84 protein-coding genes, 2 tRNA genes and 2 pseudogenes (1 of these 88 only partly in view) are annotated in these 89802 nt (G+C 38.4%); 53 read left to right on the top strand and 35 right to left on the bottom strand.

Translation table 11 applies throughout. The features are described 5' to 3' along the window. The coding region (locus H6607_11085; GenBank protein ID MCB9262906.1) for a hypothetical protein at window positions 1-508 on the top strand (508 nt) is incomplete at its 5' end. Window positions 509-601: 93 nt separating this feature from the next. Here the strand turns inward: H6607_11085 and H6607_11080 are convergent. Next, window positions 602-1513 (bottom strand): IS982 family transposase, encoded by a 912-nt coding sequence (locus tag H6607_11080; protein MCB9262905.1) that lies wholly within the window; start codon window positions 1511-1513, stop codon window positions 602-604. Between the two features lie 173 nt (window positions 1514-1686). On the opposite strand from H6607_11080, the gene H6607_11075 reads away from it, so the two are divergent. Both H6607_11075 and H6607_11070 read left to right on the top strand, forming a co-directional pair. Continuing rightward, window positions 1687-2109, top strand: a complete 423-nt coding sequence (locus tag H6607_11075; protein MCB9262904.1) for a hypothetical protein — start codon at window positions 1687-1689, stop codon at window positions 2107-2109. Between the two features lie 53 nt (window positions 2110-2162). Then, window positions 2163-2234: transfer RNA gene (locus H6607_11070), tRNA-Arg, on the top strand. Window positions 2235-2374: 140 nt separating this feature from the next. Here H6607_11070 and H6607_11065 read toward each other — a convergent pair. After that, complete coding sequence (locus H6607_11065) at window positions 2375-9280, bottom strand: carboxypeptidase regulatory-like domain-containing protein (protein ID MCB9262903.1); 6906 nt, start codon at window positions 9278-9280, stop codon at window positions 2375-2377. A gap of 133 nt (window positions 9281-9413) precedes the next feature. On the opposite strand from H6607_11065, the gene H6607_11060 reads away from it, so the two are divergent. Further along, entirely contained in the window at window positions 9414-9953 is a 540-nt protein-coding gene (locus tag H6607_11060) for a hypothetical protein (GenBank protein MCB9262902.1), read from the top strand. 24 nt (window positions 9954-9977) lie between these two features. On the opposite strand, the gene H6607_11055 is transcribed toward H6607_11060, so the two are convergent. After that, the gene (locus H6607_11055; GenBank protein ID MCB9262901.1) at window positions 9978-10583 is read right to left on the bottom strand and encodes a radical SAM protein; all 606 of its coding nucleotides are present in this window, start codon (window positions 10581-10583) and stop codon (window positions 9978-9980) included. Beyond that, the gene (locus H6607_11050) at window positions 10576-11451 is read right to left on the bottom strand and encodes a bifunctional 5,10-methylenetetrahydrofolate dehydrogenase/5,10-methenyltetrahydrofolate cyclohydrolase (GenBank protein MCB9262900.1); all 876 of its coding nucleotides are present in this window, start codon (window positions 11449-11451) and stop codon (window positions 10576-10578) included. Before H6607_11050 ends, H6607_11055 begins: the two co-directional genes overlap by 8 nt. Before the next feature lie 113 nt (window positions 11452-11564). On the opposite strand from H6607_11050, the gene H6607_11045 reads away from it, so the two are divergent. The 8 genes from H6607_11045 (at window position 11565) to H6607_11010 (ending at window position 19920) form a co-directional block, all read left to right on the top strand. Beyond that, window positions 11565-12266 (top strand): hypothetical protein, encoded by a 702-nt coding sequence (locus H6607_11045; GenBank protein MCB9262899.1) that lies wholly within the window; start codon window positions 11565-11567, stop codon window positions 12264-12266. Next, window positions 12256-12921 (top strand): hypothetical protein, encoded by a 666-nt coding sequence (locus H6607_11040; GenBank protein MCB9262898.1) that lies wholly within the window; start codon window positions 12256-12258, stop codon window positions 12919-12921. The genes H6607_11045 and H6607_11040 overlap by 11 nt, the downstream gene beginning before the upstream one ends. Beyond that, window positions 12863-14584, top strand: coding sequence for a S8 family serine peptidase (locus H6607_11035; protein ID MCB9262897.1), 1722 nt, complete (start codon window positions 12863-12865; stop codon window positions 14582-14584). The genes H6607_11040 and H6607_11035 overlap by 59 nt, the downstream gene beginning before the upstream one ends. 25 nt (window positions 14585-14609) lie before the next feature. Then, a complete protein-coding gene (locus H6607_11030) occupies window positions 14610-15107 on the top strand; it encodes a hypothetical protein (protein MCB9262896.1) in 498 nt (165 codons plus the stop codon). Between the two features lie 86 nt (window positions 15108-15193). Then, a complete protein-coding gene (gene hutU / locus H6607_11025; GenBank protein ID MCB9262895.1) occupies window positions 15194-16840 on the top strand; it encodes a urocanate hydratase in 1647 nt (548 codons plus the stop codon). A 4-nt stretch (window positions 16841-16844) separates the two neighbouring features. After that, window positions 16845-17429 (top strand): tRNA-(ms[2]io[6]A)-hydroxylase, encoded by a 585-nt coding sequence (locus H6607_11020; protein MCB9262894.1) that lies wholly within the window; start codon window positions 16845-16847, stop codon window positions 17427-17429. A gap of 309 nt (window positions 17430-17738) precedes the next feature. Next, window positions 17739-18272 (top strand): hypothetical protein, encoded by a 534-nt coding sequence (locus tag H6607_11015; GenBank protein ID MCB9262893.1) that lies wholly within the window; start codon window positions 17739-17741, stop codon window positions 18270-18272. A 196-nt stretch (window positions 18273-18468) separates the two neighbouring features. Next, on the top strand, window positions 18469-19920 hold the full coding sequence (locus H6607_11010; GenBank protein MCB9262892.1) for an AAA family ATPase: 1452 nt from the start codon (window positions 18469-18471) through the stop codon (window positions 19918-19920). A gap of 95 nt (window positions 19921-20015) precedes the next feature. Here the strand turns inward: H6607_11010 and H6607_11005 are convergent, their stop codons facing one another. Beyond that, entirely contained in the window at window positions 20016-21551 is a 1536-nt protein-coding gene (locus H6607_11005) for a glycine--tRNA ligase (protein MCB9262891.1), read from the bottom strand. 46 nt (window positions 21552-21597) lie between these two features. Between H6607_11005 and H6607_11000 the strand changes: the two genes are divergently transcribed. Further along, the gene (locus H6607_11000; protein MCB9262890.1) at window positions 21598-22440 is read left to right on the top strand and encodes an aldose 1-epimerase family protein; all 843 of its coding nucleotides are present in this window, start codon (window positions 21598-21600) and stop codon (window positions 22438-22440) included. Between the two features lie 87 nt (window positions 22441-22527). Here the strand turns inward: H6607_11000 and H6607_10995 are convergent, their stop codons facing one another. Further along, window positions 22528-27573: a gliding motility-associated C-terminal domain-containing protein gene (locus H6607_10995; protein ID MCB9262889.1), complete on the bottom strand. Its 5046-nt coding sequence runs from the start codon at window positions 27571-27573 to the stop codon at window positions 22528-22530. Window positions 27574-27810: 237 nt separating this feature from the next. Between H6607_10995 and H6607_10990 the strand changes: the two genes are divergently transcribed. After that, window positions 27811-28737: a CbiX/SirB N-terminal domain-containing protein gene (locus H6607_10990; GenBank protein MCB9262888.1), complete on the top strand. Its 927-nt coding sequence runs from the start codon at window positions 27811-27813 to the stop codon at window positions 28735-28737. Window positions 28738-28741: 4 nt separating this feature from the next. Beyond that, window positions 28742-29314 (top strand): PepSY-associated TM helix domain-containing protein, encoded by a 573-nt coding sequence (locus tag H6607_10985; protein ID MCB9262887.1) that lies wholly within the window; start codon window positions 28742-28744, stop codon window positions 29312-29314. A gap of 7 nt (window positions 29315-29321) precedes the next feature. On the opposite strand, the gene H6607_10980 is transcribed toward H6607_10985, so the two are convergent. Both H6607_10980 and H6607_10975 read right to left on the bottom strand, forming a co-directional pair. Continuing rightward, complete coding sequence (locus tag H6607_10980; GenBank protein MCB9262886.1) at window positions 29322-29945, bottom strand: carbonic anhydrase; 624 nt, start codon at window positions 29943-29945, stop codon at window positions 29322-29324. Window positions 29946-29958: 13 nt separating this feature from the next. Beyond that, window positions 29959-30852, bottom strand: coding sequence for a hypothetical protein (locus tag H6607_10975; GenBank protein MCB9262885.1), 894 nt, complete (start codon window positions 30850-30852; stop codon window positions 29959-29961). Window positions 30853-30988: 136 nt separating this feature from the next. Here H6607_10975 and H6607_10970 point away from each other — a divergent pair, with 136 nt between their 5' ends. Beyond that, entirely contained in the window at window positions 30989-31660 is a 672-nt protein-coding gene (locus H6607_10970) for a TetR/AcrR family transcriptional regulator (GenBank protein MCB9262884.1), read from the top strand. On the opposite strand, the gene H6607_10965 is transcribed toward H6607_10970, so the two are convergent. From H6607_10965 to eno, 6 genes are read right to left on the bottom strand one after another with little or no spacing between them, the layout of a single operon-like run. Continuing rightward, window positions 31644-32129, bottom strand: a complete 486-nt coding sequence (locus H6607_10965; GenBank protein ID MCB9262883.1) for a GyrI-like domain-containing protein — start codon at window positions 32127-32129, stop codon at window positions 31644-31646. The two genes, H6607_10970 and H6607_10965, sit on opposite strands and share 17 nt — an antisense overlap. A gap of 1 nt (window position 32130) precedes the next feature. Further along, on the bottom strand, window positions 32131-35850 hold the full coding sequence (locus H6607_10960) for a PKD domain-containing protein (GenBank protein MCB9262882.1): 3720 nt from the start codon (window positions 35848-35850) through the stop codon (window positions 32131-32133). A 22-nt stretch (window positions 35851-35872) separates the two neighbouring features. Continuing rightward, window positions 35873-36316: a VOC family protein gene (locus H6607_10955; GenBank protein MCB9262881.1), complete on the bottom strand. Its 444-nt coding sequence runs from the start codon at window positions 36314-36316 to the stop codon at window positions 35873-35875. A gap of 13 nt (window positions 36317-36329) precedes the next feature. Further along, window positions 36330-36659, bottom strand: a complete 330-nt coding sequence (locus H6607_10950) for a DUF4180 domain-containing protein (protein ID MCB9262880.1) — start codon at window positions 36657-36659, stop codon at window positions 36330-36332. Next, on the bottom strand, window positions 36656-37024 hold the full coding sequence (locus H6607_10945) for a DMT family protein (protein MCB9262879.1): 369 nt from the start codon (window positions 37022-37024) through the stop codon (window positions 36656-36658). Before H6607_10945 ends, H6607_10950 begins: the two co-directional genes overlap by 4 nt. Before the next feature lie 18 nt (window positions 37025-37042). Then, on the bottom strand, window positions 37043-38332 hold the full coding sequence (eno, locus tag H6607_10940) for a phosphopyruvate hydratase (protein MCB9262878.1): 1290 nt from the start codon (window positions 38330-38332) through the stop codon (window positions 37043-37045). A gap of 181 nt (window positions 38333-38513) precedes the next feature. Between eno and H6607_10935 the strand changes: the two genes are divergently transcribed. The 8 genes from H6607_10935 to H6607_10900 all read left to right on the top strand — a co-directional run bounded on the left by H6607_10935 (window position 38514) and on the right by H6607_10900 (window position 44384). After that, window positions 38514-39353 carry a hypothetical protein gene (locus H6607_10935; GenBank protein MCB9262877.1) on the top strand — a complete coding sequence of 280 codons (840 nt, stop codon included), beginning with the start codon at window positions 38514-38516 and terminating at the stop codon, window positions 39351-39353. Window positions 39354-39579: 226 nt separating this feature from the next. Then, on the top strand, window positions 39580-40218 hold the full coding sequence (locus tag H6607_10930; protein ID MCB9262876.1) for a hypothetical protein: 639 nt from the start codon (window positions 39580-39582) through the stop codon (window positions 40216-40218). A gap of 288 nt (window positions 40219-40506) precedes the next feature. Further along, the gene (locus H6607_10925; GenBank protein ID MCB9262875.1) at window positions 40507-41019 is read left to right on the top strand and encodes a hypothetical protein; all 513 of its coding nucleotides are present in this window, start codon (window positions 40507-40509) and stop codon (window positions 41017-41019) included. 330 nt (window positions 41020-41349) lie between these two features. After that, window positions 41350-41487 (top strand): hypothetical protein, encoded by a 138-nt coding sequence (locus H6607_10920; protein ID MCB9262874.1) that lies wholly within the window; start codon window positions 41350-41352, stop codon window positions 41485-41487. 1 nt (window position 41488) lies between these two features. Further along, entirely contained in the window at window positions 41489-42220 is a 732-nt protein-coding gene (locus H6607_10915) for a hypothetical protein (GenBank protein MCB9262873.1), read from the top strand. Between the two features lie 248 nt (window positions 42221-42468). Further along, window positions 42469-43053 carry a hypothetical protein gene (locus tag H6607_10910; GenBank protein MCB9262872.1) on the top strand — a complete coding sequence of 195 codons (585 nt, stop codon included), beginning with the start codon at window positions 42469-42471 and terminating at the stop codon, window positions 43051-43053. 362 nt (window positions 43054-43415) lie between these two features. Continuing rightward, window positions 43416-43556: a hypothetical protein gene (locus H6607_10905; protein ID MCB9262871.1), complete on the top strand. Its 141-nt coding sequence runs from the start codon at window positions 43416-43418 to the stop codon at window positions 43554-43556. 6 nt (window positions 43557-43562) lie between these two features. Beyond that, the gene (locus H6607_10900; GenBank protein MCB9262870.1) at window positions 43563-44384 is read left to right on the top strand and encodes a short-chain dehydrogenase; all 822 of its coding nucleotides are present in this window, start codon (window positions 43563-43565) and stop codon (window positions 44382-44384) included. 232 nt (window positions 44385-44616) lie between these two features. Here the strand turns inward: H6607_10900 and H6607_10895 are convergent. Continuing rightward, window positions 44617-46068 (bottom strand): annotated as a pseudogene (locus tag H6607_10895) (IS1182 family transposase). 267 nt (window positions 46069-46335) lie between these two features. Between H6607_10895 and H6607_10890 the strand changes: the two are divergent. Beyond that, entirely contained in the window at window positions 46336-47043 is a 708-nt protein-coding gene (locus tag H6607_10890; GenBank protein ID MCB9262869.1) for a hypothetical protein, read from the top strand. Window positions 47044-47266: 223 nt separating this feature from the next. Here the strand turns inward: H6607_10890 and H6607_10885 are convergent. Beyond that, window positions 47267-48718 (bottom strand): annotated as a pseudogene (locus H6607_10885) (IS1182 family transposase). Between the two features lie 369 nt (window positions 48719-49087). Between H6607_10885 and H6607_10880 the strand changes: the two are divergent. From H6607_10880 to H6607_10855, 6 genes are all read left to right on the top strand, one after another. Next, window positions 49088-49552: a hypothetical protein gene (locus tag H6607_10880; protein ID MCB9262868.1), complete on the top strand. Its 465-nt coding sequence runs from the start codon at window positions 49088-49090 to the stop codon at window positions 49550-49552. Window positions 49553-49848: 296 nt separating this feature from the next. Continuing rightward, window positions 49849-50625, top strand: coding sequence for a hypothetical protein (locus H6607_10875; GenBank protein MCB9262867.1), 777 nt, complete (start codon window positions 49849-49851; stop codon window positions 50623-50625). A 158-nt stretch (window positions 50626-50783) separates the two neighbouring features. Continuing rightward, complete coding sequence (locus H6607_10870) at window positions 50784-51284, top strand: hypothetical protein (protein ID MCB9262866.1); 501 nt, start codon at window positions 50784-50786, stop codon at window positions 51282-51284. Window positions 51285-51347: 63 nt separating this feature from the next. Beyond that, the gene (locus H6607_10865; protein ID MCB9262865.1) at window positions 51348-51767 is read left to right on the top strand and encodes a hypothetical protein; all 420 of its coding nucleotides are present in this window, start codon (window positions 51348-51350) and stop codon (window positions 51765-51767) included. Window positions 51768-52069: 302 nt separating this feature from the next. Next, a complete protein-coding gene (locus H6607_10860; GenBank protein ID MCB9262864.1) occupies window positions 52070-52807 on the top strand; it encodes a hypothetical protein in 738 nt (245 codons plus the stop codon). Window positions 52808-52946: 139 nt separating this feature from the next. Further along, a complete protein-coding gene (locus H6607_10855; protein MCB9262863.1) occupies window positions 52947-53510 on the top strand; it encodes a hypothetical protein in 564 nt (187 codons plus the stop codon). A 359-nt stretch (window positions 53511-53869) separates the two neighbouring features. Here H6607_10855 and H6607_10850 read toward each other — a convergent pair whose 3' ends face one another. Beyond that, window positions 53870-54610: a hypothetical protein gene (locus H6607_10850; GenBank protein MCB9262862.1), complete on the bottom strand. Its 741-nt coding sequence runs from the start codon at window positions 54608-54610 to the stop codon at window positions 53870-53872. Between the two features lie 75 nt (window positions 54611-54685). Between H6607_10850 and H6607_10845 the strand changes: the two genes are divergently transcribed. The 8 genes from H6607_10845 (at window position 54686) to H6607_10810 (ending at window position 61583) form a co-directional block, all read left to right on the top strand. Then, window positions 54686-55042: a hypothetical protein gene (locus tag H6607_10845; protein ID MCB9262861.1), complete on the top strand. Its 357-nt coding sequence runs from the start codon at window positions 54686-54688 to the stop codon at window positions 55040-55042. Window positions 55043-55089: 47 nt separating this feature from the next. Beyond that, window positions 55090-56037, top strand: coding sequence for a hypothetical protein (locus H6607_10840; GenBank protein ID MCB9262860.1), 948 nt, complete (start codon window positions 55090-55092; stop codon window positions 56035-56037). Beyond that, window positions 56024-56443 carry a hypothetical protein gene (locus H6607_10835; GenBank protein MCB9262859.1) on the top strand — a complete coding sequence of 140 codons (420 nt, stop codon included), beginning with the start codon at window positions 56024-56026 and terminating at the stop codon, window positions 56441-56443. The genes H6607_10840 and H6607_10835 overlap by 14 nt, the downstream gene beginning before the upstream one ends. Window positions 56444-56602: 159 nt before the next feature. Further along, on the top strand, window positions 56603-57256 hold the full coding sequence (locus tag H6607_10830; GenBank protein ID MCB9262858.1) for a hypothetical protein: 654 nt from the start codon (window positions 56603-56605) through the stop codon (window positions 57254-57256). Window positions 57257-57265: 9 nt separating this feature from the next. Then, window positions 57266-59017: a hypothetical protein gene (locus H6607_10825; protein MCB9262857.1), complete on the top strand. Its 1752-nt coding sequence runs from the start codon at window positions 57266-57268 to the stop codon at window positions 59015-59017. Between the two features lie 45 nt (window positions 59018-59062). After that, window positions 59063-59638 carry an N-acetyltransferase gene (locus H6607_10820; protein ID MCB9262856.1) on the top strand — a complete coding sequence of 192 codons (576 nt, stop codon included), beginning with the start codon at window positions 59063-59065 and terminating at the stop codon, window positions 59636-59638. Beyond that, complete coding sequence (galE, locus tag H6607_10815) at window positions 59631-60635, top strand: UDP-glucose 4-epimerase GalE (GenBank protein ID MCB9262855.1); 1005 nt, start codon at window positions 59631-59633, stop codon at window positions 60633-60635. The genes H6607_10820 and galE overlap by 8 nt, the downstream gene beginning before the upstream one ends. 60 nt (window positions 60636-60695) lie before the next feature. Then, the gene (locus H6607_10810) at window positions 60696-61583 is read left to right on the top strand and encodes a polyphosphate kinase 2 family protein (GenBank protein ID MCB9262854.1); all 888 of its coding nucleotides are present in this window, start codon (window positions 60696-60698) and stop codon (window positions 61581-61583) included. 77 nt (window positions 61584-61660) lie between these two features. Here the strand turns inward: H6607_10810 and H6607_10805 are convergent, their stop codons facing one another. After that, window positions 61661-62323 carry a hypothetical protein gene (locus tag H6607_10805; protein ID MCB9262853.1) on the bottom strand — a complete coding sequence of 221 codons (663 nt, stop codon included), beginning with the start codon at window positions 62321-62323 and terminating at the stop codon, window positions 61661-61663. Window positions 62324-62591: 268 nt separating this feature from the next. Here H6607_10805 and H6607_10800 point away from each other — a divergent pair, with 268 nt between their 5' ends. From H6607_10800 to H6607_10780, 5 genes are all read left to right on the top strand, one after another. After that, entirely contained in the window at window positions 62592-64337 is a 1746-nt protein-coding gene (locus H6607_10800; protein MCB9262852.1) for a DEAD/DEAH box helicase, read from the top strand. 67 nt (window positions 64338-64404) lie between these two features. Further along, a complete protein-coding gene (locus H6607_10795) occupies window positions 64405-64983 on the top strand; it encodes a biliverdin-producing heme oxygenase (GenBank protein ID MCB9262851.1) in 579 nt (192 codons plus the stop codon). Between the two features lie 37 nt (window positions 64984-65020). Beyond that, window positions 65021-65581 (top strand): elongation factor P, encoded by a 561-nt coding sequence (gene efp, locus H6607_10790; GenBank protein ID MCB9262850.1) that lies wholly within the window; start codon window positions 65021-65023, stop codon window positions 65579-65581. 132 nt (window positions 65582-65713) lie between these two features. After that, a complete protein-coding gene (locus H6607_10785; protein ID MCB9262849.1) occupies window positions 65714-67297 on the top strand; it encodes a peptide chain release factor 3 in 1584 nt (527 codons plus the stop codon). 421 nt (window positions 67298-67718) lie between these two features. Continuing rightward, entirely contained in the window at window positions 67719-68987 is a 1269-nt protein-coding gene (locus H6607_10780; GenBank protein ID MCB9262848.1) for a sterol desaturase family protein, read from the top strand. A 3-nt stretch (window positions 68988-68990) separates the two neighbouring features. Here H6607_10780 and H6607_10775 read toward each other — a convergent pair whose 3' ends face one another. Beyond that, a complete protein-coding gene (locus tag H6607_10775; protein MCB9262847.1) occupies window positions 68991-69587 on the bottom strand; it encodes a peptidylprolyl isomerase in 597 nt (198 codons plus the stop codon). A gap of 89 nt (window positions 69588-69676) precedes the next feature. Between H6607_10775 and H6607_10770 the strand changes: the two genes are divergently transcribed. Continuing rightward, a complete protein-coding gene (locus H6607_10770) occupies window positions 69677-70147 on the top strand; it encodes a low molecular weight phosphotyrosine protein phosphatase (GenBank protein MCB9262846.1) in 471 nt (156 codons plus the stop codon). A gap of 58 nt (window positions 70148-70205) precedes the next feature. After that, window positions 70206-71759 carry an OmpA family protein gene (locus tag H6607_10765; protein MCB9262845.1) on the top strand — a complete coding sequence of 518 codons (1554 nt, stop codon included), beginning with the start codon at window positions 70206-70208 and terminating at the stop codon, window positions 71757-71759. A 364-nt stretch (window positions 71760-72123) separates the two neighbouring features. Here the strand turns inward: H6607_10765 and H6607_10760 are convergent, their stop codons facing one another. The 14 genes from H6607_10760 to H6607_10695 form a co-directional block, all read right to left on the bottom strand. Then, window positions 72124-72603 carry a hypothetical protein gene (locus tag H6607_10760; GenBank protein ID MCB9262844.1) on the bottom strand — a complete coding sequence of 160 codons (480 nt, stop codon included), beginning with the start codon at window positions 72601-72603 and terminating at the stop codon, window positions 72124-72126. Window positions 72604-72784: 181 nt separating this feature from the next. Further along, on the bottom strand, window positions 72785-73129 hold the full coding sequence (locus H6607_10755; GenBank protein ID MCB9262843.1) for a diacylglycerol kinase family protein: 345 nt from the start codon (window positions 73127-73129) through the stop codon (window positions 72785-72787). Window positions 73130-73401: 272 nt separating this feature from the next. After that, entirely contained in the window at window positions 73402-74025 is a 624-nt protein-coding gene (locus tag H6607_10750) for a DUF1361 domain-containing protein (protein ID MCB9262842.1), read from the bottom strand. 2 nt (window positions 74026-74027) lie between these two features. Next, window positions 74028-74705: a hypothetical protein gene (locus H6607_10745; GenBank protein MCB9262841.1), complete on the bottom strand. Its 678-nt coding sequence runs from the start codon at window positions 74703-74705 to the stop codon at window positions 74028-74030. A gap of 73 nt (window positions 74706-74778) precedes the next feature. Beyond that, window positions 74779-76173 carry a DUF4173 domain-containing protein gene (locus H6607_10740; GenBank protein ID MCB9262840.1) on the bottom strand — a complete coding sequence of 465 codons (1395 nt, stop codon included), beginning with the start codon at window positions 76171-76173 and terminating at the stop codon, window positions 74779-74781. 12 nt (window positions 76174-76185) lie between these two features. Beyond that, window positions 76186-76632: a hypothetical protein gene (locus H6607_10735; protein MCB9262839.1), complete on the bottom strand. Its 447-nt coding sequence runs from the start codon at window positions 76630-76632 to the stop codon at window positions 76186-76188. After that, on the bottom strand, window positions 76616-77080 hold the full coding sequence (locus tag H6607_10730) for a hypothetical protein (protein MCB9262838.1): 465 nt from the start codon (window positions 77078-77080) through the stop codon (window positions 76616-76618). The genes H6607_10735 and H6607_10730 overlap by 17 nt, the downstream gene beginning before the upstream one ends. A gap of 44 nt (window positions 77081-77124) precedes the next feature. Next, window positions 77125-77415, bottom strand: a complete 291-nt coding sequence (locus tag H6607_10725) for a transcriptional regulator (protein ID MCB9262837.1) — start codon at window positions 77413-77415, stop codon at window positions 77125-77127. 203 nt (window positions 77416-77618) lie between these two features. Continuing rightward, on the bottom strand, window positions 77619-78257 hold the full coding sequence (locus H6607_10720; GenBank protein ID MCB9262836.1) for a hypothetical protein: 639 nt from the start codon (window positions 78255-78257) through the stop codon (window positions 77619-77621). Between the two features lie 717 nt (window positions 78258-78974). Then, window positions 78975-79436 carry a hemerythrin domain-containing protein gene (locus H6607_10715; protein MCB9262835.1) on the bottom strand — a complete coding sequence of 154 codons (462 nt, stop codon included), beginning with the start codon at window positions 79434-79436 and terminating at the stop codon, window positions 78975-78977. Beyond that, entirely contained in the window at window positions 79429-80145 is a 717-nt protein-coding gene (gene ric / locus H6607_10710) for an iron-sulfur cluster repair di-iron protein (protein ID MCB9262834.1), read from the bottom strand. Before ric ends, H6607_10715 begins: the two co-directional genes overlap by 8 nt. Before the next feature lie 13 nt (window positions 80146-80158). Next, on the bottom strand, window positions 80159-80596 hold the full coding sequence (locus H6607_10705) for a hypothetical protein (protein MCB9262833.1): 438 nt from the start codon (window positions 80594-80596) through the stop codon (window positions 80159-80161). Then, window positions 80596-80946 (bottom strand): group III truncated hemoglobin, encoded by a 351-nt coding sequence (locus H6607_10700; GenBank protein ID MCB9262832.1) that lies wholly within the window; start codon window positions 80944-80946, stop codon window positions 80596-80598. The genes H6607_10705 and H6607_10700 overlap by 1 nt, the downstream gene beginning before the upstream one ends. Before the next feature lie 67 nt (window positions 80947-81013). Then, the gene (locus H6607_10695; protein ID MCB9262831.1) at window positions 81014-81448 is read right to left on the bottom strand and encodes an Rrf2 family transcriptional regulator; all 435 of its coding nucleotides are present in this window, start codon (window positions 81446-81448) and stop codon (window positions 81014-81016) included. A gap of 82 nt (window positions 81449-81530) precedes the next feature. Between H6607_10695 and H6607_10690 the strand changes: the two genes are divergently transcribed. The 3 genes from H6607_10690 (at window position 81531) to H6607_10680 (ending at window position 84726) form a co-directional block, all read left to right on the top strand. Further along, window positions 81531-82112, top strand: a complete 582-nt coding sequence (locus H6607_10690) for a 5-formyltetrahydrofolate cyclo-ligase (protein ID MCB9262830.1) — start codon at window positions 81531-81533, stop codon at window positions 82110-82112. 164 nt (window positions 82113-82276) lie between these two features. Further along, complete coding sequence (locus H6607_10685; GenBank protein ID MCB9262829.1) at window positions 82277-83329, top strand: cytochrome-c peroxidase; 1053 nt, start codon at window positions 82277-82279, stop codon at window positions 83327-83329. Between the two features lie 311 nt (window positions 83330-83640). After that, window positions 83641-84726 carry a Fic family protein gene (locus tag H6607_10680; GenBank protein ID MCB9262828.1) on the top strand — a complete coding sequence of 362 codons (1086 nt, stop codon included), beginning with the start codon at window positions 83641-83643 and terminating at the stop codon, window positions 84724-84726. 230 nt (window positions 84727-84956) lie between these two features. Here the strand turns inward: H6607_10680 and H6607_10675 are convergent, their stop codons facing one another. Both H6607_10675 and H6607_10670 read right to left on the bottom strand, forming a co-directional pair. Continuing rightward, on the bottom strand, window positions 84957-85367 hold the full coding sequence (locus H6607_10675; protein MCB9262827.1) for a hypothetical protein: 411 nt from the start codon (window positions 85365-85367) through the stop codon (window positions 84957-84959). 18 nt (window positions 85368-85385) lie between these two features. Beyond that, complete coding sequence (locus H6607_10670) at window positions 85386-86225, bottom strand: hypothetical protein (GenBank protein MCB9262826.1); 840 nt, start codon at window positions 86223-86225, stop codon at window positions 85386-85388. Between the two features lie 280 nt (window positions 86226-86505). Between H6607_10670 and H6607_10665 the strand changes: the two genes are divergently transcribed. The 4 genes from H6607_10665 to clpX all read left to right on the top strand — a co-directional run. Further along, window positions 86506-86587: transfer RNA gene (locus tag H6607_10665), tRNA-Leu, on the top strand. Next, window positions 86561-88021: a trigger factor gene (tig, locus tag H6607_10660; protein MCB9262825.1), complete on the top strand. Its 1461-nt coding sequence runs from the start codon at window positions 86561-86563 to the stop codon at window positions 88019-88021. Before H6607_10665 ends, tig begins: the two co-directional genes overlap by 27 nt. 29 nt (window positions 88022-88050) lie before the next feature. Next, window positions 88051-88743, top strand: coding sequence for an ATP-dependent Clp endopeptidase proteolytic subunit ClpP (clpP, locus tag H6607_10655; protein MCB9262824.1), 693 nt, complete (start codon window positions 88051-88053; stop codon window positions 88741-88743). A 6-nt stretch (window positions 88744-88749) separates the two neighbouring features. After that, a protein-coding gene (gene clpX, locus H6607_10650) for an ATP-dependent Clp protease ATP-binding subunit ClpX (protein MCB9262823.1) crosses the window boundary here: on the top strand, window positions 88750-89802 show its 5' portion. The gene runs 174 nt beyond the window's last position; 1053 of the gene's 1227 nt are visible here — the first part of the coding sequence; the start codon lies at window positions 88750-88752; the stop codon falls past the right edge of the window.

Genomic DNA, 89802 nt, shown 5'->3' with positions numbered 1-89802 from the left:
GCGTATGGCTTGGCTCTCTAAATTTGCTAAAATATCTACCCTGTCTCTTTGGATATTTTTAAATTCTTGTTTACCTATTCATTCAGAAGTAAACGATGACGATTTATCAATTGAGGTTGAAAAATCATTTGCAGATAAAACATGCTATGCTGAAAGTATCAATTTAACACATAGCGATTTGTTGAATTTGGAGGGGGTGCAATGGGTTAATCGAAAATTCAATGAAAATACATTTACACTTAGCAGTGATAATCCAAATTCCAAGGACTATTTAACCGTTAAAATTGCCAATTTGTTTAAAAATTCTTTAATGGAATATCCGGCAAAAATTAGCGGCTCTGTTAATCGAGAAAGTTCCGAAAAATTTACCTTCTTGAGACGCAACAATATTCTTATTGACACAAGAACCGACACTATAAAAGTTTATATATGCGATCAAACAATTTCAGCTAGTTTAGATGGTTATGTATACCAAACAACATTTGGCTCCTCTTTTACAATACCTTAATGGTCAGATATAACTCAAACCTACTACTTGCTTGATATTTTAAGCTGAAAAAATTTCAATTCTACAACCCTATCTGATTAACGTGAATAATGTTTAAGCTGCGATTAAAAGTTGGTTAGATTCCTCTTTTTCGGGAGTAATATTTAAGGAAGGTTTTTTGGGGAGGAAATGATATGCAGTTAAGGCAGATATGACATTCATTAAGAATCCTTTTGGAGCTCTGTGTCTGGTATGCTCTACTTTGCATATATTTTTCAATTCATCGTTTACCGATTCAATTAAGGCTCTTTTTCGAAGCAGAATTTTATCGGTGTCAGAGAGGTTTTGTGATTTCATATTTTTTCGTCTTTTATACACTAAATGTATACCGTCATTCCAAAGATAATCTGCCAATATTTGTGAGATGTAACCTCTATCTACATAGAGTTTTCCAAAGATATTTTTGGTCATTGTTTCAATTACTTTAAGGTTTCGGTCATCTACGTTAGCTCCTGATAGATAGAAACTTAGCAACTCTCCTTTGTCATTTATGATGAGGTGTAATTTGAATCCATAAAACCATCCCATAGTTGATTTTCCTTTGGATGCGAAGTGCTTCATTACACTGTGTTGTTTTTCTCTTTTTATGTGGCAGACTTTTAAGGTCGTTGAGTCGATAAAATTAATACCTCTGCTTGAACCAAGTGCCTTGGTTTTAAGAAAAACTAAAAGTGGAATCATTACCTTTTGTTGTATGGCATTGAACCGCTCATAACTCACCAAGTCAGGAAATAAATGAGTCCAATATACCTGAACCATTTCGGTATAAAAGGCTTTAAAGTTCACATAATTCGAGTGATGAAAGCATAGTAAAATGGTCATCACTTCCGAATCTGACAACTTACCTTTTCTAATGCGACTGGTGCTATTTTTAGCTTCTAAGCGACGTTTTTTGATTTCTACTTCGAATTCTTTACAGAAATCGTCTATTTCTACGAAAATTTCAGCTATTTTTGAATCAGACATAAGGGTGTTTTTTATATTGTAACTACTTGTTAATCAGTTGCTAATATACAAAAATGCCCTTTTACTTTATCCACATTTCTTATCCATTATTCACGTTAATTTTAGGTTTTGGAACCAATCTATTGATTTAATAACTCCCTAATTTTGACAATTAAAACTATGTTACAGTAACAATGGCACTTTTTATACATTTATCGAATTTAATCGTGAACAAAATGTTTTTTGAGAATAATCCAGAAAGTCTGAACCGATTTAAAACTTTTGTCAATTTCAACCAACGAAATACTTCGGAAAGCCGCACCGCACAAGAGGATGACTACCTTATTTCGGTTGCAGCCATGAATGCGGATGACCATAATTTGGATTTTTTTGAAAGCATCGGACTGACGGAAAAGGATTATGTTATTGTTACCCGATATGGTGGTTTTGAGTGGGAGGCTGACTGGCTTGACTGGCATGCACAAACCTATTGTTGGCATATTGGCGAAGCTGAGAAAATGAGAATTGAAATGGAAAAATTTGACCTCCTTTCTGTTCAAAATCTTGTTGATATTGGTTATCTCAATTATTTAGACTCAATAAACAAGGGAATATAAACAACCAAAATTTGATTTTCTTCCGAACAACTCTATTTTTGGCCACAATATTTGGCCTTGTAGTTCAACGGATAGAATAAGAGTTTCCTAAACTCCAGATTCAGGTTCGATTCCTGACAAGGCTACAGAAAGAAAAGGAGTCCACTCCGGTTTTTGTAAATAACCATGATATGGTTGGGATACCAATCTTAAATTGGTAAATAAAAAGGCTGTCATTCAAGACAGCCTTTTATTTGATTAAAAAATTTAATTGGTATTATAATTATCAATCGTGGTTGTAAATTATTTTTTCAACCTGAATTCCGTTATTGGTTTTAATTGTCATAAAATAAACACCGGCACTCAAACCTTCGAATGAATAATTAATTATTTCCGGAACGGCCATATAGTCCGACTCAAACATTACTCTGCCCAAATTATCAGTTATTCGTATAAAAACGTTGGAGGTTTCGGAATCTGTTAAATCTATAGAAATCAGCCCGTTGGTGGGATTAGGATATATTTGAATGATTTCCTCCGATTTTTTTGTTAAAACCCTGAGAGGGTGTATTTCTTCATCCCCGTTGAAATCTATTTGTCGGAGTCGATAAAAAACGGATTTCGTAATAATTGTTTCCACATTTTGATCGATGAAAGAATATGCTAATATCTGGTCTGAATTACCATTTAAAGCCAAGCTATTTACAATACCAATGGGTTGAAAATTGTCGATACCGTCAATACTTCTTTCAACAACAAAATACCTATTGTTAATCTCTGAGGCAGTGGACCAAGTCAATAGAGCATCAGTTTTTACCCATTTAGCTTCGAATTTTAATAATTCGACTGGTACTGGATTGTTAACACCAAAGCCGAAGTCAAGAAACATATTTTGACCCGAGGTTGGTGTTGTAATAACTATTGTGCTAAAACCGCTTGCAATTGAGGTGCTTCCATCACTATCTCCAAAATCAGTAACCGCACTGTTGTCAGTTTTTCCGGTTGCATTGGTTGCAGAGGCACTTTGACTTTGCAAAGTTGTATCTGCTAAATTTACCCGAAGATGATACGTACTGTTTGAGTTTAAACAATAAAATATATCACTATCAAATTCATACTCACCTTGGCTATTCGTCAAGATTTGAACAGGAATTGGAACAGTATTATAACTAATTTCTATATAATTTAGCCGAGCATAACTTGCTGAATTGTTGCTGGTGTAGCTGAATCTAACTGCTGTTGCGGTTTTGGGTAACGTGCCGGTATAAGTTGCACTAAGAGTGCCAGTGGCCGAAACCATGTTAACCCAAGAACCATTGTTAAAATATTCAACGCTGGCAGCAAATGTGCCGGTTGAAGATTTGAAAAAGTAGTAATTAAATGTTATGCTTACCGTTCCGGATGCCTCTTTTAAACTAAATTGTCTCTCTATCGATCTGCTTTCACCGGGATTTAATTGTTGATGGTATAAATTTCCACCAGTTATACGGGTTCCAAGAACGGAGGGGCCATTACTTTCGCCAATCTCAATCCAATTGCTTGAGAAGTTAGTATTTCCATCATTGTTACTGAATGACCCAACATTAAAATCATCTCTTAAATTTTTGCTTGCCGTGGTTCCGCAAGTAACTAAAGTTCCTGTTGTGGTGTATAACATCACCTTGGTGTTCGCTATCCTTCCCTCTTTGCCTTCTTGTAATCCGTCAAGGTCGGGGTCGGCCCAAACTATTCCGCCAATTTTCCACCCATTACTTGGATTTAAGGTAATGCCCATATCCCAACTCATATCCACTTCTCCCTCCGAAAGAGATATAGTGCTGGTGTTGCCGGTAGTCGGGTCAGCATCGCTATCTTCCGAATCATTACTACCTACATTATTGGCAACAATGCTGTAGCCACTTGGGAGGGTGTTTCGTGAAAATTTAATGTAGTAGTCACCAGCCGGTAACTTATCAAACATATATTCGCCGTTTGCCGTGGTTGCGGTGCTACTAATTAGTTCATCATTTAAGTTGTACAATTGAACGCCTACACCGCCAACGTTGTAAAAAGTACCGTTTTGAATCCCATCATTGTCATTGTCTATCCATACTATATTTCCGAGTTTTGCTGGAATAAAATCAATAATACCTCCATCATTGTCAGGCACATTGCCACCTACAGGTAGAAATATTGAAGCACTTAAACCAGTTATAGGATTAACATCACTACCATTGGATGTGTTCGTAGTTTGAGTGGTAAATTGGGTGTTACTTATTGTATTGATAAACGATGTGTAATAAATGCCAGACTGTAAACCAGCAAACTCATATTCGCCGTTCTCATTAGTAACAGCTGCTGATATTGGTTCTTCTGAATCATTAAGCAGTAAAATCGTTTGACCGGGAACGGGATTTTCCGAGCTTTCTTCAATACCGTTTTTGTTTTGATCAAACCAAAATCGACCACTTAAAAGTCCAACAGTGCTGCTTGTTAAGCCAGCGTCAAGATCGAGGTAGGTTTGCCCAGTACTGAGGGAAATATTTCCGGTTTTCCCCAATTGATTTGCCGCACTGCTATCTGTTCCAGAACTTTGGGAAGTAAATACATATCCCGCCGGAGCATTAACGAATACCACGTAATATGTTCCGGCAGAAAGATTTGTGAATAGATATTTACCGTTTTCATCAGTAGAGGTTGTTTGTATTAACGTATTTGAAGTATTGTACAACTTCGCTGTGACACCCGGGGCCCCAGGCTCGTCAGCGTCTTGATATCCATCTTGATCTATATCAAACCAAACGTAGTTGCCCAGACTTGCTACATTCGCTTTATAAATTCCAGCATCGTGAGACATGTCGTCTTCACCTTCTTCTAACGCAATAACCGAGGTCTTTCCTGTTGAGGTGTTAACATCGCTATCAACTTTGTCATCACTTCCGGCGTTTTGTGTTACAAATGTGTATCCACTCGGTAAGGTTGAGGATACAACTTGTATAAAATAGTCTTCTGCCGCAAGTTCATTGAAAATATAATAACCCAATCCACTTGTTGTTGTTGAGTCTATTACTGTATTTCCAGTGTTGTCAAGTAGTCTAACCCTGACACCGGGTACCCCTGGTTCTCCGTTGTCCTGCAAGCCATTGTTGTTAAGGTCATACCAAACTCTATTTCCTAAACTTGCTGGCAGAACATCAATGACATTACCAATAATTCCGGCATCCACATCGGTAGTATGAGTGCCTGCATTAATTGTAATGTTTGCTGTGCGGCCAGAAGCATTGGCGTTATTATCCGTGCTGGGTGTTCCGCTCCCTGTGCCTGTAAACTGATGGTTGGGTGGAATATTGCTGAACTGTATGTAATATGTTCCTGCGGCAAGATTTATAAACTTATACCATCCATTTCTATCTGTTGTTGTCCTATCTTGTTCAATGTCGCTTGTATTGTATAGTATTACTGTTACTCCTGCTACTCCTGCTTCGTTGCTATCTTGTATGCCATCCTGATCATAATCATACCACACAAAATCGCCCAGAGATGCTGTGTTTGTATTGGTTGTATCATTGATACCAGCATCTATACTCATGTTTATTTCGCCGGCAGATAGTATAATGGTGTCTGTATTTCCTAAATTTTGGTTTGGGTCACTGTCAACGGTATTGTTGAATCCTAAATAGGGATGCACCAAATTATAACCGGATGGTAGATTTGAAAACTCTAAGATATAACCTCCGGCATTAAGATTATTAAATACATATTGTCCGTCAAAAGAAGTAAACAGTGAATCCAATCGTGAACCAGATGAATTTTTTAGTACCACCTTTATGTCTTCTACACCTTTTTCATTTCCTCCGCTTTGTATCCAATCATTATTTAAATCATACCAAACAAAATTGCCTAAGGAGGCCGAAGATGCAGGCTGTCGGACAAGTCCGGCATCTATATGTCTGATGTTTTGGCCAGAAGTCAGGACTATATTTGACGTTTTTAACGATGTGGTATTAATATCACTATCAAAAGCATCGTCGCCCACATTTGCGGTTGAAGCAATAAAACCGGGAACTGGGTTCATACCTACCACATAAGTTCCAGCATCTAAATTGTTAAATAAATACATACCATTTTTGTCTGTGTAGGTATTCATTAGTTTGTTTCCACTGTTATCATAAAGTGTTACTAAAACACCTGAAAATCCCTTTTCTGAATAATCCTGAATACCATTACTATTTTCGTCAAACCAAACATAATCACCGATAGAACCTACAGAATTTTCGGCAGGTATTAATCCAGCATCAAGGTCTAAGTGATTATTGGTGCTGATGCTTACATTTGGAGTTTTACCCGTGGTCGGGTTGGCATCACTACCAAAGGATGTTCCGGTCGTTTGCGAGGTAAACTTGTAGTTTGGAGGCAGGTGAAATTGAACATAATATGTACCTGAGGTTAAATCTCCAAAACGGTAACGACCGTTGGCATCTGTCTTAGTTGTTCCAAGAAGATTATCAGAACTATTAAATAAAGTTACCTCGATACCGCTCATGGCAGGCTCATTGGCATCTTGGTCTCCATCCTTATTCAAATCGAGCCAAACATAATCTCCCAAATAAGGATTTGCGTTTATTTGGTAATTAGTTTCTGTAAAGTTTGTAGATGGAATACAATCTTCACACTGTGGGGCATAGGCCCGAGTAGTGGTTGTTTCGTCATACTGCGAGAAAACAGCCCCCTTAAAACTAATATTTATCAAACCCGAGGATGGAAGACTAGCAGCCGTATAGGTAAATATACGTTTGACTGTGTCGTATGTATAGCTGCCACACGAGGCACCAGATGATGCTGAACAACTAAAGGTTGAAAGGTTGATGAAAAAGTTTTGTGGAAGGGTGTCAATAAAAGTTTTTTCTATGGCATTGACACCACCCGATGCATTCTGGAATTGATAGCTCATTGTTAGAGTGTCTCCACTTATTAAAATTGCCGGAGATACAGATTTCGAAATAGAGACATCCAATCTAGACCATGGGCCACCTGTATTGCCAGATATGTTGGCTGCATCATTACCAGAAAAAGTGTCCTTCAGATACATATTCGAGGGAATGATAAAATTGGCATTTGTTCCTCCGTATCTTGAGGAGGAAACGGTAAAACCACACCCAGACAAATTTATTTTGCCAACTTCGATGGCATATTGCACCTTTATGGTATCTCCAACAGCCCAATTTTTGACTCTTCTTTGTATTAAAGAATAGTTACTATAACCTGCGAAACTTGCACTTAAGGTTGTGCTGTAATAAAGATTTGAGTTATAAAAACTTGTCTCATATAGGCTGGATCCTGCACCAACCGACCACACGGTATCAATAATTCTCATGTTATTTGTTATTACCGCTGTTCCAGAACCTGATTTTACCCAAGTACCAAAGGGTAAAAAATAGGTTAACAAAACACTATCTGCCGTGGATGGACCATGATTTACATAATACACGGTATGATAGCTCGTATCCGGTCCACTTTGGCAAGCAGCATTGAATGTTGTCTGACTTCCAACTACCTCTATGTCAGTTACGGGGCAGGCAGCAGCCGTGCAGGGCCCCACATCGTTTCCATTGATACTGACAAAGTTATTAGCACTGAAAGTATCTGTAAGTGTTAAATTAGTTGGAATAGTAAAGCTTGTATTCGTACCTCCCACATTTGTACCTGTTATGCTGTATCCGCATCCGCTGTGGTTCAATCCATTTATAATTATGCGATAAGATATTAAGACAGTATCGCCTGGTTCCCATTTTTTCACCCTTCTCTGTAGGAAATTATAATTGCTAGTTCCTGAGCTTGCGGTGGATAGTGTTAGGCTATATGTGCCGCCTGGATTGAAATAACTTGTCGGGTAAAGTGTAGTGCCCGATGAGGTGTAGAAACTTGTATCCCCAGCCACGAAAGGTACAGAAATAGTTGCCGTTCCATTTCCTGTTTTGGTAAACCCACCCATTGGAATATAAACAGACAACAATGTACTGTCGGCATTAGCAGGGCCATGGTTTACAAATCCTACTGTATGATAAGAGGTGTCGGGAAGATCTCCACAACCCGCATTAAAAGTGGATTGATTTCCAAAAGCTTCTATATCTGTTGTTGGGCAAGATATTCCAGAACACGGTCCAAATGAGTTTCCATAACTCCAATTTAAGGAATTATTAGTTGAAAATGTATCCGTTAATGTAGTATTTGATGGAATAGCAAATGTTGCATAATGGCCACCTAATCGCGTGCCGCTTAAAGTATAGCCACATCCATTCAAATTAAGCGATTCAAGAACCACTTTAAACGTAAGCTCCACGGTGTCTCCAGACTCCCATCGTTTAACTCTTCTTTGAATATAGTTGTAGTTACCATACCCTGAGCTAGATCCGGTAAGGTTAACGGAGTATGTAATACTGCTATTATATAATTGGGTATTATACATGGATGTTCCAGGGCTTATATTCCATACCGTATCAATCATTTTTACGCTTGCATTAATTTGTACAGAACCTATTCCCGTTCTGGTAAAACTTCCAAAGGGGACATAAATATTTAGCAGAACACTATCCGCCCGGCATGATCCTTTGTTTATAAATCGTACCATGTGAAATGAAGTATCAGGAAATCCATTGCAATTGGCATGAAAGGTATCCATAGAACCCTCTATTGCAATATCAATGTTCCTTCGAAGTGTAATGTTCCATGTTGAGCTATTCGTGGACATATTTGGGTCTGTTGTGCCACTTGGAGGGCTTACCGTTGCCGTATTTGAAAAGGAAGAGTTATAAGGGGGGCTGGGTGCCTCCATTGTAATATTCATTATTACTTGCCCACCACTGGGTAGGGTCGGAATTGTACCACTAAAGTTTGTGTTTGATATTGTATAGCTTGATGGACATACCGCACCGCCTGTTGCATTACATGAACTGTAGGAAGTTTGTGTAAGACCACTTGGAAAATTGTCGTTAAACGTTGCTCCATTGGCCGAATTTGGGCCGTTATTGCTGATTGTGTAGGTGTAAGTAAACGACTCACCCGGACACAACGTCGTAACACTCGTTAACTGAATTTGAAGGTCGGCATTTTGGGAGAATCCCGAAATGTTCAAACCAAAAATAATCAAAAATAAAGCTAAGGATTTTTTAAAACGGACGAAGCGTACCTCGCCTTTTGAGTACAAATTTTTCATCACAAAAGTATTATAACGTAGTAGTAATTGGTACAAAAGTAGTTCTATATTGCTGTATTATGTAAAAAAGTATAATTTATATTTTTTAGACCCCATTTGAGATTATACCTTCGCAACAAAAGTTTTAAAAAAAATGCATTTTACCGTTGGAAGTTTGGTTGCCATTGCCCTAGCATTTATCATTATAAAATTTGCTACTCGATTGGCTATGAAGGTGTTAGGAGTTGCAATACTATTGCTGGTCGGCGTTTATGCCATGTATCATTTTGGGGTGGGGCCGTTTAAACAAAACCCTATTGCCATTGAGGTTTTGGAAGAAAAATATTGCAGCAATTCAGAAGAAAAAATAAAATGCGACTGCATTGTAACCCCAATAAAAAAAGATTTGATGAGTCGATTTACACGTGCGGAGTTAGAGGAAATGGAAGACGACCGCCTCTCGATGGGTTATGCCTTCAAGAAAAGTTTTGATGCCTCCAAACCTCAAATTATGGATTGTTTGAAAAAACAAAATGCGGAGGGTCAACTGAAAGAGTTTACCACAGATTTGATTCCCATAGAAAATGAGGTTGTTGATGCCTTGGGCAAACTAAAAAATAAGGTTCAGGATAAAATCGAAACTTCAGTTGAGGATTTTAAATCCAAAAAAGAGGGCATTGACGGGAAATATTAACCCAAATTAATACCTCAGGGCCAATTAAGGAATGTCCAAATACTTGTGTGTTTGCAGGCTAATATTCCATTCCGGATTGTTTTTTACGAAGTCGATAATTAGTGGTTCCATCTCATCTCTCTTGCTCCATTCGGGTTGTAAATAAAGCAAACAATTTTTTGGAACGAGTTTCCGAAATTGTTTTGCCCACTCAAAATCGGATTTGTTAAAAACGATGATTTTCAGCTCATTGGCAACGGCATAACTCGAAGAAACCGGCGGTTTAAATTTTTTTGGTGATAACGTTACCCAATCAAATTGGCCTTTTAATTCGTGAGCTCCAGATGTTTCAATATGTACTTTTTTTCCTACGTCATGCAGCTCATTGCATAGTTCTGATAGGTCATACATAGCGGGTTCGCCTCCAGTAATCACCACAATAGTTGAGGCATTTTTTGAGGTTTCATCAGCAAGTTCTTTTGGCGAAATTTTAGGATAATTATCGGTGTGCCAACTTTCTTTTACATCGCACCAAACACAGCCCACATCGCAACCAGCCAAGCGAATAAAATAGGCGGCATGACCCGTAAACCGACCTTCGCCTTGAATGGTGTAAAACTGCTCCATAACGGGCAGCTTGTCGTTAGCCATTAAACTTGTTTTGGTGAGATTTTAAGGTGTTTTGCATCAACCCAATAATAGTCATAGGGCCTACACCTCCCGGCACAGGAGTTATGGCTCCGGCAACTTCTTTTACGGCATCATATTCCACATCACCTTTTAATACATAGCCTTTGTCATTATTGGCATCTACTCGGGTAATGCCTACATCTATAACCGTGGTTCCGGGGCTTACCATTTCGGCTTTTAAATATTCAGGTATGCCCACGGCCACAATAATAATATCGGCCATAAGGGTATATTTTTTCAAATCTTTGGTGTGGCTATGACATAGTGTAACCGTGCAGTTGCCCGGATTTCCGGAGCGGGACATCAAAATACTCATTGGCCTACCCACAATGTTGCTACGGCCAATAACCACGCAGTGTTTGCCTTTGGTTTCAATATTGTATCGCTCTAATATTTGCATGATACCAAATGGAGTTGCACTGACATAAGTGTCTTGCCCTTTGGCCAGTTTGCCAATGTTTACATCATGAAAACCATCAACATCTTTATCAGGATGAATTGCCTGTGTTACCTTGTTTTCAGAAATGTGCTTTGGTAATGGTAGCTGCACTATCAATCCGTCAATGTCGTCATCCTCATTTATTTCGGCAATTTTATCCAATAAAAATGCTTCGGTGGTGTCTTGCGGAAGCCGAATTAAGGTGCTACTAAAACCAACTTTTTCGCAGGCCAATTCTTTGTTTTTTACATACGTTTTGCTGGCACCGTCTTCACCCACCAAAATGGCCACCAAATGCGGGGCTCTCATGCCTTTGGCCACTATTTTTTTAACCTCGGTAGCTATTTCAACTTGTATTTGGTCGGCTATGTCTTTTCCTTTTAAAATCATCCTAACATTTCTTTCGTTGTCGGCAAAATTAGTCATATACGGATAACAATCTAACAACTGAATAGGAATAAATTGCCTATCTTGCGACCTCAAAGAAGCATACTTAATTTAAAATGAAATACGCTACTCGAATTGTTTTGGCACTGTTGGTTTTGGTTTCTATTCTAATTTGGAATGGATGCCGAAAAGACAGATACGAACCTAAACAGGAAGATTTAGGATATAGTTATTTCTTGATGGATAAAGGAAATACGTGGATTTATGAAGTGGATTCTATCCAATACACTTCATACAACCAATCACATCCCATAGATACATTTCAATTTTTTATTAAGCGAATAATAACAGATACTTTTATTGATAAAGATAGTGCAAAAAACGCCATTGTATCTGTTTATAAATCCAACTCAATCAATGGCAACTACCAATTTGTAAGAAATTATACGCAACGTATTTATGATTTTAGAGCGGAGGTGGTTGACACCAATGTAAAAACCGTGGCTCTTGTTTTTCCTCCAAATTTGAATGAATATTGGAATGCAAATTTGTTTAACACAAAAGATGAATCTGAGCTGGAGATTGCGGAATTAAAGCTAAAAGATTCGATGGGAGGCAATAGTTATGACAGTATTTTGTATGTGCTGCGAAGTGGCATAGATATAAGAACTTTAAAAGATTTTGGGATGGAGAAGTACGCCAAAAATGTGGGATTAATTTATTCTGAACAAATTCATAAAAAATGGAAATCACTGCTGCCAAATGAAATTCCTGATGGTTTTGAATACACTTATAAACTTGTGAAGTTTGAAAAATAAACTATCCTTTATATTTATTTTTTTACTGCTTTTCGTGGCTGCTTGCCGCGAGGTGGAAGAGCCCTCGAGTTTTGGTGATGAATATTTTCCGTTGGTCTCAGGGGCATATTGGGTTTATCAAATAGACTCTTTAGTCTATGACGATTTTAGCGGAAGCCAAACCACGGTAAGCGGCCAACAAAAAATTCATATTGTGGAAAATAGCAATGAAAATACTTCGGAGAACCGCTACTATGCCGAAATTAGTTATAGAAAAGACAGCTCATCGAAATGGAAATATCATCGAGACATTGTTTTTTCTAAAAACGAATTTAGAGCTACCATTATGGATAAAAATGAGGAAACAATGCTGTTGCTTTTTCCTATAAAAGATAGAGTATCGTGGGATGCGAATCAGCTAAACACCAAAGGTGAAGACAGATATCGATATATAGCCAAAGAAAGTTGGAGAAGCGAACTTTTTTCGAGTCTAAAAAACCCGATTTTTGTAGAACAAGAAATAGATTCAAGTTTAATAGATGCCGATATTCGTTGGGAAGTTTATGAGCAAAATAAAGGATTGGTCGAAAAAAGAACCATTAGCACCGAAACACAATTTGGAAAAACAAAAGGGTTCGACAGCCATTGGAAACTGGTTGAATATGTGCAGCCTTAACCCAAAATCATTCATCGTATTTCTTTCGGTTTTTTGCATTTCGCAATCACTGTGGGCAAAAACAGAATATTACTTTTTGGTTCAGTTTCACGACAAACAATTGAACTACAAAGGGCAGGAGGGGTATAAAAGCCAGCTTACCGAAAAGGCTATTGAACGAAGAGCCAGATACAACATCAAATACGATTCTGCAGATTTACCTGTTACGGAAGCCTATTTGGCCAACATAAAAAAGCAATCAATACAGGTGAAGTATGTAAGCCGTTGGCTAAACGGAGCGGTCATTACTACACAGAACATGGACACGGCATGGAGATTAAAAATCAAATTTTTTGTAAAAGATGTGGTTTATCTCGGCAAATACGATACAAAAGCTGGAAACAGCGGAAGCCAGAGCCTCGGGCAAGTGGAGGAACAAAACGATGGGGGAGAGAAAAATGATTATGGCAAAGGCCTGAACCAATTAGAAATGATAAACGGTTTGACATTGCACAATCAAGGGTATAAAGGTCAGGGAATGACGGTGGCGGTGTTTGATGCAGGCTTTAAAAAAGTGAATGAACTGAGTCTGTTTGAACATTTGTATGCCAGCAAACGAGTTAAATATACCTACGATTTGATTGATTTTGAGCAAAATGTGTATGACGATGATGACCACGGTTTGCATGTTTTAGGTTGTTTGGCAGCCCAAAAAAGTGGAACAATGATAGGTTCTGCTCCACAGGCCAATTATGTGTTGATCCGTACGGAGTCGGCAACTTTTGAAAATTTGATTGAAGAGATTAATTGGGTAAGAGCCGCCGAAATAGCCGATAGCCTGGGTGTTGATGTAATCAGTTCTTCACTGGGCTACAATCATTTCGACGAAAAAAGACTCAACCACAGCCACGATGAATTGGATGGAAAAACCACTTTTATAAGCATTGGTGCAAAAATGGCAGCACTAAAAGGTATGTTGGTTGTAAATTCTGCCGGAAACGATGGCAATAAATCATGGGGAAGGCTTGATTTTCCTGCTGATGTGGAAGAAATTTTGGTGGTAGGAGCGGTGGACAGCAAAAAAGTGGTTCCGGCGTTTAGTTCGCCTGGGCCAACTGCCGATTTTCGTATAAAGCCTGATGTATGTGCATTGGGTCAAAGTGCCACCATTACCACTACTTTTGGCGTAGGAACTGGCAACGGAACCTCCTATTCATGCCCAATTATTGCCGGAATGATGACCTGCTTGTGGCAGGCAAATAACAGTCTAACACCTGCCGAATTAATTAGTTTGATTCGACTTACCGGACATATTTCTTTAAATCCGCAAAACGACTTGGGCTATGGTGTGCCTGACTACGATTTGGCTTTGGCTATGGCCGGTAAACACTCCAAATTTGATTATGCAAAAGTGCAATTAATCAACTACGACACGGCCTTTGTTTATGGCAATAAAGAAGTTGCATTTTATACACCCAACAACGAAATGATGTATTGCGATGTGATTGTACAGAAAAAAATCTTGTTTTTTAAATACCAAAAAACAGTTTCCACAGCCGAGGCAGAACCTTCATTTAGACATTTTGGCAAAATCCAGATTTATACCCCTGCGTTAAAAGAAGGGATTGTACCCATCTATCATTTTTATTATTTCATGAATGGAAACGATAGGGTGGAGCTATAAGAAATTTTTTGTTTTGCTCATGGCTATGAGCATCTTTTTTCATGCCAATGCACAAGTAATAAAATATGTGTCTCCCGGCATTTCATTGGGATATGGATTAACAACCAAAGGTATTTCGTTGGGTTTTGAGTGTGATTTTGGGTTAATAAAGTCCACAATAAATAACCGTCCCGTAAACTTTGGGTTGACTTATGGTCGATATTTTACTTCTGTCAAAAAATTTAAAACCAATGAAATTCATTGGCATAGTGTGTATGATGTAATGTTGGAAGGAGAAAATTTTGACCTAAAAACCGGCCTCGGCAAGGCAAAATACACGCATGGTTATAGGGGAGCAGTTAGATGTAGAGTTGCTGGATGGAATACAGATTTTAGTTATACCACCCCTTCATATCAAATGCCGTGGTTTGGCATAAAGTCGTTCTACTACCCTCGCCCTAAATGGCGTTTTTTTAGTTCTTACTATCATACATTTTACACCAAATACAAATACGATTTTCATAATTCGGGTTTAAAGCGTTGATTCTGGAATTTTAAAATCGAATGCATTATGCATTGAATCATTTATTCCCCTAAACATCAAATAAACTAAACTACTAACTTTGCCGCATGACTTCAGCAAAAAGAATTATTAAAGCCCCAACCGGAACACAATTGCACTGCAAAGGCTGGGTGCAAGAGGCGGTTTATAGAATGATACAAAACAACCTCGACCCTGATGTGGCCGAGCGTCCAGAAGATTTGATTGTATATGGTGGTCGTGGAAAAGCTGCTCGAAACTGGGAAAGTTTTGATAAAATTTTAGAAATTCTTCAGCAATTGGATGATGACCAAACCTTGATGGTGCAGTCTGGAAAACCTGTGGGTGTGTTGCGTTCGCACAAAAATGCTCCGAGAGTGTTAATTGCCAACTCTAATTTGGTTGGTCATTGGGCAAACTGGGATCATTTCAACGAATTAGAGAAAAAAGGATTGATTATGTATGGCCAAATGACTGCCGGTAGCTGGATATATATTGGCTCCCAGGGCATTGTGCAGGGCACCTACGAAACCTATCTCTCCTTGGCCAGAAAACATTACAACGGAAGTTTAAAAGGAACACTAAACGTGACCGCCGGTTTGGGTGGAATGGGTGGAGCTCAACCACTGGCAATAACTATGAACGAGGGCGTTTGCCTTGCCGCCGAAATGGAAGAATGGCGAGTGCAAAAAAGGCTCGAAACCCGATATTTGGATAAAATGACTTCCAATATTGATGAAGCCATAGATTGGGCATTGACCGCCAAACAGAACAACGAGGCCATTTCTATTGGAGTTGTTTGCAACGCCATTGATTTGCTCAACCGATTGGTGCAACGAAACATAACCCCCGATACGCTTACCGACCAAACTTCGGCACATGATGAGTTGGTGGGATATTTTCCAGAAAATTTGTCGGTAGAAGAAGCGAACAAACTAAGAGAAAATGACCCCGAAAAATACCGAAAATTATCGTTGCAAGGCATGTGTACACATGTAAAACTGATGTTGGAGTTGCAAAAGCGGGGAGCCATTACATTTGATTATGGAAACAATATTCGCGGACAGGCTTTGGCCAACGGTGTGCAAAATGCGTTTGATTTTCCGGGATTTGTTCCGGCATACATCCGTCCATTGTTTTGCGAGGGTTCAGGGCCTTTCCGATTTGTGGCATTGAGTGGCGATGAAAATGATATTTTTAAATTAGACCAAAAATTGAAAGAGTTGTTTCCAAACAACCAAGGTTTGATTCGTTGGTTGGATATGGCCAAAGAAAAGATTGCATTTCAAGGTCTGCCAGCTCGTATATGTTGGCTTAAAATGGGCGAACGTGAAAAAGCTGCATTGGCCTTTAACGATATGGTTAAAAATGGCGAAATATCGGCTCCAATTGTTATTGGTCGCGACCATTTGGATACTGGCTCTGTGGCTTCGCCAAACCGCGAAACGGAGGCCATGAAAGATGGAACCGATGCGGTGGCCGATTGGCCGATTTTGAATGCTCTGATAAATACCGCCGGAGGTGCAAGTTGGGTAAGTTTTCATCATGGGGGAGGGGTAGGCATGGGTTATAGCCTACATGCTGGAATGGTGATTGTGGCCGACGGAACACAGGATGCCCACGACCGATTGAGACGTGTGTTGCACAACGACCCTGCCATGGGTGTTATTCGACATGCTGATGCGGGTTATGAAATTGCCGATGAGACAGCACAAAAATTTGGGTTAAAAATCTAACAAAATGAAACTTTCGATAGATGTAAAAGTGGCATCTAGCAAAGAATGGATTGAAGCCGTTTTGGCCGATTTTCCAAAATTTTTGAGAGATCATGCCGATTGTGAGCGAAAGGCCAGTGGCATGGCATTGAGTTTTGTGGCCAAATATCCCGACCGATTGGAGATTTTGCCCGAGCTCATGGATACTGCTATCGAGGAGTTGGAGCATTTCAGGCAGGTGTACGAAATTATGCAGCATCAAGGCATTACACTCAACCACGAAATAGAGAAGGACGAATATGTAAACCAACTAATGAAACTGGCCAGAAGCGGACGAAACGAACGTTTTTTGGACAAACTGCTATTGGGTTCGGTGTTGGAATGCCGGGGGGCGGAGCGGTTTAAAATGGTGGCCGACCATGTGCAAAACGACGACCTCAAAAAATTCTACAAAGCCCTCTGGACCAGCGAGGCCAAGCACGGACACATCTTCGTGAAATTTGCCCTCAACTATTTTTCCGAACAAGAAGTATATGACCGCCTCGAACAACTCATGACCGCCGAAGCCGAAATTATCCAACAAATTCCAGTACGGGCAGCGTTGCATTGAGGGGGTGCTTTTGTGAAGTGAAGGTCAAAAAACTGTGAATCGCCAAAATCTATACATCCAAAAGGCAATCAAAGAACTTTTTAATCCAAAGTTGGCGATTACCAAACAGTATTTGAAGGTATGCGAAATTGAATTAGAAAATGGTAAATAGGCATGCGGTTTTATATAGAAAAGGAGGTTGCCGTTTATTACTAAAGTAGTGGATGAACGATGTTTAATCTAATTTTTTTGACAAAAGAACCTGAAGTTGGGTTTGCATTTGCCGAATTAAACGTTGATAGCATTTAAAAAAAGTTCTAACATTGCATAATGGCAAAGTCAGAATTAGAACCCGAATTAAATATTGGTCTAAACAAAAAAATTGGCCTTTTATGGTCGTTGATTGGTTTAACCATAGTTATTTGGCTTGTTTCAGGCTTTTTGGTTCATGCATACATCGACAATTGGGACAACCGAGGCACTTTTGGCGATATGTTTGGGGCGGTTAATGCCCTGTTTTCGGGGCTTGCTTTTGCCGGACTTATTTATGCCAACGTATTGCAAAAGAAGGACTTAGAACTCCAGAAAAAGGAAATTTCGCTTAACCGAGCTGAGCTGAAAAAATCTGCCGCGGCACAGCTTCGGTCGGAAAAAGCATTAGAACAACAGGTTCAAGAAATGCGTATATCTTCGAGATTGAACGCGTTGAACACAATCATTTCTTTTTATAATTCCGAAATTGCCACAGTCGGACACTCCGAAGAATACTTAAAAAAAGTGAAGGAGAAACGAAAAGCAGCCATTCTTGAAATTGACGAACTCATTGACAGCCAACGAAACTGGGAACTAGAGGACGAAGAATAATAACGAATTTTATACGAATTTTGTTGAAATTTCAACAAACCAAATTGGGTTATATATTCTTTATTTTAAAGACTTTAGCATTAAAAACGTATCATTATTATTCGCCAAAAGTAAAAAAAATACCCACTTTTGGCGAATAATAAATGTGTTATTAGTTGCCAAAACTAACAAAAAATAATACTTTTGGCGAGTAATAATGCACCTAATGATTGGCAGAGAACCCGAAATTAGTATTATGCACGACCTGTTAATTACCTCAAAATCAGAGATGTTGTCGGTGTTTGGTAGGCGAAGAGTAGGCAAAACCTACCTGATAAGAGAAGTGTATAAAAACGAAATGATTTTTGATTTTGTTGGCACTCAGTTTTCCAACAAAAAAACGCAACTCCAAAAGTTTGCAGACAAACTTTCGGAACGGTTTAATGGCGGAATTCCAATAAAACGCCCGGCCAGCTGGTATCAAGCCTTCGAAACACTAAAGGGCTACCTCGACAATCTACCCAAAACTAAGAAAAAAAGAGTTATTTTTTTTGACGAACTCCCGTGGATAGACTCGCACCGCTCCGGCTTTTTGCAAGAATTTGGATACTGGTGGAACGACTGGGCATCAAAAAAAAATCTGGTGGTGGTTATTTGTGGTTCGGCAGCTTCATGGATGATTAGAAAGGTGATAAATCACAAAGGTGGACTGCACAATCGGGTAACACAACAAATTCATTTAAAGCCCTTTACACTGTATGAAACACAAAAACTGTTACAATCCAAAAATATAAATCTTCCGGAATATCACATTTTACAACTTTATATGATTACAGGTGGTGTGCCACATTATTTAGAGAACGTTCAACGTGGTGAATCTGCCTCGCAAACTATTGATAGAATGTGCTTTACGAAGGATGGAATCTTGCAATCGGAGTTTAACAACCTCTACAATGCCTTGTACGATTACCCCGAAAATCATATAAAAGTAATTCGGGCATTGGCCGAGTCTCGAACAGGACTTACTCGTTCGGACATTCAAAAAAAGACCGGAATTGCTACTGGAGGTGGGCTCACGAAGGTATTAGAAGAACTGGAGCAATCTTCGTTTATATCATCGCTTTCGCCCATTTTTAAATCGAGTAAAGAAACACTTTACCGTCTTGTGGATGAATACAGCCTTTTTTACCTCAATTTTATTGAAAAACAAAAGCTAAACACATCGCATATTTGGCAAAGTATTTCGCAAGAACAACGCTATGTAAGCTGGTGCGGATATGCCTTCGAAAATGTGTGTATTCGGCATGTTAATGCCATTAAAAATGCCCTAAATATCGGTGGAATTCGCACGCAGGTGGGAAGTTTTTACCGCAAAAAAACAGAAACCGAAGAGGGTTTTCAGATTGATTTGCTGATTGAGCGTGCCGATAAGGGCATCAACATTTGCGAAATGAAATTTTATGCCGATGATTTAATAATTACGGAGCAAATAGCTACGACACTTCGCAAGCGAAGAGAATCTTTTAGAAGACATGTGAAAAAGAAAAAGTACGCCTTATTCAACACAATCATCACCCCTTTTGGAGTTGTAGATAATAAATGGAAACTCGACCAAATGGACAACGTAATAACAGCTAAAGATTTATTTCAACTCACTGTTTTTGAGTAATATAGATTAAATATAAGTGCATTATTACTCGCCAAAACTCGATTTTTTTTCGACTTTTGGCGAGCATTTGAAGTATTTTTGAGTGTGGTTCTTCATCAAACCAACTTCTTCAACAACGCTTTCATGCTTACTTCGACGGAAATTATGTTTTCCAATTCGTTGATTTTTACCCGACGTTGTTCCATGCTGTCGCGGAAACGAATGGTTACGCTTTCGTCGTTTAAGCTGTCGTGATCTACTGTTATACAAATGGGTGTGCCAATGGCATCTTGCCGTCTGTATCGCTTGCCAATACTGTCTTTTTCTTCGTAATAGCAATTGAAATCGAGGCTTAGCTCGGCCATTATTTTTCGAGCCATTTCGGGCAATCCGTCTCTTTTAATCAATGGCAAAATAGCACATTGATAAGGTGCCAAAGCCGCCGGAAGTCGCAACACCGAGCGGGTTTCGCCATTTTCGAGTTGTTCTTCTTCTAAGCAATTAGAAAGCAACACCAAAAACATTCTATCAAGCCCAATGCTGGTTTCTACCACATACGGCACGTAGCTTTCGTTTCGTTCAGGGTCGAAGTATTGGAGTTTTTTTCCGGTATATTCTTCGTGTTGTTTTAGGTCGAAATCCGTGCGAGAATGGATGCCCTCCACTTCTTTAAATCCAAACGGAAACTCAAACTCGATATCAACCGCTGCATTGGCATAATGTGCCAGTTTTACATGGTCGTGGTATCGGTATTTTCTTGAATCGATACCCAAATTCAAATGCCATTTTAGTCGCTGTTCCTTCCAATAGGCATACCACTCCATCTCGGTGCCGGGCTGAACAAAAAATTGCATTTCCATTTGTTCAAACTCTTTCATACGCATGATGAATTGGCGGGCAACTATCTCATTTCTAAAGGCTTTTCCGGTTTGAGCAATACCAAAAGGCAGTTTCATTCTACCCGTTTTTTGCACATTTAGGTAATTTACAAAAATGCCTTGGGCGGTTTCGGGTCTGAGATAAATTTGACTCTCGCCATCGGTGGCACTCATTTGGGTGCTATACATTAGGTTAAATTGCCGAACTTCGGTCCAGTTTTTACTTCCCGAAATGGGGCAAGCTATGCCCAAATCTTCAATTAATTCTTTGATTTTTTGCAGTTCCCCGCTTTCCAAACCTTCTTTTAGTCGGGCATCAATTTCTGCAATTTTCTGATTGTTTCTAACCACATTTGGATTGGTAGCAACAAACTGTTCTTCATTAAAGGCATCGCCAAATCTGGCTTTGGCTTTTTCTATTTCTTTTTGGTTTTTCTGCCGATATTTTTCCTGATGCTCCTCAATCAACACGTCGGCTCTGTATCGCTTTTTCGAGTCTTTGTTGTCAATCATGGGGTCGTTAAATCCATCCACGTGGCCACTGGCTTTCCACACTTTTGGATGCATAAAAATAGCTGCATCTACACCCACAATATTTTCGTGCAGCTGCACCATGCTTTTCCACCAATATTCGCGAATGTTGCGTTTTAGCTCCACTCCGTTTTGACCATAATCATACACAGCGGCCAAACCATCGTATATTTCGCTACTTGGAAACACAAAGCCATACTCTTTGGCATGAGAAATAACGTTCTTAAAATGCTCTTCGGACATCGAATTTTTATTTGCGGCAAATTTAGTCTTTCAATATTTTAGCCGTGTGATAATTAAAAACGAATTTTTGCAGGCATCCATTTCTACAAAAGGTGCCGAATTGAACAGCCTAAAGGACATGGAAACGGGTAAAGAATATATGTGGCAAGCCCAACCCGAAGTGTGGCCACGTCACGCACCGGTGTTGTTTCCTATTGTTGGCCGATTGATAGAAAATCAATATAAAATGGAGGATGAAATTTATACCTTAAGCCAGCACGGTTTTGCCCGCGACAGCGAGTTTGATGTGGTAAAATGGAATGCTTCGGAAGTGGAGTTATCATTAAAACCGTCTGAAAAAACGTTTGAGCAATACCCGTTTGTATTTGATTTTAGGTTGAATTACAAACTGGAGGGTAAACAGCTGTTTCAAACATTTAAGGTTACCAACCACGGCGGCAATGCTATGCCCGTAAGTTTTGGAGCTCATCCGGCATTTATAGCCGAGCCAGTTGAGCAATGTTGGTTACAGTTTGAATATGCAGAAATTGAAGAAAGTGACACGGTAGAAAATGGCATTCGTAGGCATGAAATGCGGCCTGCATTTAATGGCAACAAAATTGAATTGTCAAAAACTATTTTTGATCGCGATGCCCTTATCTTCAAACAGCTAAAATCAAAAGAAGTCACCCTGTTTCAAAAAGAAACGCCTCTTTTAAAAGTTCGTTTTCCCGGATTTCCATTTTTAGGTATTTGGTCAAAACCTGCCGCCAATTTTGTATGTATTGAACCCTGGTGCGGCATTGCCGACGGCCAGCATCACAACCAAAACATCTATGAAAAAGAAGGAATTATGCTGGTGCAAACCAACGAAACGATTGAACGGCAGATGGTGGTAGAAGTTTTGTAAAACCAAATTAAAAAGCCAAATAAAACCGGCAAAAATGCGAAACAAAGCCAAGCGGCATTTGGAGAAGCTGAAAAGATAGCCGTGCTTTTATCTTACCAATAAAATTTCGGTGGAATATCGATAAATTGTCTCTCCCGAAACAATTTCAATTAGCCCTAAATACAAACCGGGCTGAACAAGTTCTCCCAAATACATTCCATTCCAATTTTCACTGTCTTTGGTTTCGAATATTTTTTCACCCCAACGGTTGTAAATGCTCATTTCAAATCTATCGAAATTATGATAAACGATTGGCCCATACGTACTGTTTAGACCATCGTCGTTGGGAGAAAATGAATTTGGGATATATACTTTTATTGCACAATCAGACAAAATGTTAAAGGAAGAAGTGTCGGTGCATCCTGCATTGGTTTCTTTAAAAACTGTGTACAGACCGAAATCATATACCAATAAATATCTGTTGGTTGACAAATCTTCTTTCCACAAATAGGCTTGAGCTTGCCCTGCGTCCAGTGTCAACAAACTATCTTCAAAACAATGTTTCATTATGTATCTGTGGCTATTTATGGGAATAACTGATAGCACTGCCGTGTCAGATGCTTCACATGCATTAAGACCAATAGTTGCAATTAACACGGTTTTCTTGGTTGGAATTATTGGATTGTTAGGACTTAAATATCGTATTTCGTAATTGTTTATTTTCGGGTTAAAATCAAAAATATTACCAGCACAGACAACAGTGTCAGTTAAAAATTTATTCGGAACGCTATCGTTGTAAACGGCAAATCGGTACTCCGAAATAGTGCATAAATCAATTAAACTTTGCATACTAAAATTACCCGCTTTGCTTACCGCAATTGACGAAAATGTATCGCCTGTATTCCACAAGTAATTGGGGAGTGAGTCTGGCGTAAGCAAATAGTTTTCAGCATGATTGCATAGCCTTAAAGTATCGAAAAACAGTGAAGTGTCTCTATTTTTCTGTTCAACTTCAACATCATAGTTCAGATAAAGGCAGTAGGGCAAATCAGCCTTCAATTGATAATGTCCGGCATGGTTAACTTTCAATTGTTGTTGTTTAGAACCGTCGCTCCAGCTTGGCTTAAAAACGGGTTTTTCCCATTTCAGCACAATTGTTTGACCGGGACAAATTGATGTTGTATCTAACACAGAAAGCGTATCGTATTTTTCTCCAAAATTCACAAGAAATGTATCGACATAGTGACAACCACCTGTATATTGTCTTACAACATATTCGCCGGGTTCTGTCAAACGTATTGGGCTAACAACATTGACATTATTTAGAGACAGCACAGATGAATTTGGAAAAAACAAATAGAGTTCGTTTTGCGATTCGCACAACAATGTATCACTAATTCCTTTTGAAATGATGGCAAGCTTTACATTTACGGTATCAAAGAACTGGCAAAACTCATTACCGGCTTTGAGGTAAATTTTCTCATCATATCGTGGCCAATAGGTTGGCATTTCAGCATATTTATCTGAGATTGAGTAGTTTGTCCATTCATAATTTAACCTTTCAGGGTAGTTTGTTGAAACACTCAAGGTTACAATGGAGTCGCATCGCCAATTTTTGGGTTCGTTTATTGAGAGAAAATAGGTGGTGGTGTCAATCACAAACTGCTTTTCAAAGGTATCGGCTACCATTGATTCGGTGTTTAACACAATCAACTTGAGGGCATTTGTATCTCTTAAAAACCCAAAAGTTTTAAGTAAAAGGGGGTCAAAAACCGTATCAAAAAATTGATTGTTTAACAACCATTTATAGACAATAGAATCTCCATTTGTAGATATATTTATTATGTCAATCGTGTCGTTATTACACCCTCCTTTCAAATCAAATTGGGCTAAAGGTTCATCGAAATTATAGGGCTTACATTTTGCATTTTCAGAAGTGTCGATTTTGAAATCGAACGATACATTCCCGTTTAACTCAACTGGTGAAATGGCCTGAACAAAATACTCACCTGCCCCCATGCACGAGAGCGTAAAATACGAAAACTTATCATTGAGTTGTGCTACCTTGGTCATTGCTCCACAATTTCCCCCATAAACGTTGTAACCAGTTATTGACACATTTCCCGTATAACTTATTGAAAGGTCACATTTGGTTAAGTTCTCAATTTTTATTCGAAACCAGCTTGACTTTATGGTGTTGTTTTCATCATTTTCGAATGGAGAGTTGCCATAGGTGTGACAATTGTTGGGAGTGGTTAAACTATATGTACCCAATTTGTTTACCACTTTTGAAATAGCGTTCTTACAAAAATCGCCTGTGCTGGAATATTGTGTATTTTCAACCGAAGATATTTTGAGTTTGTATTCATTTCCAATGGTCGAGTAATCGATTATTACAAAATATCGTGTGTCAACGCAGCCTATATTGCTGAATTTAAACTGTGATTGAATACATTCTGTACTATATTGTCGAGAAAAAACGCCAACGTACTGCATACCGGATAAGGTGCTATCCAACCCTGCTGTTAACACACCTGAAAATGAGGCATTGTAAAATCCTGTATATTTCCAAACCGTAATTTTTTCTTTGCACAAAGGCAGTAGGCTATTTACATTTAGGGTTATATCCGTACTGCCGGAAACTGTAAACGTAAACCAAATATTTCCTCTGTTTGAATTCGACGCGGTATTAATGCTTTCATTGCCTTGCACTTGGGCAATTTCTCCAGCTTTATATTCAGAAAACGATTCGTAATTATAATATCTTGGATTTGTGATAGAAACTGTTGTTCCGCAGGTTATTGGCATAAAAGTACTACTACTTGAAGTTCCCGAATTGATATGCCCTAAATCTGCTGCGTTTTTTGCAAAATCATTGGGAGATTTTATAAGTGGCGTGGCAGTTACTGTCCACGGATCTTTTCCCAATCTTAACGAAACAATTATGGTATAGATCTTTTTACCCTTTAAATTGCAAAATGTAGTTCCATAACAAGGACTCAATATATTGTTGGTATCGAGCATAATGGAGCTGTCAGCTTTCACGTTTCCCTCATACAACAGGGAATAAGGAGGAATAGTAATGCTACAATTGGTGTCGATATAAAACGTATAAAATGCAAATATTGAATCTGGATCGATGCTATACCTAAAACAGCTTGGGGTTTGGGGCTTGAGGTTTGTTTTGGTACTACAGTCTTTGCATACAGAGAGGGGGTAAATGTATGACAACCCTTGTTTGGCTCCACTATTTGAAAGCAGATTGTTGTTGTTATTTATTGCTGCTGCATTCTGGTATTCGGTTGGAGAAACTGCTGTGCAGATAGAAATGGGGCTAACTCTGAAAGAATTTGTTGGTGGTGCACATATTCTGTAATCTTGGTAAGCAGTATCCAAGAGTGTAATAATTGTATAATATCCCTTCTTGTAAGTTGCACACGCTTTTGGCAGTTGATAGAAACCATTTTCTGCAACCAATTCCGGAATAACTTTTATGCTGCTATCCGAAATTCTTCCTTCCAATAGATAACTATAAACGCCGTTATACCCTTGAGAATAACCCAATCCCAACACCACTTCGTTGGTTTCGTAGGGAAAATATATTTCCCGAAATATCATCCGACCTTTTAATTTAAATGTATCCACTTGAAACGTGGTATCTCGGTAATGAAAATTGATTGTTTTTCCTTGGGGGTAAATATTCAAATCAGGATCTACCCTACCCACAAATTCTACATCCGTATGATGAAAATGAGAAAAATTGATCGTTGGTCTATCCAAACGCACGTTAAGTTTAACATATTTATAGTAGTTCTGATTTTCTTCGTGGGCTATTAATAGTGTATAGACTTTTTTCTCTAGACAAGTCTTTAGCCCATATCCCCTAAAACGCTCTATTTCTTTCAAATTGCACGATTGAGTGATGTCTCCTTCATAAAGCACATACATTACTTTAATTGAGTGCCTTTCATCATCTTCCAAATAAATGGTTAACTCTCCTTCTTCTTGGCAGTCGAGCAGCATATAAGCTGCATAGTTGGCAGTATCAATATCTGCACTAATTGAGGATGTATAGGTATAATAATCGGGCATTGTTCCCGAGCAATTTTGGTTGGCCATTAGCCCTTCGCAATTAAAATGATGCACTTGGGTAAGATTTGTTCTTGCCTTTGGGCTCATTCTTAACGGAGTTTTGCTAAAGTTCCATGTATCTTTAACTTCTGCAAAACTGCTTATTGACAGCCAAAAATAAGTTGTGTTATTAGTTCCAATGCACTGTATGTAATATGTTGAATCATCCGCTCCTGATTTACAGAAATTATCTATGATAGTTGGTGATTTATATAGGTAAATTAATGAAAAATTAGAACTACCGCGTAAGCTGTCGGTTGTAGGTTTCCCCCTAAAAATGCGATACATAAAGCTATCGAGGTCTGCAGAAAGTATTACTCTATCATAATTAGAACTACCCTTTAATGTAAATTTATACCACGAACTTTTTGTATATTTGTCATTGCCTATTCCAATTTTTTCATCCTTTGTTATACTATGACATTCGGCGTTTATTCCATAGGTTTTCCATCCTTCAACTACTCCTAAATCGTATGCAACATTATGGTCATCGGCCACATCGTAGGCCGGTTTGGAAATATTTACCTCCACCCAAAGTTCCCCTTTGGCTTTGCTTTTTGAAGCAACCTGCACAAAATAATAGCCTGATTTTAAACAGGCATTACCCGATTTTCCAAACTTGGCCAACGGAACCAACTGCTTGGAAATATTGCCAACATTGTAGCCGCAATCAACGGTTCTATATATCGTAAAACCAGAAAAAATTTGCGGAATCGCACTGTCTTGTTGCTTCAAACTAACCTCCACATTGCGGGTAGTAGCAATGTAAAAGGCATACCAAACGGTTTTTTCGCAATTGCCCAATTTTTGAATTTCAGCATCGCATATTTCGCCGATCTCGCGGGTTGCATGGGTAACATCTACTTTTGAACCAACAAAAATGCCCGTATCAAAACCATTACTTGAAACGGTAATAATGTCGGCCTTTGAACACGCATCATTGGCGGGTTGAGCTACACAGTTAGCCGAAAAAAGCAAACCAACAGCAAATGCAACAGACAAGGTAAAGATTTGCTTTTTCATGTTAAAAAATTACTCCGTGCAATATGGACGCATAAAAGCAATGTTTGGTTGCCCCGTTTCTACAAAATAGGAATAAAAACATAATTTTCTTTCATGGCTGTGAGTTCTCCAGGTAAAATATCACATAGCCAAGCTCAATGTCATGTTTTGGATTCCTGATAAATCTCAGAAATTTTCACTACTTAGAATCATTATAAATAAGAAAATCATTTTAGTTTTGCCTCCAAAAAAAAAAGGATGATTTTAAAAAATAACATACCAGTATTCTTATCTATATTGCTCATAGCATTATTCATTTTTGGTGGTTGTTCGAAGCCAAAAAATTCAAATGACACGGACAACTCAACCAAAAAAATTGGTGTATTGCTTGTTAATCATGGTTCGCACTCCCCAACTTGGCGAAAGGCTTTGTTGGACTTAGATAGTGCGGTGAGAAATCAAATTTTGAACAATAAAAATATCAGTGCCGTAAAAACTGCTTTCATGGAATATACCGAACCAAGCATTGCCACCCGAATGAAAGAATTTGATGATGAAGGGTATTCTGACGTAGTCATTGTACCTGTTTTCTTGACTGTCAGCAGCCATTCGTTTGATGATATTCCAACCATTATTGGTTTGAAAGAAGACCCTCAAAGCTTAGAAACGCTTAAAATTGAAAACATTGAACGGTATCAAGCCAAGGCCAAGGCTCACATTACCCCTTTGCTTGATTTTACAAACATTTTGCAACACAACATTTTACGCAGAACCAGAGAAATTTCTAAAGATGCCAAGAATGAAGGTTTGGCTTTGATTGCCTACGGCGATGCCCGATATAATGCCGAATGGTCGGCATTGATGGACTCGGTTGGAAACTATGTAAACCGACAGTTGGGCATCGAAAAATACAGCTACAATTGGTGTGGACACATTGCTCATTACAGTTCCGACTCCACAACAGTAGCCATTAATGACGTTTTAAAACACAAACAAAAGGCTTTGGTAATGCCGGTTTTGGTGGCTCACGACGAAGATTTTCAGGTAAAAATAATCGGAGACGGAATTCACAAAGTTCCAAACCATGAACAAAAGGTAATTTACAGACCTGATGCCATATTGCCCGACAAAAATGTGGAACAATGGGTAATAGATATTGTGGCCGAATTTGTTGCCAAAATATAAAGCCATGAGCCATACGCTGAATAAAAAAATACGCAAACTCAACATTGCCACACATCGCGACTTGGGTTACTTTTTTTCGACGCTAATTATTGTCTATTGCCTTTCGGGCATTGCCCTCAACCATGTGGATGATTGGAATCCGGACTTTATTATTTCCAAAACCCAAATAAAACTCCCTGCTCATTTTCCGATGCAAAACCCACAGCCCGAAGATATTTTGACTCTTTCTGCATTGGTTGGAGAACAAGATTATCGAGTTTTTGACAAACCGACTTTCGACCAGGTAAAAATTTATTACAAAAACGCAACGCTACACGCAAATGCCTCTACCCAAACCGGGATTTATGAAGAAGTAAAACGCCGTCCTGTATTTTACCATGCCAATGTATTGCATCGCAATAGCTTGAAAGGCTGGAAATGGGTATCAGACATTTTTGCGTTTCTCCTCATTGTAATCAGCATTACCGGTTTGTTTGTCCTAAAAGGCAAGAAAGGCATCAAAGGCCGAGGCAAATGGTTTATACTTGCCGGCCTTCTTCTGCCTATTGTTGCCTGGTTAATGTTTGGTTTAAAATAGCTTAATTTTATTCCATAAAAGTAACCACACCGCTTTCAACGTCATACATGGCACCAATAATTTTAATGGCTTTACTCTCTTCAAGCTCGCATATAATGGGGCTTTCACGTCTAATTCTATCAATGGTTAGTTGAACGTTTAGTTCGGTTACATTTCGCACGAATTGTTCGTTTTTGCCTGTTCTATCTTCCTTTGTGGATTTTTCTGCATACAACGCAGGTTGAATTTTGTTGAGAAGGGTAGTTAGGTTGCCCATTTCCACATGATTGCAAGCACCAACAATAGCACCGCATCGGGTGTGTCCCAAAACAACCAAAATTTTGGTTCCAACTATTTTGGTGGCAAATTCCATACTGCCAAGAATATCCTCATTCAAAATATTTCCAGCAATACGAATACTAAAAATATCGCCTAAACCTTGGTCAAAAATTAATTCGGCCGACGTTCTACTGTCTATACAGCTGAGAATGGTGGCAAACGGAAATTGCCCTGTGGAGGTTTCGTTTACCTGTTGCAGTAAGTTACGGTTTGCTTTTAGGTTGTTAATAAATCGTTCGTTTCCTTCTTTTAAAATCTGCAATGCCATTTCTGGCGTTAAGTGCTCTTGCGTTTCTTTAGTGTGTGTTCGCATTGTATTTTTATATTTAAAGTGAATAGAAATCAGATGAAGTAATGGGTTTTGGTATATCTTTTTCGCCCAACAGTTGTTTAAGATTAATTTCTATGTTTCGAGAAATGGTGGTCATTGGCGTGTCTGTAGGTTTATTATCAAATGGATCTTGCATGTGGGTGGCCGACCGCTCCAGTAAAAAGAATGCGGATGAAATGGCCAAAAGCAATGGCAACTCAAAATAGCTTTCTATGTCTCTTAATGATATAGATAGTGTTACCGTAAAAAGATAAATGGTCCAATGCAAAAATTTTCGATAAGTGGTCGGGAAAACCGTATTTTTTATCCGCTCACATTTCCCCATGTGGTTGGAAAATTCTACCAAGGTGTTGTTGATTTGAATCAACGAGAATGAATCCATTTGGTTTTTATTTTTCAAATCAGCTAATTCCTTTGCATTGAGCTGCATAAGGGCCAGAGGTTTGTTGTTGTGCTTTTTGATGGCCTCCATATCTTCTGCCGAAAGAAATTCTTCAAGATTCTCCATGTTGGGCAGCTTTCTCAAAGATTGAGTGAGACTATACAGCCAAGCGATGTGCCGAAACGAAATTCTTCTGATGGACTCCTTGTTTCCTTCTGCCAAAAACATTTGAAGCTGCAACACAAGACTTCGACTATCGTTTACAATGGCTCCCCAAACTTTTCTTGCTTCCCACCATCTATCGTAGGATTGATTTAGTTTGAAAGATAATAAAACGGAAATGGCTGTACCGATAAACGCGGGAATGGCAATGGGCATATCTGGAATGACACTTCTGTAGGCAAGAGTGATATAATATGTGGCAAGACCAATCAAGGCCACCAACAGCATCTCGTACTTCACTTTGTTAAAGATATAGGATAGAGGTATTTTCTTTTCTAAAAGCATATTCTATGATTTGGTGCAAATATAATATTACTTTACATAATAATAGTATTACTATTGATTGTTGGTATTTCACTTTTTTGTCAAAAAGTAATTGTTTAATGATTTTGACTTTTATTATTTTTGCTAAAAAAACAACATGGAGTTTCAGGTAAACTTTAAGGTAAATGCCAAGATTTTTCTAAAGGATCCGGAAACAAGCGAGATTGGCAAACAAATCGTTCGGCACTCTATAGACCTTATCAACAACTTGGGTTTCGAACAATTCACGTTTAAAAAACTTGCTTCAGACATTGGAACAACCGAGGCCACTGTTTATCGATATTTTGAAAACAAATACCGCATTTTGCTGTACATACTCAATTGGTATTGGTCGTATATGGAGTTTTTGCTGATATTTCGTTTGCAAAATGTTCATGATAAACATGAACGAATACGGATTGTCATCAACCTTTTAACCCACGAACTTCCAGACAGCACCGGTCTTGATGAATACAACAAAAAATCGCTCAACCAAATTGTGATTGCCGAAAGCAGCAAAGTGTATTTGGTAAAAGAAGTATCAGAAATCAACAAAAACGAAGTATTTAAGCCATACAAAGACCTCTGCTCAAAAATATCTGAGGTTATTACCGACTACAACCCAACCTACAAATACCCAAAATCATTGAGTACAACAATTATAGAAACCGCCCACCAACAACAATTTTTTAGCAACAACCTACCTCGACTCACGGACAATACCTCAGAAAATACACCTACCTACACCAGCGACTATATCGAGGATATGGTTTTTAAGATTTTGGGATAATCGGCACCCAAAACTCCTCCTCCGAGTCGGGGTGTTCGCCCAAATATTTTTCATTCATTATGGCCATAAACGGTCGGTCAGCCATTTGATATTTTGACTCTGGAAGCCACTTACCAAAAATATATTGAAACGTAGGTTGGGCCTCGCTGGGTTTGCCTTTATAGTGAAACACAGCATATTCTCCTTTTGGAATTAATAGGCTTTTCATTCCATCGGGAACACGTTTGTTTATAGAAACGGCCACTGCCGCCCATTTTTCAAATTGCTTTACCGGACTAAACTTTTGATAAAAGTTGCTATCGTTATACACATCCACCGAAAATAATTCAACACCCCTGGCATTTTTTATTTCCGAACGACGAGGCATAAACGATTGCCAAAGTTGCACGGTTTTATTCTCGGCAAACGACATAGTCAAGCTCATGCCTATCAAAACGGTTTCTGGAAAAATTTCTATTCGAGGAGTCATATCAATCTCTAAAAAGTGTTACCACACCTTCTATTTTTTCAATGTCTGCCTCCTCGTTGCAACCTTCTTGCACTTTCAAAATATAAAAATAGGTACCGGGAGGGCAAGGTTTACCGCTGTTCATCACTTTTCCATTCCAATACAACGAGGTATTTTTTCCATAGTTTTCTTTCACCTCATACACCTTTTCTCCCCACCGATTGTAAATGTATAATTCAAATAGTTGGCTGCCCTCTACTTCTACATAAAAAACATCGTTCAAATCATCATCATTGGGTGTCAAAATATTGGGTGTAAATACGGTAAAGCTGTGCTCGCTTTCCACCAACTCGCAATATTCGTTGATGCAGCCATCCACGTTTTTTGTGGTAAGACAAACTTCAAAATCGCCTAAATCGGGGTAAAACGAATGATGTGGTGTCGGTAAGTTGGAGACATTGCTATCGCCACTGGCCGGATGTCCAAAATCCCACGAATACGCTATTAAATCGTCTCCATCAGCCGTGAAGGTATAAATGGGGCAGAGGGAATCTTTGGTAAAATTAAATTCCGTACGGTTATATTTAATCTCAATTACTTTCTCTGCACTGTCAAAACATGCTCGTTGATAGATTCCTTGCGGTGTATAGGTTGGAGTATATAAAATAGTTACACTTCCGGTGTCGTTCATTTGCACTTTCACCTCCGGATTATTTCCAGAGACAACTCCGCCTGCCCATTGCCATTTATAATCGGTATAAATGGGGTCTGATTTATCTTTAAGTGTTATGGTATCTCCTTCGCACAAGCCTCCGCTAATTTCAAAATCAACTATTGGAATGGGCAGCACAATGATGCGACGAATGGCCACCGGATTTTGAGTGCTATCCGGAAAAATACCACTGCAAAATTTTAAGGTATCGGTAGAGTGGGGGTTATACACACTATCGCTGGCATATAGATATATTTCATACGTGCCGGGTTTAGTATAAGTGTGTGTCACGTTGGCGGTGGACTGAGTGCTCAAGGTATTATTGGCCGAATTATCGCCAAAATACCAAATAAAATCGCTCGCTTTTATGGAATTGTTTTTAAACTCAGCAGTAAAAGGTGCACAACCCACCGTGTCGGAAACAATATCAAAATGTGCCACCGGCCCCTCTATAACAATGGTTTTGTACGTAGTATCGATACAACCTAATTGGGTTTCTACAACATGCATTATTTCAAAACTTCCATAAATAGAATAATAATGAAATGGGTCTTTTAAAACGCTCTCACGGGTATTGTCGCCAAAACTCCAATAATTTCTTTTTACCTTATCATTCGGTATAATGGGGGTGGAGTCGAACAACTGCACAATTTCGTCGCAGATAATTTTGTCGGCCAAATCTTTGATTCCGGCAGTAAACTCCAGCACTTCGATTTGCTTCACCACGGTGTCTGTGCAACCATTTCGGTCGGTGGAAACCATGGTAATATTGTATGTACCAGGGTAGTCATATTTTATTCCTGGAAAGGGTCCGTTAATGCTAAAACCTTTTCCATCGCCCAAATCCCATTTAACCGATTCAACATTTCCGGGCAAATTCCAATAAGGAGTGTTGTCATCCCAGTATCGAATGGAATCTTTGACATAGGTGGTAATGCCCGGACAAATGGGGCTTACAATTTCAAAATTATTATAAAACCCGACTTTGATAACAATGTAGCTCTCAGACATACAGCCCGAATCAGAAATCATGGAAAGCCCTATGGCATACGTGCCGGAGCGGGCATATTTGTGGTAGAAATCAGGCAGGGTGTCGTAGCCTGGCTGCATAGTAAAACTATCAATTGCCCCATCTCCCCAATCGTATTTTACTTTTAAAATGTGTTGTTGGCGGTTGTTATTAAACTTCCCTCTTATTTCTCCCGGTATGCAGTTAAGCAGTTTATAGTTGGCCGAAGTGCTTGGCTTGGGCTGCAATTGAAAAGCTCTGTGATACCAAAATGTATCGATACATACCCTCGAACTATCAACATAAAAATCTGTTGGGTCGCACGAGCGATATACTTTTGAATCGCCTTTTTGAAACGCTACCGCAGTTGTAACCCACCTACTGGTATCGCAGGTAGAATAGTATTCATGCAGCCGTTTGGTATCAAAATTGGTAGAATTGCACAACGAATCCCAGATAACATTGACTTTTGTTACGCATGGACTTCGTAAAACAACCGCATCAGCAAAACATGCCGGACGCGGTAAAAATTCAAAATCTTTTGGCTCGGGAGTATTTATGACCGAATAGTTTGGCACTACAGGAGCATACGTGGCATAGCATTTGGTTACAGAGTCAATTAAAAAAAGTGATGCAACAGCACAAATTGTTGTATCAAATCGGTGTTTAAAATATTGCCCTTTTCTGGTAATACAGTTTCTATTTAAGTTTATTCCTTTATCGTAGTCTGTTGTACATTGTTCCATTTTGTGGTAACCCAAATTCCACAAAAAATGTAAATCGTTTGAATTTTTATAACCAATAAAGTCGCCACAAAAAATTACGGAATCAATATTCCCACATTGGTCGTTGTTTAAAATACGTGGAGTCAAGGCTACTCCTATTCCTTCAAACGAATCCCTCCCCTTTGATTCGCATACCCCTTTTGTTATGGTCAGTTCCACATAGTTTTTCCCAAAACCACCACCTAGATAGGCTATTCTGTCACCGCTAATCCTATTCAACACATTTCCTACAGAATCAAACACGGCCCAAGAATAATCCGCATTTTTTAATTCAGCATGAAAAAATTCAATGGAATTTTCAACGCAAATTATCGAATCTGATTTTTTAATTTTTACATCCACCGCATCCAAATCAATGATGACGTTTCGGATATATTCACGAGTACAACCGTTTTTAAACTTTGCCGTTAGCAATACCTGATAGGTTCCCGATTTTGTGAAACGATGCGTTTTCGACAAACCCGAAATAGGAGCATTAATGGTATCCGTTGTTCCGTCGGCATAGTCAAAAATGAGTTGTTGCAAAAGATTGTATCGATTGTTCCACCCGGTGTCTTCCACAAATTCAATGTCCTCGTATTTGCATGAACCACCTCGACTGAATGGAAAAAAGCTTGGGTTAAATTCATCCAAAATTTCGATGTTTATGGTTTGTTTATTCGAGCAACCTTTGGCGTTTATGTCTTCTATAGTCAAAGAATATTTACCCTCTTTTATATAGGTATAGCAGTGCTTTTCGCCCACTGTCGGGCTATTGGTTTCTGTTTTTCCGCCATCCCCCCACAAAACTATACGCTTAGAAAGGCCGATGCCTGCATTGCCGGAAGTAGAGTTATCTTGTAAGCAAATTTTGTTTGAAAGAAGGCAGTATTGGGTGGAGGCATCCAACACCACATTCATCTGTGGGTTATTGTATATAGTGATGTTTTTGGTAATGGTGCATGGCACCCCATTTATAATTTGGATGGTGGCTTTAACCGTATAACTACCCCCTGTGGTGTATTGGTGCGATACGCTGCTTCCGGTGGCAGTTCCATTGTCGCCAAATTCCCAATTTACCACTCCAATGGTGCCGCTGGAAACGGTGGCTGTAAACTGAACCACCTCGCCCACACAGGCTTCATCGTTTGACTGAATGGTGCATTGCGATTTTGCCTGAACCGCACTAAAAATTAGAAATAAAGCAACAATTGCCATTCGGCCAACAGACGACAATTTTGTGTAATGAAATTTCATTGTCCGTAAAAATACAAACAAATCAACTACTTGCCGCTTCTTCCATTTTTTTTAAGTCAATTTTTTGCATTTTTAACATGGCTTGGGTGGCTTTTTGTGCCTTTTCTCTATCTGGATTTGAGAGCAATTCCTTTAAACCACGTGGCACTACCTGCCACGATACGCCATATTTATCTTTGCACCAACCACACATACTTTCTTGTCCACCGTTGGCAGTAAATTTCTCCCAATAAAAATCTACCTCCTGTTGATCTTCGCAATCAATCATCAACGAAATAGAATCATCGAACTGAATATGGTGCGGCCCTCCGTTTAAAATGCCCAGTTGCTGACCGGCGATTTCCAGAATAAAAATAAACCCATTTTGTTCAACGATTTTGCCATCGCTAAAAATGGATAAATAATAATCGGCCATTTCTTTGGCATCGGAAGTAGCCCATAGAAACGGAGTAATTTTTTGTTTCATACGTATGTATTATTTAAGACGATACAAATCGGATTCGTCCCACTTTGTTGCTTTCAAATATAAAATCTCGGAGACTTTTGCTGGTGATGTTTTCAAAATTTCCAACAACAATAAGGCGTCCGCCATAGGTTGAAAATTTTAGAAGTATTTCTCCTGCCAGTCCGGTTTTTAAATCAAAAAAAGATTCGGGCAAATGATGCTGTTGCACCTGCAACACTTCACACTCCTGATAGCGTGCGTTCATCAGCATTTCCAGAGCATCTTGGGCATCTCTTATTTCTACATTGGCAGAATGAAGGATTGCCACATTTTCGCCGTTATTATGCACTATCTCAAAATTCATTTTTTAAACATGAAATAAACGGCTAACACTAAAAAAACAAACCCTATGATATGATTGGGTTTTAATGTTTCGCTTTTAAATACCAGCAACACAAAAAGCATAAAAACTACTATAGAAACGACCTCTTGAATAACCTTGAGTTGCACCAATGAAAACGGCCCATCGTTCCCTTTAAATCCTATTTTATTGGCAGGCACCTGAAAAAAATATTCAAACAAAGCCAGCCCCCAACTGAGAAAAACAACGGCAACTATACCCAGTTTGCCAAACCATTTGTATTCCGAAAATTTGAGATGACCATACCAAGCCAGTGTCATAAACACGTTTGATAAAATCAGTAAAGAAACAACCAAAAGAGATTTCATAAAACCCCTCTACCTCCGCTACTTTCCGTATCGAAACATATTGCCACCATAGATGGCCTCGGTGCCCAATTCTTCCTCAATGCGAAGCAATTGGTTGTATTTTGCAATTCTGTCTGTTCTAGAAGCCGAACCTGTTTTAATCTGACCGCTGTTCATGGCCACCGCCAAATCTGCAATGGTAGTGTCTTCTGTTTCGCCGCTTCGGTGACTAATGATGTTTGTATATTGATTGGCGGTTGCCAATTGAATGGCATCGATGGTTTCGGTAAGCGAACCAATTTGGTTTACTTTTACCAATATAGAATTGGCCACTTTTTGATTGATGCCTTCCTGCAAACGACGCACATTGGTAACAAACAAATCGTCGCCCACCAACTGCACTTTTTTACCGATTTTTTCCGTCAGGGTTTTCCAACCTTTCCAGTCGTCTTCGGCCATGCCGTCTTCTATCGAAACAATAGGGTATTTATTTGTCCAGTTTAGCCAGTAGTCGGCCATTTCTTCCGAACTCATTTTTTGTCCGCTCGATTTATGGAAATGATACATTCCACTTTCTTGATTGTAAAACTCAGAAGTGGCCGCATCCATCGCAATAAAAATGTCGCTGCCCGGTTTATATCCCGCTCTTTCTATAGCTTTCAAAACCGTTTCAATGGCTTCTTCGTTTGATTTTATGTTGGGTGCAAAACCACCTTCATCGCCCACATTGGTGCTGTAGCCTTTTTCTTTTAATACCGATTTTAGGTAATGAAACACCTCTACACCCATTCGCAACGCATGGCTAAACGAATCGGCTTTTACCGGCATAATCATAAACTCCTGAAAATCGATGGAATTATCGGCATGGCTGCCCCCATTCAAAATATTCATCATCGGCACCGGAAGCACCTTGGCATTTACACCGCCAATGTATCTATACAGCGATTGGCCGCTTTCCATTGCTGCCGCTTTAGACAATGCCAACGAAACCGCCAAAATAGCATTTGCCCCGAGATTGCTTTTGTTTGCCGTGCCATCAAGTGCTATCATCATATTGTCGAGCAAGGTTTGGTCGGTCACATCATGACCCACCAATGCCTCAGCAATGGTGGTGTTTACATTTTCAACAGCCTGAGTAACCCCTTTTCCTAAATACTGATTTTTGTCGCCATCTCGCAATTCTACCGCCTCGTGCACACCTGTAGATGCACCCGACGGAACCGCCGCAAGGCCATACGCTCCGGTAGTTGTAATTACTTCGGCCTCGATGGTTGGATTGCCGCGTGAATCAAGAATTTGTCTGGCATGAATATTAAGTATTTCGCTCATTTCTAAAATTTTGCTGCAAAGGTAGAATTTTTTGAATGTGATATGTACCCAACAAAAGCAATGGTGGATGACAATAGAATGTTTGATATATGGTTTGTGAAGTCTGAAAAATATGGATGTATGAAAAAAAGTTCTTCTTTGGTATATTTGTCGTTGAGATGCTCATTTAAAATTACCCAATATGAAATACATACTAATTATTGTAATGCTTTTTGCAACCAAACTTAACGCCCAAACAACTTTAAGATTTAACAAACGCTTTGTTCAGAGTGAAGATAAGTGGGTTGCATTCAAACCAAGCAAAGACAGCAGTTATCTTTTTGGTTTCATCTACATCGACCCAGAAGCAGGTTTGACCATCAACTATGAAGGAACTTTTAAAGTGCTGCCAAACGGAGAATTTGTACCCGAAAGATTTGATAATATGAGCGTTAAAACTCGGCTACAACCAAACAATGTTTTGGTTGCATTCATACCCGAAAACAAATTCGAAGAGTTAAAAATATCGGCAATTCCTGATTGGCTGCAATTCTACAAAACAGATACAAATTCTATTGAGCGATTGTACAAGTGGGGGTTTATGTACAACGGCTGGAATGAATGTGAAAAGGCATTGACTTTTTTAGAAAAAGCGGAGAAAATAAATCCAAAATTCAAAGGGCTTGCCGTTGAACTTTCGTATTCATACAACTGCCTGGGTCAATATGACAAAGCAGAATCAATTTTAAAAGAAGAGATAAAAACGAATCCAAATGACGCTTATGTAAATAAAGAATACATATACACGCTGGCAAAAAACAATAAGATTGATGATGCAATAAATCAATTTGAGACATCCTTAAAAACAGTGACCGACCGTGAGTATAATGCTGAAAACTGCTTCAATATTTTGCAATACTTTTATACACAAAAAGACAAAACCAATTTCAAAAAGTGGTACAAAATTCTTAAACAACAGCCCAAAGGAAATCAAGCAATTATGGACTATGCCAATAAAATGAAGTCAGATTTAGGCAAATAATGAGGGGGCTGATGCTTTACGGGTTTACAACAAACACAACGCTAAAAAGCCCTTTGGACTTATTATGAAAAAAGATATTTTTGAGAGATGAATAAGACAACACATAATGGTGTGAGTGAGGTGGCGAAGCCACATCTAAAGCATAACATGTATTGTTACATAGATAATGGAAATATGCACAATAGGTTTTTTACATTGGGCATATACGGATGTTAGCAGATAGCCTATGACAGAGCAAAACGACATAAAAACGTTTGACGACCTAAGCAGAAATTACTCGACTTGGATAATTAAATATTGTTCGGCAGCTTTTGACAGTCCATTATTTTTAGTTTGGTATACAGACACTGATAAAAACAGCACAGACAGACTTTTGACATATAAAAGTGGGAAAATTTTTGCTTCTAAATCTTTGACAAACTTAAAGACGAGAATTTTATCTTATTTTGACAATTTAGTTGAATTTGAAAATCTTAGTTCTTGGCTTGATAATTTCGATAATTTAGAGGTTAAAGAAAATTGCACTTATGACCTTATCTCAATCGCAAATGAAATTGACAAAAATAATCTGGACATTTCGACAATTGAGGGCTTCGCAAACTTTGTCAACTTGTATGGCGACTTTATTAATCAGGACGACAGAAACGCCAGTCTTCAAAATTATGCAGACAATGAATTAATAGAAGAGACTTGGAACTATTATTATGAATACATTTTTTGGCCAAGATTTAACGACAAAGAAAAATTTGAAGCGTGGGACAGACCTCAATTAAATATTGACACAAAAGAATTATTGTTAAAGCTAAGAGACATAATTAAAACATTTGACGACAACATTAAACAGACCGAAAAAGCCATCTGCTAACACGGGTAGCTGTTGCACAACTACCCTCAACGCTATTTTAGATTTTTACCTCAAAAACAAAACACAATTAACTCGCTGATAATAAGAAGATTCAAATTGCAACTTTTTTGAAATAGTTGAAAAATAGAGTTACTTTTGAGTTGTGCAACAGGCACAATGTATATACGTAATGCGGGCGAAAGTGCTAAATTTAAACGAATTGAATATTAATAAACACACAGCTTAACCGAAAGTGAAGTGCTTTTAATCCCGCACTTCGCTTATACTATACCGTTGGCAATAATTTGAATGACAGACTTCAATAAAACAGATAATCCAATATTGATAGCAGAGGAATTCGCAAAAGCTGAAAAAAGAAATGGATATGAATTTGATTTCACAATCAAGTCTTTGGAAATAGAATTAGAGCGTTTTCTTGAAACAAAACATAAAAGAAAATTAAATGAAAGAGAAATGCTAAATGCTAGTTTGACTGCATATCTAGGAGAAACAATATGTCGAGTTTTTAATGCAAAATGGACTGGCACTTATTATGGGCCTTTAAATCCAAATGGAGCGAATTATTATACTTGCAAAATAAGTCTTCATAATTCTGACTTTTATGTTAGTCACTACTTTGATAGATTTTTTTCTGACAACGGAATTGGAGAAGACGGAACATTTAATGAATATTTATATGGTAGAAAGCCTCATCCTGAACCAAATATAAATTATTATGAAGGATTAATAACTTTGATTAAAAAAACTATTGCCAACAATGGTAGCTGTTGCACAACTCTTGAAAAAAGAAAAAATGCTTAAAAATCAAGAAAAAAACAAAAGGGAATAGTGCCATTTAAGGCACTCTAATTTAAACGGCAGGGTTTCGTTATACAAAAAAATGAACCGCCCAAAATGAATGAAAATGCTTCTAATAAATTGATTTTAAGAAGATTTGACGTTTGCTCCATTGCTTGCACATTGCCTTGTACTTTTTTACGGCTAAAGTTGAGGTATTTTTTGAGGTTGTAGGTTAGGGCTCAGATTATTACTATTTCGTTGGTTTGCGGCGAGTGGTAGTAACTAAATAGGCGAAATAGTAAGCCATTAAAAATCCCTTGGACTTATTAGGAAAAAAGATATTTTTGACAAATGAATGGAACTACACAAAGAAATGTGAGTGAAGTGGCGAAGCCCCGCCCAAACATTTTAGACATTGTTTCATACATAGTGAAAATATGCGACATAAATGTTCGCATATCTGGATGTTGGCAAGCATTTAAAAATTAAAGTGAAAAAGCAATTTACATTTCCATCAATATTTATTGCCTTATTAGCTTGTTTATGCTGGACAGCATGTACCTCCACAAATACTCAAGAGAATACAACCAAAGCACTTGACTCGACAACTATCGAAATCAAATCTCCCGACACATCTATATTTCCACTTCCCGACAGCCTATTCGCTCTTAAAGACATTAAAAGCACGCTAATAACTAAACGTATAGAATACGATACTGATGACAAATGCTGGTATCGAGACAACGGAAACCGCCTGCCTTTAATTAAGCTAACCGATAAGCAAAAGATGAAGCTTGTTGCAAGTTGTCCAGGTTTAGCTTCCAATGGTGGAACCGAATGGATAATGGGTGATTGGCAAATAAATTTTGTCTCAAAACAAAGACCTATTGGTGACTTTAACCCGATAATAGTTTCGACAGGCGGAACAGACTTCGGTGGACTATTGTATATTCTTCTGAATAAGTCAAATTCGCCAGTCTCTTACCTGCTTCTACATGGAGGTGAATGCGGTGAATGGCACTGTGGAATCAAACATTCCTACCTTAATGGAGACAGCATAACAACCTATGAAATAAATAGTGTTTCGGGAGAATTTGAAGGTAAAGCCATAGTGGACTCAATTTCCTATTTGAGCATTATTCTACCAAACGGAGAAATTGAAACAAACCGAACTGACAGTTCCCGATACGAGAGAGTTTTTAAAGAAGAGGACTTCAAATAAGGAATTATCGTGTGCTAATTCACGTAACAGAAAAAACAAAAAAACGCTTGCCAACAATGGCTATGAAAACATGCTTCGCGAACCGTAAAATTGATATTTTTCGTTTCGCTTCCAGCTTGCCGGCCGCGTACAAGAATCAAGATTCTTACCCGCACGTTTCATAGCCGCTGGCGTTAGCAGCAACCGTAACAGACCAAATCGTGGACAAAGAGACAGCAAGTTATATAAGAAATTATTTCAGCAGACTAATGACTGACGATGAAAAGTTAGCGTTGAAATATCATATGTACACTTATAAAACAGAGGACAATCCTCAAATGCGAAAGGTAATGGTGGACAAAGGTTGGATTAGTGAACCACCAGACATAAAAGAATTTCTCAAAGATGGTTACGAAGAATTTGAATTAAATGTAGCCAGACGAATAATGAAAGAAGTGCCTGAAAAGGTTTTTTTGAACAATTGCCCAAAGTGTAGCAAACTTGCAAGGACACCATTTGCAAGACAATGCCGACACTGTGGACATAGTTGGCACAACCTGACTGTTGCACAGTTTAAACTTGAAAGTTCATTTCAACTAACAGGCAGACATTTTTTCTTACTTGGACAAATTACAAACGGAGAAATCAAGCAAGGACAGTTTATGGACTTGACAATGCTAGGACTTAACAAGCGACCTAAAATTGAAGCTATTGAATTTGCACTCAAACGACAAGACAGCAAAGTTTGGGAAGACATCGGCCTTGGAACAAATGAATTGTTGGAAGAAGATAAACAGTATCTAAAAAATGTTGGTTCTTTTGGGACACCATTTGACATAATTAATGAACGATGAAAACGGCAGCTGCTAACATCGGTAGCTGTTGCACAACTACCCTCAACGCTGTTTTAGATTTTTACCTCAAAACAAAACACAATTAACTCACTGATAATAAGAAGATTAAAATTGCAACTTTTTTGAAATAGTTGAAAAATAGAGTTACTTTTGAGTTGTGCAACAGGCACAATGGCTAAAAAAACATGGCGACATCGGTTCCGTCTCCGTGGGGCGATAACGTACACATCAAACGAACGACTTTTACCGAAATCTGCTTACCCTATTTTTAGCCGCGGGCATTAGCACCATCCTAACAATGACCCTAAACATGTATTTAAAAAGAGGTTTGGATTTATTATGAAAAAAGATATTTTTGAGAGATGAATAAGACAACACATAATGGTGTGAGTGAGGTGGCGGAGCCACATCTAAAGCATAGTATGTATTGTTACATAGATAATGGAAATATGCACAATCGGTTTTTTGCATTGGGCATATACGGATGTTATGTGCAACCTTAGACAAAAATGATAACACTAATAAATATGGACAATTTAACGCCTGATAAATTCTTTTTTGAAACACCTTTGTATGACATAATAAAATGGACAGAAGATAGTGACCAAGTAATTGAGGATATAATTTGTTTTGATGGAAAGGTTGACGGACCTTGCATATTTTGCGGTAAAGACACCACATATAAAAGAAAAGGGAAACCGCTAGCAAGATATGAAATATCAAGTATTCTTGCCTTTAATAGGACACTTGGACTAACTTTGATATGTAGTCGTGACGAAAAACACGAAATTGAAATTTTCTTAAAAACGTTCCCAGATGAATACTCGTTTTTAAAGATAGGACAGTTTCCTTCTATTGCTTCTTTGACAAAAGGAGAAATATCTAAATACCGGAAAATACTTGGTGACAACTTCGCTGAATTCAGCAGGGGTATAGGACTTGTTTCACACGGTATTGGTATTGGTTCTTTTATTTATTTAAGACGGGTTTTTGAAAACTTAATTGAAGAAGCTCACCAACAAGCAAAATTAACTGCAGGGTGGACAGAGGAAAATTATGGAAAATCCCGAATGGACGAGAAAATAGAATTACTTAAATCTTTTCTTCCTAATTTTCTTGTAAAAAACAAAGTTCTTTATGGAATACTAAGTAAAGGCATTCACGAACTTAAAGAACAAGAGTGTTTAGACATTTTTCCAGTTGTCAAACTAGGTGTAGAGTTAATACTTGACGAAAAATTAAAACAAAAAGAACAGGAAGATAAGATTAAACAAGCTGAGCAACTTATTGGAAAAGTAGCGACCAATCTTAAACCTGGTTCAACTAAATAATGACACGAAAGGCTGCACATAACAGGGGTAGCTGTTGCACAACTCTTGAAAAAAGAAAAAATGCTTAAAAATCAAGAAAAAAACAAAAGGAAATAGTGCCATTTAAGGCACTCTAATTTAAACGGCAGGGTTTCGTTATACAAAAAAATGAACCGCCCAAAATGCATGAAAATGCTTCTAATAACTTGATTTTAAGAAGATTTGACGTTTGCTCCATTGCTTGCACATTGCCTTGTACTTTTTTACGGCTAAAGTTGAGGTATTTTTTGAGGTTGTAGGTTAGGGCAGCCATCAGCACATGCTTGTTGGCTTGTTTCATCCCTCGGCTGTTTATTTTTTTCATGTTCAAGAAGTTGATAAGCGTGCCCAACACTGGCTCTACCGTGCTGCTGCGTATTTTGCTTATCTTCTTTGCATACTCTGGATTTTGGGCTAATTTTTGGTGCATACGGTCGTAGTAGGGTTTGTCTATGCTTTCTTCTATCTTTTTAAACTTGGTGCTTTTGCCACAACATTGTTCTCGCAAGGGGCAGTTCTTGCAACTTGATTCTGAACTGCGGTATTGCTTTTTTTGGTAGCCTTTACTGTCGGTTTTTATACCCTTAAAGGTTAGTATTGCTTGGTTTCCTCCCTGCTTTTGACACTCGTATTGATTTTGGTCTTTATTAAATTTAAAACCTTCTCTATTGGGTTTATACAACCCAAAGTTGGGTATATAAGCATCTATATTTTGTTCTTCGCAATACCGTAATGCTGTGCCGCTGCTGTAGCCCGCATCGGCCGTTAATTGATCTATGGTAAGGTCGTTTTCTTTCAGATTTTTGATGGTTTGGCTTACTATTTCGGGTAGGTTTTCGCTGTCTTTGCTGCCTGCTGTGCTGGCACATGCTCCGGTTATTACGTGGTGGGCATCATCAACTGCCAATTGGCCACTGTAATTCAATTGGCGGGCTTTGCCCGGTTTTACCGATATTTTGGCTTCGGGGTCGGTGGGACTGTAGTGTGTGTGATTGCTCAAATATTTAGGCCGAATGTCGTTGCCGTTTTCGTCTGTTTTTACAGTTTTATTGTTGCCTGGCATTCCTTTGTAGGCTTCTTTTTTCCAGTTGTGATGTCGCTCTACCAACTTTTTTCGGCTGCTCGTTACCTGATAGTCCGAGTTTTTGTTCAACTCATCTAAGTATGCTGGTGCATCTGCCACTACCTGTTTTTCTATCAAACTATCCATGCTGGCATTGGCTTTTATAAAGGCACTATCCACCGCTTGGCGTTTGCCTTTTACCATTCCTTTTTGTATGCAAAGCCTCAATACCTCTTGAAACAAACTCAAAAATACTTCTTCGCCATACAACTGTCGGGTGCGGCTTATGGTGCTGTGCCAAGGCAATGATTGGTCTATATCATACTTTAAAAACAACCGAACATCCAAACAATTTGAACAATATTCAATCAGTTTTCTGTCGGAGTTGATGTTGTTTAAATAGCCCACCAACAGTAGTTTAAAGAACACCACGGGGTCTATCGACTCCTGACCTTCTGTGCCATAGTATCCTGCCGTGGCTTTATACAAAAAGTGAAGATTTAACGCCTCCCCAAGTTTTCGATAGAAATTATCTTTGGGAACCAAGTCTTCTAAACTTACTTGATAGAACATTTTTGGCTCTATCTCTTGTCGTCCTTGCATGGTGTAAAGATAGTCAATATTTGTTTATCTTATTGATTAACAGTGTGTTGTGAACATTTTTCCGCGATTTTGTCTATAACTATTTTTTTTACCTTTGAATGGTTTGGTTGTGCAACAGGCACAGGGGTTTTGCAAAAGCTGGGCTTCAGTACTAAATTGAACATTTGGAATTCTAATGAACATTGTGCTAAATTTGAACATTCGCACTTCTAATCCCAGCCTTCGCAAAGCCTCGAACCGTTATAGGCAATTATAAAAAACACGACTATGGACAATACTAGAGACGACTTTGACTCTAAAACAATTGAAAGCTTAAAAAAAAGAGCTGCTTATATATGTTCTAATCCGAACTGTAGAGCCATGACAATTTCTCCTTCAGAGGCGGACGATACAAAAACCATATATATTGGTAAAGCGGCTCACATAACGGCTGCTTCAAAAGGTGGGCCCAGATATGATGATTCATTGAAGCCGGAAGAAAGAAGTGCAATAACAAATGCAATTTTTTTATGCAGTAGTTGTGCTGACATGATTGACAAAAACAATGGACTCGACTTTCCAACAACATTAATCAAGGATTGGAAAACCAAACACGAAACATGGGTAAGAGACAATCTGAACAAAAAAGTAACCGCTGAAAAACAACCAACTCAAGTCATTAATGTGACTAGCCACAATCAGCAAGGAGGCATTACTGCTGGAGTTGTCAATATTAGTTCTCAACCAAGACAACTTACTAATGAAGCTGCAGGTCAATTAAATCAGTTAATATCTTCAAAGAAAGGTCAGACTATAACAGTAACTTGTACCATGGGGGACGGTGAAGCATTTGGTTATGCGACACAAATTAAAAACTATTTGACAACTAACGGTATTTCTGTAAATGGTGTAAATCAAGCGGTGTACTCTCAACCTGTAATTGGACAAATTTATAACCCAGACAGGCATGAAATAATCATTGGGACAAAACAGTAATAACTGCCCATAACACGGGTAGCTGTTGCACAACTCTTGAAAAAAGAAAAAATGCTTAAAAATCAAGAAAAAAACAAAAGGAAATAGTGCCATTTAAGGCACTCTAATTTAAACGGCAGGGTTTCGTTATACAAAAAAATGAACCGCCCAAAATGCATGAAAATGCTTCTAATAACTTGATTTTAAGAAGATTTGACGTTTGCTCCATTGCTTGCACATTGCCTTGTACTTTTTTACGGCTAAAGTTGAGGTATTTTTTGAGGTTGTAGGTTAGGGCAGCCATCAGCACATGCTTGTTGGCTTGTTTCATCCCTCGGCTGTTTATTTTTTTCATGTTCAAGAAGTTGATAAGCGTGCCCAACACTGGCTCTACCGTGCTGCTGCGTATTTTGCTTATCTTCTTTGCATACTCTGGATTTTGGGCTAATTTTTGGTGCATACGGTCGTAGTAGGGTTTGTCTATGCTTTCTTCTATCTTTTTAAACTTGGTGCTTTTGCCACAACATTGTTCTCGCAAGGGGCAGTTCTTGCAACTTGATTCTGAACTGCGGTATTGCTTTTTTTGGTAGCCTTTACTGTCGGTTTTTATACCCTTAAAGGTTAGTATTGCTTGGTTTCCTCCCTGCTTTTGACACTCGTATTGATTTTGGTCTTTATTAAATTTAAAACCTTCTCTATTGGGTTTATACAACCCAAAGTTGGGTATATAAGCATCTATATTTTGTTCTTCGCAATACCGTAATGCTGTGCCGCTGCTGTAGCCCGCATCGGCCGTTAATTGATCTATGGTAAGGTCGTTTTCTTTCAGATTTTTGATGGTTTGGCTTACTATTTCGGGTAGGTTTTCGCTGTCTTTGCTGCCTGCTGTGCTGGCACATGCTCCGGTTATTACGTGGTGGGCATCATCAACTGCCAATTGGCCACTGTAATTCAATTGGCGGGCTTTGCCCGGTTTTACCGATATTTTGGCTTCGGGGTCGGTGGGACTGTAGTGTGTGTGATTGCTCAAATATTTAGGCCGAATGTCGTTGCCGTTTTCGTCTGTTTTTACAGTTTTATTGTTGCCTGGCATTCCTTTGTAGGCTTCTTTTTTCCAGTTGTGATGTCGCTCTACCAACTTTTTTCGGCTGCTCGTTACCTGATAGTCCGAGTTTTTGTTCAACTCATCTAAGTATGCTGGTGCATCTGCCACTACCTGTTTTTCTATCAAACTATCCATGCTGGCATTGGCTTTTATAAAGGCACTATCCACCGCTTGGCGTTTGCCTTTTACCATTCCTTTTTGTATGCAAAGCCTCAATACCTCTTGAAACAAACTCAAAAATACTTCTTCGCCATACAACTGTCGGGTGCGGCTTATGGTGCTGTGCCAAGGCAATGATTGGTCTATATCATACTTTAAAAACAACCGAACATCCAAACAATTTGAACAATATTCAATCAGTTTTCTGTCGGAGTTGATGTTGTTTAAATAGCCCACCAACAGTAGTTTAAAGAACACCACGGGGTCTATCGACTCCTGACCTTCTGTGCCATAGTATCCTGCCGTGGCTTTATACAAAAAGTGAAGATTTAACGCCTCCCCAAGTTTTCGATAGAAATTATCTTTGGGAACCAAGTCTTCTAAACTTACTTGATAGAACATTTTTGGCTCTATCTCTTGTCGTCCTTGCATGGTGTAAAGATAGTCAATATTTGTTTATCTTATTGATTAACAGTGTGTTGTGAACATTTTTCCGCGATTTTGTCTATAACTATTTTTTTTACCTTTGAATGGTTTGGTTGTGCAACAGGCACACGGGTTTTGCGTCAGGCGGGCTGACGTGCAATCCCGATAGCTATCGGGATGGAGCTTTGTGCTTCTAATGAACATTTGAAATAAATTGAAACTTTGAGCTCCGAAACCCGCCCGAACGCAAAGCCTCAAACCGTTATAAGCAATGCTGACCGACCGACATGACATAAGAAAATGAACTGGAAATTTATTATATCAATACTCGTAACTGGACTTCTGACTTTTACAATAGGTTGGTTCCTTCACGACATGAAACAATATGCAGACGGAGTTGTGGTGGACGATAAAAGAGGGAACAGTTTACAAAAGTCAAATCCCAAGTTTGCGACAATCACGCAAGACCAACTCGACAGTTTGATGATAGCTTCTAATATTAACAACGAAGCAGAAAATTTTGAGACAAAAATTTCAGGACGATTTGTAATGAAGGAAGCAAATTGTGCAGGGTTTAATTTTATTAGTCCGACACTTGTTACTTGGACAAATGAAATCGACTGTGAGCATCCAGACACTTTAAAAATTCGATGGCTGGACAACGCAACATTTTATACTCAAGACATTGTCCGACTCAATGAAAATTGTCCTCCAAGAATTTGGATTCATCAAGTAGTTTCTTTTGACGGACTTCATTTAACTTTAAAAGATGTTTGGACAGGTTGGAACGACAATACTGATGAACGGACTGAATTTATTAAACGAGAAGCGGAGGACTAAAAATGACATAAGCAAGAAAAGCACGGGCACACAATCGAGTAGGCGGCACTCCCCATAAATGAAGAGAGTGTACCTATTTAGCTAATCCGACATAACTATTGGTTATCACTCTCCTTTCAACTATTTTTGAAGAGCGTTTGCCACTTGCGGCACACACAATGGTATAAAACATTGGGCAGGCAGTGCAAGTTTTAAAGGCATTACATTTGATTAAATTCTTAGCAGTTTTATAGAAAAATGTTTCGAAATGCCCAACGCTTAACGTCCCAACCTTTAGTTTGAAATATATTACAACAATGAAACAAGTGGCGACAGTAGTTTTAGTAACAGGGCTTTTAGGGTGTAACCAACAACCTAAGAAAGAAAGTAAACTGACAAACCATAGTGACAAAATGGTGCAAATCGACTCCGCTTTGACAACTAAAAAAGCCCACTACTCAAAATATCATATATCAATGGACACTTTGTTCTTTGCAACCGAAACCGGCCAGACTGTAAAATATGAAAAAGACGACTTCAATTACATTGTTGACAATCACCCCGAATTATTTATTGAAAATCCTGATGAACCTGACCAATCCTTTTATTGTAATTCAGGCAATGGAGAATTTGGAAGCGAAGCTGGGCAGGACAACTATTATATTTTGTATGCGTATTTACTCAAACAAAAGAATGGTATTGACAACAACCAGAAAATGAGAAAAAAATTAATTGACATCTATGCCAATATAAATACACTTTTCTCGCGGTTTCAACATGGTGGGACATATTTCGGACATCAATATGCAAGAATTGAAGGTTACGCAGAGTATTCTGTTTATATCTATTTGCAGAGCAAAGACCACATAGAAAAAACATACAACATAACAAAACAAAAAGAGTTTTACATAAAATCGCTCAGACAACTGATTGACGATGAAAGTAAAATTGACCACGCGACCTTTGGGAACGATAAAATTGCACTAAGTAAAGAATTGAATAAAATCGTTGACAACCTCAATAACTTAATTACGGACAATTTTTACTTACGTAGGGCTCAAGAATTTCAATATAGACATTATCAATACTACTAAAATAAGAAAAACGCCCCATAACAGCCACCTACCCAAAAGTGGCGGTTCAGTGGTTAAATCAAGCTTTATGCTTCTATCAAAGTTCCTGCTTGGTTGGCAGTGAAGTGCTTCGAAATCGCCACCTTCGGGTAGCTGCAAAACATTAACGGTATTTAAAAATGAAACAATTCAACACAATATTACATAGAGTATTAAGTCCAAAGAATGTTGGTATGATGGTCAGAAGCCATGTGGCGTTTGGTGGTGGCAAATTTGTATTTGTTGGATACGAGCGACCTTGGGACTTTAAAAAAGGGTCTCAGGTATTTTCAAGGAAACTTGAAACCCATTGCGAATTCATTCATTTTAAAAATGAAATGGATTTTTTTGAATGGTCTAAAAAAGAAAAATTAAGAAACTACGCAATAGAGATAAATGAACGTGCAACTATACTTCCTAGAAAGAAATTTGAATCAAATTGTAATTTAATTGTAGGGAGTGAAAAATTTGGACTTCCTGACGAATTTGTAGACAAGTGTGATGATGTTATTGTTATACCTCAATTTGGAAACGTTGAATGCCTTAATGTTTCAATATCATCTTCAATCGCCATGTACGAGTTTAGACGGGATGAAGAAATGATATTGGGAATAAATGAAGCGAAATTTAAAATAGAATAAGAACAACCGTTAGCTGCCATTTTTAGAACAACCCGAAAGACAAATTAAATGGACAAATTGAAATTGGACAACATAATTGAAAAATACAAAGCACAACCTGTTGGAAATGGTTACATTGATATTATTGTATCAAGAGACAATTACTCAGACTTTGTTGAAGAAATTGTGAAAAGTGGCTATAAGGTTGACAGTATTAGTTGGTGGGAGCATTGTATAGGCGATAAAGAACCAGAATACGGACTTGGTGGACCTAAAAGTATGTTTTATTACGGTTGGTTTGCAGAAATTCCAACAAGCGTAGACGACATACATTCTTCTGCAGACAGTATTGAAAAAGAAAAAATTGATGCTATACTAAACTTAATCAAGACAAAGACAATTTCATTTGCAGACGGAGAAAAAACTTTTAAGGAAAATCAATGGCTAACGCCTGCGATATGGCTGGACGTACCTGACGAATGGAGAAATAAATACGGCAGCTAACACGGGTAGCTGTTGCACAACTACCCTCAACGCTATTTTAGATTTTTACCTCAAAACAAAACACGATTAACTCACTGATAATAAGAAGATTAAAATTGCAACTTTTTTGAAATAGTTGAAAAATAGAGTTACTTTTGAGTTGTGCAACAGGCACATGGGTTTGCGTCAGGCGGGCTGACGTGCAATCCCGATAGCTATCGGGATGGAGCTTTGTGCTTCTAAAGAACTTAAGTAATAAATTGAAACTTTGTGCTCCGAAACCCGCCCGAACGCAAAGCCCCAAACCGTTATGCACAATGAATATGACTTACAATACCTTCTTTGATAATTTTTTCACTTTTGACGATACTTATTCGACAAAGAACTACAAGGGTAAGGTCGAGCTAGATGCTCGAGATTGGGTAAAAGCATTGAGGTGCGAGCTTGAGCTAACTCAGCTGAGCATCCAACATGCGGAAGGAGCCAAATCTCCAAATGCTTTTTTTTGGAATGGTGTTCTTAGTCCTTTTTGCATAAATGAAGAATTAAAAATGCTTTTTGAAGACAACAATATCACTGGAGTGAAATACATCCCTGCGAATGTAAAAGACAAAAATGGAGAGCTCATGAGTGGCAAATACTTCGCTGTGTGTATTCAAGGAAGAATAGGTCCCATAGATTATTTTCGTTCGGAGGTAATTTTTAAGGAGAGTCCTTCAGGAATGATTGTTCCACAATTCAAAGGAGAATACTTCAATGAGAGTAGCTGGGACGGTAGTGACTTTGTAATGACTCGTCCTGATGAATTTGGTCATATTACAGCAAGTATATATACTTCAAGAAAAGTCAGAGATCTGTTCAAAAAACATAAAATCTCATTCGTAAAATTCACATCGTTGCCCACGAGTACTACTGATTCAGACAACATTCTTCGAGATTCTGATGAATTTATGAGAAAACTAAAGGCTAAGATCATGAAAGCAACTCCGAAGAAGTGGCTCATTCAAAAGGCAATCGATAAAACGATAAAAAAGGATTCAATCAAATGGGACTTGTTGTAATGTGCATAACACTAGCTTGGTGCCAGGCGGGATTGTCATTCAATCAAAAATTTGATTAAGTTTGATGTGTAGGCTTCGGAAGAGGGGTGATTTTACGTCCGTCACCAAGCCCCAACGTTACAAGCAATTTTAGGCAGTCATGCGTAGACTAATATTCATTCTGTCAATTTTGACTTTATTAAGTTGCGGCAATCAAAGTGATACGACGGGCAATTCCACAAAAGAGCAAGACAAATCCCAAAACACTTTTGCGACATGCTTTGCAGGCATTGATACTTTAAAAGCTGGACAGAGCATTGGTTGTGCAGGGGGGACTTACAAACTCATCAATGACAAATATGTAATTCACATGCTTCCTGACTTCCCTATTCAATTTGACAGTTGCTATTCTGTAACTATTGACAGTTCAAATGCGGGTCGACTAACAGAGCTTTTAGTGTTTGACAAAAAGGATGCAAGTCTTACAAACATATGCACCGATCTAATAATTAATAATGCACCTAAACCAACACAACAACTACAAGCACAAAGTGGACAATTAATTATTGGCTTTAGTGATCCGACAGAACTTTATGGCAACAAGACACATCACACGACTGTTTTAATAAAAAGACTTGTATTTATAGACAGCAAAACAGGAGAAAAAATAGAATTGGAGAATGAATTGCTTTGGAAGGTGCTTGATACCGGGACACCTGGTTGATAGAAATAACTGCTTGTAACACGGGTAGCTGTTGCACAACTACCCTCAACGCTATTTTAGATTTTTACCTCAAAAACAAAACACAACTAACTCGCTGATAATAAGAAGATTAAAATTACAACTTTTTTGAAATAGTTGAAAAATAGAGTTACTTTTGGGTTGTGCAACAGGCACATGGGTTTCACGTCAGGCAAACTGATGTTCAATCTTGACAGAAAACTTCCGAGCGTTTTGTGAAACAATACGTAAAACATCAAGATGCTTGGAGATATCAATCACACTCATAATATTTTAATATTCTTTTTCAAAAGGGGGGGAGGTAGCTTTTCGGGCTTTTCAATGGTGCATTAGCACACCTCTTATTTCTGCGATTCTATCACTCGCCGCAAGCCAAAATACATAATGGTCATGAACACGGCCATAAGTAAATGGCTAATGTCGTGGTAGTTAAACCAATGATTTATGCTTAGTTGATTTGAATAAACGATGCCAGGAATAATACTGTAAAAAAGTGCTGATGCCACTATTTTGCTTCCCGTAAGGTTTAACTTTTTAGAAGCAAAAAGATGCATGGGAAGCACCATTAAAATTAAGGCAACCGATGAGTTTATTTGGGTAACTTTAAACGCATTTTCAATGCCATATTGCAGCATAAAAATCATCAACAAAACAGCCAAAATCCATTGAAAAACAAACCATTTTGGCAGCCAAATTTTAACAGTTAACCCCACCCGATTTTCGATTATTTTGAAAGAACCCAACTGCAAAAACATCAAGCCGGTAGCACCGCATATCCACCCAACCACCTTAGCATAATCAGGCACATAGGCCTGCAAACCATGGCCAAGCCAAGCGGCACTGGTCATGCCAATGGCAAAAATTAGAAAATAGTTTTTAAACCATTTGAAAGAAACGTGCTTTGACACAATTTTGCCAAAACTAAAATAGGCAAACCAACATACAAGAGCCACCAAAAAGTCTGTCAACGTAGTGACTGGTTCTCGCCACTCAAAGCTACCTACCCAAACCGTTGGGTTCAAAATGGAGTTCATCATTAAAAGTATGTCGATTTTACTTTCATCTCTGATTTTTTTGAGCAAATTTAATTTAAAAATATGACCAAAAGCAGCTAAAAACTTAAACGATGCTTCTAAGTTCGCAGCATATTTACTGATTTGAAAAGAATTGGGGCAACATTGATGATTTTCCTCATTTTGAGCAATATGCTTGAAGTGGTTGCTGTGTATGGTCTGTTTAAAATCAACCAGAAATACATAGAAGCCGAATTGTGTGAAAACCGCAACATCCCCGATTCTGACTGTCATGGAGGCTGTATTTTAAAGAAAAATATGGAAGAAACCAATCAACCGGAGGCATCGTTGCCAGAAATGAAGTTGATGGCCTTTACTCTTTCCAACCGTGAAAATGTTGAAGTTTTTTACAGTCTAAAAATGCAGAAAACAACCACTATTAACCAACCTGTTGAAACCGAATATCTAAACACAATTTTTAAACCACCAAAATGTAGTTAACTCTTTCATATTGATACTTACAGAGTTTTAACTAATAATAATTTACATTGAAACAATATTTTGCAGTTTTGCTGGCTGTTTTGATAAATAGTCATGCGTGGGCTTGCGATGTTTGCGGTGGTTCAGCGGGTGGTTTCGGATTTGGCTATCTTACAGGGTTTAAAAACAATTTTGTGAGTTTGAGCTATCAGAATCAACGCTATCTCAGCACACATCCCAAGTTATTTGAAAATGAAATTACCAAACAATCAAACGATATATTTGAAAACATTGAAGTATCGTATAGGCACGCTATTGGCAATAGGTGGATTGCTGTGGCACAACTCCCCTTTAAACACAATATGCTGATTTCGGAAAAAACATACGCCACGGCTGGCATTGGCGATATTTCTTTGACCGGTATTTACAAACTTATATCGCAAGGAAATACCACCACCGAAAAACAGTTGGTGTGGCAATTGGGTTTAAAAGCCGGCCTGCCAACGGGCAAAAACAATCTTTTGTTTGATGGTGTATGGATAGCCAACATGCAGCACGGAAGCGGCAGTTGGTCTTTGGCAGCAAACTCTATATACTTTTATAGAATGAAGCAACTGGGCATTTCGGGAGAAATATTGGCCAAAACCAATGGTGCCAATGTAAATCAATACCAGTTTGGCAACGAAATTTTGATAAATCAAGATTTCTTTTATCGGATAAAAACCTCGAAAGGAGCTTATCTTCCAACATTCGGAATTGAATTTTTGAGCCGAGCAAAAGACTGGGAAAACAAACAAAACCTCGAAAAGAATGTGTATAGCGGCGTTGCCTCTACCTCGGCAGTGGGCGGCTTATCGATGTACAGAAACAAATTTGGAATGCGGATTTTTGGCCAGATGCCTATTAAATCAACCATTAGCAATGGGTATGTATCTGCCAAACCAAGTCTCAAATTTCAATTTATTTATCTTATACCTTCAAAAAATTTAAAAACAACACAAAATGAAAACACATAAAATTAGCTTATATACTGTCATTGCAGCGTTTGCAATCATCATATTTCAGGCATGCAAAGAAAAAGAAGTAGATCCACCGATTACGGAAAAGAAAGTGGTATTTAACTTTACCGAACCCGCTTCAGGCCAGATGTATGGCCTCAACGATACCGTTCATATCAACGGAACAATTAGCTACGAAGACGAATTGCATGGATATGAGGTTACGCTGGTAAACCTTTCAAACAATGATTCGATGGTGTTTAACGAACACGCTCACATAGACGGAAAGGAGCTAACGGTTGACCATAATTGGGTTAACAACGTGACAGGGCATAGCAACATGGAACTCAGAATTGACGCGTTTATTGACCACGAAGGCAATATGAAAAGCGACACCATTCATTTTCATTGTCACCCAATGTAGTGCATTTCTCAACAATATAAGGCAAGCCCTCCAAGCATAGTGCGTGGAGGGTTTTTCTTTTTATCGGCATTCTGGTTAACATCCAATTCAACTTTTTTTTATTCTTTATTTTTTTGTTTGACAGGATAAATTATACATTTGGACAGTAAACTTTTGTGCATGAAACATATTCTATTATTCGCCGTGTTGATTTTGGGAGGGTTAAACACCTTTGCCCAAGATGAGGAGGAAGAAAAAGAAGCCAAAATTCCCCAAATAGACCCCGACTTTAAGAAATATTTGATTGACCGTTTTAATAAGCCTCCGCATCACATGTTTGGCATTAATGCAACTTCCTTGATTCCTGGCTATGTTGATGCTACAATTGAACGAAAATTCAATCAACGAGTTAGCATTGGAATTACTGGTGGACTCAGTCCGGTTAAATTCATTGATTTATTCATGTGGGCAAGCGAGTCCGACCTGTATAATTCAATAAAATACAGTGGAGAAAAAGCTGGAGTTGGTTTCCAATATGGCGGATTTTTAAGATTTTATAGAAAAAGAAAGGCTCTCGACGACGGACAATATTATTGCTTCAACTATCGCAACCGCACCAGAGCATATGAGACCTATTTCTCCAGAATCCAGGATGCATATTATAGTTATGGGTGGAAATTTAAAAATCATCAAGGTTTTGCCATTGATTTTTCTATCGGAGTTGGATTTACATTTTCCGACCTAATAGACAAGAATTCATCTCAAAGCTTGAACTATGAGCCTTATGTGGATGGTTTTTTAAATATTGAATTAAAAATTGGTAAATACTTTTAACCACAGAACATGAGACAAGCTTATTTAAAATTATCACTTGTCATGGTAATTATGTATTGCTTGGCACTGCAGGCAATTGCTCAAGACAAACTAAAAGTGACTGAAAGAAGTGGTAAAACTTTTAGACTAAAAGCTCAGCGAATAGAAGATATATACAGTTACTCAGGCGGCAAATTTTGGTCAATATCCAGCAGCGGAGATAACTACTATGTAGCTTTATATGATGAGAATATGAACTTTGTGAAGGGTTCATACCTAAAATTTAAGTATGCCAAGAAAAAATTAACCTTTCACTCTGTTGTTCAGTTCAGAGGGAGATATTTGATTTTTTTGACTTTCGACAACCTTAAAACAGACAAAAAATATCTATTCTACTTCGAATTTGAACCCGATGATTTGTGTGTAAATCCTGAACTGTTTAAAGTAGCCGAAGTTAAATTAGCAGATCGTTATTCTACCTATTCTGATTTTGATATAAGGGTAAGCCAAGACAAAAAGTATTTATTGATTCTAGGAATTCCTCCGGCACGAATAAAAGGTGTCAAAAAAGGTTTTCTGGCCAGTCTTATCTCCTTCCCTATCGATCAAGAAAGAGACCCTTCCATTGGGATAAACCGATTTAGTTATTGGCTAATTGATAAAGAAATGGAGATTATCAACTATGAAAAAAAGCACAGAATGAACGTCGAGGATGAAAATGAGGATGACCATAAATTTTTTATCAAGGATTTTGTAGTTGACGATGATGGAACCATTTATATTCTTGGAGAAAATACTATTTATAATGAAATGACATCAGAGGAAGATGGCAGCCAAATAGCATCAATCGTAGGCAAAAAGAATAGAAAGAAAATTGGTCGTGCCAGAAGTTGGACAGATTTAGATGAATCGCAATACATGGTTGAACAAATTAGTAGAAACGGGACAACCAGCATGTTTATGACCGACCGAGGAGTTCTATACAATGATGCAAAAATATTGTTAGAAAAAGACTCCACAGTAAGTCTAATTGCTCTCTTGGCTGAACAAATTTATGATTATAAGATAACCACGGGAATCGCACGTTCAAGACTGAACAAGAAGTCTCTCGAAGTTTCAAGCGACGTATCAGAAAATTTTTCTGAAGAAGTGTTAAACACAGTGAATAATATCCGTGAAACTGAAAGCAAGTTAACACATCGTCAGAAAGTCAGAAAAGAGAAGGCGGAAAAAAGGCGATTGTCAGATTATGATATGGAAATGAAAGAAATTGCCAAAAGGGCTGCCCTTAAATGCAATTCTATTGCCTTTTGTGGTTTGGATGAAAATGATAATCCAGTAGTTGTTCTGGAAGAAAGATATGTAACCATCGTTGTAACTACAACGCGGGATGCCCAAGGAAATGTTACCACCACAACAACCTATTATTACAGCTATGACGATTTAATTCTAGCCATATTTGCGGATGATACGCTTTATCAAAAAGGGTATGAAAAATCATTTACCTCGATTAATTACCAGATTAAAGAGCCCTTGGCCGTTTCCCTAAAAAATGGGGTAATAACCATTACAGCTCAAAATCAAGTATTAAGAACCGATACGGAATTGGGTGAAATACAAACCTATAAACTTAAAGGCAAGAGCAAGAGTAAAAAGGGTAAATCCAATTTCACCGGCAATAACTTCTTTACCTATCGTAAAACCATAAATCCAGATCTTATTGTAGCGGCAAATCAAAGGAGGTTTGGAAGAACAACCTGGTATAAAATTGTTGTGGACTAAATTATTTGTCCTATTCCCAATACTTTATTTCCCTTTCTTTGCAGCATGAATTATTTTGCTCACGAATCGGCAATAATTGACGATGGATGTGCCATTGGAGAAGGTACGAAAATTTGGCATTTTAGCCACATAATGCCCAAATGCACCATTGGAAAAGGCTGCAACATTGGCCAAAATGTGGTGGTTAGTCCAGAGGTAGTGTTAGGCAACAATGTGAAGGTTCAAAACAATGTCAGTATCTACACAGGAGTTATTTGCGAAGACGATGTTTTTTTGGGGCCAAGCATGGTTTTTACAAATGTCATAAACCCTCGAAGTGCTGTAAACAGACGTGACCAATATTTAAAAACCATCGTAAAAAAAGGTGCCAGCATTGGTGCCAATGCCACCATTGTGTGCGGAAACGATTTGGGCAAATATTGCTTTATTGGTGCCGGAACGGTTATTACAAAAGAAGTTCCTGATTTTGCACTGATGGTTGGCAACCCTGGACGACAAATTGGTTGGATGAGTAAGCATGGCCACCGACTTCATTTTGACAGCAATGGATTGGCTGAATGTCCAGAAAGCAATGAAAAATATCAACTTAAAAACAATAAAGTTATTTGTTTGAATGACTAAAATATTAGTAACAGGCGGGCTTGGGTATATCGGAAGCCACACCGTGGTAGAACTTCTGCAAAACGGTTTTGACGTGGTTGTGGTGGATAATTTAAACAACTCCAGCATTGAGTTTAAAGAACGAATAGAAAGAATTGCACAAAAAGAATTTTCATTTTATGAAATAGATGTTTGCCAAACCTCAGAGCTAAACGTGGTTTTTGAAAATGAAAAGATTGACGGAATTATTCATTTTGCTGCCTATAAAGCCGTTGGCGAATCGGTAGAGCTGCCAATAAAATACTACCAAAACAACATTGGCGGCCTCATAAGTCTATTGGATTGTATGAAGAAACATGATGTTCGAAACATTGTTTTTTCATCGAGCTGCACCGTTTATGGCGACACAAAAAACAGTCCCATTAAAGAAAATGAACCTATTGCCGAAGCCATTTCTCCGTATGGAACCACCAAAATAATTGGCGAACAAATACTGTTTGATTTTGCCAAAGTTACTCCATCAAAAGTGGTTAGTCTCCGCTATTTTAATCCTGTGGGAGCCCACCAAAGTGCCTTGATAGGCGAATTACCGTTGGGTGTGCCGAGCAACCTGGTGCCATACATTACTCAAACCGCTGCCGGAATTCGTGCAAAACTCACCATTTTTGGAAATGACTATAACACACCCGATGGCACCAACATCCGCGATTTTATTCATGTGGTAGATTTGGCAAAGGCACATGTTAAGGCCATAGATTTTGCGTCAAAAAATGATTTTTCGGTGGAAGTTTTCAATTTGGGTACCGGAACAGGAAGCTCCGTCACAGAGGTTGTTAATGCTTTTGAACGAGTAAATAACATAAAGTTGAATTACGAATACGGCCAACGACGTGCCGGAGATGTGGAGCAGATATGGGCCGATGCCACCAAGGCTAAAGAAAAGCTCGGCTGGCAAACCGAGTTGGGGCTTGACGAAATGATGCTTACGGCTTGGGAATGGCAAAAAACTCTGCTATAAACCCAAAATCCAATGTTACGTTGCCGAAATTTGAACTAATCTAAAACCTATTTTTGCAGCATGCACAACTTTATACACGACAGCAACATTGCCGTTTTTGATGGTTCTAAATTCAACTTGAATGATTATAGAACCGATTACACCGCCGATTTAAAATCGAAAAAACAGGGCAAAAAAAAGCTGGAAAAAGACAAAGAAGTGCTGCACGAATTGCAAAGAATGATGTATGCCACCGACAGTCATTCGGTGTTGCTTATTTTTCAGGCAATGGATGCCGCCGGAAAAGACAGCACCATTCGCAAGGTGTTTTCCGGCATGTTTCCGCAAGCCAGTTCGGTTTATAGCTTTAAAGCCCCTACCAGCAGAGAATTAGATCATGATTATTTGTGGCGAAGCAGTTTGGTGTTACCCGAAAGAGGGACATTTAGCATTTTCAACCGTTCGTATTATGAAGAAGTGTTGGTTACACGGGTTCATCCCGAATTTATTTTGGGGCAACGCATTCCAGGCGTTGACAGTTTAGAAAAAATAGACCTCCGATTTTGGAATAGACGTTTGGAGGCCATCAAAAATCATGAAGAACATTTGGCCGAAAATGGTACGTTGATACTGAAATTCTTTCTAAATGTTAGTCAAGAAGAGCAAAAACGAAGATTTTTAGACCGAATAAATACGCAAGAAAAGAACTGGAAATTCAATATTGGAGACTTAAAAGAGCGAGCCCGATGGAGTGATTATATGTTTGCCTATCAAGAACTTATACGACACACGGCGGTTTCACATGCCCCGTGGTTCGTAATTCCTGCCGATAGCAAGTGGTTTATGCAAGCGGCTGTTTGCGACATCATTATCGGAGCGTTAAAAAAATTAGATCTCAGCTATCCTATTTTAAACGAAGAAGACGAAGCCAATTTGTTAAAGGCTAAAGAAATGTTGGAGAATGAGTAATTTGGTTACTCCAACCTGCAAAAAAAATCCCTTGCCAAAAGCAAGGGATTTTTCGTTTCTATTCTATTTTATATTTCTTATCGAGCGGAGCAACCGCAGTTTTTATCAACATAACCAACCGTTCCGGCAGCAGTTTTGCATGGGTCGCCAAAATTTAATTTCAAATTCGGGCAATCATACGTGGTAGTGTTTGAACCAACGCACTCACAATTTTGATTTACAACACCCACAGTTCCGGCTGCGGTTTTGCATTTATCACCAATATTTAATTGAAGTTTTTCGCAATCATATTTAGGTGTGTTTACCACTTCACAATTGCAATCTTTGTTAACAATTCCTACTTGGCCATCTGCAGTTTTGCATCTATCACCAAAATTGAGTTGCAACCTTTCGCAGTCATACTTAGTTGTATTGGCAACCTCGCAATCACAATTTTTGTTTACAAACCCAACTTGACCATTGGCATTTGTGCATTTGTCGCCATAATTTAGTTGCAATCGTTCACAATCATATTTTACAGTTTTTGTTTCGCAGTCGCAATTGGCGTTAACTGTTCCCACCACTCCAGCAGCAGTTTTGCAGGCATCACCAATATTTAATTTCAAATCAGGGCAATCGTATCGCTTGTTGTTTTTGCGTTTTTCTTTATTTATGTAGTCCAACAATTCGTCTTTGCAAGAAGTGGTAACCAATGCCATACCGAACAAGGCTACCAATAAAATTTTAAAAGAGTTTTTCATATCCAAATGATATTTTAAAGGGTCGAATTTAATCAAATTTTGTAAATCATTTTCTATTATTTCTATGTCTTTATCAATTTCATTTTTTTATTGCATAGCCCTGATTTACTGATAGAATAACGAATTCAATAAGTAAGACATTCGGGTTTATTTGGTCAAACTATTTGCTAACGTTCAAAAAATCAATACAAAAGAACTACCTTTGCCAAAATTTTAAAGGCTGAGCGAGGATTATTTGGCATAATGTTCGTTCAATCATAACAACATTATGACAACATTTCACAGCTTAGGTTTGCAACCAGAAATTTTGCAAGCCGTAGAAAAACTTGGTTTTGAAAAACCAACTCCCATTCAAGAAAAATCAATCCCTTATTTGCTCGAAAACACCGGCGATTTGATGGCTTTAGCCAGCACCGGCACAGGAAAAACAGCGGCTTTTGGTCTTCCGGTTTTACAAAAAATAAATCCTGCGGCTAAAAAAATTGAGGCATTAGTATTGTGTCCTACGCGAGAATTGTGCCGACAAATACACGACGATTTTCAAAATTTTGCATGCAACCTTAACGGATTTAGACAAGTGGCGGTATATGGCGGTGCCAATATAATGAGTCAAATTAAGGAATTAAAAAGTGGTGCAGCGGTAGTAGTGGGTACACCCGGTAGGGTGGTAGATTTGATTGAACGAAAAAATCTTGACATTTCGAATGTGAAATATTTGGTGCTTGACGAGGCCGATGAGATGCTTAACATGGGGTTTAAAGATGATTTGGATTTTATTTTGAGCAATACTCCTGAAGAGCGTCAAACGATGCTTTTTTCGGCCACCATGCCTGCTGAGGTTAATCGTATTGCTAAACGATATATGAACAATCCGGAAATGCTCGAAACCTCTTTGGCAAACAAAAGTGCCGAAAACATTGAGCATTCCATTTACATGGTAAATGCATCCATTCGTTTTGATGCTTTACGTCGAATAGTGGATGTGAATCCGGATATATACGGAATTGTTTTTTGCCGAACCCGAAAAGAAACACAGCAAGTAGCAGACAATTTGATAAAAGCCGGATACAATGCCGATTCATTACACGGAGATTTGTCACAGGCACAACGTGATAGTGTAATGGCCAAGTTTCGCTCCAGACATTTGCAAATTTTGGTGGCCACCGACGTGGCTGCCCGTGGTTTGGATGTCAACGACATTACCCATGTTATCAACTACAACCTACCCGACGAGTTGGAGACCTATATACACCGAAGCGGAAGAACGGCCAGAGCTGGGAAAAAAGGCGAATCCATTGCCTTGGTAACTTCTCGAGACAAATCGAGTATTAAAATTCTTGAACGAAAAATTGGCAAACAGTTCGAAATAAAACGTATTCCAACAGGAGAAGAAATTTGCGACAGACAGTTGATAAAATTGGTTGATGATTTAGCCGAATCGAATGTGGACGCAACCGAGGTTGAACGTTATTTGCCAATCATTACCCAAAAATTGGAGAACTTTTCTCGCGATGAACTGATAACCCGCTTTTTTGCCACCGAGTTTACCCGTTTTTCAGCATTCTACAAAAATGCACAAGACATTAATCTTGCTACCTCTGAACGCAGAAGTAGGGAAAAAGAAGACAGAAACGACCGATATGTTCGGGATGATGAAGGCTCAAAAAGAGGAAAAAAAGAGCGGAACCGCGGCAGAGGCGGCCGCGTGGACTTTGACCGATTCTTTGTTAGCCTGGGCAAAAAAGACAACCTAAATCCTCACCGCTTGATGGGCTTTATCAATGAGTTTCCGAACCTTCAGGGCATTGCCATTGGTCGGGTAGAAATAATGAAATCGTTCAGTTTTGTGGAGGTTGACTCTAACTTTTCATCTACTTTGGTGAATACCGTAAATGGTCAAAAATTTCATGGAAAACCATGTGTTATTGAACCAGCTTCGTCAATAAAACCTAAGAAAGACAGAGATCGCGATCGAGGAAGAGATCGGGATAGAGACCGAAAAAGAAAGCGATAGAATCAAGTTTATTGTCGTTAATAAAGAAATCCTATTTTTGCGGCACTATTTTAAATGATTCTAAATAATGTTTCACGAACAAATTAAAGAAGTTACCACAGAAGCTCATAAAAATGCCGAAAAACATAGTTACGGCATGGAAATCATGAGCCGCACCCTCACCAAAAATCAATATGCCCAGTTGTTGATTGCCAACTATACGTATATAGCGGCTTGGGAAAAACAGTGGGAAAACATAGGCTTTGAAATTCCATCGGGATTAAAACTTGAACAACGAAGAAAATATAGTTTATTGGTTCAAGATCTTGAAAATTTGGGACTTAATGTTTCGGATATTGAGCTAAAAAACATTAACAAACCTGCAAATTATGCCGAATTTATTGGCAGAATGTATGTAGTAGAAGGTTCGACACTGGGAGGTGCGGTTATTGAGAAACAACTCAAGCTAAACGCCAATTTAGAAGGTTGCTCATTTCACTTTTATGGTGGATACGGTCAAAACCTTATACCTTTTTGGAAAGAATTTATTGGTTATTTGAATGAAATTTCAGATGATGGAAAAGACGCTGCTATTGCAGAAGCTAAGCAAACCTTTGCTCACATGGAGCAATGTTTTATAGATGCCAAACAAGTTGCCGTTTCATAAATCAGGTTTTTTATTTTTGCACCAAAAAAATTAATTAATGGCTACAACAGCAGATTTATCAAGAGGTTTATTCATTCGACACCAGGGTCAATTGTGTCGTGTGGTAGAATATCAGCACACTATGCCCGGAAAAGGTGGAGCATTTTATCAGGTTAAGATGAAAAATGCCATTACCGGAAAATCATCCGATTACCGCTTTCGTTCCGGCGAATCCATTGATGTGGTTCGGGTGGAGGAAAAGGAAATGCAATTTCTATACATGGAGGGTGAAAACTTAGTGGTAATGGACACAGAGTCGTATGAGCAATTTCAACTTTCTGCAGCTTTGGTGGGCGATGCCATGAAATTTTTGAAAGAAGAAATGATGCTAACCGTATATCTCGACAATGGAAACCCAATTTTGGCTGATGCACCAAACCACGTAGTTTTGGAAATTACCTACAGCGAGCCAGGCATAAAAGGAGACACTGCAAACAATCCGCTGAAACCAGCTACATTAGAAACTGGAGCCATTGTGCAAGTTCCGCTATTTGTTAATCAGGGCGAAAAAATAAAAGTGGATACCCGCACTGGCGAATACGTAGAAAGAGCAAAATAAAAATAGACTATAAAGATTATGCGAACAGCCCCGCAAGGGCTGTTCGCTTTGTTTTATAAATGCATCAATTAGGATAAGTACAGCCGCTAGTTTTGGGCTTAGTTCCAAAAAAAGTATTCTTGCACCCATTTTATGAGTTTAGAAAAAGAAATATCAAAACGCCGAACATTTGGAATTATCAGCCACCCTGATGCCGGAAAAACTACGCTAACCGAAAAGTTGTTGCTTTTTGGGGGTGCCATTCAAGTGGCTGGAGCCGTTAAAAGCAATAAAATTACCAAAACAGCTACTTCCGATTTTATGGAAATTGAAAAGCAGCGGGGCATTTCTGTGGCCACTTCCGTTATGGCTTTTGACTATAAAGACAAAATTGTAAATATTCTCGACACACCTGGTCACAAAGACTTTGCAGAGGATACCTACCGAACTTTGACCGCTGTGGATAGCGTTATTTTGGTAATAGACTGCGTAAAAGGTGTGGAAGAGCAAACCCGCCGACTAATGGAGGTATGCAGAATGCGAAATACACCGGTAATCGTTTTTATTAACAAACTTGACCGCGACGGACGAGACCCCTTTGATTTGTTGGATGAGGTAGAAAATGAATTGAATATTTCTGTGCGGCCATTAAGCTGGCCCATTAGCATGGGGCGTGACTTTAAAGGTGTTTATCTTTTGCACGATAAGTCATTGAATATTTTTGAAGTAAATAAGACCCGAAAAGCCGACAGCTACGAGAAAATAACTGATTTATCTGATTCAAAATTGGATAAATTGGTTGGCGAAAAAAATGCTAAAAAGTTGCGTGAGGATGTGGAACTGATTGAAGGCGTGTATGAACCTTTTGATAGAAGCTTATATCGAGAAGGGTTTTTAGCCCCTGTATTTTTTGGTTCGGCGGTAAACAATTTTGGTGTGCAAGAGCTGCTCGATACTTTCGTAGAAATAGCTCCAAACCCCGTAACTCGCAACACCGACATAAGAGCCGTAGAACCGAGCGAGAAAAAATTTACCGGATTTGTGTTTAAAATTCATGCCAACCTCGACCCAAAACATCGCGATAGAATTGCTTTTTTGCGTGTTTGCTCGGGCGAGTTTAAACGAAACACATTCTACCATCATGTGCGATTGGATAAAAACCTAAAGTTTAGTAACCCATACAACTTTTTGGCTCAAAGCAAAAACGTTATTGACAATGCCTTTCCCGGCGATGTGATTGGACTGTATGATACCGGAAACTTTAAAATTGGAGATACCTTAACCGAGGGGGAAGACCTGAATTATAAAGGAATTCCGAGCTTTTCGCCTGAAATATTTAAAGAGGTAATAAACCTTGACCCAATGAAAAGCAAACAACTCGAAAAAGGGATTGAACAGCTTACAGACGAAGGTGTTGCACAGCTTTTTAGACAAGAACCCGGCAACCGAAAATACATTGGTGTGGTGGGCGAATTGCAATTTGAGGTAATTCAATATCGGTTAGAGCATGAATATTCGGCCAAGTGTCGATTTGATGCACTGGCATTTCACAAAGCCTGCTGGATGACTGGAGACAAGGCCAAAATAGATTCCTTCTGCCAATATCGTCCAAAGGAAATTGTCTTAGACAAAGATGGAAACCGAGTGTATTTAGCCTCCTCCCCTTATGTGCTTCAAATGGCTCGCAGCAATAACCCCGACATCACTTTCCACGAAACCTCGGAGTTTAAAGTATAGGTTGGGTTGATTTGTAAAAGGTTTGAGTTTTCAAATTTGTAAATTTATCACCACTCCTAATACAGTATGATGTTTGGATATACCTTTTCTACATGCAACTAACTGGTGGTTGTTTTTCATACGCCAGTTTGCTTTGGTTAAAATTATTTTTTCGGGAAATACCTTTGTTTTTCATTGCACCTTAACCTGATTTGTAATTCTCCCAACCTTGCCAATATTTTTAATTTTGGAAATTCTTATAATATCGGTTTCCGTTTGAACCAAAATAAATTGGCAAAACAGCAGCAGATTTATGAGACGAATTTTTTTTTGAATGAACTCTCCCTATTAACTTACCCTTTGACTTGAGTTATTGACATGGTAGATAAAAATCATTTAGCAACAGCCAACAGAAGTATTAACTTTGCCGCAAAAACAATCAATGTCTGCACAAGGTTGGGTTATAACCCTTTCTATTTTAGCCATATTAATGTTGGTAGAACGTTTTTTTGCCATTAGAAAAAACATAAAAACGTATGATTTAGCCGATTTTATGGTCAATCTGTCTTGCGGAATTTTGGAAAGGGTTTTCGCTTTCTTTTGGTACTTCGTGTTTTTTATTGCCGCCCAATGGGTGTTTGACAATGTTTCCATCTCATGGCACATTCCAAGCAATGCGTTTACATGGGTTTTGGCCGTGGTGGCGGCAGATTTTGCGGCCTATTGGCATCACCGATTGAGCCACGAAATCAACTTTTTGTGGGCGGCACACATTGTGCATCATCAAAGCGAAGACATTAATATTTCTACGGTTTTCAGAGTGTCGTTTTTTGCCGTTTTCAATCGTTCGTTTTTCTTTATTTGGCTTCCGGTTATGGGTTTTTCACCTGAAATGTCGCTCTTCGGAATCATGTTTGTCGGAGCGTTTCAGTTTGTAACGCACAGCCGTGTGGTTGGCAAATTGGGCTTTTTAGAAAACATTTTTTCTACTCCTTCCAATCATCGGGTTCATCATGCCAGAAACGAAAAATACATCGACCACAACTACGGCCACGTACTTATTTTGTGGGATAAAATTTTTAAAACCTACACGCCGGAAGAGGAAGAACCTGAGTATGGAATTACCACGGGTTTTGAAAGCGATGATGCCTACAATGCTCACTTCTTTTATTGGAAGGATATGTTTAAACGAGCCAAATTGGCATCGAGTTTTAAGGATAAAGTAAAGATTTTTTTTGCCAAACCCCAATGGACACCGGCCGATGTGGGCTATTTGCCGAATCAATATAAAACTGATAAAAATGGAAACAGACTGCAACATCAAACGCCCATGAGTAAAGAGTTTGGTGCCTATATGCTGATAAACAATATTTTTACTTTAGGATTGTTTGTGGCCATGTTTGCTTTGGTACCTGACTATAAAGATATTTCAACTTCGCTGTTGTTTGCCAATAGAGAATTAATGATTTTGGTTGGGGTAATTTTCTTTTCGGTTTGGACTCATGGCCGATTTTTGGATAACAAAGCGGGCAGTAGAATATTGGACAGCATCCGATTGATTTTGGTGGCGGTTTTTATTCCGCTTGTTTTTGAGTCGGTGGCTTTTGAAGGGTTCAACCTTGTGGTTTGGGCGTTTTCTGCTGCCATGTTGGCTTGGTTGTGGCTGGGTAATAAAATTACCCACATTCCTTCCCCTGCTCAATTAGCCTAAAAGTCAGAGAGAAAACTGAAGACTGTCTTTAAGTTGGTTGGCGGTAAACTGTTTTATGCTAACTTTCAAATCAATTTTTTCCAGTGGCTCATCGATGATGTTAACCGTTTCTTTTTCAATCAGTTCTAATACGTTTTCCCCTTTTATTATTTTTCCGAAAATCATGTAGTCGCCATCCAATCTGGGCAATCCTGCTTCGTTGCACACAATGTAAAACTGACAGGCATTCGATTTTTTTTCAGGATTATCATCTCTGCCCATTCCCAATGCCCCGTATGTATGTTTTAAGCTGTCAACAAACTCCGGATCCAATATGTAGGGAGAGTTCTCAAAGTACTCTGGCAGGTCGGGGCAACCGCCTTGCACCACAAAATTCTTAACCACTCGGTTAAAGGTAAATTGGTCGTAATGCTTGGCATTGGCCAGCTCAATAAATTTTGCTTTATGATTTGGTGTTTCGTCGTACAGCCAAAAGTACATTTCACCTAACCGCGTTTGCACATGAGCGATCGGATATTTTTTTTCAACGGGCATTTCTTCCGAGTTTTTTTCGGAGCATGAAAAAAGAAGAATTAAAAGGGTAATGTGCCAAAATTTCATAGAACAAAAATACAGAATACGTGCATTTTATGAATCTGGTTAAAACATTTGGATATAATCTCATCACATAAATAAACTATACTTGAGGCATGAAAAGCATTTTGTTTGTTTGTCTTGGCAATATTTGCAGGTCGCCGATGGCCGAAGGGGCTTTTTTACACTTGATTAATGAAAAAGGGTTGGCAGCCGATTTTTATGTCGATTCTGCGGGAACCGCCGGATATCATGTGGGGGAAAGACCCGATAAAAGGATGATTCAAACTGCCGAAAAACATGGCGTTTATCTTCCGAGCAGAGCCAGAAAATTTGTAAAAGAAGATTTTGAAAGGTTCGATTTTATAGTGGTGATGGATGAATCGAATTTGCACGATGTGCTAAGGTTGAAAAATGATACGGCCAAAGCTACTGTATTAAAAATGAGGGAGTTTGACGATATAGGAAGGGGAGGAGATGTGCCAGACCCGTACTATGGCGGAATGAATGGTTTTGAAGAAGTTTACGAAATGTTGATGCGATGTAATGACAATTTTATTGAATATTTGAAAAATAAAAATGAATAACGCACGAGGGTTACCTCTTGCATAAAAAATATATAAAGCCGAAAAACAGTTGAAACACTTGCTCCTTTTTGCTCTTATTTATCTGCCCAAACTCGGTTTTTCGCAGGATACGCTATATTTTGATACCCTTGTAAACTCGGGCAAAGGCTCATTTTATGTAATGGTGGAAACCACCGAATTTCTATTGAAAGATACCACAATGATACCCACAGGGCATTGGGAATTTTTTACCAAATCCGGCAAGTTAATTAAAGAGGCCAATTACACCCTCGATTTACGCCAAAAGGCCAGTGTGCTAAATGGCGAGGTTAAATATTATGACACCTTGGGCGACCACATTTTATCTTTATGGTATAGAAACGACCAGATATACAGAAAAGAAGCTCAACGAATTTTTTATTTGATGGAAGGTAATTCGGCGTATGACGTGAAAGAGCAATATGGTAAGCTACTGGTTTTTGAGCATCTCGACCGATTTGCCCAACCAAAAATTGTTACCGAATATGTAAACCTGCGAAGCGAGAAAGAAATGGCCTATTATTTTGACGAAGAGGAACGATTGAGCAGCCCACATTTGCTTCGCGAAGCAGCCAATTGGCCAAATGTGGAGGGCAATTTGGTGGACAACGCCATGTTTGAAAAACACCCGCTTTTGGCCGAAAGCAGAGCCTCTATTGAAAATGAAGTAACTGCCTGGAAACCGGCATCGCCCACGCCTGATTTTTTCTATTCGGAAGACTGTAAAAGCGGCACGGGTTGCGTTGGATTTAGGGTGTATAGCCTTGTGCGGGATATTGAATATTTGCAAAACAGATTAGTGAAACCTCTGAAGAAAGATAGTGTTTATTGCTTTTCTTTATATGTAAAACTCGCCAATCAATGTGCTTTAACCAGCAATGGCTTGGGCATTCACTTTAGCAAAAAACCAATTAAAAGCATTAACGAAGTCATTGATAAACAGCCAAACTTGCTGCTCAACGAAAGCTATTTACCATACAAGTCAAAGTGGATGTTGCTGCAATGTCAGTACAAAGCTCAAGGTGGTGAAAAATATTTAACCATCGGCAGTTTCAAACATCTACGTGATATATCGCTCACTCCGGTAAAAGGCTATCAGCACGAGGCATACTACATCATGGATGATTTGGTGCTTCTTCCCATTAGCGACTCCACCGAGTGTACATGCAATTTGAATGAGAAGCCCGCACCCAAACCTTTGGTTATTTACGACACACTTTCTTCTTTGCTTCAGGATGAACCCCTGGCCGGAGATAAGTTTGTGCTGGAAAATATTTATTTCGAAAATGATGAATTTCAACTGTTGCCTCAGTCGATGCCTGCTTTGGTAAAGCTAAAAAATATGCTTATTCAATATCCAACTATGCGAATTGAAATTGCTGGCCACACCAGCAACACCGGAGGTTATGACCATAATTTGGAACTGTCATACAACAGAGCAAAATCGGTAAAACAGTTTTTGATAATGCAGGGCATCGCCGCCGACCGACTCCGCATAAAAGGCTATGCCGACACCGAACCAATTGCCAGCAACGATACTCCCGAAGGACAGGCAAAAAACAGGAGGGTGGAGGTTGAAATAATAAAACGGTAATGGTAGAACACAATACAATGTGCCTCAACCATTATTGTATTTTCAAATAATACCCATTTACCCCTACGGAATTCTTTTTTCCCCACCAAACACCTTGAAAATGCGAATAATCATAAGGTCTATCATTTTCTTCGTATCTTAATTTTTAATTCGATGATGCGAAGCAGGTGGCCTTGATTAGTGTTTGAATGGAATAGTAGAATTTTTCGTAAAAATGGAGGAAGCTCGCGAGTGGGCGAGCGAGATCGCCGACATTTTAGAAAAATTCAATATGAAATTCAAAAAGCCAATCAGAGCCTTGACTTTTTGTTTCTTTTGTGTTAAGACAAAAGAAAGGAGACAATAATTTCTAAGTCATTCAATGTTAGTAGATTTGCCGTTCACAATATTTCCTCATCACTTCTTCTTCGTCTACGTCGATTCCGTGTTCACGTAGCTCTTTGAAAAATGTTGGAATTTTAGTTATCCACCCTTTTATATCCGATTTTGAAGTAATCATATTTAGTTTATTCTCAAATTCGGTTAAAAATTGGCTATAAAGTATCTTTATACCCACTTCTTCAGGCCTAACATCCTCATCCTTTTCAAACGATGGTAATACCGCCAATTTAATTAATACATCATTCTTAATAAAAAGCAACTCCATTGAACCTTCAACAGGAATAAATCCGCAAGATTCAAATAAGTCAGAGGATAACCAGGGAAAATGGCATCTATGTATGTCAAAAACTCGTTCTTCTTTGGTTTTAAATATTTCTACAAGAACTTGGTAGTTTCCAATCTTCTTAATTTTAGCAGGGAAATATCCTCGATTTCCATTGCTAATGCCGATGTAATTATTCATCTTGTTTTTTTTAATTACAAATTTATGGTCACTTAAACCTGATTCCTAATTGGTAATATTTCTTGTTCCTTTTTCAATTTGGGAGGGTTTGCTGCAACAAATGTAAGTTGACCAAAAGCCTGAAGGAAATACATAAGATTTTTGCTATATCAAAGCAATCTACCCATAGTAAACAGTGGCTTTAGATATAACCCCAAAAAATAAGAATACCAACCACCACCGATGCCAATGCCAAAATCAAAACGGCTCCGGCGGCTACGTCTTTAATAAATTTTACTTTTGGGCTTTGTTGAGGGTGCAACAAATCGAGTGTTTTTTCAATGGCGGTGTTGAGCATTTCGGCGGCTATTACTAATGAAATGGTTAAAACCAATACCAACCATTCCATTCGGGTGATGTTTAAATAAAACCCGCAAAAAATAGCAACCACTGCAAAAACCAATTGAATTTTTAGGCTTAATTCTGATTTAAAAGCTGCAACGATGCCCGAAAATGCTATGGGTAAACTTTTTAAAAACTTGTTCATTCGTGTAAAGATAAATGAAATGTAAATTTTCCTCTGTATTCTCTGTTAAAAATCTCTGTGTTCTCAATGGTTAATCGTTTTTAACCACAAAGACACTGAGTTTTTTTTCACAGAGGCCACGGAGTTTTCTTTGTTTTCGCCGCAGCTAAATGAACGTTCTCTGTGTTCTTTGTGCATCCTTTGTGTACTCTGTGGTTACTCTATTTTCCAACCACAATTCGCTGCGGCGAACACGGAGGGATTCACTGAGGTTACGGAGCTTTTTTAAAAACTTATTCATTATTGGCCGAAATTGAATGAAAAACATAATCCAAAACGGCAATAAAGATGGCAAAAAGTGTCGTAAAACCGATAATGTAAAAGGCATCTTGACTAAAAATAAGGTGTATCATATCCGAACAAAAGGCTAATGGATGTAGCAGTGCATCCCAACTGTTGTATCGCTCTACCCGACCCAAATATATGCCATACCCTACAGACAAATAGATTGCCGAAAGTGCCAAAATCTGTATGTTTCTTGATGGGAAATTCGCCAGAAATAGTTTCAATCGATTTATAACTATAAAGTTGATAAGACAGCCTGCCAGCGAGAAGGAGAAGAGCATGACCAAATCATACCAAAATGTGGGGGAGTGTAAACTATGTCGCAAATGAACCATATCTGTAATTAAATAGGCCGAATTGGGCAAGAAAACAAGGGTTAAACCTATCAAAATCAGGTTTTTAAGGCTCCATTTTTCATTGGATAAATTATTCAGAAAAAGTAGGGGCAACCAGGCCAAAAAGAGATTCCAAAACAAAAAACTAAATATAAAATGTTGTTGCCAAATTACCCGAAATGCAACGAGAATAATGCAAAAACCGGATAGCAGAAAAAGAGATTTGTATTTTTTCATTTTTAAAACAATTGAGTGATACGAAGCATCGTGTCTCTTCTATTTTGCCAATAATAACGACCTATTCCGCTGATAATGAATGCCAAACCGGAAAGGAAAATCCAGTATGGGAAACTATGCGGAACGTATTTTAATCCCATATTTTTGCTGATGTCAAACAAATCGGTCCAGACAAAATCAGGAATAACCGCTGCCGAGAATTGCACGTAGTCCACACAAAAACTGACGATACAAACTACCGAACCCACTATGAGCAGCAACCAGTTTAAACGACCAATGGCGACGTTGTATTGCCGGTTCATTTGGTTTAAAACTACTGTAAAACCAATCATTATCAAAGAAAGAAGAACAGGAGCCCAAACGGGGCCAACCCAAATTACTGGAATTAGAAACAACACATCCCACGTGGCAACCGATGCAGGCCAACCAAGGAAAAGTTTTAGAAAAACGTAATAAAAAATGTCCCACAGGGCAAAGGCATATAAAAACCAACCAAATCGGGTGTTTTTGTTGTGACCAGCCAAATAGCCCACACCAATCAGCATAACAATGGTGGCCACCTCACGCCAAAGCTCAACGGCAGCCAAGTTTCTACCTATTGGTTTTAATGGAAAATCAAAGCCTTCGGGAAAACAAAGTTCTCGGAGATACACCACTACAGCCGTTTCTAACAGCCCCATGGCAATGGCAAAAATGCCTAAATACAGATAAATTTTTGAAAGTGATGTTTTCATTTTTCGTGTTTATTGATGTTTACTTCGCCGTGGCGAATTGTTGAGTGAATGATTTATTTGCCCAATAATCTGCCAAGTTAAATGACCGGAAATCCTCAGAATCATTCGTGTATATATACATACCTTGCCTCTGGAAGTATTCCGATTCGTTATCAGTCATTTGAGACAAATGAGGATATAATAAATGTGCATTGTTTGGCCCCAAACCAATCAAATACCAATAGTCGATGCGGTTTTCTTGTTTTGGAATATGCGTAAGATTGTATCGGGTAATGATATTCGACCAGTTCGGTAATGAACTCAAAATGAGTGCAATAGCTACTGAAAATGTACAAAGTTTATATAGGCTTAAAATGGATTTTTTTTGCAAAATGGTATAGACAGTTAGCATTAAACCGACAAAGCACAGGGCGAGATAGAAATAGATAACGATTCGTTTTTCTGTAAGTCCGTAGTGAAAGATGTAGTCGTGGTTTCGCAACACGTTTAAGAACACAAAAACAACATTAAGAGCAATAAAAATATGGTTGGCGGTGAGCTGCTTTTTTCGGTTTTGTGTTTGGGCGTAGCTGCCTGTCAGCACACTTAATACCCCGGCAAAAACCACACTCACTATGGAAGAGTATATGCCCTGATGCAAATATTGCCAATGACTCAAATTTTGGGGCAACTCACCTTTTAGTCGGTAAAAAATATCGGAGGCCACTACCACCAAAAGCAATAAATTGAGTCCCCAAATGCCAATCAACCACCCCGTGGAAGTATTTGGGCTATTGACAAACTGATCTATTTGTTTTGATTTTCTGATAAAAAGTGTTACGAAGAGTTTTTGGACAAAAGCGGGTACAAAGGCTAGAATAAATGTACCGGATATCAATATTCCTAAAATGGTTATTGCAGCAAATTCTGGAAAATCGGCCCAATGCAACGTGCCGACCAAACTGCGAAAGGTGGGCGAACTTTGATAATAAAAGCCTCCAAAAATCAAGAGCAAAAAGAGAGGAATTACTACGGCAATTGCTCTTTTGGGGGCGGTCGAGTTGCTTTTGTTTAGACTTTTTAAAATTTCTATAATTGTTAGAAAAGGGGAGAGGAGAAGGTTTAAAAAACCCATAAAAAAGGCAGAAAAAGGCTCAAATTGTGGTAAGACAAGGCCGATGGCGGCAACAAAAAAGGCCACAATGGTGGTAAAAAACGACCAACCAAAACCGTTTAAAAATACTCCGGCTCCGGCAACCATTAAACCGATAAGGACAATTTTTTGTTGAAGGTTTTGGGCATACATCCATCCGGCAAAGGCAAAAAAGAGTGAGGCCGCAAAGACGTTAAGCCCAAACCCATCCGTTTGAAAAAAGCATAACACAAAAATGAGGGTTAATGTACTGATAATTAATATTTTGGGTTGTGTTTTCATATTGTATATATGTTAAAAATTCATTCCGAAATACCAGGTTATTTGTGTTAAAAAGCAGATAAAGTCAACTGTCGGTAACATCAAAATGAGTATCTGAAGGCATTTCTGTAATACGGTTTTTTCTTTGAAAGGTGTTTGAATAAACGATTCGATTAATAAACCAAAAAAGGAAATACTTACCAATAGCTTAAAAGTGGGAATCTCTATAGAGTGATTAATATCAAAATAAAAAATGCCAACCAGAAAAATTAAATGAATTGCAATAGGAACAATAGTGAGGTTGTATTTTGCAATTGATAAAGAAGCTTGTTTCGAAAATCGGATGTTAGAAAACCATGCTCTTAAAATACTGTAAACAGTCAGTGCAGGTAGCGAGAACATAAAAAGGATTATCAAAACCCACCCGATACCAGTTATTATCTTGAAACCGTCGGTTAATATTTCAGTTATTGTTTGCATTTTTCAACTTATTAGTATTCAACTTAATAAAGACAAAAAGTATCCCCGCTATAAGGCCAAACGAACAGTCGAACAATTGCCAAACAAAGGGAATGTGCCGAACGGAACCCATGATGAACGCCAATGGAAAAACGGCAGCCGAGCTTATGAGGCCAAAAGTTGCCAACCATTCATTTTTTATTGGGTCGTTGTATAGCCCAATGTAAAGAATGGCTAATAGTATATGGGCAAAAACCATCCAATCTGTGCCGTACCAAATAAATGGGTATTGATTATCTACCACTGATACACCTTGTTTTACAAATGGCAGCCAATCGGCCAGAACTGGAATTTTTATAAAAAAAGAGTTTGTCAACAAATCCATTCCTTGTGGGACGAAGAAACCCGTCAACCCTGCAATGAGCAGTCCGAGTTGAATTATTACGGTTAATATTCTTATTGCTTTCATATTGTAAAGTACTTTGCAATTCAAAGTTTAAATTCAAAAAAAAATTAAGTCGTCCGGTTTATCAATTGTTCAAGGGCATTCAAATGTTCCTGAAATGCTTTTCTTCCAAATTGTGTTACTCGATAGCTTGTTTTGGGACGTTTGCCTATAAATTCTTTTCTAACCTCCACATAGTCAAGTTTTTCTAAAGCGGTGATGTGGCTCGAAAGATTGCCGTCAGTCACTTCAAGTAGTTCTTTTAGGCTGTTAAAATTCATCCAATCGTTTACAAGCAGCACACTCATAATGCCCAACCGAACCCTACTTTCAAACGCTTTATTTATCTTTTCTATCATTACTTTTTTAGATGTTAGATAGTAGAATGGAGATGTAAGACTTTTGATGTAGGTTATTTCCTAGCTTCTGTCAAAGAAGCCTTACAAAAAATCTTACGTTATCTAACCATATCTTTATTTTTTACATAGATCAATGTTGATCTCTCATTACTAATATCTCAAATCTCAATACTCAAATCTCAAGCAAGTCTCACATCCCAATTTTATTTCCTTTCAAACCTCCACCACATATAGATGCCATATACAATGTGCAACACACCAAAACCCAACGCCCAATAATATAATCCATGGCCAATATCGAATGCCGAAATTAAACCAATACAAACCTCAAATATGCCCAAAAAGCGGATGGTTTCGAGCGAATATTTACTTCCGTTAATGAGTGCCAAACCATAAAAAATGAGTGTCAGCGGAGCCACCAACCCCCAATAGCCATGATAGAGAAAAATAGCACATAGCACGCCTCCAGTAGCCAATGGAATCATCATGTTTATGAGCAACCTTCGAGCTATTTTATCAAACATTTTTTGGTTGTTTTTGTCAGCCCTGCGTTTGGTTAAAACATATCCGGTAACGAATGAGAAAAACATGACCACCAAACCCAACAGCACGAAAAAGATAATATCCTGATTGATTCGACCCTCATATATGGTGCTGTAACTCTTGATGTATTCTTGGTAATTTTCTGAATTGGTAATTCGACGATGTGCCATATAAGCTCCCGCAAGGGCATATAATCCAGCCATCACACCACTAAGGCCACTCAGCGATATAAATCGGGTAGAGCGTTCCATCATCGAACGGATTTCTGAGAGCTGCTCTAAATGATTATTTTCTTTCATTCAAATAACTTTGAGATGCAAAGTAAATTTAAGTTTTTGGATTGTGCAAGTTTTTTTAATTTCGTTTTAGAGTTTCTTAATTATTGTATGCCATCAAATCCTTTGTCTTACATTCTTTTTTTGTTTATAGTAGTACTAACTCCATTTCTCAATAATTACCATTTCTACATAATTGATGAATTGCAAAGGAGGTTTCCGAGCAAAAAGATTGAGCGATATTCTTATTTGGTTAATTTTTGGAGGGGTAATTTTACGTTTGAATTATTTAGAAAGTCGGTAGTTCCAACGCTCACTAAATCAGAGAAAAGGAAGTTTTATCTATATTGCATGTCAGTATTTTTTTGGATTTCGTCAGGCGTCATTCTATTTGTTTTGGCAATTAAAAATGAAATATAGATTATTCTGATACTTATTTCTCTACCACAATACTGCTGCCTACGCAATTGGCGGCAGTAAATACTACTTTTTTGCTTATAACAACAAGTTCAATTTGTGCATGCTTTACACTTTTTAAATCTGAATGAATCGATGTTTAACGATTCACATTTTTCTTACTCTCTTTAAGAGCTTGTTTATTATCGCACAAATTGACCTATTTTGCTTATTTCAACCCAAACTGCGTTAAAATTTCCTCAAATAGCTCTCTGCTATTCTTGTCAATTTTGCCTTGTTTGGAGTAAAATAATTCCAAATTAGCTTTCAATTCGGAGATAATAATCAGGCTCTAACCCAAAACTCATCTTGCCAGTCCTCGGTTATCGAGTTAGAATGTGCGTGCTCAACATGGTTCAATTGCTCTTCGCTGGCCACCTTTTGTACTTCGTTAAATAGAACCCTTTCCTCAAAACGGATGTGGGCTGCCAATTCTTGTTCGATGCTGACAAGGTTGCTCTCAATCATTGTGGCGGCAGTAAAAAGCTGCTCTAAATGCCGGTGTTCTGCCAAGGCTCTTTTTATCAATGGTTGATTCTTTTCTAAAATGGAAAAAACATAGTTTTCCTCAAATTCAAAATGAGGTTGGAGGTGGTTTTCCCAAAACCAATCGGTATATTTCTTTATACGTTCTGGGGCAATACCCAAACTTAATCCTTGCCGAATTTTCCATGACAACAATAAGCCATGGTGGTGTTCTCGACTTACGGGTTGCAGTGAGCGATGCCGTTTTATAGGCTCAGGCATAATTTGCTGTTTTTTCTGCTTCTATTGTTCTCGGAAATAGAATATTGTTTTCCAAGTGAATGTGCAAATGCAAATCTTCCTCAAATTCTTTCAGCAGTGCAAAGGCCGCTATATATGTTGCACAGGCATCAGCGGGTGGTGTATAATTATGGCTCAATTCAGACATTTTTCTAAACCGTTCTCCTTCGTTGTCGTGTTCAAGCATCATCATGCTTATAGGGTTTCGCACGGTGCCAAATGGTGGAGTCTGAAGTGACTCGCCATTGGCCATTGCTCGAACAAACGGAAACAAAATCTTTTCCTCCTTTTGAATATGTTGAAGCAACTCTTGGGCAGATGCCGTAAACAATTGTTCAAGTTCAATCAATTCTGGGTGATGTTCGCCGTGAACCATGGCAATTTTGTGCAAATAAGCTTTAAGCTCAGGAACTTTTTGCTCTATATATCGATGGTGTTTTTTTTCGATGTAATCGGCCAACAAATCGCTGTCCCAAGAGGCAAAGTCTGTTGTTGAATGGTTGGATTTTTCAGCCGCTTTATTCAATTCATCAATCAACTTTTCTGCATCAAGTTGGGCCTGTTGGCACACTTCGTATATGGTTCTATTACCCTTGCAACAAAAATCAATATTGTGCTGCTTAAAAACTGAAGCCGTGCGGTAGTCGGCGGCAACTAATTCGCCAACGATACTTTTTGTTGTGATATTCATTGTTTGAAAAATTTTAAGATTTAACCAATTTTATTCCAAAAATAGAAAGGCATACTACTTTTATAAATTCTAAAATAACATAGTAAAAATGGAGGTTTGAAGGTGGCACGGTTAGCCCCTGAATGTGCATTTCGGCTCGGAAATCAAGAGCAGGCAAGAGCCACACGGTTTGAAGCAAGACTATCAAAAAGGGAATAAGAATAAGCAGATGTTGCCACTCAAAACCTTTTATTCCTGCATACAACATACTTACAAGTATGGTAACGGAAAGCACTATTTCTACCCGATTTAAGGCTTTAAATACCAATTGCCCAATGCCCAAGCCCAGCGGCAATGTAATGCCGGGTGCCTGAAACTTTAACCAAGCCTCCATAAAGCTGATGGCTCCCACAAAACCTATCCAAATAAAAACGGCTGCCATTGCCACGGGGTATTTAATGGTTGAGTTCATTAATGAATGGTTTTGGTTTCACTCTTTTTAAAATATTCGATTTTGAGCAAAAACATTTCGGCCATTTTTTCTGCTCTCCACTTTGCTTCTTCCGCTTTTTTCCCAAAAAAATATTGATCTACCGTTTTAAAAAATAGCATTTTCCACCTTTCGAAATGCTCTTTCTCTATTGGCATTTTGGCATGTGGTGCAAACGGACTTCCATTATAGGTATGCTCGCTCAATAGCACCGTTTGCCAAAATCGGTACATTTTTTCTAAATGTATTGGCCAGTTATCTTTAATTACTGCGTTAAAAATGTTGCCCAATAAATCATCCTGCCTTATCCGGTTGTAAAAGGAATTTACCATTAATTGGATGTCTTCTATCGTTTCTATGTCTTTATGTTCTTTCAAATAGAATTATTATTGTTTAAGATCAACGTTTCAAAAATGCCAAACCCTCCTGCAATCCATTGGTAAGCTCGGCCACCGTGGTGGTTTGCAGCATTTGTCTTAAATCATCTCTAACAGCCTTAAACTTAAAGTGCATCGGACAGGGTTTTTGCTCATTGCATTGCTCTAAACCCAACCCACAACCGTTGTATATTTTATCTCCATCTATGGCTTCCACAATTTGATGAAGCGTTATGTCGGTGTGCCGTTTTATCGGAATTTCATAACCTCCGTTATGTCCTTTTACTGACACGATGATTTGATGATTGGATAATGATTGTAATATCTTTGCAGTAAACGCAACGGGTGAATCAATGGCGGTGGCTATTTGTTTTAAACTTACCCGCTGGTCGTGATGCGATTGATGGCAGATGTAAATGATTGCTTTAATTCCGTACTCACAGGCTTTTGAAAACATTTCGTCTGTTTTTTTTGGCAAAAGTAATGAATTTTAATTCGGATAAATTTGTCCGAATTGAAATTTGATAAATAAATGATATATGACAATAGCCGAAGAGAAGAAAAATCTAAGAGGACACATGCTTATGAAACGGGCAAAATTGGAAAAACGCATCAAAGAGCGATATGACCATTGGGTGTGCGAAAAAATTTGGACAAACATTATTGAACGTGCATATAGAACGGTGCATTGCTATCTGCCCATGGGTGCCGAAATTGATATTAACCCATTAATAGAGAGAATGTTAAATGAAAACATTGCGGTTGTTGTGCCTAAAACACTCCCTAACCGAAAGATGCAAAACCTCATTCTATACTCGTTGAATGAGCTGGAAAAAGGTGTTTTTGGCACCAGACATCCTGCCAATGCCGAGGTTTATCATGGAGACTATAATTTAATAATTGTACCCGGCTTGGCTTTTGATAGTCAAAATTTTCGGTTGGGCTACGGTGGCGGATACTATGATACTTTTTTGTTGCAACATCCGCAGGCATGCACATTGGGTGTTGGATACCCTTTTCAGCATCTAAAAAATATTCCGTTAGAGCCGCACGATATTCAATTAACCGAAACATTGCCATACCAGAAATACCCCGCTGTTGATGAATTTATGGGAATGTGAAGAATGGTTTTTCTCCCGTTTTAACCTAAAGCGGTATTGTTCTACTTCCCAAAAAAATGGGTGTAAAACCACACCAAATTTTAAGTGTGTATAAATTGAGCGAATTTTGCTAAAATGTAGAATGCAACATGCTGCCACCAAAACTTTTGTGTTAACTTAGCGGCATGAAAAATTGGTTTTATTTACTCCCCGTTGGTGCTGCAATTTTTGTGGCTTCTTGCTCTAAAAAAAATAACGAAACAAAGCAAGTTAACATTAGCGAAGAATCATACAATCAAGCTAAGGCCTTGTTTAAAAGTGTTTCTGGGCGTGCCACCTCGGATGAAAACCCATTGACTCCCGAAAAAATAGAGTTGGGCAAAGTGTTATATTACGATACCAGACTTTCTAAAGATGGCAACATCAGTTGCAACTCTTGTCATAATTTGGCAACCTTTGGGGTGGATAATAAAGCTACCTCTCCGGGCGATGATGGTACGCTGGGAGAAAGAAACTCACCTACGGTATTGAATGCCGCATTTCATTCGACTCAGTTTTGGGATGGAAGGGCAAAAGACGTGGAAGAACAGGCCGGAATGCCCATCTTAAATCCGGTAGAAATGGCCATTCCGAGCGAGCAATTTTTGGTGGACAGGCTGTCTCAAATTGCAGAATATAAAGACTTATTTGTAAAAGCATTTCCAACCGATGAAAATCCGGTTAGCTATAACAATATTAAAAAATCGATTGCCGCTTTTGAACGAACTTTAATTACCCCATCACCCTTTGATAGCTTTTTAAATGGAAATAAATCAGCCTTGACTGCACAACAGATAAGTGGCTTGGAAACATTTGTGAAAGTTGGCTGCACAGCCTGCCATAATGGTAGTTTGATGGGGGGTAATATGTTCCAAAAATTTGGGGTATATTCCGATTATCGCACACTTACAAACAGTAAGGTAAACGATGAAGGCAGGAAAAAGGTAACCAATCAAGAAGCGGACAAGGATATGTTTAAAGTGCCTTCGCTCCGAAATATTGCCAAAACGGCACCTTATTTTCACGATGGTTCGGTTTCAAACCTCAACGATGCGGTAAAAATCATGGCCAAATTAAACCTAAACAGAGATTTGACCGACCAAGAGATTAAAGATATTGTGGCATTTTTGGAATCACTGACTGGAGATGTACCCGAAAAAGCCAAAGAGATTCCCGCTATTCTCTCGGCTAAAAGTTAGGTTCTTTTACCATTAAACCCCTCGCATTGCGAAGGGCTTTTTTTGTGGTTATTTATTCTCTTAACGTTCCTGTATCGTTAGGTTGAGGCTTTATGAACCATTAGAGATTTAATCGATAGAGGAGTTTGAAGGAAACTAAGAGTGTTTATCCATCAACGTTCCCCCAACGGGAGACATGGAGGGAGACAAATCGGGCAAATAGGCAAAAAACGAACGAGGGTAAATTTTACCCTTATGTTTTGAACGAGAGTAAAATTTTGGTATTTTTGCCCTTGTATTGCAAACGAGCGTGAATCTTACACTTGAACAAAATGGGCAAATTCAACAAAGAAATACCATATAACAACTTACCGTTATTGCCGCCAAAGGCCGATATTGAAACGAAAGAAATACTTCGCAAAACGATTTCGGCAGGTAGAGCATTGGCTCAACTGAACGGAACTTTGCTCAACTTACCCAATCCGACACTTTTTTTAGACACGATTTATTTGCAGGAAGCAAAAGCGAGTTCGGAAGTCGAAAACATTATCACAACAAACGATGAACTTTACAAATCGTTAGTTGCAGATAAAAAAGTAGAAAATTCAGCAACCAAAGAAGTGTTGAGCTACAAAGAGGCACTTTGGTTGGGCTTAGAACAGTTAAAGAAAAAACCGTTCATCACAACAAATCTTTGTATTAGCATTGTACAATGTATCAAACAAAATACGGCTTCTATTCGGGTTATACCCGGAACAACTTTAAGCAACACAAAAGGTGAAGTAATTTACACACCACCAAGTGGCGAAAACGTAATTCGTGAAAAATTAGCAAACTTGGAAAAATTTATCAACGAAGATGAAAGCATTGACCCATTGATAAAAATGGCTTTAATGCACTATCAGTTTGAAGCAATCCACCCTTTTGCAGACGGTAACGGAAGAACAGGACGAATTTTATTGCTGCTGTATCTAAAACTTTCAGGTTTGCTTGACACTCCTGCGATTTATTTAAGCGAATACATCATCAAAAACAAAGCAGATTATTATAAAAGTTTGCGAAGTGTAACCGAAAACAACGATTGGGAAAATTACATTTTGTATATGTTGGATATGATTGAGGAAACTTCAATGAAAGGCCTGGAGCGTTTGAATAAAATCACAACTACAATGACAAAAACTGCGGACGAAATAAAGGCAAAATTACCTAAAATTTATTCAAAGGACTTAGTGGAGATTTTGTTTCGTTTGCCTTATACCAAACGCCAACATTTAATTGATAAAAATATCGGAAACCCCAAAACAGTAGGGAGCTACTTGCAAACTTTGGAAGAAAACGGATTTTTGAAATCTATAAAAGTTGGAAAAGAAAAATTGTATCTGAATGAAGGGTTATTAAAAATTTTAGAAGAAAAATAGGCAATAATTACAAACTTCAAATCCATGACTAATCTCGCTGTTTTTAAAAACTTCGCTTTGGATACAACTATAACCCTCCTCAAAGTAACGTCAGAGTCACTCGACCGGAGGCTCTGATGCCAGCGTTAGGTTAAAGGAAATGTATTTCTATGGTCAAGAAAAGAATTATCAGAGTCCTCTAAAGAGTGACTCTGATTGAACCCAAAAGAATTTTTATCTCATCAACCTTTTCAACTTCCTGTTAGTACAAAATACAAAGGAATGCCGGGATTCTCCGGTTCGGCATCTCCACCAAAAAGCAAGCCCTCAAAAAAATGTCTCTCATCATTTTCAAGCTCTGGTGCCAGTGCCTGATGTATTTTGTACATTAATTCGCCATTGGTAAAATATTTTCCATTATCTGCCACCAAAATTATTCTTTCTTCGTCGTGGTCTTCCTCCTCTTCGTTCCATTTAATGTACTGAATGGCCACATCTTTGTTTTCAAGAGCAACACCCTTAAAATCGAGATTTAATTTTGAACGAAAATCTATTTCTTCGTGATAGTTTTTTAATTCCTTTTCAAATTCTGCTTGGGTATCGAATGGGTCGAAAAAAAACGACCAAATAACATCTCTAAATAAATATTTTGAAAATTCCATTTTTATAATGATTAATTGTTAAACATAAAACCTACATGGATTGAATGATTTGTGCTTTTTAAAATATTCAAATTTTCTTTGGGTTATAGGATTTTGACCGTTTTCCAAATTTTTCATACGATTCAACGTTTCTGCTCCTTTTTTTCCACCAAGTTTATTCATTTCATACATCTCCGTTACGGCGGCTTCAAAGCGTGTCATTTTAAATGGCCCTATTTTGCCGTTTATCTCAAGTTCATAAATACCTCTAATTTTATCCATCCATACTTTCTTTTTAGCATTGTATTTTTTTGGTGTTACACCATCTGCTTGGTAGGGGTTTACTTCGTAAACGTGTTGATCATACCTTGCACCGACGGTCGGTTTGGTGGTTTGACCAACGTAACGAGCCTCTTTGCTTGCATTATCTAACTCATAAAACCGCACCTCAATCAATTCTTCCGAGTTAAAGCTGGATTTGCTCAGGCTTTTTCCGTTGTGTGTAAGTATGTTATTGTTGCCAACAAAATAATTATGAACATCGGCAACCTCAAAGTTGTAGGTCTTGGCTTCTTGCTCTTTAATGCAAATTTTTTCAATTTTCATCTTTTGACCCTTGTGATTCATTAAGCTCATATTGGTTTTTAATTCGGATGCGGCCATCCATTGATTGGCATCTACCAACCAAAATTGGTGCGAACCGGTAACTTTTATTACATCGTTGGCCAGATATAATTCTACGTATTTGGTGCAGAAGTTATTTGATATTTCAATAACAGGTTTTAAAATCGTTTTCTGTAATTTAAAATCATAGGCATATACCATGTCGCCCACTTTTATTTGTTCGATGGGTCTTTGCTCATTTTCCAACTTTACCATTGTCCCAGCCAAAAAACATATTGGTTTTTGGGGCGGTATTTTTAACAAATCTGTGTATTCCATAGCTCTTTGATAATCCTTTAAACGTGTAAATTTATTGTACATTGAAGAAAGAATGGTTAACCAAAATTATTTGAATTTATTTTTCTCTTCTCAATGCAATAAAACCAACTTTTTTACAAACCTGGCCATCAAAAATAGACCTAAAACAATCAGAAAATATTTTTTTTAAAACACAAAAATACTCTTACTTTTGCAGCCCTTTTTGAAAGGGAAAGATGCGGGCGTGGTGAAATTGGTAGACACGCCAGACTTAGGATCTGGTGCCTCGCGGTGTGAAGGTTCGAGTCCTTTCGCCCGCACTTTTTATCTTAAACAACGATTATTTTTCATCATTAAAAATTTTTAAACGCGTGAACGTAACATTTGAAGAGAAAGATGCTTTAAATGCATTGCTTACCATTGAGCTAACTAAAGACGACTATCAACCAAGCGTAGATAGTGAATTGAAGAAATACCGAAACAAAGCCAAAATTCCTGGATTTCGTCCGGGCATGGCTCCTATGGGTATGATTAAAAAGATGGTGGGCAACGCCATTTTGGTGGAAGAAGTTAATAAACTTGCCACCAATACCTTGTTCAACTATTTGCAAGAAAACAACATCGATGTGTTGGGGCAGCCCCTAGCCAGCGATGAACAAGCCCCAATTGATTTTGAAACTCAGGAGAATTTTAAACTGTATTTTGATTTGGGACTTGCACCAAAGTTTGATTTAAACTTTACACCAAAAGACAAATTAGTTCGATACAATATTTTGGTTTCTGACGAAGAACTTGCCACCGAGGTGGACAACAACCAACGTAGATATGGCAAAATGTTGGAAATTGATATGACCGAGACCGATCAGGACACTGTAAAAGGTTTGCTGACAGAGTTGGATAGCAATGGAGAAGCCTTAGAAGGCGGTGTTGAAGGAAAAGAAACAACGGTTTTGTTGGAACTGGTAAAGGATGCTGATACCCAAAAATCATTGTTGGGAAAGAAAGTTGGCGACATGGTAGAGCTGGATATTTTTAAATTTTTTAATGACAATGAAAAGGTTTTAGCCCGCACCTTAGAGCTACCTGTAGAAGGATTAAACGACATCAACAAAACATTTAAGTTTGAAATAACCGAGGTTAAACGCTTTGAAAAAGCGGAAATAAACCAAGAACTTTTTGATTTGGTGTTTGGCGAAGGAGCCGTAAGTTCGGAAGAAGAGTTTAAAACAAAACTCAAAGAAAACATTGCTTCTTACTACAACAGCGAGGCGGAGCATCAGTTAGAACACAGCATTTCGCATTTAATTCATGACAACCATTCATTGACACTGCCTGACGCATTTTTGAAAAGATGGTTGGTTAAAACCTATCCGGATACCTATACTGACGAAAACATCGACGAAAAATATCAGCATGAGGCAGGACATTTACGCTCGCAATTGATTACTGAAAAATTGGTAAGCGAGTTTAAACTTGAGGTAAGCAATGAAGAAATTGCCGATGTTTCTTATGGCTACACCGTGCAGCTACTTCGTCAATATGGTCTTACAAATCCGGACATGGAAACCATAAAATACTTTGAGCAAAAGAACAAAGAAGACCGCGATTTTATGCGAAGAGTGGGAGATATGGCCATTAACCGAAAGGTGATGCAGCAAATAAAAAGTATGGTTACCATTGAAACCAAAGATATACAGGTAGATGATTTCTATAAAATGATTGAACATCATAATCATGAACATAATCATCACTAAATGGTTATTTTTGGACAATATTTTTAACAATGGATTACGGTAAAGAATTTCAAAAATACGCAACGAAACATTTAGGTATCAATAGTTTACACGTTGATAATTACATTCAAAGCGTATATACACCTGTTGGTTTAACACCAAACATTATTGAAGAACGACAGTTGAATGTGGCTTCTATGGACATCTTTTCAAGATTGATGATGGATAGAATTATCTTTCTTGGGGTGCCTATCAACGACCAGGTGGCCAATATTATCATCGGTCAGTTGTTGTTTTTGGATTCGAATGATCCAAATCGTGACATTCAGATTTACGTAAATAGCCCGGGAGGTTCGGTGTATGCAGGGTTGGGTATTTACGATACCATGCAGATAATCAATTCAGATGTTGCCACCATCTGCACAGGCATTGCAGCCAGTATGGCCGCAGTTTTGTTGTGTGCCGGGGCTGCCGGTAAAAGAACTGCTCTAAAACACTCGCGAACCATGATTCATCAGCCATTGGGCGGAGCTCAAGGACAGGCCAGTGATATGGAGATTACCGTGAACGAAATCAAAAAACTAAAAAAGGAGCTTTACGATATCATAGCTCACCATTCGGGCCAAAAGTTTGATAAAGTTTCGGAAGATTCTGACCGAGATTATTGGATGACTGCCGAAGAAGCGAAAGCGTATGGAATGGTTGACGACATTTTATTAAACGCAAAAAAAATAAAAAAATAGCCTTACATGGAGTGTTCTTTTTGTGGTAGAAAGCGAAGCGAGGTTGAAATGCTAATTGCGGGTGTGGATGCACATATATGCGATGATTGCATTATGCAAGGGTATCAAATTGTTTCGGAAGAGAGTGGTGGTAGGGATAAAAAGAAAAAGAAATCAACAGAATTTAAAATTGATCTTAAAAAACCGATTGAGATAAAAGAATATCTTGATGAGTATGTCATTGGTCAATACGAGGCAAAAAAGGTACTTTCGGTAGCGGTTTATAATCACTACAAAAGGTTGATTCATCTTAAAAATGTTCAGTCGAACAGCGTAGAGATTGAAAAATCAAACATTTTGATGGTTGGGCAAACGGGAACGGGCAAAACCTTGATTGCTAAAACATTAGCCAAAATTTTAAACGTTCCGTTTTGTATTGCCGATGCCACCGTTTTAACAGAAGCTGGCTATGTGGGCGAGGACGTGGAAAGCATTATCACGCGGTTGCTACAGGCTGCCGATTATAATGTAGAGGCCGCCGAGCGGGGTATTGTTTATTTGGATGAGGTGGACAAAATAAGCCGCAAAAGCGATAACCCAAGCATTACTCGAGATGTGAGTGGAGAAGGTGTTCAGCAAGGTTTGCTCAAATTGTTGGAGGGAACCATTACCAACGTGCCACCACAAGGTGGCAGAAAGCATCCTGATCAAAAATATATTGCCGTTGATACCAGCAACATTCTGTTTATCTGCGGCGGTGCTTTTGAAGGGATAGAAAAAATAATTGAGCGAAGAATTGCAACAAGCAAAGTCGGATTTAAAAATCAAAAAGACCAACAATTGGCTTCCAATCGGGATAATATTTTGCAATATATATCGCCGCTTGATTTGAGAAGTTTTGGGCTTATTCCTGAGATAATTGGCCGACTTCCGGTGCTTACCCATTTGGATACGTTGGATAAAGAGGCTTTGATTGAAATTCTTACAAAACCTAAAAATGCCCTGATTAAACAATACGAAAAATTGTTTGAATTGGAGGGTAAAGAATTGGTTTTTGATAAAAATGTCGTTGAATATATT

The sequence above is a fragment of the Flavobacteriales bacterium genome, from assembly GCA_020635395.1.
In the GTDB taxonomy this organism is placed as follows: domain Bacteria; phylum Bacteroidota; class Bacteroidia; order NS11-12g; family UBA9320; genus UBA987.
Note: the sequence above shows the minus strand (reverse complement) of the source record. Positions and strands in the feature narration are given on the sequence as shown.

Coding starts and splice junctions, on each gene's coding strand:
- H6607_11080 (MCB9262905.1), bottom strand. CDS start 1,513: ATGTCTGATTCAAAAATAGCTGAAATTTTCGTAGAAATAGACGATTTC.
- H6607_11075 (MCB9262904.1), top strand. CDS start 1,687: ATGGCACTTTTTATACATTTATCGAATTTAATCGTGAACAAAATGTTT.
- H6607_11065 (MCB9262903.1), bottom strand. CDS start 9,280: ATGAAAAATTTGTACTCAAAAGGCGAGGTACGCTTCGTCCGTTTTAAA.
- H6607_11060 (MCB9262902.1), top strand. CDS start 9,414: ATGCATTTTACCGTTGGAAGTTTGGTTGCCATTGCCCTAGCATTTATC.
- H6607_11055 (MCB9262901.1), bottom strand. CDS start 10,583: ATGGCTAACGACAAGCTGCCCGTTATGGAGCAGTTTTACACCATTCAA.
- H6607_11050 (MCB9262900.1), bottom strand. CDS start 11,451: ATGATTTTAAAAGGAAAAGACATAGCCGACCAAATACAAGTTGAAATA.
- H6607_11045 (MCB9262899.1), top strand. CDS start 11,565: ATGAAATACGCTACTCGAATTGTTTTGGCACTGTTGGTTTTGGTTTCT.
- H6607_11030 (MCB9262896.1), top strand. CDS start 14,610: ATGAGCATCTTTTTTCATGCCAATGCACAAGTAATAAAATATGTGTCT.
- hutU (MCB9262895.1), top strand. CDS start 15,194: ATGACTTCAGCAAAAAGAATTATTAAAGCCCCAACCGGAACACAATTG.
- H6607_11020 (MCB9262894.1), top strand. CDS start 16,845: ATGAAACTTTCGATAGATGTAAAAGTGGCATCTAGCAAAGAATGGATT.
- H6607_11015 (MCB9262893.1), top strand. CDS start 17,739: ATGGCAAAGTCAGAATTAGAACCCGAATTAAATATTGGTCTAAACAAA.
- H6607_11010 (MCB9262892.1), top strand. CDS start 18,469: ATGCACCTAATGATTGGCAGAGAACCCGAAATTAGTATTATGCACGAC.
- H6607_11005 (MCB9262891.1), bottom strand. CDS start 21,551: ATGTCCGAAGAGCATTTTAAGAACGTTATTTCTCATGCCAAAGAGTAT.
- H6607_10995 (MCB9262889.1), bottom strand. CDS start 27,573: ATGAAAAAGCAAATCTTTACCTTGTCTGTTGCATTTGCTGTTGGTTTG.
- H6607_10990 (MCB9262888.1), top strand. CDS start 27,811: ATGATTTTAAAAAATAACATACCAGTATTCTTATCTATATTGCTCATA.
- H6607_10985 (MCB9262887.1), top strand. CDS start 28,742: ATGAGCCATACGCTGAATAAAAAAATACGCAAACTCAACATTGCCACA.
- H6607_10980 (MCB9262886.1), bottom strand. CDS start 29,945: ATGCGAACACACACTAAAGAAACGCAAGAGCACTTAACGCCAGAAATG.
- H6607_10975 (MCB9262885.1), bottom strand. CDS start 30,852: ATGCTTTTAGAAAAGAAAATACCTCTATCCTATATCTTTAACAAAGTG.
- H6607_10970 (MCB9262884.1), top strand. CDS start 30,989: ATGGAGTTTCAGGTAAACTTTAAGGTAAATGCCAAGATTTTTCTAAAG.
- H6607_10965 (MCB9262883.1), bottom strand. CDS start 32,129: ATGACTCCTCGAATAGAAATTTTTCCAGAAACCGTTTTGATAGGCATG.
- H6607_10960 (MCB9262882.1), bottom strand. CDS start 35,850: ATGAAATTTCATTACACAAAATTGTCGTCTGTTGGCCGAATGGCAATT.
- H6607_10955 (MCB9262881.1), bottom strand. CDS start 36,316: ATGAAACAAAAAATTACTCCGTTTCTATGGGCTACTTCCGATGCCAAA.
- H6607_10950 (MCB9262880.1), bottom strand. CDS start 36,659: ATGAATTTTGAGATAGTGCATAATAACGGCGAAAATGTGGCAATCCTT.
- H6607_10945 (MCB9262879.1), bottom strand. CDS start 37,024: ATGAAATCTCTTTTGGTTGTTTCTTTACTGATTTTATCAAACGTGTTT.
- eno (MCB9262878.1), bottom strand. CDS start 38,332: ATGAGCGAAATACTTAATATTCATGCCAGACAAATTCTTGATTCACGC.
- H6607_10935 (MCB9262877.1), top strand. CDS start 38,514: ATGAAATACATACTAATTATTGTAATGCTTTTTGCAACCAAACTTAAC.
- H6607_10930 (MCB9262876.1), top strand. CDS start 39,580: ATGACAGAGCAAAACGACATAAAAACGTTTGACGACCTAAGCAGAAAT.
- H6607_10925 (MCB9262875.1), top strand. CDS start 40,507: ATGACAGACTTCAATAAAACAGATAATCCAATATTGATAGCAGAGGAA.
- H6607_10920 (MCB9262874.1), top strand. CDS start 41,350: ATGAATGGAACTACACAAAGAAATGTGAGTGAAGTGGCGAAGCCCCGC.
- H6607_10910 (MCB9262872.1), top strand. CDS start 42,469: ATGACTGACGATGAAAAGTTAGCGTTGAAATATCATATGTACACTTAT.
- H6607_10905 (MCB9262871.1), top strand. CDS start 43,416: ATGAATAAGACAACACATAATGGTGTGAGTGAGGTGGCGGAGCCACAT.
- H6607_10900 (MCB9262870.1), top strand. CDS start 43,563: ATGATAACACTAATAAATATGGACAATTTAACGCCTGATAAATTCTTT.
- H6607_10890 (MCB9262869.1), top strand. CDS start 46,336: ATGGACAATACTAGAGACGACTTTGACTCTAAAACAATTGAAAGCTTA.
- H6607_10880 (MCB9262868.1), top strand. CDS start 49,088: ATGAAACAATATGCAGACGGAGTTGTGGTGGACGATAAAAGAGGGAAC.
- H6607_10875 (MCB9262867.1), top strand. CDS start 49,849: ATGAAACAAGTGGCGACAGTAGTTTTAGTAACAGGGCTTTTAGGGTGT.
- H6607_10870 (MCB9262866.1), top strand. CDS start 50,784: ATGAAACAATTCAACACAATATTACATAGAGTATTAAGTCCAAAGAAT.
- H6607_10860 (MCB9262864.1), top strand. CDS start 52,070: ATGACTTACAATACCTTCTTTGATAATTTTTTCACTTTTGACGATACT.
- H6607_10855 (MCB9262863.1), top strand. CDS start 52,947: ATGCGTAGACTAATATTCATTCTGTCAATTTTGACTTTATTAAGTTGC.
- H6607_10835 (MCB9262859.1), top strand. CDS start 56,024: ATGAAAACACATAAAATTAGCTTATATACTGTCATTGCAGCGTTTGCA.
- H6607_10830 (MCB9262858.1), top strand. CDS start 56,603: ATGAAACATATTCTATTATTCGCCGTGTTGATTTTGGGAGGGTTAAAC.
- H6607_10825 (MCB9262857.1), top strand. CDS start 57,266: ATGAGACAAGCTTATTTAAAATTATCACTTGTCATGGTAATTATGTAT.
- H6607_10820 (MCB9262856.1), top strand. CDS start 59,063: ATGAATTATTTTGCTCACGAATCGGCAATAATTGACGATGGATGTGCC.
- galE (MCB9262855.1), top strand. CDS start 59,631: ATGACTAAAATATTAGTAACAGGCGGGCTTGGGTATATCGGAAGCCAC.
- H6607_10810 (MCB9262854.1), top strand. CDS start 60,696: ATGCACAACTTTATACACGACAGCAACATTGCCGTTTTTGATGGTTCT.
- H6607_10805 (MCB9262853.1), bottom strand. CDS start 62,323: ATGAAAAACTCTTTTAAAATTTTATTGGTAGCCTTGTTCGGTATGGCA.
- H6607_10800 (MCB9262852.1), top strand. CDS start 62,592: ATGACAACATTTCACAGCTTAGGTTTGCAACCAGAAATTTTGCAAGCC.
- H6607_10795 (MCB9262851.1), top strand. CDS start 64,405: ATGTTTCACGAACAAATTAAAGAAGTTACCACAGAAGCTCATAAAAAT.
- efp (MCB9262850.1), top strand. CDS start 65,021: ATGGCTACAACAGCAGATTTATCAAGAGGTTTATTCATTCGACACCAG.
- H6607_10785 (MCB9262849.1), top strand. CDS start 65,714: ATGAGTTTAGAAAAAGAAATATCAAAACGCCGAACATTTGGAATTATC.
- H6607_10780 (MCB9262848.1), top strand. CDS start 67,719: ATGTCTGCACAAGGTTGGGTTATAACCCTTTCTATTTTAGCCATATTA.
- H6607_10775 (MCB9262847.1), bottom strand. CDS start 69,587: ATGAAATTTTGGCACATTACCCTTTTAATTCTTCTTTTTTCATGCTCC.
- H6607_10770 (MCB9262846.1), top strand. CDS start 69,677: ATGAAAAGCATTTTGTTTGTTTGTCTTGGCAATATTTGCAGGTCGCCG.
- H6607_10760 (MCB9262844.1), bottom strand. CDS start 72,603: ATGAATAATTACATCGGCATTAGCAATGGAAATCGAGGATATTTCCCT.
- H6607_10755 (MCB9262843.1), bottom strand. CDS start 73,129: ATGAACAAGTTTTTAAAAAGTTTACCCATAGCATTTTCGGGCATCGTT.
- H6607_10750 (MCB9262842.1), bottom strand. CDS start 74,025: ATGAAAAAATACAAATCTCTTTTTCTGCTATCCGGTTTTTGCATTATT.
- H6607_10745 (MCB9262841.1), bottom strand. CDS start 74,705: ATGGGGCTGTTAGAAACGGCTGTAGTGGTGTATCTCCGAGAACTTTGT.
- H6607_10740 (MCB9262840.1), bottom strand. CDS start 76,173: ATGAAAACACAACCCAAAATATTAATTATCAGTACATTAACCCTCATT.
- H6607_10735 (MCB9262839.1), bottom strand. CDS start 76,632: ATGCAAACAATAACTGAAATATTAACCGACGGTTTCAAGATAATAACT.
- H6607_10730 (MCB9262838.1), bottom strand. CDS start 77,080: ATGAAAGCAATAAGAATATTAACCGTAATAATTCAACTCGGACTGCTC.
- H6607_10725 (MCB9262837.1), bottom strand. CDS start 77,415: ATGATAGAAAAGATAAATAAAGCGTTTGAAAGTAGGGTTCGGTTGGGC.
- H6607_10720 (MCB9262836.1), bottom strand. CDS start 78,257: ATGAAAGAAAATAATCATTTAGAGCAGCTCTCAGAAATCCGTTCGATG.
- H6607_10715 (MCB9262835.1), bottom strand. CDS start 79,436: ATGCCTGAGCCTATAAAACGGCATCGCTCACTGCAACCCGTAAGTCGA.
- ric (MCB9262834.1), bottom strand. CDS start 80,145: ATGAATATCACAACAAAAAGTATCGTTGGCGAATTAGTTGCCGCCGAC.
- H6607_10705 (MCB9262833.1), bottom strand. CDS start 80,596: ATGAACTCAACCATTAAATACCCCGTGGCAATGGCAGCCGTTTTTATT.
- H6607_10700 (MCB9262832.1), bottom strand. CDS start 80,946: ATGGTAAATTCCTTTTACAACCGGATAAGGCAGGATGATTTATTGGGC.
- H6607_10695 (MCB9262831.1), bottom strand. CDS start 81,448: ATGTTTTCAAAAGCCTGTGAGTACGGAATTAAAGCAATCATTTACATC.
- H6607_10690 (MCB9262830.1), top strand. CDS start 81,531: ATGACAATAGCCGAAGAGAAGAAAAATCTAAGAGGACACATGCTTATG.
- H6607_10685 (MCB9262829.1), top strand. CDS start 82,277: ATGAAAAATTGGTTTTATTTACTCCCCGTTGGTGCTGCAATTTTTGTG.
- H6607_10680 (MCB9262828.1), top strand. CDS start 83,641: ATGGGCAAATTCAACAAAGAAATACCATATAACAACTTACCGTTATTG.
- H6607_10675 (MCB9262827.1), bottom strand. CDS start 85,367: ATGGAATTTTCAAAATATTTATTTAGAGATGTTATTTGGTCGTTTTTT.
- H6607_10670 (MCB9262826.1), bottom strand. CDS start 86,225: ATGGTAAAGTTGGAAAATGAGCAAAGACCCATCGAACAAATAAAAGTG.
- clpP (MCB9262824.1), top strand. CDS start 88,051: ATGGATTACGGTAAAGAATTTCAAAAATACGCAACGAAACATTTAGGT.